104 protein-coding genes and 1 pseudogene (2 of these 105 only partly in view) are annotated in these 114704 nt (G+C 59.2%); 43 read left to right on the top strand and 62 right to left on the bottom strand.

Going from position 1 to position 114704, the window contains the following annotated elements; genetic code table 11:
• The 3 genes from uvrD to ACYZTK_RS15615 all read left to right on the top strand — a co-directional run.
• On the top strand, positions 1-1384 hold the 3' portion of the coding sequence (gene uvrD / locus ACYZTK_RS15625) for a DNA helicase II (protein WP_462010716.1). It extends 797 nt beyond the left edge of the window; 1384 of the gene's 2181 nt are visible here — the last part of the coding sequence; its start codon lies off the left edge, out of view; the stop codon is at positions 1382-1384.
• Between the two features lie 290 nt (positions 1385-1674).
• Positions 1675-2547: a Tim44 domain-containing protein gene (locus tag ACYZTK_RS15620; RefSeq protein ID WP_462010715.1), complete on the top strand. Its 873-nt coding sequence runs from the start codon at positions 1675-1677 to the stop codon at positions 2545-2547.
• A 135-nt stretch (positions 2548-2682) separates the two neighbouring features.
• Positions 2683-3090 carry an SMI1/KNR4 family protein gene (locus tag ACYZTK_RS15615; protein ID WP_095152597.1) on the top strand — a complete coding sequence of 136 codons (408 nt, stop codon included), beginning with the start codon at positions 2683-2685 and terminating at the stop codon, positions 3088-3090.
• Positions 3091-3181: 91 nt separating this feature from the next.
• Here the strand turns inward: ACYZTK_RS15615 and ACYZTK_RS15610 are convergent, their stop codons facing one another.
• On the bottom strand, positions 3182-4945 hold the full coding sequence (locus ACYZTK_RS15610; RefSeq protein ID WP_462010714.1) for a cation:proton antiporter: 1764 nt from the start codon (positions 4943-4945) through the stop codon (positions 3182-3184).
• A 201-nt stretch (positions 4946-5146) separates the two neighbouring features.
• On the opposite strand from ACYZTK_RS15610, the gene ACYZTK_RS15605 reads away from it, so the two are divergent.
• Positions 5147-5629, top strand: a complete 483-nt coding sequence (locus tag ACYZTK_RS15605; protein ID WP_462010713.1) for an acyl-CoA thioesterase — start codon at positions 5147-5149, stop codon at positions 5627-5629.
• A gap of 108 nt (positions 5630-5737) precedes the next feature.
• Here ACYZTK_RS15605 and pdxY read toward each other — a convergent pair whose 3' ends face one another.
• Complete coding sequence (gene pdxY / locus ACYZTK_RS15600; protein WP_462010712.1) at positions 5738-6610, bottom strand: pyridoxal kinase PdxY; 873 nt, start codon at positions 6608-6610, stop codon at positions 5738-5740.
• A gap of 115 nt (positions 6611-6725) precedes the next feature.
• On the opposite strand from pdxY, the gene ACYZTK_RS15595 reads away from it, so the two are divergent.
• Entirely contained in the window at positions 6726-7139 is a 414-nt protein-coding gene (locus ACYZTK_RS15595) for a DUF3301 domain-containing protein (RefSeq protein WP_462010711.1), read from the top strand.
• Here the strand turns inward: ACYZTK_RS15595 and ACYZTK_RS15590 are convergent.
• Positions 7136-8098, bottom strand: coding sequence for a CobW family GTP-binding protein (locus ACYZTK_RS15590; protein WP_462010710.1), 963 nt, complete (start codon positions 8096-8098; stop codon positions 7136-7138). The two genes, ACYZTK_RS15595 and ACYZTK_RS15590, sit on opposite strands and share 4 nt — an antisense overlap.
• A gap of 28 nt (positions 8099-8126) precedes the next feature.
• On the opposite strand from ACYZTK_RS15590, the gene ACYZTK_RS15585 reads away from it, so the two are divergent.
• Entirely contained in the window at positions 8127-8483 is a 357-nt protein-coding gene (locus tag ACYZTK_RS15585; protein WP_462010709.1) for an NADH:ubiquinone oxidoreductase, read from the top strand.
• Between the two features lie 4 nt (positions 8484-8487).
• Here ACYZTK_RS15585 and zigA read toward each other — a convergent pair whose 3' ends face one another.
• Positions 8488-9693 (bottom strand): zinc metallochaperone GTPase ZigA, encoded by a 1206-nt coding sequence (gene zigA / locus ACYZTK_RS15580; RefSeq protein WP_462010708.1) that lies wholly within the window; start codon positions 9691-9693, stop codon positions 8488-8490.
• Positions 9694-9798: 105 nt separating this feature from the next.
• Between zigA and folE2 the strand changes: the two genes are divergently transcribed.
• Positions 9799-10695, top strand: a complete 897-nt coding sequence (folE2, locus tag ACYZTK_RS15575; protein WP_462010707.1) for a GTP cyclohydrolase FolE2 — start codon at positions 9799-9801, stop codon at positions 10693-10695.
• On the opposite strand, the gene ACYZTK_RS15570 is transcribed toward folE2, so the two are convergent.
• On the bottom strand, positions 10696-11217 hold the full coding sequence (locus ACYZTK_RS15570) for a DUF3617 domain-containing protein (RefSeq protein WP_462010706.1): 522 nt from the start codon (positions 11215-11217) through the stop codon (positions 10696-10698).
• Positions 11218-11348: 131 nt separating this feature from the next.
• Between ACYZTK_RS15570 and cls the strand changes: the two genes are divergently transcribed.
• Complete coding sequence (gene cls, locus ACYZTK_RS15565; RefSeq protein WP_462010705.1) at positions 11349-12788, top strand: cardiolipin synthase; 1440 nt, start codon at positions 11349-11351, stop codon at positions 12786-12788.
• On the opposite strand, the gene cfaB is transcribed toward cls, so the two are convergent.
• Positions 12785-13972: a C17 cyclopropane fatty acid synthase CfaB gene (gene cfaB, locus ACYZTK_RS15560; protein WP_462010704.1), complete on the bottom strand. Its 1188-nt coding sequence runs from the start codon at positions 13970-13972 to the stop codon at positions 12785-12787. The genes cls and cfaB overlap by 4 nt on opposite strands.
• A gap of 62 nt (positions 13973-14034) precedes the next feature.
• A complete protein-coding gene (locus ACYZTK_RS15555) occupies positions 14035-14508 on the bottom strand; it encodes an Lrp/AsnC family transcriptional regulator (protein WP_462010703.1) in 474 nt (157 codons plus the stop codon).
• A gap of 145 nt (positions 14509-14653) precedes the next feature.
• On the opposite strand from ACYZTK_RS15555, the gene ACYZTK_RS15550 reads away from it, so the two are divergent.
• The gene (locus ACYZTK_RS15550; RefSeq protein WP_462010702.1) at positions 14654-15280 is read left to right on the top strand and encodes a LysE family translocator; all 627 of its coding nucleotides are present in this window, start codon (positions 14654-14656) and stop codon (positions 15278-15280) included.
• Here the strand turns inward: ACYZTK_RS15550 and ACYZTK_RS15545 are convergent, their stop codons facing one another.
• The 7 genes from ACYZTK_RS15545 to ACYZTK_RS15515 form a co-directional block, all read right to left on the bottom strand.
• Positions 15281-17455, bottom strand: a complete 2175-nt coding sequence (locus ACYZTK_RS15545; RefSeq protein WP_462010701.1) for a hypothetical protein — start codon at positions 17453-17455, stop codon at positions 15281-15283.
• The gene (locus ACYZTK_RS15540) at positions 17442-18638 is read right to left on the bottom strand and encodes a DUF3142 domain-containing protein (protein ID WP_462014907.1); all 1197 of its coding nucleotides are present in this window, start codon (positions 18636-18638) and stop codon (positions 17442-17444) included. Before ACYZTK_RS15540 ends, ACYZTK_RS15545 begins: the two co-directional genes overlap by 14 nt.
• 211 nt (positions 18639-18849) lie before the next feature.
• Positions 18850-19680 carry a class I SAM-dependent methyltransferase gene (locus ACYZTK_RS15535; RefSeq protein WP_462010700.1) on the bottom strand — a complete coding sequence of 277 codons (831 nt, stop codon included), beginning with the start codon at positions 19678-19680 and terminating at the stop codon, positions 18850-18852.
• Entirely contained in the window at positions 19674-20831 is a 1158-nt protein-coding gene (locus ACYZTK_RS15530; RefSeq protein ID WP_462010699.1) for an acyltransferase family protein, read from the bottom strand. The genes ACYZTK_RS15535 and ACYZTK_RS15530 overlap by 7 nt, the downstream gene beginning before the upstream one ends.
• Positions 20824-21711: a class I SAM-dependent methyltransferase gene (locus tag ACYZTK_RS15525; protein WP_462010698.1), complete on the bottom strand. Its 888-nt coding sequence runs from the start codon at positions 21709-21711 to the stop codon at positions 20824-20826. The genes ACYZTK_RS15530 and ACYZTK_RS15525 overlap by 8 nt, the downstream gene beginning before the upstream one ends.
• Positions 21708-23012, bottom strand: a complete 1305-nt coding sequence (locus ACYZTK_RS15520) for a glycosyltransferase (RefSeq protein WP_462010697.1) — start codon at positions 23010-23012, stop codon at positions 21708-21710. Before ACYZTK_RS15520 ends, ACYZTK_RS15525 begins: the two co-directional genes overlap by 4 nt.
• Positions 23006-24634: a glycosyltransferase gene (locus tag ACYZTK_RS15515; protein ID WP_462010696.1), complete on the bottom strand. Its 1629-nt coding sequence runs from the start codon at positions 24632-24634 to the stop codon at positions 23006-23008. Before ACYZTK_RS15515 ends, ACYZTK_RS15520 begins: the two co-directional genes overlap by 7 nt.
• Between ACYZTK_RS15515 and ACYZTK_RS15510 the strand changes: the two genes are divergently transcribed.
• From ACYZTK_RS15510 to ACYZTK_RS15470, 9 genes are all read left to right on the top strand, one after another.
• On the top strand, positions 24624-24848 hold the full coding sequence (locus ACYZTK_RS15510; protein ID WP_462010695.1) for a hypothetical protein: 225 nt from the start codon (positions 24624-24626) through the stop codon (positions 24846-24848). The two genes, ACYZTK_RS15515 and ACYZTK_RS15510, sit on opposite strands and share 11 nt — an antisense overlap.
• 218 nt (positions 24849-25066) lie before the next feature.
• The gene (locus ACYZTK_RS15505) at positions 25067-25981 is read left to right on the top strand and encodes a GDP-mannose 4,6-dehydratase (RefSeq protein WP_462010694.1); all 915 of its coding nucleotides are present in this window, start codon (positions 25067-25069) and stop codon (positions 25979-25981) included.
• Positions 25978-26949: a GDP-mannose 4,6-dehydratase gene (gmd, locus tag ACYZTK_RS15500; protein ID WP_122840933.1), complete on the top strand. Its 972-nt coding sequence runs from the start codon at positions 25978-25980 to the stop codon at positions 26947-26949. Before ACYZTK_RS15505 ends, gmd begins: the two co-directional genes overlap by 4 nt.
• 4 nt (positions 26950-26953) lie before the next feature.
• Positions 26954-28396, top strand: a complete 1443-nt coding sequence (locus tag ACYZTK_RS15495; protein ID WP_462010693.1) for a mannose-1-phosphate guanylyltransferase/mannose-6-phosphate isomerase — start codon at positions 26954-26956, stop codon at positions 28394-28396.
• A complete protein-coding gene (locus tag ACYZTK_RS15490; RefSeq protein ID WP_462010692.1) occupies positions 28397-29194 on the top strand; it encodes an ABC transporter permease in 798 nt (265 codons plus the stop codon).
• Positions 29194-30459, top strand: coding sequence for an ABC transporter ATP-binding protein (locus ACYZTK_RS15485; protein ID WP_462010691.1), 1266 nt, complete (start codon positions 29194-29196; stop codon positions 30457-30459). The genes ACYZTK_RS15490 and ACYZTK_RS15485 overlap by 1 nt, the downstream gene beginning before the upstream one ends.
• A complete protein-coding gene (locus ACYZTK_RS15480; RefSeq protein ID WP_462010690.1) occupies positions 30456-31832 on the top strand; it encodes a glycosyltransferase family 4 protein in 1377 nt (458 codons plus the stop codon). Before ACYZTK_RS15485 ends, ACYZTK_RS15480 begins: the two co-directional genes overlap by 4 nt.
• Complete coding sequence (locus tag ACYZTK_RS15475; protein ID WP_462010689.1) at positions 31816-32946, top strand: glycosyltransferase family 4 protein; 1131 nt, start codon at positions 31816-31818, stop codon at positions 32944-32946. The genes ACYZTK_RS15480 and ACYZTK_RS15475 overlap by 17 nt, the downstream gene beginning before the upstream one ends.
• A gap of 1 nt (position 32947) precedes the next feature.
• Complete coding sequence (locus ACYZTK_RS15470) at positions 32948-34078, top strand: glycosyltransferase family 4 protein (protein ID WP_462010688.1); 1131 nt, start codon at positions 32948-32950, stop codon at positions 34076-34078.
• Between the two features lie 212 nt (positions 34079-34290).
• Here the strand turns inward: ACYZTK_RS15470 and ACYZTK_RS15465 are convergent, their stop codons facing one another.
• From ACYZTK_RS15465 to rpmH, 24 genes are all read right to left on the bottom strand, one after another.
• Positions 34291-36321: a 2Fe-2S iron-sulfur cluster-binding protein gene (locus ACYZTK_RS15465; protein ID WP_462010687.1), complete on the bottom strand. Its 2031-nt coding sequence runs from the start codon at positions 36319-36321 to the stop codon at positions 34291-34293.
• A gap of 18 nt (positions 36322-36339) precedes the next feature.
• Positions 36340-36966, bottom strand: coding sequence for a glutathione S-transferase family protein (locus ACYZTK_RS15460; protein WP_462010686.1), 627 nt, complete (start codon positions 36964-36966; stop codon positions 36340-36342).
• A gap of 123 nt (positions 36967-37089) precedes the next feature.
• On the bottom strand, positions 37090-37992 hold the full coding sequence (locus ACYZTK_RS15455; protein ID WP_462010685.1) for a LysR family transcriptional regulator: 903 nt from the start codon (positions 37990-37992) through the stop codon (positions 37090-37092).
• A 99-nt stretch (positions 37993-38091) separates the two neighbouring features.
• Complete coding sequence (gene glmS, locus ACYZTK_RS15450; RefSeq protein ID WP_462010684.1) at positions 38092-39924, bottom strand: glutamine--fructose-6-phosphate transaminase (isomerizing); 1833 nt, start codon at positions 39922-39924, stop codon at positions 38092-38094.
• A 1-nt stretch (position 39925) separates the two neighbouring features.
• On the bottom strand, positions 39926-40702 hold the full coding sequence (locus ACYZTK_RS15445; protein ID WP_462010683.1) for a DeoR/GlpR family DNA-binding transcription regulator: 777 nt from the start codon (positions 40700-40702) through the stop codon (positions 39926-39928).
• A gap of 226 nt (positions 40703-40928) precedes the next feature.
• Positions 40929-42296: a bifunctional UDP-N-acetylglucosamine diphosphorylase/glucosamine-1-phosphate N-acetyltransferase GlmU gene (gene glmU, locus ACYZTK_RS15440; RefSeq protein ID WP_462010682.1), complete on the bottom strand. Its 1368-nt coding sequence runs from the start codon at positions 42294-42296 to the stop codon at positions 40929-40931.
• Positions 42297-42413: 117 nt separating this feature from the next.
• Complete coding sequence (locus ACYZTK_RS15435; RefSeq protein ID WP_059403770.1) at positions 42414-42839, bottom strand: F0F1 ATP synthase subunit epsilon; 426 nt, start codon at positions 42837-42839, stop codon at positions 42414-42416.
• 45 nt (positions 42840-42884) lie between these two features.
• Positions 42885-44264 (bottom strand): F0F1 ATP synthase subunit beta, encoded by a 1380-nt coding sequence (gene atpD, locus ACYZTK_RS15430; RefSeq protein ID WP_045061246.1) that lies wholly within the window; start codon positions 44262-44264, stop codon positions 42885-42887.
• Between the two features lie 27 nt (positions 44265-44291).
• Complete coding sequence (gene atpG, locus ACYZTK_RS15425) at positions 44292-45152, bottom strand: F0F1 ATP synthase subunit gamma (RefSeq protein ID WP_462010681.1); 861 nt, start codon at positions 45150-45152, stop codon at positions 44292-44294.
• Positions 45153-45202: 50 nt separating this feature from the next.
• Positions 45203-46747, bottom strand: a complete 1545-nt coding sequence (atpA, locus tag ACYZTK_RS15420) for a F0F1 ATP synthase subunit alpha (protein ID WP_462010680.1) — start codon at positions 46745-46747, stop codon at positions 45203-45205.
• A gap of 21 nt (positions 46748-46768) precedes the next feature.
• On the bottom strand, positions 46769-47305 hold the full coding sequence (locus ACYZTK_RS15415) for a F0F1 ATP synthase subunit delta (RefSeq protein ID WP_054594854.1): 537 nt from the start codon (positions 47303-47305) through the stop codon (positions 46769-46771).
• 12 nt (positions 47306-47317) lie between these two features.
• Positions 47318-47788, bottom strand: a complete 471-nt coding sequence (locus ACYZTK_RS15410; RefSeq protein ID WP_008027535.1) for a F0F1 ATP synthase subunit B — start codon at positions 47786-47788, stop codon at positions 47318-47320.
• Positions 47789-47844: 56 nt separating this feature from the next.
• A complete protein-coding gene (gene atpE / locus ACYZTK_RS15405; RefSeq protein ID WP_462010679.1) occupies positions 47845-48102 on the bottom strand; it encodes a F0F1 ATP synthase subunit C in 258 nt (85 codons plus the stop codon).
• Positions 48103-48235: 133 nt separating this feature from the next.
• The gene (gene atpB / locus ACYZTK_RS15400) at positions 48236-49105 is read right to left on the bottom strand and encodes a F0F1 ATP synthase subunit A (protein ID WP_462010678.1); all 870 of its coding nucleotides are present in this window, start codon (positions 49103-49105) and stop codon (positions 48236-48238) included.
• A gap of 16 nt (positions 49106-49121) precedes the next feature.
• Positions 49122-49529 (bottom strand): F0F1 ATP synthase subunit I, encoded by a 408-nt coding sequence (locus ACYZTK_RS15395; RefSeq protein ID WP_462010677.1) that lies wholly within the window; start codon positions 49527-49529, stop codon positions 49122-49124.
• A 148-nt stretch (positions 49530-49677) separates the two neighbouring features.
• Positions 49678-50550, bottom strand: coding sequence for a ParB/RepB/Spo0J family partition protein (locus ACYZTK_RS15390; RefSeq protein ID WP_462010676.1), 873 nt, complete (start codon positions 50548-50550; stop codon positions 49678-49680).
• A 9-nt stretch (positions 50551-50559) separates the two neighbouring features.
• Positions 50560-51357, bottom strand: a complete 798-nt coding sequence (locus ACYZTK_RS15385) for a ParA family protein (protein WP_266016330.1) — start codon at positions 51355-51357, stop codon at positions 50560-50562.
• A gap of 18 nt (positions 51358-51375) precedes the next feature.
• The gene (gene rsmG, locus ACYZTK_RS15380) at positions 51376-52020 is read right to left on the bottom strand and encodes a 16S rRNA (guanine(527)-N(7))-methyltransferase RsmG (protein WP_462010675.1); all 645 of its coding nucleotides are present in this window, start codon (positions 52018-52020) and stop codon (positions 51376-51378) included.
• Positions 52017-53909 (bottom strand): tRNA uridine-5-carboxymethylaminomethyl(34) synthesis enzyme MnmG, encoded by a 1893-nt coding sequence (mnmG, locus tag ACYZTK_RS15375; protein WP_462010674.1) that lies wholly within the window; start codon positions 53907-53909, stop codon positions 52017-52019. The genes rsmG and mnmG overlap by 4 nt, the downstream gene beginning before the upstream one ends.
• Before the next feature lie 552 nt (positions 53910-54461).
• Positions 54462-55832, bottom strand: coding sequence for a tRNA uridine-5-carboxymethylaminomethyl(34) synthesis GTPase MnmE (mnmE, locus tag ACYZTK_RS15370; RefSeq protein WP_462010673.1), 1371 nt, complete (start codon positions 55830-55832; stop codon positions 54462-54464).
• An 81-nt stretch (positions 55833-55913) separates the two neighbouring features.
• Positions 55914-57599 carry a membrane protein insertase YidC gene (gene yidC, locus ACYZTK_RS15365; protein ID WP_462010672.1) on the bottom strand — a complete coding sequence of 562 codons (1686 nt, stop codon included), beginning with the start codon at positions 57597-57599 and terminating at the stop codon, positions 55914-55916.
• A gap of 2 nt (positions 57600-57601) precedes the next feature.
• Positions 57602-57847, bottom strand: a complete 246-nt coding sequence (yidD, locus tag ACYZTK_RS15360; protein ID WP_074872215.1) for a membrane protein insertion efficiency factor YidD — start codon at positions 57845-57847, stop codon at positions 57602-57604.
• Positions 57840-58241 carry a ribonuclease P protein component gene (rnpA, locus tag ACYZTK_RS15355; protein WP_045061255.1) on the bottom strand — a complete coding sequence of 134 codons (402 nt, stop codon included), beginning with the start codon at positions 58239-58241 and terminating at the stop codon, positions 57840-57842. The genes yidD and rnpA overlap by 8 nt, the downstream gene beginning before the upstream one ends.
• Positions 58242-58257: 16 nt before the next feature.
• Entirely contained in the window at positions 58258-58392 is a 135-nt protein-coding gene (gene rpmH / locus ACYZTK_RS15350) for a 50S ribosomal protein L34 (RefSeq protein ID WP_003213577.1), read from the bottom strand.
• A gap of 566 nt (positions 58393-58958) precedes the next feature.
• On the opposite strand from rpmH, the gene dnaA reads away from it, so the two are divergent.
• From dnaA to gyrB, 4 genes are read left to right on the top strand one after another with little or no spacing between them, the layout of a single operon-like run.
• Positions 58959-60479 carry a chromosomal replication initiator protein DnaA gene (gene dnaA / locus ACYZTK_RS15345; protein WP_462010671.1) on the top strand — a complete coding sequence of 507 codons (1521 nt, stop codon included), beginning with the start codon at positions 58959-58961 and terminating at the stop codon, positions 60477-60479.
• Between the two features lie 38 nt (positions 60480-60517).
• A complete protein-coding gene (gene dnaN / locus ACYZTK_RS15340) occupies positions 60518-61621 on the top strand; it encodes a DNA polymerase III subunit beta (protein ID WP_007948106.1) in 1104 nt (367 codons plus the stop codon).
• 20 nt (positions 61622-61641) lie between these two features.
• On the top strand, positions 61642-62745 hold the full coding sequence (gene recF, locus ACYZTK_RS15335) for a DNA replication/repair protein RecF (protein WP_462010670.1): 1104 nt from the start codon (positions 61642-61644) through the stop codon (positions 62743-62745).
• Between the two features lie 5 nt (positions 62746-62750).
• A complete protein-coding gene (gene gyrB, locus ACYZTK_RS15330) occupies positions 62751-65168 on the top strand; it encodes a DNA topoisomerase (ATP-hydrolyzing) subunit B (RefSeq protein ID WP_462010669.1) in 2418 nt (805 codons plus the stop codon).
• A gap of 71 nt (positions 65169-65239) precedes the next feature.
• On the opposite strand, the gene ACYZTK_RS15325 is transcribed toward gyrB, so the two are convergent.
• Positions 65240-65953, bottom strand: a complete 714-nt coding sequence (locus ACYZTK_RS15325; protein WP_462010668.1) for a response regulator transcription factor — start codon at positions 65951-65953, stop codon at positions 65240-65242.
• Positions 65954-66138: 185 nt separating this feature from the next.
• Between ACYZTK_RS15325 and ACYZTK_RS15320 the strand changes: the two genes are divergently transcribed.
• Entirely contained in the window at positions 66139-67671 is a 1533-nt protein-coding gene (locus ACYZTK_RS15320; RefSeq protein ID WP_462010667.1) for a sensor histidine kinase, read from the top strand.
• A gap of 178 nt (positions 67672-67849) precedes the next feature.
• Here the strand turns inward: ACYZTK_RS15320 and ACYZTK_RS15315 are convergent, their stop codons facing one another.
• The 4 genes from ACYZTK_RS15315 to glyQ all read right to left on the bottom strand — a co-directional run bounded on the left by ACYZTK_RS15315 (position 67850) and on the right by glyQ (position 72260).
• On the bottom strand, positions 67850-68629 hold the full coding sequence (locus ACYZTK_RS15315) for a lysophospholipid acyltransferase family protein (RefSeq protein ID WP_462010666.1): 780 nt from the start codon (positions 68627-68629) through the stop codon (positions 67850-67852).
• A gap of 82 nt (positions 68630-68711) precedes the next feature.
• The gene (gene gmhB, locus ACYZTK_RS15310) at positions 68712-69251 is read right to left on the bottom strand and encodes a D-glycero-beta-D-manno-heptose 1,7-bisphosphate 7-phosphatase (RefSeq protein ID WP_462010665.1); all 540 of its coding nucleotides are present in this window, start codon (positions 69249-69251) and stop codon (positions 68712-68714) included.
• Positions 69252-69255: 4 nt separating this feature from the next.
• Positions 69256-71310, bottom strand: a complete 2055-nt coding sequence (glyS, locus tag ACYZTK_RS15305) for a glycine--tRNA ligase subunit beta (RefSeq protein WP_462010664.1) — start codon at positions 71308-71310, stop codon at positions 69256-69258.
• Positions 71307-72260, bottom strand: a complete 954-nt coding sequence (gene glyQ / locus ACYZTK_RS15300; RefSeq protein ID WP_008155694.1) for a glycine--tRNA ligase subunit alpha — start codon at positions 72258-72260, stop codon at positions 71307-71309. The genes glyS and glyQ overlap by 4 nt, the downstream gene beginning before the upstream one ends.
• Before the next feature lie 81 nt (positions 72261-72341).
• Here glyQ and tag point away from each other — a divergent pair, with 81 nt between their 5' ends.
• Positions 72342-72899 carry a DNA-3-methyladenine glycosylase I gene (tag, locus tag ACYZTK_RS15295; RefSeq protein ID WP_462010663.1) on the top strand — a complete coding sequence of 186 codons (558 nt, stop codon included), beginning with the start codon at positions 72342-72344 and terminating at the stop codon, positions 72897-72899.
• 40 nt (positions 72900-72939) lie between these two features.
• Positions 72940-73827, top strand: coding sequence for a lysophospholipid acyltransferase (locus ACYZTK_RS15290; protein WP_462010662.1), 888 nt, complete (start codon positions 72940-72942; stop codon positions 73825-73827).
• 102 nt (positions 73828-73929) lie between these two features.
• Here the strand turns inward: ACYZTK_RS15290 and ACYZTK_RS15285 are convergent, their stop codons facing one another.
• From ACYZTK_RS15285 to def, 5 genes are all read right to left on the bottom strand, one after another.
• The gene (locus tag ACYZTK_RS15285) at positions 73930-74238 is read right to left on the bottom strand and encodes a tetratricopeptide repeat protein (protein WP_462010661.1); all 309 of its coding nucleotides are present in this window, start codon (positions 74236-74238) and stop codon (positions 73930-73932) included.
• 143 nt (positions 74239-74381) lie between these two features.
• A complete protein-coding gene (trkA, locus tag ACYZTK_RS15280; RefSeq protein ID WP_462010660.1) occupies positions 74382-75755 on the bottom strand; it encodes a Trk system potassium transporter TrkA in 1374 nt (457 codons plus the stop codon).
• 22 nt (positions 75756-75777) lie between these two features.
• Positions 75778-77088, bottom strand: a complete 1311-nt coding sequence (gene rsmB / locus ACYZTK_RS15275; RefSeq protein WP_462010659.1) for a 16S rRNA (cytosine(967)-C(5))-methyltransferase RsmB — start codon at positions 77086-77088, stop codon at positions 75778-75780.
• Positions 77085-78044 (bottom strand): methionyl-tRNA formyltransferase, encoded by a 960-nt coding sequence (gene fmt, locus ACYZTK_RS15270; RefSeq protein ID WP_462010658.1) that lies wholly within the window; start codon positions 78042-78044, stop codon positions 77085-77087. The genes rsmB and fmt overlap by 4 nt, the downstream gene beginning before the upstream one ends.
• 57 nt (positions 78045-78101) lie before the next feature.
• A complete protein-coding gene (def, locus tag ACYZTK_RS15265) occupies positions 78102-78608 on the bottom strand; it encodes a peptide deformylase (RefSeq protein WP_462010657.1) in 507 nt (168 codons plus the stop codon).
• Between the two features lie 173 nt (positions 78609-78781).
• Here def and ACYZTK_RS15260 point away from each other — a divergent pair, with 173 nt between their 5' ends.
• The 3 genes from ACYZTK_RS15260 (at position 78782) to ACYZTK_RS15250 (ending at position 81600) form a co-directional block, all read left to right on the top strand.
• The gene (locus ACYZTK_RS15260; protein WP_462010656.1) at positions 78782-79807 is read left to right on the top strand and encodes a LysM peptidoglycan-binding domain-containing protein; all 1026 of its coding nucleotides are present in this window, start codon (positions 78782-78784) and stop codon (positions 79805-79807) included.
• Between the two features lie 80 nt (positions 79808-79887).
• On the top strand, positions 79888-80988 hold the full coding sequence (gene dprA / locus ACYZTK_RS15255; protein ID WP_462010655.1) for a DNA-processing protein DprA: 1101 nt from the start codon (positions 79888-79890) through the stop codon (positions 80986-80988).
• A gap of 54 nt (positions 80989-81042) precedes the next feature.
• Entirely contained in the window at positions 81043-81600 is a 558-nt protein-coding gene (locus tag ACYZTK_RS15250; RefSeq protein WP_462010654.1) for an L-threonylcarbamoyladenylate synthase, read from the top strand.
• 114 nt (positions 81601-81714) lie between these two features.
• Here the strand turns inward: ACYZTK_RS15250 and ACYZTK_RS15245 are convergent, their stop codons facing one another.
• Positions 81715-82692, bottom strand: a complete 978-nt coding sequence (locus tag ACYZTK_RS15245; protein ID WP_462010653.1) for an NADPH:quinone reductase — start codon at positions 82690-82692, stop codon at positions 81715-81717.
• Positions 82693-82850: 158 nt separating this feature from the next.
• On the opposite strand from ACYZTK_RS15245, the gene hemF reads away from it, so the two are divergent.
• On the top strand, positions 82851-83765 hold the full coding sequence (gene hemF / locus ACYZTK_RS15240; protein ID WP_462010652.1) for an oxygen-dependent coproporphyrinogen oxidase: 915 nt from the start codon (positions 82851-82853) through the stop codon (positions 83763-83765).
• Between the two features lie 13 nt (positions 83766-83778).
• Positions 83779-84600 (top strand): shikimate dehydrogenase, encoded by an 822-nt coding sequence (aroE, locus tag ACYZTK_RS15235; protein WP_462010651.1) that lies wholly within the window; start codon positions 83779-83781, stop codon positions 84598-84600.
• 116 nt (positions 84601-84716) lie between these two features.
• Here aroE and ACYZTK_RS15230 read toward each other — a convergent pair whose 3' ends face one another.
• From ACYZTK_RS15230 to betC, 3 genes are all read right to left on the bottom strand, one after another.
• Positions 84717-86285 (bottom strand): SulP family inorganic anion transporter, encoded by a 1569-nt coding sequence (locus ACYZTK_RS15230; protein WP_462010650.1) that lies wholly within the window; start codon positions 86283-86285, stop codon positions 84717-84719.
• A 190-nt stretch (positions 86286-86475) separates the two neighbouring features.
• Positions 86476-87396: a choline ABC transporter substrate-binding protein gene (gene choX / locus ACYZTK_RS15225; RefSeq protein WP_462010649.1), complete on the bottom strand. Its 921-nt coding sequence runs from the start codon at positions 87394-87396 to the stop codon at positions 86476-86478.
• A gap of 16 nt (positions 87397-87412) precedes the next feature.
• Positions 87413-88927, bottom strand: a complete 1515-nt coding sequence (gene betC, locus ACYZTK_RS15220; RefSeq protein WP_462010648.1) for a choline-sulfatase — start codon at positions 88925-88927, stop codon at positions 87413-87415.
• Positions 88928-89041: 114 nt separating this feature from the next.
• On the opposite strand from betC, the gene ACYZTK_RS15215 reads away from it, so the two are divergent.
• Positions 89042-89992 (top strand): choline sulfate utilization transcriptional regulator, encoded by a 951-nt coding sequence (locus ACYZTK_RS15215; RefSeq protein WP_462010647.1) that lies wholly within the window; start codon positions 89042-89044, stop codon positions 89990-89992.
• On the opposite strand, the gene ACYZTK_RS15210 is transcribed toward ACYZTK_RS15215, so the two are convergent.
• The gene (locus ACYZTK_RS15210) at positions 89993-90658 is read right to left on the bottom strand and encodes an NAD(P)-dependent oxidoreductase (RefSeq protein ID WP_462010646.1); all 666 of its coding nucleotides are present in this window, start codon (positions 90656-90658) and stop codon (positions 89993-89995) included.
• An 83-nt stretch (positions 90659-90741) separates the two neighbouring features.
• Between ACYZTK_RS15210 and ACYZTK_RS15205 the strand changes: the two are divergent.
• From ACYZTK_RS15205 to ACYZTK_RS15160, 10 genes and pseudogenes are all read left to right on the top strand, one after another.
• Positions 90742-90813: pseudogene (locus ACYZTK_RS15205) on the top strand (DOPA 4,5-dioxygenase family protein); the annotation flags it as partial.
• A 302-nt stretch (positions 90814-91115) separates the two neighbouring features.
• A complete protein-coding gene (locus tag ACYZTK_RS15200; protein ID WP_462010645.1) occupies positions 91116-92423 on the top strand; it encodes a CitMHS family transporter in 1308 nt (435 codons plus the stop codon).
• A gap of 85 nt (positions 92424-92508) precedes the next feature.
• Entirely contained in the window at positions 92509-93276 is a 768-nt protein-coding gene (locus tag ACYZTK_RS15195) for a TerC family protein (protein WP_462010644.1), read from the top strand.
• A gap of 298 nt (positions 93277-93574) precedes the next feature.
• On the top strand, positions 93575-95233 hold the full coding sequence (locus tag ACYZTK_RS15190) for a Na/Pi cotransporter family protein (RefSeq protein WP_462010643.1): 1659 nt from the start codon (positions 93575-93577) through the stop codon (positions 95231-95233).
• Between the two features lie 177 nt (positions 95234-95410).
• Entirely contained in the window at positions 95411-96790 is a 1380-nt protein-coding gene (locus ACYZTK_RS15185) for a M16 family metallopeptidase (RefSeq protein ID WP_462010642.1), read from the top strand.
• Between the two features lie 215 nt (positions 96791-97005).
• Entirely contained in the window at positions 97006-98034 is a 1029-nt protein-coding gene (locus ACYZTK_RS15180; RefSeq protein ID WP_462010641.1) for a DUF5924 family protein, read from the top strand.
• A 54-nt stretch (positions 98035-98088) separates the two neighbouring features.
• The gene (locus ACYZTK_RS15175) at positions 98089-99237 is read left to right on the top strand and encodes an ABC transporter permease (protein ID WP_462014906.1); all 1149 of its coding nucleotides are present in this window, start codon (positions 98089-98091) and stop codon (positions 99235-99237) included.
• Positions 99234-100037, top strand: a complete 804-nt coding sequence (locus ACYZTK_RS15170) for an ABC transporter ATP-binding protein (RefSeq protein WP_462010640.1) — start codon at positions 99234-99236, stop codon at positions 100035-100037. Before ACYZTK_RS15175 ends, ACYZTK_RS15170 begins: the two co-directional genes overlap by 4 nt.
• Before the next feature lies 1 nt (position 100038).
• The gene (locus tag ACYZTK_RS15165) at positions 100039-100977 is read left to right on the top strand and encodes an MlaD family protein (RefSeq protein WP_462010639.1); all 939 of its coding nucleotides are present in this window, start codon (positions 100039-100041) and stop codon (positions 100975-100977) included.
• Positions 100974-101615 carry an ABC-type transport auxiliary lipoprotein family protein gene (locus ACYZTK_RS15160; protein ID WP_462010638.1) on the top strand — a complete coding sequence of 214 codons (642 nt, stop codon included), beginning with the start codon at positions 100974-100976 and terminating at the stop codon, positions 101613-101615. The genes ACYZTK_RS15165 and ACYZTK_RS15160 overlap by 4 nt, the downstream gene beginning before the upstream one ends.
• A gap of 94 nt (positions 101616-101709) precedes the next feature.
• Here the strand turns inward: ACYZTK_RS15160 and ACYZTK_RS15155 are convergent, their stop codons facing one another.
• The 5 genes from ACYZTK_RS15155 to ACYZTK_RS15135 form a co-directional block, all read right to left on the bottom strand.
• A complete protein-coding gene (locus ACYZTK_RS15155) occupies positions 101710-102939 on the bottom strand; it encodes a nucleoside recognition domain-containing protein (protein ID WP_462010637.1) in 1230 nt (409 codons plus the stop codon).
• Between the two features lie 217 nt (positions 102940-103156).
• Entirely contained in the window at positions 103157-104488 is a 1332-nt protein-coding gene (gene gltP, locus ACYZTK_RS15150; RefSeq protein ID WP_462010636.1) for a glutamate/aspartate:proton symporter GltP, read from the bottom strand.
• Positions 104489-105199: 711 nt separating this feature from the next.
• The gene (locus ACYZTK_RS15145; RefSeq protein ID WP_462010635.1) at positions 105200-105664 is read right to left on the bottom strand and encodes an inhibitor of vertebrate lysozyme family protein; all 465 of its coding nucleotides are present in this window, start codon (positions 105662-105664) and stop codon (positions 105200-105202) included.
• A gap of 2 nt (positions 105665-105666) precedes the next feature.
• Positions 105667-105831: a DUF1328 domain-containing protein gene (locus ACYZTK_RS15140; protein WP_003177151.1), complete on the bottom strand. Its 165-nt coding sequence runs from the start codon at positions 105829-105831 to the stop codon at positions 105667-105669.
• 81 nt (positions 105832-105912) lie between these two features.
• Entirely contained in the window at positions 105913-106200 is a 288-nt protein-coding gene (locus tag ACYZTK_RS15135; protein WP_462010634.1) for a hypothetical protein, read from the bottom strand.
• A 433-nt stretch (positions 106201-106633) separates the two neighbouring features.
• Here ACYZTK_RS15135 and algB point away from each other — a divergent pair, with 433 nt between their 5' ends.
• Both algB and ACYZTK_RS15125 read left to right on the top strand, forming a co-directional pair.
• Positions 106634-107980: a sigma-54-dependent response regulator transcription factor AlgB gene (algB, locus tag ACYZTK_RS15130; protein ID WP_462010633.1), complete on the top strand. Its 1347-nt coding sequence runs from the start codon at positions 106634-106636 to the stop codon at positions 107978-107980.
• A gap of 10 nt (positions 107981-107990) precedes the next feature.
• The gene (locus ACYZTK_RS15125; protein WP_462010632.1) at positions 107991-109781 is read left to right on the top strand and encodes a KinB sensor domain-containing domain; all 1791 of its coding nucleotides are present in this window, start codon (positions 107991-107993) and stop codon (positions 109779-109781) included.
• A gap of 7 nt (positions 109782-109788) precedes the next feature.
• Here the strand turns inward: ACYZTK_RS15125 and ACYZTK_RS15120 are convergent, their stop codons facing one another.
• From ACYZTK_RS15120 to ACYZTK_RS15105, 4 genes are all read right to left on the bottom strand, one after another.
• On the bottom strand, positions 109789-111402 hold the full coding sequence (locus tag ACYZTK_RS15120) for an EAL domain-containing protein (protein ID WP_462010631.1): 1614 nt from the start codon (positions 111400-111402) through the stop codon (positions 109789-109791).
• Positions 111403-111478: 76 nt separating this feature from the next.
• Positions 111479-112258, bottom strand: coding sequence for an N-acetylmuramoyl-L-alanine amidase (locus tag ACYZTK_RS15115; protein ID WP_462010630.1), 780 nt, complete (start codon positions 112256-112258; stop codon positions 111479-111481).
• Positions 112259-112360: 102 nt separating this feature from the next.
• On the bottom strand, positions 112361-114343 hold the full coding sequence (locus ACYZTK_RS15110) for a GGDEF domain-containing protein (protein WP_462010629.1): 1983 nt from the start codon (positions 114341-114343) through the stop codon (positions 112361-112363).
• Between the two features lie 12 nt (positions 114344-114355).
• On the bottom strand, positions 114356-114704 hold the end of the coding sequence (locus tag ACYZTK_RS15105; RefSeq protein ID WP_462010628.1) for an endonuclease/exonuclease/phosphatase family protein. The gene runs 515 nt beyond the window's last position; 349 of the gene's 864 nt are visible here — the last part of the coding sequence; the start codon falls outside the window, past its right edge; its stop codon occupies positions 114356-114358.

The raw sequence follows: 114704 nt of genomic DNA, 5'->3' as shown, positions 1-114704 counted from the left end.
TCATCAGTATTCGGCCGACTTCCCGGATGCCGAGACCATTCGCCTGGAGCAGAACTACCGCTCCACCGCCGGTATCCTCAAGGCGGCTAACGCGCTGATCGCCAACAACACCGGGCGTTTGGGTAAAGAGTTGTGGACCGATGGCGGCGACGGCGAGGCGATCAACCTGTACGCGGCGTTCAACGAACACGACGAAGCTCGTTACGTTGTCGAAACCATTGAAAGTGCGCTGAAAACCGGCCTGGCGCGCAGCGATATCGCAATTTTGTATCGCTCCAACGCCCAATCCCGCGTGCTGGAAGAAGCCCTGCTGCGCGAGCGCATTCCGTATCGCATCTACGGCGGCCAGCGCTTCTTCGAGCGTGCGGAAATCAAGAACGCCATGGCCTACCTGCGGTTGCTGGAAGGTCGTGGCAATGACGCGGCCCTGGAACGGGTGATCAACGTTCCGGCCCGTGGCATCGGCGAGAAAACCGTCGAGGCGATCCGCGAACATGCGCGTCACAGCGATGTGTCGATGTGGGAAGCCATGCGCCTGCTGGTGGCCAACAAAGGCCTGACCGGACGCGCTGCAGGTGCCCTGGGCGGGTTTATCGAGCTGATCGAGAACCTCGCTGCCAAGTGCACGGACATGCCGCTGCACTTGATGACCCAGACCGTCATCGAGCAGTCCGGGCTGATCGCCTATCACGAAGCGGAAAAAGGCGAGAAGGGTCAGGCTCGAGTAGAAAACCTTGAGGAACTGGTCAGCGCCGCACGCAACTTCGAAAATACCGAGGAAGACGAAGAACTGACGCCACTGGCGGCATTCCTCGGCCACGCCTCGCTGGAAGCCGGCGACACCCAGGCCGACGAGCACGAGGACAGCATTCAGCTAATGACCTTGCACAGTGCCAAGGGTCTGGAATTTCCCTACGTGTTCCTGGTGGGCATGGAAGAAGGCCTGTTCCCGCACAAAATGAGCCTGGAAGAGCCAGGTCGTCTTGAAGAGGAACGCCGTCTGGCCTACGTTGGCATTACCCGGGCAATGCAGAACCTGGTAATGACCTACGCCGAAACCCGACGCCTGTACGGCAGCGAAACCTACAACAAGGTGTCGCGTTTCGTACGCGAGGTTCCGAAAGGTCTTATTCAGGAAGTGCGTTTGTCCAACAGTGTAAGCCGGCCGTTCAGCAATCAGTCGATGAGCGGCAGCAACCTGTTCAGTGGCAGCGAGATTCCGGAAACCGGCTTCAGCCTGGGTCAGACGGTGCGCCATTCAATCTTCGGTGACGGCGTGATCCTCAACTTCGAGGGCGCCGGTGCCCAGGCCCGGGTACAGGTGAATTTCGGTGAAGGCAGCAAGTGGCTGATGCTCGGCTATGCCAAACTGGAAGCCATCTGAAGCCCTGCTCGATTGTTTTTCTGTAGGAGTGAGCCTGCTCGCGATAGCGGTCTGTCATTCAACACATTTGTTGAATGACACTCCCTCATCGCGAGCAGGCTCACTCCTACAGGTTTCGATTTCTTTCTGAACCTATCGACTTTTCCTACGGCCGAAAGTACATGCCCTTACTGCCCGACCAAGCTGAACGACACCTGTCAGGCAAAAGCCCGAAACACTCTGCCGCTAGCCAGTAACACTTCAGCTGTGCAACATGGCGCGCGTGCCTTCCACAAATGGGAATTCCCTTTATGAAACGTTTTCTTAGCATCGCCATGGCGTTGTGCATCGGCCTGACGATGAGCCTCGACGCCAACGCCAAGCGCTTTGGTGGCGGCAAGAGCTCCGGCGCTGCGCCGACTCACCAGACCAGCCAGATGGCTCCTTCTTCCGCTGCAGGTGGCGCTGCTGCCACTGCGGGCGCGGCCGGTGCCGCTGGCGCCGCTGCCAAAGCCGGCGGTGCTTCGCGCTGGCTCGGCCCTCTGGCCGGTATCGCTGCCGGTGGCCTGCTGGCCTCCATGTTCATGGGCGGCGGCTTCCAGGGCATGCAGATCTTCGACATCCTGATCATGGCGGTCATTGCCTTCCTGGTCTTCCGCTTCATCGCCGCTCGTCGTCGCAAGCAGCAGGCGCACATGGCTCCAGCCGGCCACGCACCAATGCAGCGTGAAGTGTTCGAGCAGAAGCCTGCCGGCGGTTCGATCTTCGGCGGTGCAGCAGCACCGGTTGCCGCTCGTCCGGTGATCAACGCACCAGCCTGGTTCAACGAACAGAGCTTCATTGAAGCAGCGCGTAACCACTTCCAGTCCCTGCAGCAACACTGGGACGCCAACGAAATGGACAAGATCGCGGAATTCGTGACCCCACAATTGCTGGAGTTCCTGAAACGCGAACGTGCCGACCTCGGCGACGCTTTCCAGTCCACCTACATTGATAACCTCAATGTGCAGTTGGACGGCGTGGATGACCGTGCGGACAAGACTATCGCCACCCTGACCTTCAGCGGCGTGTCGAAGACTTCGCGTTTCGACCAGGGCGAAGTGTTCAGCGAAAGCTGGAACATGGAGCGTCCACAGGGCGAAAACCAGCCTTGGCTGGTAGCCGGTATCCGCCAGAACGGCTGATCACCTCTGAGTTAAGCATGCTGTAATAAAAACCCCAGCCTCGGCTGGGGTTTTCTATTTCGCGGTTGCATCTATAGCAAGCTACTGTATAAACCGCCCCAACCAAACCGCGCCAACAGCAAGAGGATCCCGGACGTGGAAGAAATCATCGAACAACTGCGTGAAGCCAACGAACCGGTACCAGTCCCCTTGGAGCTGCCTGACGAAGACATGCTGGTGGAAATCGAAGAACAACTGTTCATCGACATTCCATTCGTCTTCCGGGAATTTCTGCTAACCGTCAGCGACGTGGTCTACGGCAGCCTGGAACCGGTGACCGTCACTGACCCGCAGTCCCACACCTACCTGCCGGACGTGGCCGCGAACGCCTGGGATGCCGGCGTTGATCGCAGCCTGATTCCGATCTGCCAGGACGGAGATGACTTTTACTGCGTCGAAGAAGACGGCACCGTGGTGCTGTGGCAGGCCGAAGAAGAGCTGATTGCCGAAGAAACCTGGGAATCGGTATGGCACTGGGCGCGGGACGTCTGGCTGGAAAGCTGATCGTCTGGAATGGCGACTGCTGAGCAGTCGGACGCAGCCTTCGGCAGCTGGCGAAGCCTGCGTCGGGCCGCGAAACGGCCCCCCCACGCCATCAATGCCCTGACGATTCCTTGTGGTTGTCCAAAGTTTCGAGCAGGGCCACCTGCATCCGCGTGTGAACGCGGATGAACCAGCGCCACAGCACCGCCGCGACTGCGGCTGCCACCACAACAATCAGCATCAGCAACTTGTTGGTTGGCAAAATACTCGCCGACAAGGCGGCCAGCAGCAGGAAGATCACCAGCAGCGACAGGATCGGGATCACTTCGGCGATCACCCTGCGCACACGCTGCGTGTGGCGCCCCGCCATCTCAGGCTTCACGCCCATCTCCGCCAGCAGCATCGACAACGCCTTGAGCTTGCGATAAGCCGCGATCAGGAACGGCAGCGACAGGATCAACGCCCCACCCCAGATCAAGGCCTTCTGCCAACTTGGATCACTGATCCAGTCTTGCAGGTGAGCAGACATGCGCTCGGCGAAAAACGCACCGGTGAAAAAAATCGCAATCACCAGCGCCAGGTTGACCCCCACCTGCAGCAAAATCCGTCGAATCATCGACGCCAGCAGCGCGCCCTCGCCCTGGGGCTGAATGCTGCGCAGCCACTCGCCATACATGCCGAGCACCCGACCCAGCCGCTGTGGCATCACCGCAGCCAGTTTTATCGACAGCGGGTCCGCCGCGCGAATCAGGTAGGGCGTCAGCAGCGTGGTGATAACCGACACAGCCACGGCCACCGGATAAAGAAAGTTACTGGTGACCTGCAGCGTCATGCCCAGCGCCGCGATGATGAAGGAGAACTCGCCAATCTGTGAAAGCCCCATGCCGACCCGCAGTGAGGTGCGGCCGTCATTGCCGGCGATAAATGCCCCCAGACCACAGGACAACATCTTGCCCAGCACCACGGCCACGGTGATCACCGCGATTGGCCAGGCGTATTGCAACAGGATCAGCGGATCGAGCATCAGCCCGATGGCAACGAAGAATATCGCGCTGAACAGGTCGCGGACCGGTTCTATCAGGCGTTCGATCTTCAACAGTTGCCGCGACTCCGCCATGATCGCCCCAATCAGGAACGCCCCCAGCACCATGCTGTATTCGAGCTTGACCACCAGCAGGCAGAAACCGAAGCACAGCCCCAGCACGGTGATCAGCAGCATCTCGTTGCTTTCGAATTTGGCCACGTAGGCCAGTAGGCGTGGTACCAGCAGGATGCCAATGACCAGCGCGACAATCATGAACAGCGACAGCTTGCCGACTGTGGAGAAGACCTCGCCAGAGCTCACCGTGCCACTCACCGCAATGCTCGACAGCAAGGCGATGATGCCGATACCGAGAATGTCCTCGACGATCAGCACGCCGAAGATCAACTGCGCGAAGCGCTCGTTCTTCATCTTCAGGTCGTTCAGCGCCTTGACGATGATGGTGGTCGAGGAAATCGCCAGGATCGCGCCGAGGAACAGCGAATCCATAGTGTTCCAGTCGAACCAGCGGCCAATTTCATAGCCGATCCAGATCATCAGCACGATTTCGAGGAGCGCCGCGATAAACGCCGTGGCGCCGACCTTGAACAGCTTGCGCAGGCTGAACTCAAGGCCCAGGCAGAACATCAGGAAGATCACCCCGAGTTCGGCGAGGGTCTTGATGGTTTCTTCGTCGTGAATCAGACCGAACGGTGGCGTGTGCGGGCCGATGATGAAACCGGCAACGATGTAGCCCAGGACCACCGGTTGTTTAAGGCGATGAAACAACACGGTGACCACCCCCGCGACCAACATGATCACTGCCAGATCCTGGATAAAACTGATCGCATGCATGGTGTGGGGCTCCTTGGGGTGGACTTTTGGAGCGTAACACCGCGACTTCCGCCAGAAAGGCGGTGCAATATATGGAAACAGATCGGCCCGCGCGTGACGGCAGCCAGCCGCCCGGCGTCCCGATAACTGTTGGTTTGAAAAAGCTGACAAGGCACCCGCAGAGGTGCGCCCCCAATCACCCGCCTGAACCGTGAGTACGCTATGGAACCCGGAAACGCCCAACTGTCGATGACGGTATTGATGACCCCCGACATGGCCAATTTCTCTGGCAATGTTCACGGCGGCACCCTGCTCAAGTACCTCGACGAAGTCGCGTATGCCTGCGCCAGCCGTTATGCCGGTCGCTACGTGGTGACCCTGTCGGTAGACCAGGTGATCTTTCGCGAGCCTATTCATGTCGGCGAACTGGTGACCTTCCTGGCGTCGGTCAACTACACCGGCAACACTTCGATGGAAGTCGGGATCAAGGTCGTCACCGAGAACATTCGTGAACGCTCGGTGCGCCATACCAACAGCTGTTTCTTCACGATGGTGGCGGTGGACGACGACCGCAAACCGGCCTCCGTTCCGCCTTTGCAGCCGCAGGGCAGCGAAGACAAGCGCCGCTTTGTCCAGGCTCAGCAGCGCCGGCAGATTCGGCAGGAGCTGGAGAAGCGTTATCAGGAGATCAAGGGCGACGCTTGAGACCTTGGGTCGACCTTAGATAGCTATCGCGAGCAGGCTCACTCCTACAGGGGATAACTGGAGATCCCTGTAGGAGTGAGCCTGCTCGCGATCCCGCATCACGCGAAATCAGAGGCTGATCGCAGTCGCCTCAAACCGCACCCGCGGATGCGCAATCCGGTCCTGCGCCCGCACCAGTTCCAGCTCATAGCTGGCACACGCCTGGGTCTCCAGCAACACTTCATGCACCGCCGACGCCGTGAATTCGAACGCCGCCACCAGGCTGTCACCCAACAGAATTCGCGCCAGGAACAGCCCAGAAGTCAGGTCACCAACGCCTACCGGCTGACGTGGAAACGCCAGCAGCGGACGCCGCAGGTGCCAGCTGTTCTCGGCCGTTACCAGCAGCATCTCGAATACATCCGTCGGTTTGCCGGGGTAGTCCAGGTGCTTGACCAGCACCGCCTTGGGCCCGCGCGCCAGCAGGGCGCGCGCCATGGCCAGGCAGTCGAACAGCGATTGCGCACGACGCCCGGAAAAGCTGTCCAGCTCCAGCTGGTTCGGGCACATGAAATCCGCCACGGCCGCGGCTTCCTCCAGGAGGAAATCGCTGACTTCCGCCGGCACACTGCAGCCCTTCTCCGGATGTCCCATCACTGGATCGCACAGGTACAGAGCCTTGGGGTTGATCGATTTGATGCGGGCCACACCGGTCAAAATTGCCCGTCCCTGGTCGGCACTGCCGAGGTAACCGGACAGCACCGCATCGCAGTTGCCCAACTCGCCGATGGCGGCAATGCCTTCCACCAAATCGGGAATCTGCTGGGGCTGCAGAACTTCACCGGCCCACTGCCCGTATTGGGTGTGATTGGAGAACTGCACGGTGTTCAGCGGCCACACATTCACCCCGACCCGCTGCATTGGGAAAACTGCGGCGCTGTTACCGGCATGGCCAAATACCACGTGAGACTGAATGGCGAGCAGATGGGGTGTACGTTTCATGCGGTGAGTTTCCGGAAAACGAAATTCGAGCCGCGCAGTATGCGACTAAACGCAGCCTGTACGACAGACCGGCGACACAGTTAAGCTGACACTATCTTGTTGGAGCACCCTGTTGATGCTGACCCTCGGAAATATCTTCGTGCTGATGTTGCTGGCCACCGCTGGCGCGTGGTTATGGCACAACCATGGCTTGCGCGAGCGTGCGCTGGAGCGGGTCAAGCAGCACTGCAGCAAGCTCGGTATCGAGCTGCTGGACGGTAACGTCGCGCTGAAAAAAATCGGTTTCATGAAAGATGCCAACGATCGTCGGCGTCTGGCCCGTGTGTACAACTTTGAATTCACCGTGACTGGCGAGAGCCGGCACAATGGCACCATCACCCAGTTTGGCGCCCACAGCGCGCAGATCGAACTGGCGCCCTACCCAATGCCATTCGATGAATCACCGCCGGTGGTCGACGTGGTCAAGCATCGTGCTGAAGTGATCGAGCTGAGCCAGTGGCGCCAGGACCACACCAAGTGGCGCCCCTAGATCAAGCAGTCACCCAGCCCTTGCTGAAGTGAAAACACATCCCCAGGCGCATCGAAAATCAGCTCGATGCGCGAATCCTGGCGCCACTCGCTGGGCCGCCATTCAAGCGTCGAATTATCCAGCGCATTGGCCGACACCCAACCCGCGTCGCTGTGGATAACCAGCTTCGCCCGCCGCCACACCAGCCCCTCAAGCCATCGACTGACCCGCGCCAACTCGAACGTCTGGCCTGGATGCCAGCGCCAGCCAACACTCCAGCTGCCCTGCTGCTCCTGACTCAGACAAATGGGCGTTGCAGGGTCAGTCCAGATTGCTGGCAGCTGGCCCAATCCTTCAGGTGCAATGAAGTTATCCACACCTGCGACAGCGTGGGCATCAAGCCCCGGCAGCTCGGTTAACGGCAACCTGCCTTGTTGTGTCCAGTACAGCGGTCGTTCCGGCAGTTGGACGGTTATGCGCTGGCGATCGTCCTCAGTCAGCTGTTCCGACTTGTTCAGCAACAACAAGCCGGCACTGCCCAACGCCGCCTGTTGCGCCTGGGGCAAGGGTTTGCCGATGGCCAGCGCTTGGGCATCCAGCACCAGTACACACGGCTGTACAGCCAGTACACCAAGCCAGGGAGCCGCGCCCAGTTGCCTGAGCAATTGTGCAGGGTGACCCAAACCGGAGGGTTCGATGAACAGCCGATCTGGCCGTGCCTTGCGCAACAGTCGCCCAAGCCCAATCTGGAAAGGCGCACCGTTGACGCAGCACAAACACCCTCCAGCCACTTCACCCAGTGCGATACCATCGGCGTCCTGGGTCAACAGCGCGGCGTCGAGGCCGATCTGGCCGAACTCGTTGATCAGCACCGCCCAGCGTTCAGCCGCTGGTCGCTGCGCGAGCAGATGCTTGATCAGGCTGGTCTTGCCAGCGCCCAGGGGCCCGGCAATGACGTGGGTCGGGATGTTCTGCAACATGATTCAGGGATTCTAAGAGGGGTAGAGGATGCGATTAACAGGATTGTGTTTGCTCCTGGCGCTGACCTCGGCAGAGGTACTGGCGCAGGCCTGCGTGGTTCACAGTACTGCTGCGCGGCTCGATGTGAAAGTGTGCCAGCAGAACCGCAACATCCCGGAAAAACTCTTTGCCGATGGCTTCTGCCAACCCAACCTGCCCGGACAAAAAGTCGAAGTGCAGTATGTGGATAACTGCCCTGCCGGGGCGTTCGGCGTCTGCAGCAACGCCCAGGTCGCCAATATGCCCTACCGGCAGGATATTCACTATTACGGCGTGGCCACCGATCAGGCGTACCTGCAGCCCTACTGTGAGACTCAAAGCCAGGGCAGCTGGCTCAAGCCTTGAACTGTCAGGCAGCCTCCTCGTACCAGGGACCAAACGGGTCCGACAGCAGCTGCCAGCCCTCCACACCCAAGGCCATTTCATCCTGGGTCAGCAAGCACTGATCCAGCTCGTTGGTGAGCTGAGCGAAGTCGATATTCTGACCAATAAACACCAGCTCCTGACGGCAATCGCCGGTGTCGGCAACCCAGTTTTTCATGATCGCTGCGGTACTTTCCTCGTCTTGCGGCCACTGCTCCTGCGGCACAAAACGCCACCAGCGCCCGGCATAACCATGACGCATCAGACCGCCGGCCTGGGACCAGCTACCTGCGTCCATGTGCTTGTTCGCCAGCCAGAAAAACCCCTTGGAACGCAGTAATTTGCCATTTTCCCATGAGCCGTTGATGAAGTCGAAAAAACGCTGGGGATGAAACGGTTTGCGCGCCCGATAAGCCGTGGACGCAATGCCATATTCTTCGGTCTCCGGCAGGTGTTGTCCGCGCATCTCCTGCAACCAGCCAGGCGCCTGGGCGGCCTTGTCGAAATCGAAACGACCGGTATCGAGGATTTTGCCCAAGGCAACTTCTCCCATGACCATTGGAATGATCTCGGCCTGCGCGTTAAGCCGCGCGAGAATCGCCATCAGCTCCCGGCGTTCGCTGCTGCTAATCAAATCGATCTTGCTGATCAGGATCACGTCGGCAAACTCGATCTGCTCGATCAACAGGTCAGTAATGGATCGTTCGTCACCTTCACCCAAGGTTTCGCCTCGGGATGCGAGACTGTCTGCGGCCTGGTAGTCGAGCATGAAGTTCACACCGTCGACCACCGTTACCATGGTATCGAGTCGCGCGATATCGGCGAGGCTTTGCCCATTCTCGTCACGGAAGGTGAAAGTTTCAGCCACCGGCAGCGGTTCGGAAATACCCGTGGACTCGATCAGCAGGTAATCGAAGCGACCATCCCTGGCGAGCTTGCTCACCTCCTCCAGCAGGTCTTCGCGCAGCGTGCAGCAGATGCAGCCGTTGCTCATCTCGACAAGCTTCTCTTCAGCGCGGTTCAGGGTGACATCGCGCTGCACTTCACTGCCATCAATATTGATTTCGCTCATGTCATTGACGATCACGGCGACCCGAAGGTTTTCGCGATTACGCAGGACATGGTTGAGCAGCGTGCTTTTGCCCGCGCCCAAAAAACCAGACAGCACGGTGACAGGTAAACGATGGGGCATGCGGAGTTCCTCGTAGGCGATGCACGCTCTTGTGAGAAAAGGCGTGGTAGATTTAATATGTAATAACATAACATAAAGAACCTGCCTCGACGATGGAACATGCCCATGAATTCGCTGAATCTGCCGGACATTGCTACCCAGGCTTCACACCAAAGCTTGCCACTGGATTGGGTGGGCATGCATGGAATTGCGATTCCTGTATTGATCTACGGTCAGCAACTGACGGCAAAAGCTGATGCAGGAGTGAGCCTGGATGATGGCGATACACGCGGCATTCACATGTCGCGGCTGTACCTGGCTTTGGAGACGCTGGAACAAAACGAACTCACGCCGGCGCTTCTGAACCATGTACTCCAGCGATTCCTGGATACGCATGAGGGAGTTTCTGCCAACGCGTATCTCAACATTCACACTGAGATGTTGCTCAAAAGACCCGCGTTGGTCAGCCCTCTATCCGGCTGGAGGTCCTATCCATTGAGCGTGCAAGCATGTCTGAAAAACGGAATGTTCCACGTGGAACTAAAAATCGAAGTGCTGTATTCATCCACCTGCCCGTGTTCGGCAGCACTTTCGCGCCAGCTGATTCAGCAGCAATTTCTCGATGATTTCGCCAACAGTACGCTGCAGCACACTGACGTGCTTGCTTGGTTAGGAAATACGAATGGCATAGTTGCGACTCCCCACAGCCAGCGCAGCACTGCGCAACTGCAGGTAGAGGTAGACCCAAAGCGGATTGAATTGCCGCTCATTTCGATCGTCGATTGCGCAGAAGCAGCGCTAGGCACAGCGGTGCAGACAGCCGTAAAACGCGCCGATGAACAAGCCTTTGCATTGGCGAATGGACAGAATCTGATGTTCTGCGAGGATGCTGCTCGACGCCTGCACCTGGCTCTGAAAACTTGCAATGGCGTCGCAGGGTTCCAGCTACGGGTCGTGCATGCAGAAAGCCTGCATGCTCACAACGCCGTAGCCGAAAGCCGATGGGATCTTTACAAGGGTTGATCAGGCCCGCGGTTTCACCGTCCCGCAATCCTGACCAAGCCAGACAGCTCGAGTGTCGAGGCTACCCTTCTGCTGGATCCCGGTAGCGTTGAACGTGCCATTGACCTTGGTGGTGAATTCACGGTCACTGAGGAAGGTAGCAACGCCGGCACCCTGGGCCTTTGGACAGCTGAAGCGGAACTTCCACTGGTTGCCGGTGCGATCAGTAATCTCCTGTTTGCAGCCCGACTGCGGGTCCGTCAGGGGAATGTTGTCGGTCTTCACCTGCTCCGGGGTCAGGCAGGCGCGGATCCCCTTGCCGCCCATGGTGATGCCCTGCTTCTCCAATTGAGCGCGCTGCTCAGGGGTCATCTGGCTCTGCAGTTGACCGAGGATCAGTTGCAGATCAGGTAGGTCTTGGTTATCGACTTTCATGTTGCTCGAAGTCAGCTCCCACAAACCCGGCTGAAGCATCTGCGCCTGAGCGGCCACAGGAAGTGCCAAACCCAATGCCATGGCCAAACCCAGCAGACGAACGTTCATCGTGTAACTCCTGATCAGTAGTGGCTGTTAGACGTCAGCCACAGGTTTCGGTTCATGGACCAATTAATTAGCGACATTCTGCACGGAACATGGTCTGTTAAGCATTGAATATTCAGGAGCAAGGCTGCCCCATGGAGTACTTTGGACCGCATATTTTCGGTTACATGATTGCACTGCTTCATACACTGGGCTCGATTGCTGCTGTTCATGCCGTGCTTACCGTAAGGACGGCTCAGGGAGCAATCGCTTGGGCATTGTCGTTGGTGTTTATCCCCTACTTCACTCTCATCCCCTATCTGGTCTTCGGTCGTAGTACGTTTGATGGCTACATCAAGGCGCGCCGCCAGGCCAACGAAGAGATGCGTAAAGCAATCTCGGAGCTCAATTGGCGTCCCTGGGTAGAAGAAGCTCTGGCCGCGCGAGCATCGAACGCCTATGCGTCACTGCGAGCGATGCCCAAGCTAGGCCGCATGCCATGCCTGGCAAACAATGAGGTGCGCCTGCTGGTGAACGGCCAGGCCACCTTCGACGCAATCTTTGCAGCCATCAGCACGGCCAGGGAAGCTGTGCTGATCCAGTTCTTCATCATTCACGATGACCGTCTCGGCAAACGCCTGCAGGAACTGCTGCTGAAAAAAGCCGCAGAAGGTGTGGCGGTGTATTTGCTATACGACCGGATAGGCAGTCATTCCCTGCCCCACAGTTACGTCCAGCCGTTGCGTGATGCCGGCGTTGAGGTCAAGGCATTCGCCACCCGTAGTGGCTGGCTGAATCGCTTTCAGGTGAACTTCCGTAACCACCGCAAAATCGTGGTGGTCGATGGCGTGCTGGGATTTGTCGGCGGCCACAACGTCGGCGATGAGTACATGGGTGAGAAACCACCGCTGGCACCCTGGCGCGATACCCACGTCGAAGTGCGTGGCCCGGTGGTCGCCTGCATGCAGGAATCGTTTGCCGAAGACTGGTTCTGGGCCGCTCGTACCTTGCCGCCGCTGATACTGCCAGACGCCTACCCGGAAGACGGAGTGCTCTGTCAGCTGCTCGCCAGCGGCCCGGCAGATGCTTATGAAACCTGCTCGCTATTCTTCGTCGAGGCGATCCACGCAGCAATGGAACGAGTGTGGATCACCAGCCCCTATTTCATTCCTGACGAAGCGGTGTTCGCCGCCCTGCGCTTGGCGGTGTTGCGCGGAGTCGATGTGCGGCTGCTGCTGCCCTCACGCCCTGACCATCGCATCGTCTACGCCGCGTCAAGCCTTTACGCGTTCGAAGCGGTAAGGGCTGGCGTGCGAGTGTTCCGTTACGAGCCTGGCTTCCTGCATCAGAAAGTGGTGCTGATCGACAGCGAAATCAGCGCCATCGGCAGCGCGAATCTGGATAACCGCTCGTTCCGGCTGAATTTCGAAGTGATGCTGCTGACTGTGGACAGCGTGTTCGCCGGGGAGGTGGAGCAAATGCTGGTCACTGATTTCGCCCAGGCCCGCGAGATAGCCCAGGATGAAAGCCGGGAGACGCACCGCCTGCAACAGGTCGGCATGCGGATCGCCCGGCTGATTTCGCCGATACTTTAAGGCGTATAGATATCGTCGCGGGTCCATGGCAGCTCGTGGCTGCCGTCCGGATGAGCCTTGACGGCAAGGATCTGGTGCAAGTTGATCCAGCCTTTGGCGAATGCGTAAGCACAGCCGGCCAGGTACAACCGCCAGATCCGCAGTGCCTGCTCCGGCACCTGGTTGGCAGCTGCCTCAAGATTATCCTCCAGACGCTCGCTCCAGTGGTCCAGGGTTCGCGCGTAATGCATGCGCAGGCTTTCAACGTCGACGATCTCCAACCCGGCGTCGCTGATCTCGGCCGTGATCATCGACAGGTGCGGCAACTCACCATTGGGAAACACATACTTGCCAATGAAATCACCGGCGCCTCGCCCCACTGGACGGCCATCGGTATGTTTGGCGGTGATGCCGTGGTTCATCACCAGGCCGCCCTCTTTCACGGCACCAAACAAGGTTTTGCAATACTCGGTGAGATTCGCGTGGCCGACGTGTTCAAACATGCCGACACTGACGATTTTGTCGAAACGACCGTCCTGGGGCAGATCGCGATAGTCGAGCAATTGCAGCTCTACCAGGTCGTCGAGTCCTTCAGCGGTCACTCTCTCCCGGGCCAGTTCCAGTTGCTTCTTGCTCAAGGTAATGCCGAATACTTTCGCGCCGAACTCCCGCGCGGCATACCGCGCAAGTCCGCCCCAACCGCAACCGACATCGAGCAAATACTCCCCGGGTTGCAGGCGTAACTTGCGGCACAGGTGACGGAATTTGGCTTGCTGGGCTTGCTCAAGGGATTCGCTGCCCGTCTCGAAATAGGCGCAGGAATACACCATGTCGCTGTCCAGCCACAGCTGGTAAAACGCATTGGAAAGGTCGTAGTGGTAGGAAATGGCCTTTGCGTCGGTTTCCTTGTCGTGCACGGTGCGTACAGGCTGCGTGTCATCCGCCGCATCCAGCAGCGCCTGGCTCCACTCGTCAACCACGCGGATCACATCGGTGATTGAACCCTCCAGCTCCAGCTTGCCTTCGACAAACGCTGCTCCTAACGCGTCGAGGCTTGGGTGGGTCAGTTGCGAAACCATTTGTGGGTCCTTGACCACAATCGTCACGCTGGGGGATGGCCCCAAGTTGAACTCATGGCCGTCCCAGAGTCTCAATCGAAGTGGCAAATGCAGATTCTGTAAGGCCGGTGGAAGTTGCGAGAGCATGGAGTATCCCCCTTGTTTCAGACGTCTGAATGAGAGGTTAGACCATCCTTGAAAAACACGTATTAACCCGGCAGATGCTCAAGAGGCAAAGCACCCGGCGCCTTCACAGTGTTAATGGCAAAGTTGCTACGGATGTCACTCACCCCAGGCAGCTTCAACAGCTGCCCGGTGAGGAACCGGTCGTAGCCGCGCAAATCCGGCACCACCACTTGCAGCAGAAAATCCGACTCGCCCGACACCAGGAATGCCGAAATCACTTCCGGTAACGCTGTTACCGCCAGACGAAATGCTTCGGCCTGAGCGTCGTTGTGGCGCTCGACCTTGACCCCGACAAACACCGTCAACCCCAACCCCACCTCGTCACGATCCAGATTGGCTTGATAACCCCTGATCACTCCAGCCTCTTCAAGCATCCTCACCCGCCGCAAGCAAGGCGAGGCAGATAAACCAATCTCGTCGGCCAACTGCACATTGCTCAGGCGGCCATCACGTTGCAGGGCGGTGAGGATCTTGCGGTCGTAAGCGTCCAGTTTCATGGTTTGGCAGATTCCGATGGTTTAGAAGCAAATATTCAGCAGATTATGCTAATGGTAGCCCCTTTCGAAGACGACTACGCAACCACCTGCCCTGCTATTGCGCCCTACACTGGCATCACCAAATCGACTACGAATGGGGTGCAACATGTCCGAACTCTGGCTGTTCATGATGGCGCTGGCAGTGGTGTATCTGTTGCCCGGGCCGGACATGATTCTGCTGTTGCAGACCGGTGCGCGTCAGGGCAAGCCTGCGGCACTGGCTACCGCTATCGGTCTCGGAATTGCCAGGGCCTGTCATGTGGCATTGGCGGCGCTTGGATTGGCGGCATTGTTCAAGGCTGCGCCCTGGACCTTCGATGCCGTGCGTCTGGCGGGTGCCGCCTATTTGCTGTGGATCGGTATCCAGTGCTTGCGCACTACCATGCTGCCGAACCTCAGTGACACCGGTCCGATACAGGGCCCTCGCTGGCGTGAAGCAATCCAGCGCGGATTGCTGACCAATCTGCTGAACCCCAAGGCACTGCTGTTCTGTTCGGTACTGTTACCGCAATTCATCGACCCGCACGCCGGCCCGGTTCTCGGCCAGTTCATGGTATTAGGCGCAATGCTGGTGGGCGTTGGCTTGTTGTTTGACAGCGTCTACGCCCTGACCGGTGCCGCACTGGGCCGCTGGCTGCAACACAGTCCATCAGCCCAGCGCCTCCAGCAATGGGTATTTGGCAGTCTGCTGATCGGCTTCGCAGTACGCCTCACGTTCGTCCAGCAGGCCTGATCAACCGCGCTTGCGGCGCTTGTGACGGTTGATCAACAACAAGGCCAACGCGATGAATGCCACAACTCCACCCATTTCCAACCACTTTTTATGCGGCCGCAGGGCGTCGCGAACCGGACTGATGGCCTGGGCCACATAACGCCTGTCGGCCTTTTGGAAGTCCGGATACGGGCAGCGCTCACCAAAGAACACTGCCCAATCGACGTAGGGCCCTTCATTGACGTAGCGTTGGTAAAAGAAGCTTTTTTCATCCTGACCGCTGTTCCAACCGGCGGCCGCGCACAACACCGCTGCAAACGCCTGGCTGGTGTGGGGCAAATGATCGGCTGCGCGATTGGCCAGGTCGTTGGCCAGATACCGGTAGTGATAGCGCTGATCGGGCTGGGCGGCGCTGGCTTGCTGGCGGCTGAATTCGTCTTGCGCCACTAGCGGCCCTACTTTCAATTCAGCGCTTTGAAGGCTGTAGTTGCCGTCGAAAGTAGCGTAGTCCGGGGACATCTCATAACCCAGCAACTCCATACCGTAGTGTCGGCTCAAGTCGGCCGCCTGGAAGTAAGCGAAAGCCCTTTTGGTCGGCCACCACTTTGACTCGGCGTCGTGGCGCATCTCCCCGTAGGTTCTCGCCAGGACGTATAACTTTGGAGTCGCAAAATACCCCGGCGCTTCGTCGTAGCGCCCTTCCCGCAACAACCGGCGCCCAAGCAGGTTACGCAGCTTCGCTGCTACCGTCAGTGGGGAGGCATCAGCCTGGTCGCTCTGGCCGGACCGCGAATCGTCGATTGAGGAAAGATCCTGTTGACTGAAGGGTTGAGGTACCGGGACCTGCGTGTCGACGTACTGCTTGAGCTCGTCGACTGTCAGCACTCGCTCAGCTACGGTCGCGGCGTCGAACCAGTAGATGTCCTGGCTGCGATAGAGCTGGTCAAATGCTTGCAAATAATCCCCGCGCTGCAGCGCCAGGATCGCACTCTCACCCTCGACCCGACACTTGGGCTGCAGCGATTCATAATCGAAATCCAGGGTTCTGCGCTCTCCCCATGACTCGTTCTGTGGAAAGGCTTGGGCAGCCTTGGCATACGCCGCCGCAGCAGCAGACTTATCGCCATCGCGCAGCGCCAGCTTCGCTCGCAGCCACCACGCCAGCCCCCCCTCGCCCGCATGTTCAAGGAATGCTTTGGCGCTGGCGTAATCACCTTGTTGATAATTGACCGCCGCCAACCGATCAGCGTTGTCCAGGCTGCCACGGGTGCTCTTCTGCAACAGCTTGATCAGTTTCAACTCGTTCTGCGGTTGTTCGCCAAATGACCAACCGAGCCGGCTGATCAAGGAAGCGGTTACCAGTTGCTGAACTGGTTTTCCCTGGAGCAACTGCGCTAACGACGCTTCAGGCATCGCCGCCAGTTCGTTCATCAGTTGCTTCAACGAGCTGTAGCCCACCGGCGAACCGTGCAGGTTTTGCGTAGCATAGAGTTCGATGGCGCGGTTCCAGTCGCCCGCGGTCCTAACCACGCGAGCTTCTTCACCGAGGCTGGCGACGCCCAATTCCAGTGGGTCGCTAAAGCCGTCGATGCTCAGTTGCCGGCTTTGGTCAAAAGCGAGCCGAGCCTGGGCCAACAGGTCTGGCGCCGCATCCACTTGCGAGCTCATGGCGAACAATGCTCGACCCAGAGAATAGGCCGCCCAAGTGCTGCGTAATGGACGTTGATCTGCCGGCAACGCCAGGACCTTGTGAAAATACTCGGCAGCCAAGGAAAATTCTTCCGAGTTGAATGCGACTGAGCCAGCCAGATAGAGCACGAGTTCGGGCGGCAGTGTGGCGCCCTGGGTTTCTACCTGATGCGCATCGGTCAGGCTGCGCAGCTGCTGCACCAGCGCTTGTTGCTCGGCAGACAAACCGACCTGCTCAGCCTTGTCGCGCGGGCTGGGCTGGTCGGTCGCATCGTCGTAGCTGTAGTTCTGGTTGTCGGTGGCAGGTGTTATGTTCTTCAGCCCGGCTATCGCATGCCCAAGGCGATTGATCTCGAAGTTGAAGTTACCTTCCGGCAGCTCCGCCAACGTTTGTCCGCGGTTGTCCAACAACCGCATCGGAAAATCCGGGCCACATGCCCATGCTGAGCCGAGCGGCAGACTGAGGGTCAGGCACAGTAGATGACGCGGCCACTTACGGCTGAACATGCGAAGCTCCTTGATCAATTTTTGCGCAACGTGCCCAACCAATCGCACGTTGCCCGCCGGCCGCTATTCGGCCTTCCCGCAGACGAGTGAAGGTCAGCACGTCCGTGGTTTGCTGCAATGCATAACCGGCCAACGCATCAGCACTCTCACAGCCAGCGCCCGACAGCTTTAAACTTTCAGGCCAGGCGCTGTCGAGATTACCTTGGTTGATGAGGCTGATGTCGAACAGACCCTCGTGCTCCGAGAGTTGCAACGTCAGCTGGCTTTTGAGCGCTTCGCCGCGCGCTACAGCGCGCAGCGTAGTCAGGCTCCAGGCGCGGCGATCGCCTGCCAGGGGCAACCTGAACCAGATAAGACCTTTCAGATGCGCGGGCGGATGTTTACGTAGCTCAATGGCGAGTTCTCGTAGTTGCTGGGGATCCGCCAGCAACTCTCGTCGCTCACCTGCACCCTCAATACGTACTTCGCTTTCCACAACTGGCCCGCCACTGGTCGCCGGCAACAATGCCACGCCGTAGGCAGGCAGTGCCAGGTAGAACGGTTTCAAAGTTATACGTGACCATTCGAGGAGCCATTTTTTCGTTTGTTCCACGTGGAACAAACCGCGACGCGGATCGCTGACCGCATGCACCTGCAACACGCTGCTGTCGACGGCGGATAACAGGGCGGGTAGTTCTGGACAGTTCAGCCAAGCGGGCAATGCGGTGATGCTTAGTGGCATGCCAACCGGTAACGCTTCGCGAAGTTTAACCAGCAGATTTCGATAGTCCGGCAGTCGAGCAATACCGGAATCATGGTCAATTTCCACCCCGGCGAGGATGAGCCCCTGCCCTTGCCAATCGATGGTCAGCTGCTGAATTTGCTTCAGGATTTCATCCTGATCAAGTGACTTCAACTGGCCATCCAGTCGGACCACGGCAATCAGTGGACGGCCATCTTGGCGCAGCAGATCGGCGTCGATTCGCGCACGACTCCAACCTGCTTGCGGGAAACTCTGCAGGGCGAGTACGCGAAGAGTGGAGAAGTCCGCGCGGCTGTCACGCAAGGCATCCTGGTGAGCAGGCGTCCATTGACGCTGCCAGATGTAGAGCTGCTGATCGAGCGGAGGTGCCTCAGGTTGCCCGCAGCCGTTGAGCAGCAGCGCAGGTAAAATCAGAACCCAGCGGCAGATTGAAAACAGCATGAACATCTATCCCTTCCAACACAGGGTCGCAGGGTACACAGAATTCTGTGGCAGATCCTGTGGGAGCAAAGCTTGCTCGCGATAGCGGTGTGACAGTCAAAATACAGTGGACAGTTATACCGCTGTCGCGAGCAAGCTTTGCTCCCACAGGGGCAATGTCAGTCATCAGTTGCACGGTAGCGCCAATTGCAACGGCAACTACGTTCGGCGATCAGGGCTTCCGCGCAATGATCACCTGACTTTTCGCCACCACCGCATCCAGCGCCTGCTTGATCTGCGGTCCCCGCGGCGAAGCGAGGATCGCCTTCCAGGTATCCGCCCAATGGTTGAGCAACGGGTGATCCGCGTTGCTGAAATCGACTTTGGCTTCCCAGAACAGCAGCATCCACATCGACCAGTAAAAGCCGTACTGGCTGTGGCTTATCACTTCCAGCCCAGCGTCGCTGACCATGGCCTTGAACTGCTCTTCGCTGATGATGCGAATGTGGTTGGGCTTTTGGAAGTACTCGGGGGCGGCAATGTCTTTTTGCAGATCTTCGGAGCTTGGATGCGGCACGCTGAGCAGGTACAGCGCCCCCGGTTTCCCCACTCGCACCAGCTCGGCGAGAAACTGTGCGGGATCGTCGACGTGCTCGATGACTTCAGTCGATACCACCCGAGTCGCAGTTTCGTCGGCGATGGGTAACGGGTTGCAATCGGTGACATGGCACTCGACGCTCCTGGCGGGAGTATCGCCCAGGCGCTGCCGGGTCGCTTCGACCTTGGCGGCGTCGATATCGGCAATGATGATTTTCGCCCCGCGCATTCCACAGAAGTGCACGTTGCCACCGTCCCCGCAGCCAACGTCCAGCAAGGTGTCTTCGGGGCTCACTGGAAAGCCGGTAAACAGCTCGCCGGTTTGCTGATTGAACCAGCCGCTGAGCATTGCGTCGTGCAGGCCAAGCATGTACGGGTCGACCTTTTCAGGCACCGGAGTTACTGCCACTGGCACCGGTTGCACGGCAGGCGTGCCCGCCGTGAGTTTCTTTAACAGTCTCAGCATGAGGTTGCTCCAGAGAATTGGACGGCAGTTCGGGACACGCTCAGGCGTTGCACCAGCGATAGGCCACGAAGGCGCATGGGCATTTCGACAAAGCGGTAGTTGAGTTCACTCAGAAGTCCGATCAGGCCGAGAGCGACCACCAGCGTCAGGATCGGGTGGCCGGCAGGGTTCGGCAGGTTGGCCGCCTGCAGACGAAAGATGATTTCCCGGACCAGCAAATAGGCTGGAATATGGATCAGGTAAATCCCGTAGGATCGGCTGCCAACCCAGGTCATCAGGCTTTTGAACAGCCCGCCAGGCATCAGGTAGTCACGGTTGTAGGAAGCGATCCACACCAGCAGCGCGCACAACAGCGCAATAACGCCGATCCGGTAATGGGTGAAGGTAAAACGATCCGTGGCGATAAAACCGAGTACCAGCGACACCGCAATCAAGGCAGATACACCCACCCACGGACGCCGCAGGAAAGTCGGCTCCCAGCGCAAGTAGGAAGGCTTCGCGCTCCACATGGCCAACAGCACGCCAAGGGCCAACGCATCGGTGCGTACCACCATCAGGATCGGTGTGCGCAAAGTGAATATCTGCAGCGCCACCAACAACAGCAGCGCCCACACCAGGTATTTGCGACAAAGCAGAATCAGCAAGGGGAACAGCAGGTAGAACTGCTCCTCCAGCGACAGGCTCCAGTAGACAAAACCGGTGCCGTATTCGTAGTGGTAAAAACTGTCGGCGAAGCGAAAGTTGGCGTACTGCCCGATGCCCGCCAGGGTCGCCTGGAGGTTCGCATGCAAGGTGCCGAAGGCGCCAGAGCGGTTGAGGAACAGGCACGCCAGCAACATCAGCGCCAGCCATAGCCACGCTGAGGGCAACAAACGAAAGGCCCGCCGCAGCCAGAAGTTGCGAGTTTCCTGCCAGTATTCCTGCCGCGAGCTACACCCTTGCAACGCCGGGATCAGGCTGCGCGCAATCACGAAACCGGAGATGGCGAAGAACAAATCCACGCCCCACCACGGCTGGCTATACAGGGTGATGGCTTGCAGCAGCGGCACGCCAGCGGCGAACAGACTGTCCTGCAAGTGGTGGAACAACACCCCCAGCACCGCGATGCCGCGGAGTAATTCGATGTCCATGATGCGCTTGCTGCTACTCATGGAGTCCTCCTGGACCTGCGCCGGCCTCCATGGGTTTGCGGGCGATGATGACCTGGCTCTTGGGCATGAACTGGTCGAGCATCTGCTTGATCGCCAAGCCATTGGGTTGCGCCAGCAAGTCTTGCCAGGTTTTCGCCCAGCTCTCCATCAATGGTGGATACGGCGCCTGGATGCGGTCGCGAACCGCACCGCCCAGATCCCGGCCGGCAGCTCGCTCACTGGCCCAGAAAAAGATCATGCCCATGACCCAGAAAAATCCGCTGGCCTGACGATGCTCGATGACCAGCCCCGCCTCTTCCACCATCGCGGCGAACCGTTCCGGACTGAAAATCTGTACGTGATTAGGCGCTTGAAAGTAGCTGGTCGGGGCGATGCCTTTTTGCAAATGCTCGCCCACCGGTGCCGGCACGCTTAGCAGAAAAAGCGCCCCGGGACGGCCCATGCGCACCAGCTCAGCCATGAAGGATTCAGGCTGATCGATGTGCTCCAGCACTTCCATGCACACGACTTTGCTCGCGCAACCATCGGCGAGCGGCAGCGGCAAGCTGTTACTCACCAACCCCAGACTGGGCCGACTCGATTGTGCTTCCACTTGCTGGGCCAGTTCGCGCACCTTGTCGTGCTCGCTGTCGGTGAAAATCACCGAGGCGCCCTGCCGCACTGCAAACAAGGTGGCCACGCCTTCGCCGCATCCGACATCAAGCAAGGTGTCTTCGGCGTTGATTGCAAACCCTTTGAGCAATTCCCCGGTCTCGCCGAGGAACCAGCCATCGAGTACGGCGTCGTGCAAGCCGACGTCCCTGGGCGAGACCGGAATCTCAGCAACTGCCAATGGCACAGGCGGTGCCGGCCTCAGCTTTGCCAATAGACGTCGAATCATGCGTTCGATGCTTGCACGGACAGCGTTTTACGCTGCTGCAGCAGCTGTTCGAAAAACACCTGCAGGCGGCGTTCAGTACTGGCCTGGCTGCAGAAAACCTGGAGTCTGCGAACCGCATGGGCCGACATTTTTTCATAGCGCCCGAGGTCGGTTTTGGCGACGTCGTAGCTTGCTTTGAAAGCGGAGCATAGCGAGTCCCAGTCGGTGGTGTAACGCAGGGTGCGGAACGCCGCACGGGGATCGTGGGGCCAGGCGGTCAGTTCTTCGGTCGAGTCGACGATGAAGGCGTTGTCACTGTCGACATAGTCGGCCATCGCGGTGTTCAGGGGCGCGATCGCCGGCTTACCGCAGGACATGAACTCCATTAGCGGCAAGCACTGCCCTTCGCCGTACGAGCAGTTGACGACGTAACTGGTGGCTTCCACCAGACGCTCGTAGTCGACGTCCGCAAGGTAGCCATGGATCAGCACGATGCGACATTGATAGGGCTGATTCTTGTAGACGTGGTGCAGCATGTCGTTGAGCGCGTTGGCGATGTCATGGTGAGTGAGCTTGAGCACCAGGGTCGCATCGGGCGAGTCGCGGAAGGTGCTGCAGAACGCGCTGATCATGTCCTTCCAGTTCTTGCGCCCGTCGTAGGGGTTGAACACCGAGGTGTAGACCACGCCTTCGAGCAACAACTCGCAATCCCGCACCGGGCCGTCGAACACGATCGGCGTGCCTTCGCGCAAGCGCTCGGGGCCGTAAGGGCGGACATCTGCGGTGCGACTGTCGATCAACAGGCCGCGTAGATTCAGGCGAATGCCTTCGGCGACCGGGCGCTTGAGCAGTTGCTCACCGCGCGCGGCAAAGCGATCCCAGACCGGCGCCGGAATAGCGCTGATCGGGTACCCGGGCCCCATCACATCGCGAACTGCCTGGACGGTAAAACTGGAGTGGGTAATCGCCATGCCGCTGGCCGCCAACACCACCCGCCAGTCATGCCGCGGTTCGCCCTGCCAGCTTTCCGTGGGGATGGTGCTGAACTCCCAGGCAAATACCGGAATGGTCGGGCAGGCGAAATTGATCGGCGTGCGGTGCGGCGGAGAGAAGGACAGGAACACGCAGTCCTCTCCCCTGCTCTGGCAATCGAAATACAAACGATCGACCAGCTCGTCAGGGTCGCTGACCTCGATCACCTGGCCCAGTCGCTCCAGCACCGGGCGAAACTCCTTGAGCACGAAGTAGTAGCTGTACTCGGGCCGCCCCAGGTTCTGCTGGATGTTGCTCTTGTTGGTTTCGGAATGAATGATGATCAGCATGCTGCAGTCCCCGTCTCAACCACAATGGGCGTGTTCGAGGTCACTGGCTGCTGCCCAAAAAACTGCGCCAGGCGCTGCTGCACCGGCGCGAAGCTGCAGTAGTCACGCATCCGCTCGCTGGCCGCATCGGCCATTGCCTGCCAGGCGTCCGGCTGGTTTTTGGCCATGGCGTAGCTCTCTGCATAGGCGACTCGCAACGAGCCCCAATCCGGGCGATGGCGCAGAGTGCGGTAAAGAATCCGCGCATCCTCCGGCCAGATTGTCGGCTCACGACTGGACTTCACCACGAAGGCCACACGCTCATCGATGTAGTCGCGCATTGCCGTGTGGTCTGGCGCGATAACAGGCCGGGCACACGACATGAATTCCATGAGAGGCAGGCACAGGCCTTCGCAGCGCGACGCGTTGACATAGAAGCTCGCTGCGCCGTACAGCCGGGCGAACTCTTCGTCCTGCAGGTAACCGTGCATGACCACCACTCGACAGGAGAACGGCGACAACTGCGACAGCAAGGTCATGAGCTCGACGTAGTAGGTCGACAGATCGTTCTGGGTCATCTTCAACACGAGGGTAGCGTCTTGCGCATCGCGCAATGCCCAGCAGAACGCGGTGATCAGATGGTGCCAGTTCTTGCGTCCATCATCGGGATTGAACACGCTGACATACACCACGCCACTGACGTCGATGGCGACCGTTTCGCTGGTGTCGGGCAGAGCGGATTGTGCTGGTTCTACTGGTTCAACCAGCTCGACAGGCTCGATAACCGCGGCCGCGACCGGCAGTGGTTGCACTGGCAATGCCGGGCGGCGAAGCCGTGTCAGCAGGGGCCGAACAGCGTCCGGCACCAGATCACGCACGGCTTCGCGATACCACTGCAAAAGATTGTGTTTGAGGGCCCGATAAACCTCGCGCACGTAGTGCCGGGTGATAAACATGCGGCGGCGTAGGGTCAACGGCGGCGCTGCAGGCTCGGGGGCAGGTTCGAGCTCGACGATCTGCGGCGCAGGCTCGTACTCGGGCTCGATGATTTCCACCGCAGGCTCCACGATCACCGGCCCCAGCAGGCCATCGGCAGACAACCCCATCACCCTGCTGTCGAGGATGCAGCCCTTGATCTGCAGCGTAGCTCCCGGATTCACCGGCGTACCGGGATACTGCTGGCGTACCTCAGCGAAGCGTTCCCACAAGGGAGTCGGCAACACCAGCACTGGAAAATCTTCACCCAGGGTTCGGCGAATGGCTTCGGCGGTGTGGGTAGACAAGGTAATGACCCGGCCCAGCCGTGCCAGAGTCTGGCTCCAGTCGTGGCGCGGATCGTTGTCCCAATGCTCGGCGGGGATGGTGTCGAACTCCCACGCCACCACGCACACCATCGGGCATTGCAGGTCAGTCGGAGTCTTGTGCGGCGGCGCAAACGAAATGAACAGGCAGTCCTGTCCCGCTTGCAGCAACTGCCGATACAGCGGGTCCACCTCGGCGCTGGAGGCCACGACATGCACTTGCCCAAGGCTTTCGAACAAGGGTCGATAAGCCTTGAGCACAAAATAATAACTGTACTCGGGACGGCCGAGACTCTGGCTGATGGAGCTGTCGTTGACGTCGGAGTAGAGAATGAAATTCATGGCATCCCACGGTGAAATCGCCGTCCCGGCAACCTCACTCTACGACGGAGAAACCACGGATCGAGGCAGCGTCTGCCGACCTTCGTCCATCGTCTTCATGCCCGTCTTCGTTCTTGTTTTAATGGTCAGTTTCTCGCAGTTTCAAAGCGACGCTGCCGAACCTTGGGTAATCGTGACGAGGGGCATTCTAAACACATCCGTTGCCGATTCGTGAACCGCCCGGCGAGAATAAATCGAGCTGCCCGGACGAGAACTGATCAGTCACGGTTGGACTTGTTGAAATTGCCGCGCAATTGGCACAGATTGGCAACCAAACAACTACAACAAATCTTTTCGCCAGTCTTTCGACCCAGGAACATCCACCCGGTCAGTCAGACATCTCCGATAGGCCTGTGGGGAATGGACGAAAATGTATGACCAAGGGGCTGCTGTTTGAAAAAGCGTCTGTTCGTTACGGGTCTTAGCGGATTCGTAGGACAACACATCCAAACCCGATTGCAGGCTGATGCCGAGCAGTGGGAGTTACTGAACGTCCCTGCGCGCTACGATCTCGGTAAGCCGCAGAGCCTCGAAGACCTGTGGCCGGAACTGCCGGATGCGGTCATTCACCTGGCGGGCCAGACGTTTGTGCCCGAAGCCTTCCGTGATCCGGCGCACACGCTGAACATCAATCTGCTGGGTACGCTGAACCTGCTGCAAGCCCTAAAGGCACGCGGATTCACCGGCACGTTCCTGTACGTCAGCTCCGGCGATGTCTACGGCCAGGTCAGCGAAGACCGCTTGCCCATCACTGAACTGCAACTGCCCTGCCCGCGCAATCCGTATGCCGTGAGCAAACTGTCGGCGGAATTCCTCAGCCTGCAATGGGGTTTGAGCGAAGGCTGGCCGGTCATGGTCGCCCGTCCGTTCAACCACATCGGCACCGGCCAGAAAGACAACTTCGTCATCGCCAGCGCTGCACGCCAGATCAACCGGATCAAACAGGGCCTGCAAGCGCCGCAGCTGGAAGTCGGCGACATCGACGTCACGCGCGACTTCCTCGACGTGAGCGACGTGATATCGGCCTACCTGGCCCTGCTGGAGAAGGGCGCCCCGGGCCAGGTCTACAACGTCTGCTCGGGGCGCGAGCAAAGCATTCGCAGCTTGATCGAACAATTGGGTGACCTCGCCCAAGTCGATCTGCAACTGGTTCAAGACCCTGCACGACTGCGCCGCGCGGATCAGCGCCGGGTGTGCGGCAGCCATGCCAGGCTGGCCCAGACCACGGGTTGGGCGCCTGCAATCACTACACAACAAACCCTGCGGGCGATCTTGTCCGACTGGGAGATACGGGTAAGACAAGAATGACAAAAAGTGCACTGATCACAGGGATCACCGGGCAAGACGGCGCTTATCTGGCCAAACTGCTGCTCGACAAGGGCTACAAGGTCCACGGCCTGGTAGCCCGGCGCAGCAGCGACGCGCGCTGGCGTTTGCGCGAGATGGGGGTCGAGGCAGACATTGTTTACCTCGATGGCGACATGGCCGATGCCTGTTCGATACAGCGCGCTGTGATCAAGTCCGCGCCGGACGAGGTCTACAACCTCGCGGCTCAGAGCTTTGTCGCGGCCTCCTGGTCGCAACCCGTAACCACCGGCATCGTCGACGGCCTGGGTGTCACGCACCTGCTCGAAGCGATCCATCAGTTCAGCCCGCACACGCGTTTCTACCAGGCGTCCACCAGTGAAATGTTTGGCCTGATCCAGGCTGAGCAGCAGGACGAGAACACGCCGTTTTACCCGCGCAGTCCGTATGGCGTGGCCAAACTCTATGGCCACTGGATCACCGTGAACTACCGCGAGAGCTACAACCTGCACGCCAGCAGCGGCATCCTGTTCAACCACGAATCGCCACTGCGCGGCATCGAGTTCGTGACCCGAAAAGTTACCGACGCCGCCGCTCGCATCAAGCAGGGCAAACAGCAGGAACTGCGCCTGGGCAACATTGACGCCAAGCGCGACTGGGGGTTTGCCGGCGACTACGTGGAAGCCATGTGGCTGATGTTGCAACAGGACAAACCCGACGACTTTGTGGTCGCCACGGGCGTGACCACCACCGTGCGCGAAATGTGCCGGATCGCCTTCGAGCACGTCGACCTGAACTACCGTGACTTCGTGAAGATCGACCCGGCGTTCTTCCGTCCGGCCGAAGTAGAAGTGCTGCTCGGCAACCCGGCCAAGGCTCAGCGTGTGCTGGGCTGGAAACCAAAAACCGACCTGGATACCTTGATCCGCATGATGATGGATGCGGACATGAAGCGCGTCGCCAAGGAGTAGGCCCATGCTGATTCCCGTGATTCTTTCCGGCGGTGCAGGGACGAGGTTGTGGCCAGTGTCTCGTGAGGGCCATCCCAAGCCCTTCATGAACCTGCCCGACGGCCAGTCGCTGCTGGCCAAGACCTATCGGCGCGCCGCAGGTTTGCTCGACGGCTGGGGCGACATCGTCACGGTGACTAACCGCGACTACTACTTCCAGAGCAAGGATCACTACCAGGACGCGCAACTGGGCCGGCATCGCGGGCATTTCCTGCTGGAGCCGACAGGGCGCAATACCGCCCCGGCGATCGCCGCAGCCGCCCTGTCGCTGCAGGCGCTGCACGGTGACGAGGCGATCATGCTGGTGATGCCCGCCGATCACCTGATCGTCAAAGAAGACGCCCTGAAACAGGCCGTGGAACATGCCGTGGCGCTGGCCAGGTCAGGCAATCTGGTGACCTTTGGCGTAGTGCCGACCGCACCGGAAACCGGTTTTGGCTACATCGAGACCGGCGCCCTGCTGGACGACAAAGGCGCCGCGAACGTGCAGCGCTTCGTCGAAAAACCTGACTTGCAAACCGCGACTCACTACCTCGAAAGCGGCAATTTCCTGTGGAACTCGGGGATGTTCTGCTTCTCGGTGGCCACCTTGCTGGCCGAGCTGGAGATCCACGCTCCGACACTGCTGGAGCAGACCAGAACCTGCATGGCCGCCAGCGCTCCGGTGGAAACCTGTGGCAGCCTGCAGCAGGAACTGTCGCCAGCACTGTTCGGCGAGATCATGGACATCTCCATCGACTATGCGTTGATGGAACGCTCCGACAAAGTGGTGGTGGTGCCGGCCCGATTCGACTGGAGCGACATTGGCTCCTGGGGCGCAGTCGCGGCCCTGGTGCCGGCGGATGCGCAGAACAATCGCGCGGCAGGTGACGCCATTTTCATCGACAGCCAGCACAACTTCGTCCAGAGCGAGGACCGCCTGGTCGCCGCCGTCGGTGTGGATAACCTGATCATCATCGACACCGCCGACGCGGTGCTGGTGGCTCACGCCGACCGCGCCCAGGACGTGCGCCGAGTGGCCAAGCAGCTCAAGGACAAGCAGCACGAAGCCTATCGGCTGCACCGCACGGTCAGCCGGCCATGGGGCACCTACACCGTGCTCGAGGAAGGCCCGCGTTTCAAGATCAAGCGCATCGTGGTCAAGCCCGGCGCCAAGTTGTCGCTGCAGATGCACCACCATCGCAACGAACACTGGGTAGTGGTCGAAGGCATGGCCAAGGTCACCAACAACGGCACCGGCACTCACCTGGTAGCCAAGAACGAATCGACTTTCATTGCCGCCGGCCACAAGCATCGCCTGGAGAATCCCGGGGTGATCGACCTGGTGATCATCGAAGTGCAGAGCGGCGAATACCTGGGAGAGGACGATATCGTCCGCTTCGAAGACCAATACGGCCGGACGGTTTGAATGCTGCGTAATCTTTACCAATCGATGTGGAGTTACCGGGGATTCATCCTCGGCAGCGTCAAAAGGGAGTTTCAGGCGCGTTACCGCAACTCGCTGTTCGGTGCCTTGTGGACCGTGCTTAACCCGCTGTCGATGATCGTGGTCTATACGGTCATCTTTTCCACCATCATGCGCGCCCGGCTGCCGGGCGTGGATGACGGCCTGGCCTACAGCGTCTACCTCTGCGCGGGCCTGCTGACCTGGGGGCTGTTTGCCGAGATCACCACGCGCAGCCAAAGCATGTTCCTGGAAAACGCCAACCTGCTGAAGAAAATCAGCTTCCCGCGTATCTGCCTGCCGGTGATCGTGCTGCTCAACGCCGGGATCAACTTCGCGATCATCCTCGGCCTGTTCCTTGGCTTCCTGCTGATCAGCGGACGCCTTCCGGGCATGGCGTTGCTGGCACTGATACCGCTACTGATGCTGCAGGTGATGTTCGCCGCCGGGCTGGGGATGATCCTCGGTGTGCTCAACGTGTTCTTCCGCGATGTCGGGCAATTTTTCGGCATCTGCCTGCAGTTCTGGTTCTGGCTGACGCCGATCGTGTATCCGCTGTCGATCCTGCCGCCAGGTATCCAGCGCATGATCGAGTTGAACCCGATGACGGCACTGATGAACAGCTACCAGAACCTGTTCCTGTACAACCAATGGCCGGACTGGAGTTCGCTGATCCCGCTGCTGGTGATCGGGCTGTTGTTCTGCGTGATGGGGCTGCGGCTATTCCGCCAGCGAGTGGGTGAAATGGTGGATGAGCTCTGATGGGACATATACGCGTCAGTGGCCTGGGTAAGGCCTACAAGCAATATCCGAATCGCTGGAGCCGGCTGTTCGAATGGCTGGTGCCGTTTTCCCCTATCCGCCATCACTTGCATTGGGTGCTGCAGGGTGTCGACTTTGAGATTCAGCCCGGCGAAGCCGTGGGTATTGTCGGGGTCAACGGTGCCGGCAAAAGCACCCTGTTGAAGATGATCACCGGCACCACCCAAGCCACCTGTGGCGAGATCAAGCTGCAAGGTAGAGTCGCTGCGCTGCTGGAATTGGGCATGGGTTTTCATCCGGATTTCACCGGGCGCCAGAACACCTTCATGGCTGGCCAGCTGCTCGGCATGCAGGTCGAAGAAATCGAGGCGCTGATGCCGGAAATCGAGAGCTTTGCTGAAATTGGCGAAGCTATCGATCAGCCGGTTCGTACCTACTCCAGTGGCATGCAAATGCGCCTGGCATTCAGCGTGGCCACGGCGCGCCGACCGGATATCCTGATCGTCGACGAGGCCTTGTCGGTTGGCGACGCTTATTTCCAGCACAAGAGCTTCGACCGCATCCGCAACTTCCGCAAGGCCGGCACCACCTTGCTGATCGTGTCCCATGACCGCTCGGCCATCCAGTCGATCTGCGACACCGCCATCCTCCTGGAAAACGGGCGCATGGCCATGCGTGGCAAGCCCGAAGAAGTGATGGACTACTACAACGCGATGCTCGCCCAGCGTGAGGGCCAGACCGTCCGCCAGGAGATGCTTGCCAACGGCCAGGTGCAGACCATTTCCGGAACTGGCGAGGCCGGCATTCTCAGCGTGCGCCTGCTCGACCCGAAGGGCCGCTCGGTGGAATTGGCGGAGGTCGGCCAGGCGATGGTGCTGGAGGTGCAGGTCGAGGTTCGCCAGGACATCGAGCGCCTGATCCTGGGCTTCATGATCAAGGATCGCCTTGGCCAACCCATGTATGGCATCAATACCCATCGCATCGACAGGGCCCTCACCGACCTGAGTGCCGGCGAGCGGGTGACCTATCGATTCGCCTTCGACATGCGCCTGGGCAAGGGCAATTATTCGGTCGCACTGAGCCTGTCGCGACTGGACTCGCACCTGGACCGCAACTTCGAATGGCGCGACTACGGGCTGGTGTTCCACGTGATCAATAACCGCCGCGAAGATTTCGTTGGATGCTCGTGGCTTGAGGCCCAGACCAGTATTTCGCGCTCCAGCGAAAGCGTTAGCGAAGCGGCAGACCCCGAGGTATCGCGATGACCCGACTGTTGGTGGAATGCACCTACGTGTTTGAACACCCTGACGCCAACTCGGGCATCCAGCGGGTGGTGCGCAACGTCATCCAGCAGTTGCCCGCTGCGGATGCGAACCGTGAATGCATTCCCGTGGTGATGGTCAACGGCGCGCTGTTCGAGGTGAAGAGCCTGTCGCCGTTGAAAACGCCAAAAGTGAACCTGATGAGCCTGCGGGTGAAGCTCGAACAGATGGCCAATCTGTTCTGGCTGCGCCACCGCACGCTGGAACGGCGCCGCCCTTTCAGCGAGTCCAAGTTTGCCCGCCGGGTACTTTATCTGGGCTGCCGCCTTGCCGCGTTCGCCTGCCTGAGCCTGCCGATGCGCATACTTGACCGGGTACTGAAGGGCCAGAAAGTGCCAGAGCGTTGCGTGCCGTTGCAGCATCGGGCCGGAGATCAACTGGTGCTGCTGGACTCGTCCTGGCACGCCAATTTTTTCCCCCTGGCCGAGCAGCTCAAGCGTGACGGGGTCGGGATTGTCTCGGTGATCTACGACCTGATTCCCCTGACCCATCCGCAGTTCTGCGACGCCGGGCTGGTGAAGGTGTTCAACGAGTGGTTCGACTGGATCGCCCGCACGGCCGATGGCTACGTAGCGATCTCCACCACCATTCGCGATCAGGTGCGCGAGGAAATGCTCCGTCGGGTGGGCCCGGCACAGGTGGCCCAGCGCTGGTTCGACTATTTCCACCTTGGCTCTGAGCTGGATCTGAGCGACGCGCGTTCAGCTGTCGATCAGGGCCTGCTCGACATGTTCAAGACGCCGGAGCCGGTGTTCCTGATGGTCAGCACCATCGAGCCGCGCAAAAACCACGCCTACCTGCTGGATGCGTTCGAGCGCGCCTGGGCGTCAGGGTCCAGGGCACGCTTGTGCATCGTCGGCAAGATTGGCTGGAAATGCGAGGCGTTGGTCGAGCGGATCCGCAAGCATCCCGAATTGAATCGGCGCCTGTTCATGTTCAACGGGTTGTCGGATAAGAGCCTGGAGCACGCCTATTCCCACGCGACTTCGCTGGTGTTTCCGTCTTATGTCGAAGGATTTGGCTTGCCGCTGGTCGAGGCCATGCAGCGCGGGCTGCCGGCGATGGCCAGCGATATACCGATATTTCGCGAAATCGGCGGCGACTACATGGCGTATTTCGACCTCGCGGAGCCGCAGAGCCTGGCCGACCTGGTGATCGGTATGGAAGCGAATGGCGAGTTTCCGGCCGCGCTGAGCCTGGACGACTGGCGCTGGTTGTCCTGGCGGGAAGCGAGTGCGCAACTGGTCGAGCGCATCGAGCGCAACCTGCACAACGTGGCAAAAGCACCCGAGAGCCAGCATGCGCATTGCCCTTAACGCGCGCATTCTCCAGGCGCCGAGAACTGGCATCGGCCACTACGTCGCCGAACTGGTAAACGCCCTCGCCCACGAACCGGACGTCGAGCTGGCGTTGTTCCACGGCTGGGGTTGGAGCTCGGCGCTGCCCGTAGCGGCGATGCCTGGTTACTCGCGCCTGACGCCGTTGCTGCGACAAATTCCCGGAGCCTATCAGGCACGACGCTGGCTGGAGCAGAAACGCTTCGACCAGAATAATTCCAAGGGCATCGATCTCTATCACGAGCCGAGCTTGTGGCCGCTGTCGTTCGATGGCCCAACCGTCATCACGCTGCACGACCTGACGCACCTGCACTATCCCGAGACCCAACCGCCGGCACGCTTGCGGGAAATCGAACGGCGTCTGGCCGCTGGCGTACAGCAGGCGCGAGTCATTCTGACGGACTCGCAGTGCATCGCCGACGAGGCACAGGACTATTTCGCACTGCCAGCCGAGCGTTTTGTAGTCGCGCCGCTGGGCGTGGCAGCGCGATTCCGTCCCAGGTCGGATGAGTCTATCGACAAGGTGCTGAAAACCCATGGCGTCGAGGCCCGGGAATATTTTCTGTGCGTCGGCACCCTGGAGCCGCGCAAGAACCTGAGCCTGGCCCTGCGTGCCCATGCCCGACTGCCGGAAGCCGTGCGCCAGCGTTTCCCGTTGCTGATCGCCGGAATGGCCGGCTGGCAACGCGAGCAGTTCAACGACGAATTGCGCGCAGCCCTGGCCGCCGGCCATGTGTGCCTGCTGGGGTATCTGCCGGATGAGGACCTGGCGCAGTTGTTGGCCGGCGCCCGCGCCCTGGTCTTCCCTTCCCTCTACGAAGGGTTTGGCCTGCCGGTGCTGGAAGCCATGGCCAGTGGCACTCCAGTGATCCTGACCGATAAATCGGCAATGCCCGAAGTGGCGGCCGATGCCGGCAATTACATACCACCGGACGATCCGGATTCCTTGCGTGACGCAATGACCCGGCTGATTGAAGACCCGGCGCATTGGCAGGCCTGCCGCGCGGCGGGGTTGCACCGAGCCAAGCTTTTTTCCTGGGAGCGTTGCGCGAAGGTCACGGCCCGCGCCTACCGCCAGGCCATGGGAGACTGATATGCGTGTTCTGCACTTCTATAAAACCTACTTGCCCGACTCCATGGGCGGCATCGAGCAAGTCATCTTCCAGATGAGCGAAAGCGGCGCACGGCATGGTGTCGAGAGCACCGTACTGACGCTGAGCAACAACCCGGCTCTCGGCGTGCTGCAGATCCGCGAGCATCAGGTTCATCAGGCCAGGATGGATTTTCAGCTGGCGTCCACGGGTTTTTCCTACAGCGTGTTCAAGCAGTTTCGCGAGCTGGCCGCCGAAGCCGACGTGGTGAACTATCACTTCCCCTGGCCATTCATGGACCTGGTGCATTTTTGCAGCGCCACCAAGAAACCCTGCGTGGTGAGCTACCACTCGGACATTATCCGCCAGCGCCATCTGCTCAAGCTGTACCGACCGCTGATGCGCCGATTCCTCGACAGCGCAGACCGCATCGTCGCCGCCTCGCCCAACTACTTTCACACCAGTGATGTGCTGAAGGACTACCGCGACAAGACCCGGGTGATTACCTATGGGCTCGACAAGTCAGGTTATCCACAGCCCGATGCTGCGCGCTCCGAACGCTGGCGCCAGCAGCTGGGCGACAAGTTTTTCCTGTTTGTGGGGGTCATGCGTTATTACAAGGGGCTGCATATCTTGCTGGATGCCATGCAGGGGCTGAATTATCCGGTGGTGATTGTTGGCGCCGGGCCTCTGGAGAAAGAGCTGCACGCGCAGGCCCAGGCGCTGGGCCTGCGCAATCTGCATTTCCTCGGGTTTCTTGGCGATGAGGACAAGGTAGCCCTGCTGGAGCTGAGTTATGCGGTGGTGTTCCCGTCACACCTGCGCTCTGAAGCCTTTGGTATTTCGCTGCTTGAAGGGGCCATGTATGGCAAGCCGATGATCTCCAGTGAGATTGGTACCGGCACCAGCTACATCAATATCCACAACGAAACCGGGCTGGTGGTGCCACCGAGTAATCCACAGGCGTTTCGCGAGGCGATGCGTACGTTGTGGGAAAACCCGACATTGGCGGCCCAGATGGGGATGAAAGCGCAGGCGCGTTATCGGCAGCTATTTACCGCCGACGAGATGGGGCGCAAGTGGGCGGCGTTATATGAGGAGTTGTTGGCCGAGAAATCGTTGGCTTACGCATGACTTGGCTAATTGTCGCGTTGTTCATGACGCTCTGGCCCCTGTAATCCCTTTAATCCCTTTAATCCCTGTGATCCCTGTGATCCCTGTGATCCCTGTGATCCTTTGATCCCTGTGATCACCCTGTAGGAGCTGTCGAGTGCAACGAGGCTGCGATCTTTTGATGTTGGTTTTTCAAGATCAAAAGATCGCAGCCTCGTTGCACTCGACAGCTCCTACAGGTCCAGAACCAACGGCTGCGAACCCTGAGCCGGCACCGCACAGCAAATCAACACCTCACCTTCATCCGGAACCTCCACCGGGACCTGTGGATAATTCACCTGACCGCTGATCAAACGCGTCTTGCAGGTGCCACAGGACCCACCCCGGCAACTGAATTCCGGACGCAACCCGCGACTCTCCGCCAGCTCCAGCAAACTGCCGCCGTCTGGCTGCCAACGCGCCTCTTTCGCCGATCGCTGAAACACCACCGCAACCGAAGTAGTCGCCGCTGGAGGTTGTTCGATCACCACAGCGTCAGGGTCCAACTGGCGTCGCAAGGTTGACGGGCCAAACGTTTCGGCATGAATCCTCGAATCTCGAATATCCAATTCTCGCAGGCTGTCATACAACCCCTGGGTAAAACTGCCCGGCCCGCACAGGACAAACTCCAGCTGATCGTAGTCTTGCACTTCGAGAATGTTCTTGAGCAAGGTGGTGTCGATCCGGCCCCTAAGGTCAAAGTCCTCGCCCTCCAGTAAACCTTCCTCCGGCTGGCTAAGCAGGCGCAACACCCGCACAGCATCACCCGCAGACTCCAGAAGTTGATCCAGCTCGGCGCGAAATGGCTGGTCATCGAGGGTGCGCGAACTCTGCAGCAACCAAGTAGGACGAATGTGCCGAGTGCGCAGGCCTTGATACACCACCTCTCGCAACATCGACAGCAGTGGCGTGATGCCAACGCCAGCCGCCAGCAACACCAGCGGCCGGCGCTCGTGAGGTGCCACTGTGAAGTGTCCCTGAGGGGCACGAGCTTCCAGCAAGTCACCGACCTTGAGCTGATCATGCAGATGCGAGGACACCAGGCCCTCGCGTTTCACGCTGATGCGGAAGAAGTCATCTGACGGTGCACTCGACAGGCTATAGGTGCGGATATGCACTTCACCCCCAATGTTGAACCGAAGCGGCAAATGCTGGCCAGCCTGGAACACCGGCAACCCGGCGTCATCGGCGGGCTCCAGATAAATCGAGCGGATGTTGCGGCTTTGCGCTTCGATGCGCACTACCCGCAGGGATCGCCAACGATCGCCCAACGCCTGGGCCTGTAGCCGTGCGGCCGCCTGCTCCCAGGTGCCGGTCATCAGGCTGTTGGGCGACACGCCGTCGAAGCGCCAGCGCAGCGCCAATGCTGCAGGTCGGCGCACCACGCGCTCTACCTCGAAGGTCCACATCCGTTCAGCCCCTTGAAAGGCTTCGACCTGCGGGCCATCGAGGATGATTTCGGTGCGGCCGGCGAGGTGCAGCAGGTCGCCGGAGTTGAAATCGATAAACAACAGGCCGGCCCGCGGATTGACCAGCAGATTGCCCAAGGTGTTGAAGTGCAGGTTGCCGGCGAAATCCGGAATGGTCAGACGATTGCCCTGGATCTGCACGAAACCGGCCTGGCCGCCCCGATGTGAGACGTCCACCGCGCGCTCGCCGCCGATGTCCACGTAACTGGCAACGAAGAAGGTGTCGGCGCTGGCGATCATCGCCCGGGCTGCGTCATCCAGCGCGTTGAGGTGTTCAGCGATGCGCAGCGAAGGGTCTGCCAGCGGTACGGAATGAAACTGGCGTAGTTGAATGTACTGCGGACAGTTGCCGAAAGATTGGTCCACCGCGACGTTAAAGCCGCCGGCAGTCAAGTTGTCGACATGCCCATTCAGGCGATTACGACGCCGGGTGTGCAGCTCGATCCCCAGCAATCCGATGGCCGCGCCCTGCGCCAATTGCGCCGGGTCATCGGCACTGGGCAGGCTGGCGAATTGCAACACGCCAGGCTGCGGCGAGTGGGCGAATCCCGGCGGACCTTCGAGCACGCTGGCCCACGGGTCACCGTTCGCGTCCACCGCGCCGTACAGCATGAAGGGCAATTGCTCATAGAACTGGCGGTGCTGGTCTGGCATCTCACGGCGAATGACCTTACGCCCGAACGCCTCCATGCGCTCGGCTACCCCGACATGCTCCTGCAACTGTCGCTCGCCGACGTGCCACGGTGAACTGTCCATAACGGCCTCTCCCCAGCATCAGGCAGTAGTTTGCAAACCGGCGATGGTGCGCGGCATGCCGACAAAACCGGGCAAGGCTTCTACCCGGGCCAGCCAAGCGCGCACGTTCGCGTAATCATCGAGAGATACATTGCCTTCGGGCGCATGGGCGATATAGCTGTAGGCAGAGACGTCGGCAATCGTAGGCTCGTTACCCGCCAGCCAAGGCGAATCGGCCAGCTCATGATCCATTACCTTGAGCAGGTCGTGGGCGCGAGTGATGGCTTCTTCCGCGTTATAGGGAGCCCCGAACACGGTGATCAAACGAGCTCGGGCGGGGCCGAAAGCAATCTGTCCGGCAGCGACTGACAGCCAGCGCTGAACCCTGGCGGCTCCGACAGGATCTGTGGGCAACCAACGCCCGTTGCCGTATTTCTGCGCCAGATACACAAGGATCGCGTTTGAATCGGCGAGTATTACCCCCTGATCATCCATAGCCGGTACTTGCCCGAAAGCGTTGATCGCCAGGTATTCCGGCTGCTTGTGCTCGCCCTTGGCCAAATCAACGAAGATAAGCTCGGTGGGCAATTGCAGCAGTGACAGCATCAGTTCGGCGCGATGAGCATGGCCAGAGCGCGGGAAGTTATAGAGCTTGATCGGTTGCATGGTCGACTCCGCTGGTGTGGGCGCGATCGGGAGTTCGGCGCCAGGGAAAGTCATCGTCTACCAATCACCAGAACAATAGAATCACCAGCTTTTGCAATCCATTATTTCATGCAGCGCAATAAATCAGTGGCGCAGCGAAGGGTGCTCACGTAGCCCGGTCACTGCAAAATCCACGAAACTGCGAATCCGTGCGGGTGCATTGCGCCCGCCCTGATAGACGATATGGATGGGCAATGGCGGCAGTTCGAACTCCGCGAGCACGACCTCCAGCTCACCCGACGCGACCTGGCTTGCCACTTGATAGGACAGCACCCGGGTAAGGCCCAAACCGAGAGAAGCCGCGCTGATTGCCGCCTGGTTGGCCGTCACCGTCAGGCGCGGTTCCAGCCGAACGCTCAGCGGATTGCCGCCATCGAGGAACGGCCAGTTGCGCTGCTGACCTGTCGCGGATGTCGCAATCACCGGTAAGCGCGTCAAATCCTGCGGATGCAGCGGCCGGCCATTAGCCTCAAGGAATGCCGGCGAAGCACAAATCACTCGCCGCACCTCACCGACCCGAATCGCATGCTGGTTACTGTCCGACAGCTCACCAATGCGCACCGCGACATCAACGCCCTCCTCCACCATGCTGACGATTCGATCAACCAGCAAGGCATTGACGCTGACCTCAGGAAATCGAGTCAGATACGCCACCATGATCGGCGTGACAAAAAGGTCGCCAAATAGCACGGGGGCCGTAACCGTCAGTTGCCCGCGGGGCTGGGCGTGACTGCCGGCAGCCGAATCCTCGGCTTCCTGCACTTCGCCGAGAATTCTGCGACAGTCTTCCAGGAAACGCTGGCCTGCTTCGCTGAGGTGAACACTGCGTGTGGTGCGCGTTAGCAGCTGCGTGCCGATGCGTTTTTCCAGCGCGGCGACTGCGCGGGTGACGCTGGCTGCGGACATGCCCAAATGCCGCGCGGCTGCGGAGAAGCCTTGGGCTTGGGCGACGGCGGCGAAGACCTGCATTTCCTGGAAGCGGTCCATGGGGGTTTGCCCTTATCAAAATCAAAAGATCGCAGCCTTCGGCAGCTCCTACAAGAGCTCGATGGATGCGATCTTTAGTTTTACAGAGCTGTGGATAACTTATTCCACAGTCACCGACTTCGCCAGGTTGCGCGGCTGGTCGACGTCGGTGCCTTTCAGCACGGCGACGTAATACGAGAGCAACTGCAGCGGGATGGTGTAGAGAATCGGCGACAGGATGTCGTGGATGTGCGGCATGTGTACGACGTGCGTGCCTTCGCCGTTGGTCATGCCGGCTTTTTCATCAGCGAAGACGATCAGCTCGCCACCACGGGCGCGGACTTCCTGCAGGTTGGATTTGAGTTTTTCCAGCAGCTCGTTGTTCGGCGCCACGGTAACCACGGGCATGTCGTTATCCACAAGCGCCAGCGGACCGTGCTTGAGCTCACCGGCTGGATAAGCTTCAGCGTGGATGTAGGAGATTTCCTTGAGCTTGAGCGCCCCTTCCATCGCCACCGGGAATTGCGCACCGCGACCCAGGAACAGGGTATGGTTCTTCTCGGCGAACAGCTCGGCGATTTTCTCGACGGTGCTGTCCATTGCCAGGGCTTCACCCAGACGTGCCGGCAGACGACGCAGCTCTTCGACCAGAGTGGCTTCGACGCCATCGGCCAATGTGCCGCGGACCTGGCCGAGGGACAGGGTCAGCAACAGCAGACCAACCAGTTGGGTGGTGAAGGCCTTGGTAGAAGCCACGCCGATCTCGCGACCAGCCTGGGTCAGCAGGGTCAGGTCTGATTCACGCACCAGCGAGCTGATGCCGACGTTGCAGATTGCCAGGCTGGCCAGGAAGCCCAGCTCTTTGGCATTACGCAGCGCCGCCAGGGTGTCGGCGGTTTCGCCAGACTGGGAGATGGTGACAAACAGGGTGTTGGGCTGAACCACTACTTTGCGGTAGCGGAACTCACTGGCCACTTCCACCTGGCACGGGATGCCAGCCAGCTCTTCCAGCCAGTAACGGGCAACCATACCTGCGTGGTAGCTGGTGCCGCAGGCGACGATCTGCACGTTGCGCACTTTGGCGAACAGCTCGGCAGCCTGCGGGCCGAAAGCCTGCACCAGCACCTGGCTTTGGCTCAGACGGCCTTCCAGGGTGCGTTGTACAACGGCTGGCTGCTCGTGGATTTCCTTGAGCATGAAGTGACGGAACTCGCCTTTGTCGGCGGCTTCGGCGCCATCGCGGTACTGCACGGATTCGCGCTCGACGCTCTGGCCGTTGACGTCCCAGATCTGCACGCTGTCGCGGCGAATCTCGGCGATATCACCTTCTTCGAGGTACATGAAGCGGTCAGTGACCTGACGCAGGGCCAACTGGTCCGACGCCAGGAAGTTTTCACCCATGCCGAGGCCGATTACCAGCGGGCTGCCACTGCGGGCGGCAACCAGGCGATCCGGTTGATCGGCGCTGATCACGGCCAGGCCGTAGGCGCCGTGCAATTCCTTGACGGTGGCTTTGAGGGCCAGGGTCAAATCAGTCAGGTCCTTGAGCTTGTGGTTCAGCAGGTGGGCGATGACTTCGGTGTCGGTGTCCGAGGTGAACACGTAACCCAGGGCCTTGAGTTGATCGCGCAGGGCTTCGTGGTTTTCGATGATGCCGTTGTGCACCACCGCCAGGTTGCCGGAGAAATGCGGGTGGGCGTTACGTTCACAAGGCGCGCCGTGGGTAGCCCAACGGGTGTGGGCAACACCGAGGCGTCCTACCAGCGGTTCTTCGGTCAGGGCCAGGTCGAGTTCGCTGACCTTGCCCGGACGGCGCATGCGCTCAAGCTTCTCGTCGTTGGTGTAGACCGCCACGCCGGCGCTGTCATACCCGCGGTATTCAAGACGTTTGAGACCTTCGAGCAGGATCGGGGTGATGTTACGTTCTGCGACTGCGCCGACAATTCCACACATGCTATTTCTCCTGACTGACAGCTGCGCAGATCAGGTTGATCCCGCGCGCCTGAATCTGATCACGTGCCTCAAGCGGCAGGCGATCATCGGTAATAAGGGTATGGACGCTGCTCCATGGCAGCTCCAGATTGGGAATCTTGCGACCGATCTTGTCGGCCTCGACCATCACCACCACTTCCCGGGCGACTTCAGCCATGACCCGGCTCAGCCCAAGCAGTTCGTTGAAGGTGGTCGTACCACGAACCAGGTCGATGCCATCGGCACCGATGAACAGCTGGTCGAAGTCGTAAGAGCGTAGTACCTGCTCGGCAACCTGACCCTGGAAGGATTCGGAATGCGGATCCCAGGTACCACCGGTCATCAACAGCACCGGTTCGTGCTCAAGTTCGCTCAATGCATTAGCCACGTGCAGGGAGTTGGTCATGACCACCAGGCCTGGCTGTTGCCCGAGCTCAGGGATCATGGACGCAGTGGTGCTGCCGCTGTCGATGATGATGCGCGCGTGTTCGCGGATGCGCAGCACTGCGGCGCGGGCGATCGCCTGCTTGTATTTTGAGACCGGCTGACCTACATCGGCCACCAGTTCCTGAGGCATGGTGATTGCTCCACCATAACGGCGCAGCAGTAGACCATGGCTTTCCAGCGCGGCCAGATCCTTGCGAATCGTAACTTCCGAAGTTTCGAAGCGCTTGGCCAACTCATCCACACTGACTTCGCCCTGCTCATTGAGCAAGGCGAGGATGTTGTGGCGACGCTGGGGTGTGTTGCGTTTCGACATGAGCTGGTAAGTTTCGATTCGAAAGATAACGGAAGCAATAAAAACCTATTAGCGAAACTTCGTCAAGCGGGGGACGATAAAAAAACTGTGGATAAAAGCATCGCGGGCAAGCCTTGCTCCCACAGATTACCGGTGTTCACAAATTTATGAATAACCTGAAAATCCTGTGGGAGCAAAGCTTGCCCGCGATAGGTATCTATATGAAAGCATCCAAACTGTGGATAACTTACGGCTTCTTGATCTTCACTGGCCGCTTCCAGCCATCGATATTCTTCTGCCGCGCACGACCCACCGCCAACTGCGAGTTATCCACATTCTGCGTAATTGTCGAGCCAGCCGCTGTGGTTGCACCACTGGAGATATCCACAGGCGCCACCAACGAGTTGTTGGAGCCGATGAACACGTCTTCGCCCAGCACGGTTTTCCACTTGTTGGCGCCGTCGTAGTTACAGGTGATGGTGCCGGCACCAATATTGGTGCGCGCACCCACCTCGGCGTCACCCAGATAACTCAAGTGACCCGCCTTGGCACCCTCACCCAGATGAGCATTCTTCAGCTCGACGAAGTTACCCACATGGGCACGGGCTTCAAGCACGCTACCTGGGCGCAAGCGCGCGAATGGACCGGCATCGCTGCCCTCGCCCATAATCGCGCCGTCGATATGGCTATTGGCTTTGATCACCACGCCCTTGCGCAGGGTGCTGTCCTTGATCACGCAGTTCGGGCCGATCACCACGTCGTCTTCAATGACGACGTTGCCTTCAAGGATCACGTTGATGTCGATCAGCACGTCGCGGCCGACGGTGACTTCACCGCGTACGTCAAACCGCGCCGGGTCACGCAGCGTCACGCCCTGAGCCATCAGGCGCAGGCCGGCACGCAGCTGATAGTGGCGCTCCAGCTCGGAAAGCTGCTTGCGATCATTGGCGCCCTGCACTTCCATGGCGTCATGCGCTTGCTCGGTAGCCACTACCAGGCCATCGCTCACCGCCATGGCGATCACGTCAGTCAAGTAATACTCGCCCTGGGCGTTATTGTTCGAGAGCCGGCTCATCCAGCTGCTCAGCTGCGCGAATGGCATGGCCAGGATGCCGGTGTTGCCTTCGGTGATTGCACGCTGGGCTTCGGTGGCGTCCTTCTGCTCGACGATGGCGGTCACCTGCCCGTCGGCGTCACGCACGATGCGGCCATAACCAGTCGGATCATCCAGCTCGACAGTCAGCAAACCTAGCTGCTGCGGGGCTACTTTCTCGAGCAGACGCTGCAGGGTTGCAACTTCGATCAGCGGCACGTCGCCGTACAGGATTAGCACGGTGTCGGACTCGATGAACGGCACGGCCTGGGCTACGGCGTGACCGGTCCCCAGCTGCTTGTCCTGCAGGACGAAATTCAGGTCATCCGCCGCCAGGCGTTCCCGTACCGCATCGGCGCCATGGCCGATGACCACGTGAATGCGCTGTGGATCAAGTTGGCGCGCGGTCTGGATAACATGGCCAAGCATGGAATTGCCGGCGATCGGATGCAGGACTTTCGGCAACGCCGAGCGCATGCGCGTGCCTTGGCCCGCAGCGAGGATAACGATTTCTAGAGACATGACTGGCTACCAATCCTGGGTGGTCAGCGGCTGCGACCAGGTGATGAATATCGGAAAAGAAAAAAGGGTAGCCGAGGCTACCCTTTTTAATCAATCGCACAACAAGTTGCTGACCTGTTAGTGGCCAAACTTCTTGCGGATCTGCTGGACGGTGCGCAGCTGAGCTGCAGCCTCGGCCAGACGAGCGGCGGCAGAACCGTAATCGAATTCAGCGCCACGTTCATGCAGGGCCTTCTCGGCAGCCTTGACGGCTTCCTGAGCGGAGGCTTCGTCCAGGTCGGCAGCACGTTGCACAGTGTCGGCAAGAACCTTGACCATGTTCGGCTGAACCTCGAGGAAACCACCGGAGATGTAAAACACCTCCTCTTCCCCGCCTTGCTTGACCAGGCGGATCGGGCCCGGCTTGAGATTAGTGATCAGCGGCGCGTGACCCAGGGCGATACCAAGATCACCGAGTGCACCGTGCGCAATTACCATCTCGACCAGGCCGGAAAAGATTTCCCCTTCCGCGCTGACGATATCGCAATGGACTGTCATAGCCATCTGATTGCCTCAACCTAAATTAGCGCCCGTTGCCGGGCGCCGGGATTACAGTTTCTTGGCTTTCTCGATCGCTTCTTCGATGCCGCCGACCATGTAGAACGCTTGTTCTGGCAGGTGGTCGTAGTCACCGTTGAGGATGCCTTTGAAGCCAGCAATGGTGTCTTTCAGGGAAACGTATTTACCCGAAGCACCGGTGAAGACTTCAGCCACGAAGAACGGCTGCGACAAGAAACGCTGGATCTTACGAGCACGGTTTACCAACTGCTTGTCGGTTTCCGACAGCTCGTCCATACCCAGGATCGCAATGATGTCCTTCAGTTCTTTGTAACGCTGCAGAACATACTGAACGCCGCGAGCGGTGTCGTAGTGGTCCTGGCCGATCACGTTCGGATCCAGCTGGCGCGAAGTCGAGTCGAGTGGATCGACCGCTGGGTAGATACCCAGGGAAGCGATGTCACGGGACAGAACGACGGTGGCGTCCAAGTGAGCGAAGGTGGTCGCTGGCGACGGGTCAGTCAAGTCATCCGCAGGTACGTATACCGCTTGGATCGAGGTGATCGAACCGTTTTTGGTCGAAGTGATGCGCTCTTGCAGAGTACCCATCTCTTCAGCCAGGGTCGGCTGGTAACCTACTGCGGAAGGCATACGGCCCAGCAGTGCGGATACTTCAGTACCGGCCAAGGTGTAACGATAGATGTTGTCGACGAACAGCAGAACGTCGTTACCTTCGTCACGGAACTTCTCGGCCATGGTCAGGCCGGTCAGTGCTACGCGCAGACGGTTACCCGGCGGCTCGTTCATCTGACCGTAAACCAGTGCCACTTTGTCCAGAACGTTGGAATCCTTCATCTCGTGGTAGAAGTCGTTTCCCTCACGGGTACGCTCGCCCACACCGGCGAACACGGAATAACCGCTGTGCTCGATGGCGATGTTACGGATCAGTTCCATCATGTTTACGGTTTTGCCAACACCGGCACCACCGAACAGACCAACTTTACCACCCTTGGCGAACGGGCAAACCAGGTCGATAACCTTGATGCCGGTTTCCAGCAGGTCGTTGCCGCCAGCTTGTTCAGCGAAGGTTGGCGCAGGACGGTGAATGCCCCAGCGCTCTTCGGTGTCGATCGGACCAGCTTCGTCGATCGGGTTGCCCAGAACGTCCATGATCCGGCCCAGGGTCGCTTTACCGACTGGTACGGAGATGGCAGCGCCAGAGTCGGTGACTTCCAGACCGCGCTTCAAGCCCTCGGTGGAACCCATCGCAATGGTACGTACCACGCCGTCGCCCAGCTGCTGCTGAACTTCCAGGGTGGTGCCGGCTTCGCTTTTTACACTCAAAGCGTTGTAGATGCTCGGTACGCTGTCGCGTGGAAATTCCACGTCGATAACGGCGCCGATGATTTGAACGATACGTCCGCTACTCATAGCTGGATCCTCTGAATATTTGAACCGTTAAACCGCGGCAGCGCCGCCGACGATTTCCGAGATCTCTTGGGTGATCGCAGCCTGACGCGCCTTGTTGTAGACCAGCTGCAAATCGCTGATCAAATCACCGGCGTTGTCGGTAGCGTTCTTCATCGCGATCATCCGCGCAGCTTGTTCAGCCGCGTTGTTCTCGACCACCGCCTGGTAGACCTGCGACTCCACGTAACGGACCATCAAGCCGTCAAGCAGCTCTTTGGCGTCCGGTTCGTACAGATAATCCCAGTGGTGCTTGAGTTCCTGTTCCGGCGTTGCCACCAGAGGAATCAACTGCTCCACGGTAGGCTGTTGCGTCATGGTGTTGATGAACTTGTTGGACACCACGGACAGGCGGTCAATACGGCCGTCCAGGTAGGCATCCAGCATCACCTTGACGCTGCCGATCAGGTCATTGATCGACGGCTCTTCACCCAGGTGGCTGATAGCTGCTACGACGTTACCGCCGAAGTTGCGGAAGAAAGCCGCACCCTTGCTACCAACAACACACAGATCGATCTCGACGCCGTTTTCACGGTTTTTCGCCATGTCCTTGACCAAGGCCTTGAACAGGTTGGTGTTCAAGCCACCACACAGACCACGGTCGCTGCTCACCACGACGTAACCGACGCGCTTAACTTCACGGTCGATCATGAATGGGTGGCGATATTCCGGGTTGGCGTTGGCCAGATGGCCAATAACCTGGCGGATGCGCTCCGCGTAAGGACGGCTAGCAGCCATGCGCATTTGTGCCTTGCGCATTTTACTGACCGCCACTTTTTCCATGGCGCTGGTAATCTTTTGCGTGCTTTTGATGCTCGCAATCTTACTGCGAATCTCTTTTGCGCCTGCCATGTAACACCTATCAGGTTAGCAAGCGGGAGCCTTGCGGCTCCCGCTGCGGCTTACCAGGTTTGGGTGGCCTTGAACTTCTCGATACCGGCTTTGAGGCCAGCGTCGATTTCGTCATTGAAGTCACCCTTCACGTTGATCTTCGCCATCAAATCGGCGTGATCGCGGTTGAAGAAAGCAATCAGCGCTTGTTCGAAGCTGCCGATCTTGGCGATTTCAACGTCAGTCAGGAACCCACGCTCAGCGGCATACAGCGACAGCGCCATGTCAGCGATCGACATTGGTGCGTATTGCTTCTGCTTCATCAGCTCGGTAACGCGCTGACCATGCTCAAGTTGCTTACGGGTCGCTTCGTCCAGGTCAGAAGCGAACTGGGCGAATGCCGCCAGTTCACGGTACTGAGCCAGAGCGGTACGGATACCACCGGAGAGCTTCTTGATGATCTTGGTCTGAGCGGCACCACCCACACGGGATACCGAAACACCGGCGTTCACAGCAGGACGGATCCCGGAGTTGAACATGGCCGATTCCAGGAAGATCTGACCGTCGGTGATGGAAATCACGTTGGTCGGAACGAACGCGGAAACGTCGCCAGCCTGGGTTTCGATGATCGGCAGTGCGGTCAGGGAACCGGTTTTGCCGGTCACTGCGCCGTTGGTGAACTTCTCTACGTAGTCTTCCGAAACGCGGGATGCGCGCTCCAGCAGACGGGAGTGGAGATAGAACACGTCGCCTGGGTAAGCTTCACGGCCTGGTGGACGGCGCAGCAGCAGGGAAATCTGGCGGTAAGCCACTGCTTGCTTGGACAGATCGTCATAAACGATCAGCGCGTCTTCACCGCGGTCGCGGAAGAATTCACCCATGGTGCAACCGGAGTACGGAGCCAGGAACTGCAGTGCTGCAGATTCCGAAGCGCTCGCGGCAACGACGATGGTGTTAGCCAGCGCGCCGTTTTCTTCCAGCTTGCGAACCACGTTGGCGATGGTCGATTGCTTCTGACCGATCGCTACGTAAACGCAGAAAATACCGCTGTTCTTCTGGTTGATGATCGCGTCGATCGCCAGAGCGGTTTTACCGATCTGACGGTCACCGATGATCAGCTCACGCTGGCCACGGCCGACAGGGATCATGGCATCGACAGCCTTGTAGCCAGTCTGTACAGGCTGGTCTACCGACTTACGCCAGATCACACCTGGAGCAACTTTCTCGACCGCATCGGTCTCGGTGTTGCCCAGTGGACCTTTGCCGTCAACTGGGTTACCCAGTGCGTCGACTACGCGACCCAGCAGTTCCTTACCAACAGGAACTTCGAGGATGCGGCCGGTGCACTTGGCGCTCATGCCTTCAGCCAGAGACTGGTAGGAGCCCAAAACCACGGCACCTACGGAGTCTTGCTCCAGGTTGAGAGCCATACCGAAGACGCCGCCCGGAAACTCGATCATCTCGCCGTACATTACGTCGGCCAGACCGTGAATCCGCACGATACCGTCAGATACGCTGACGACAGTGCCTTCGTTACGGGCTTGGGAGGTCACATCGAGCTTGTCGATGCGGCCCTTGATAATTTCACTTATTTCGGAAGGATTGAGTTGCTGCATTGCTCTGCTGCCCCTTCAAACTCAAGATTTCAATGCTTCGGCAAGATTCGCGAGTTTGCCGCGAACCGAGCCATCGATAACCAGGTCGCCGGCGCGGATGACAATGCCCCCAATAAGGGATTTGTCTTCCTCGACTTGCAGGCGCACTTCCCGGTTGAGTCGTGCACTGAGAACCTTGGCGAGTTTGTCTTGCTGTTCTTGGTTCAATGCAAAAGCACTGGTCACTTCAACGTCTACCGACTTCTCTTGTTCAGCCTTGTACAGGTCGAACAGAGCGGAAATCTCCGGCAAAAGCGGGAGACGGTCGTTTTCGGCAACGACGTTGATGAAGTTCTGTGCCTTGGCATCAAACTTGTCGCCGCACACGTCAATAAACGTGGCGGCCTTGTCTGCGCTCGTCAGTCGCGGGGCCTTGAGCACGCGCTGCATGGTGTCGTCTTGCGACACTGCTGCAGCCAGGCCGAGCATGGCTGACCAAGAGGCCAGTTGCTGGTGGGCCTGGGCGTGCTCGAAGGCTGCCTTAGCGTAAGGTCGGGCCAACGTGGTCAATTCTGCCATGATCGCCCTCGCTTAAATTTCAGCAGCCAGTTTGTTAACCAGCTCCGCGTGCGCGTTTTGATCGATTGTGGCACCCAGGATCTTCTCAGCACCGCCGACAGCCAGAGCACCCAGTTGGGCACGCAGAGCGTCTTTGACACTGTTCAGTTCCTGCTCGATCTCGGCCTGAGCCTGAACCTTCACACGGTCAGCGTCGATACGGGCTTTTTCAACAGCCTCTTCAACAATCTGGTTACCGCGTTTCTTGGCTTGCTCAATGATTTCGGCTGCCTGAGCTTTCGCTTCGCGCAGTTGCTGACCCGCTTTATCTTGGGCCAGCTCCAGGTCGCGAGCTGCTCGGGCGGCAGCGTCCAGTCCATCCGCGATCTTCTTCTGACGTTCGTGCAAAGCCGCGATGACCGGAGGCCACACGAACTTCATGCAAAACAGTACAAAAATGAAGAACGCAACGGACTGGCCAATCAGGGTTGCATTAATGTTCACGCCAACACCTCGCTCGTTCGTTGCACATCACACCAATTACTCGAAGGTTCGAGTAATTAGCCAGCGAGTTGACCAACGAATGGGTTCGCGAAGGTGAAGAACAGAGCGATACCAACACCGATCATGGTTACGGCGTCGAGCAGACCGGCAACGATGAACATTTTAACTTGCAGCATTGGAACCATCTCTGGCTGACGCGCTGCGCCTTCCAGGAACTTGCCACCCAACAGGCCGAAACCAATTGCGGTACCCAGTGCGCCCAGGCCGATCAACAGTGCAACAGCGACAGCGGTTAGACCAACTACAGTTTCCATCTTTCCTCCCGACTTTTACGTCGTATGGTTTAGGTTTTTTAGATTTTAAAGCGGTAAAACAAATCGTTTCATAGCCCTGTGAGGGCACCCACCCGTGTGACCGGGTGGGACATCAGACTAGTCGAGACTGGTCTTAATGGTTCTCTTCGTGCGCCATCGACAGATAGACGATGGTCAGCATCATGAAGATAAACGCCTGCAGGGTGATGATCAGGATGTGGAACACAGCCCACGCCCACTGCAGAACTATGCCCAGGCCGCTAAGCCAGAGCAGACCGCTGCCGAACATCACAGCAATCAGAATGAAGACCAGCTCGCCGGCGTACATGTTGCCGAACAGACGCAGTGCCAGGGAGATAGGCTTGGCGATCAGCGTCACGAACTCCAGCAGGAAGTTCACCGGAATCAGCAGAGCTTGCAGGAAGATATTCTTGCTGCCGAAAGGGTGCAGGGTCAGTTCGCCGATGAAGCCGCCGATGCCCTTGACCTTGATGCTGTAGAAAATGATCAACGCGAACACCGACAGGGCCATGCCCAGGGTAGCGTTCGGGTCAGTGGTGGATACGGCACGGAACGGAATGTGTGCATCGCCAGTGATCAGGATGGCCAGCTGAGGAATCCAGTCGACCGGGATCAGGTCGACGGCGTTCATCAGGAAGACCCAGACGAAGATGGTCAGTGCCAGCGGTGCAATCACCGGGCTACGGCCATGGAAGCTGTCTTTCACGCTGCCATCGACGAATTCGACCAATACTTCAACGAAGTTCTGCAAAGCACCAGGTACACCCGTAGTCGCCTTCTTTGCCGCCATGCGGAACAGAAGAACGAAAATCAGGCCCAACGCGACCGACCAGCCGAGTGTATCGACGTGGAAAGCCCAGAAACCCATTTCCTTGGCCTCTGCTGCGGTGTGGGCAAAACCCCACCCGCCAGTTGGGTGCTGACCAAAGGTCAGGTTTTGCAAGTGGTGCTGGATATAGCCCGAAGCGGTTGTCTCTGCCATGGTTGCCTCAAACGCCCTAAGGTCTCGAAAGTCTTGTTCTCATCAGCAGGGGCGCGAACCAGCTGACCAGTTGGGTCAACACGAAGACGCCGAATACAGCTACCGGCGCCAATGGCTTCACTCCTGCGAACGTCAATGCAAACAGCACTGCCGTCAAAATCAATTTCCCAGCTTCACCGGCGTAAAAAGACCGGACGATGGCTTGGGCTGCTCGGGCGCCGGAAAACCGAAATGCCCTGTGAGCGAAATACACATTGGGCAGCAAGGCTATCAGGCCTCCGCAAAGTCCCGAGTACCCGGCAACGACTCCGTGCCATTGCCAGAGCGCCAAAGCGGCGATCAGCAAAACCACAAATTGAGCCATTAGCACCGGAAAAACTGCCAGGCGATGGAACGGCAAGCGGTTTGGCGTGCGGCTTTCCATCACATTTGCTCTCCAATGGTCGGCTGCCAGAATTCAATAACTTGGCATAATTTGTGCCGACAAAATGCGCGCAGAGTATAGGGGCGCTTCTGCCCCTATTCAACTGCCAGGTAGTGATTTCCGACTGCACGCTACATGAGGAAATGTTTCAGCGAATGTGCGCAAGGACACCCTGAAGCTCATCCAGGGAGTTGTAGCCAATCACCAATTGGCCTTTGCCCTTCTTTCCGTGCCGAATCTGCACCGCAGAGCCCAGGCGCTCGGCCAGGCGCTGCTCGAGCCTGGCAATATCCGGGTCCGGTTTTGTCGGTTCGACAGGCTCCGGTTTGCCATTCAACCACTGGCGTACCAGTGCCTCGGTTTGGCGCACGGTCAGCCCTCGTGCGACAACATGTCGCGCCCCTTCGACCTGCTGATTCTCTGGCAAACCGAGCAACGCACGAGCGTGGCCCATTTCCAGATCCCCATGTGACAGCATGGTCTTGATGACTTCGGGCAACGCGATCAAGCGTAGCAGGTTGGCCACGGTTACGCGGGATTTGCCCACGGCTTCCGCCACCTGCTGCTGGGTCAGCTGGAATTCCTGCTGCAAACGCTGCAGGGCAACCGCTTCTTCGACCGGGTTGAGGTCTTCGCGCTGGATGTTCTCGATCAGCGCCATGGCGATCGCGGTTTCATCCGGAACGTCACGGACCATGGCCGGGATGGTTTCCTGGCCAGCCTGCTGACTCGCCCGCCAGCGGCGCTCACCGGCAATGATTTCAAAGCGCCCGCCACCGATCGGACGCACCACGATCGGTTGCATCACGCCCTGGGACTTGATCGACTGCGCCAGCTCTTCCAGCGCCTGGGGATCCATGTCCCGGCGTGGCTGATATTTGCCACGCTGGATCAGGTCCAACGGCAGGTGCTGCAGCTCACGCCGATCCGCCTGTACCGCCTGCTCTTCCAGGGAACTGACGGTAGGACCGCTCAGCAGTGCATCCAGTCCACGTCCTAGACCTCGTTTCTTGACGGCCATGGGGATTCCTTAAGTTGCCTGAGCAGCGGCTGTACGTGAATTTTTGCGCTGGCGGCGAACCATCTCGCCCGCCAAGGCCAGGTAGGCAATGGCGCCCCGCGATGATTTGTCGTACGCCAGCGCAGGCATGCCGTAACTCGGCGCTTCGGCCAGGCGGATGTTGCGCGGAATGACCGTGTCGTAGAGCTGATCGCCAAAGTGTTCCTTGAGCTGCGCCGACACATCGTTCATCAGGCTCAGGCGCGGGTCATACATGGTCCGCAGCAGGCCTTCGACTTTCAGGTTCGGATTCAGCAGTTCGGCGATACGCTTGATGTTATCCACAAGGTCGCTCAGGCCTTCGAGTGCAAAGTACTCGCACTGCATGGGGATAATGACCCCATCGGCGGCAACCAGTGCGTTCAAAGTGAGCATCGACAGTGACGGTGGGCAGTCGATCAGGATGTAATCGTAGTTCTCGCGGATCGGCGCCAGCGCGCTGCGCAGGCGGCTCTCCTTCATCTGCATTTCCAGCAGGACTACCTCAGCCGCGGTCAGATCACGGTTTGCCGGCAGCAGCTGGTAGCCGCCATGTTCGGAGTAGTGCATGGCCTCGGCCAGGTCACATTCGCCGATCAGCAAGTCGTAGACCGAATTTTCCAGGCCGTGCTTATCCACACCGCTACCCATGGTGGCGTTGCCCTGTGGATCGAGATCGATCAACAGCACCCGACGCTTGGTAGCGACCAGAGATGCTGCGAGGTTGATGCAGGTGGTGGTTTTACCCACACCACCTTTCTGGTTCGCAATCGCGAATACCTTAGCCATTCTTGCTTTTGTTCCCAATCATGCCGTGCGGCGCAGTATCAGCAGATGGCGTTGGCCTTGGCAACCAGGTACGGCCAGGGCATGTTCGCTATCGAGGTGGAAGTCTGCCTGCAATGCTACCAGCTCATCGGCCGGATGAACGCCCTTCATTGCCAGCCAACGTGTATTGCCGTCGCCGAGGTGGCGAGTCCAGTTGCTGAAGTTTTCCATGCTGCTGAACGCCCGGGAAATGATCCCGTTGAACGGCTCGGCAGGCTGGAAGGCTTCGACACGACTGTGGATAACTTGCAGGTTGTCCAGCTTGAGCTCGAGTTTGACCTGGGTCAGGAACCGGGTTTTCTTGCCGTTGCTGTCCAGGCAGGTCACCTGCGACTGCGGAAACAGGATGGCCAGGGGAATACCCGGCATGCCGCCGCCGCTGCCGACGTCCAGCCAGCGGCCATCTTCGACGAAGGACATCACGCTCAGACTGTCGAGCAGGTGACGGGAGACCATTTCGTCCGGATCACGCACGGCGGTCAGGTTGTAGGCCTTGTTCCATTTGATCAACAGGGCCAGGTAACCCAGCAGCTGTGCGTGCTGGGTTTCGGTGAGTGTGACACCGAGCTGGCGAGCACCTGTGGATAACTCTTCGGCATGTTGCGAGGTGACCAACGAACTCAAGCGCTTTGCTCCAACTGACGGCCCGCGCCGCGTTTTTTCAAATGAATCATCAACAGCGAAATGGCTGCCGGAGTGACGCCCGGGATGCGCGACGCCTGACCCAGGGTTTCCGGACGGGTCGCGCCAAGCTTGCTCTGGATCTCTTTGGAGAGACCGGAAATATTCGTGTAATCGATATCCACAGGCAACTTGGTGTCTTCGCTGGCCCGCAGACGAGCGATTTCATCCTGCTGGCGATCGATGTAGCCGGCGTATTTGGTCTTGATTTCGACCTGCTCGGCCACCTGAGGATCTTCTGCGCCGCCACCAGTCACAGCGATCAGCCCAGCGTAGTCGATTTCCGGACGGGTCAGCAGGTTGAGTAGATTGTATTCGTGAGTCAGCGGCGTGCCGAATTTCTCGGAAATCGCATCGCCTTGCTCGGTGCCCGGGCGAACCCAGGTGCTTTTCAGCCGTTGTTCTTCCAGCGCGATGCTTTCGCGCTTGGTGCAGAACGCCGCCCAGCGGGCGTCATCGACCAGACCCAGCTCGCGACCTTTTTCGGTCAGGCGCAGGTCTGCGTTGTCTTCGCGCAGGATCAGGCGGTACTCGGCACGGGAGGTAAACATCCGATACGGTTCCTGGGTACCCAGGGTAATCAGGTCGTCCACCAGCACTCCGATGTACGCCTCGTCGCGACGCGGGCACCACGAATCCTTGCCTTGCGCACGCAGTGCAGCGTTGGCGCCGGCCAGCAAACCCTGGGCCCCGGCTTCTTCGTAGCCAGTGGTGCCGTTGATTTGTCCGGCGAAGAACAGGCCACCGATGACTTTGGTTTCCAGGCTGTACTTCAGGTCACGAGGGTCGAAATAGTCGTATTCGATGGCATAGCCCGGACGAACGATATGCGCGTTTTCCATGCCGCGGATCGATTGCACGATCTGCAATTGCACGTCGAACGGCAACGAAGTGGAGATTCCGTTCGGATACAGCTCGTTGGTGGTCAAGCCCTCCGGTTCGATGAAGACCTGATGGCTTTCCTTGTCGGCAAAGCGATGGATCTTGTCTTCAATCGACGGGCAATAACGCGGGCCGATGCCTTCGATCACGCCGGAATACATCGGCGAACGATCAAGGTTGGCGGCAATGATTTCGTGAGTGCGGGCGTTGGTGTGGGTGATCCAGCAACTCACCTGCCGCGGGTGCTGCTCCTTGGAACCCATGAACGACATCACCGGGATTGGCGTATCCCCGGCTTGCTCGGTCATCATCGAAAAGTCGACCGAACGACTGTCGATTCGCGGCGGAGTACCGGTTTTCAAGCGACCCACACGCAGTGGCAATTCACGCAGACGTTGCGCCAAGGCGATTGACGGCGGATCACCGGCACGACCGCCGGAAAAATTCTGCAGGCCGATGTGGATAAGTCCACCGAGGAAGGTGCCAGTGGTCAACACCACGGAGTCTGCGAGGAAACGCAGGCCCATCTGGGTGACTACACCGCGCACTTGATCCTGCTCGACGATCAGGTCATCGGCTGCCTGTTGAAATATCCACAGGTTCGGCTGGTTTTCCAGGATTTCGCGGACAGCTGCCTTGTACAGAACCCGATCAGCTTGGGCGCGAGTTGCACGCACGGCCGGGCCTTTGCGGCTGTTCAAAACGCGAAACTGGATGCCGCCCTTGTCTGTAGCCATGGCCATCGCACCGCCAAGGGCGTCGATTTCCTTGACCAGGTGGCTTTTGCCAATCCCGCCAATCGCGGGATTGCAACTCATGGCACCGAGGGTTTCCACGTTATGCGTCAGCAACAGGGTTTTTGCCCCCATACGTGCTGAGGCCAGTGCTGCCTCGGTACCGGCATGACCGCCGCCGATGACGATCACTTCAAAACGGGAAGGGAAATCCACCACGCACCTCGTGCCTGCTTTCAATTGGGTAATCAGGAATGGTTTGAGCTCAGGTTTCTGGACCTGGTCGACAAGTATAGGGACTTCGCCCTCCCTAAAGAACCCTTTGCACAAAATTTAACCAGCTGTGGAGAAGTCGCGGTTATAGAAATTAAAAAGAGAGAAATTTATTAAATCTTTGTTTTTATGTTTATTTCTACTGAGGCCAGTTTCTGTGGATAGAACGCTACAGGCCATATTATTCAATGTGTACAGAGATTCAAAACCCTGTGTTCATGTGCCAATGAGGCCCTTGGATAACCGGTTTAAGCCTGTGGATGAAAGGGGTGGTTATCCACAGGGGTGGTTATCTTCAGTTTTCAGGCCCTGTTATCAACTGGCCTTAGAGGCAGTTATTCACAGGGCTTAATCCACAGAAAAGCGTCGATCGAGGGAATTTCAGGCAGGTAAAATCCGCTCAAGCAGAAAAAATCTGCTCAGCACTGCTGGAAAATTTAACAGGAGGGAAGGGACAGACAGGTGCGAGTGGCCTGTCTGTGGATAACGGAAGGACTATTTACCGATACAGAAGCTGGAAAAGATACGTCCCAGCAGATCATCGGAGCTGAACGCGCCGGTGATCTCACCCAGAGAGTGCTGAGCCTGGCGCAAATCTTCGGCCAGCAGTTCCCCGGCGCCTGCCAGGGTCAGTTGTGCGCGACCGTGCTCGAGGGATGCGCTGGCGTGGCGCAATGCTTCAAGGTGCCGACGGCGGGCACTGAAGCTGCTTTCGGAGGTTTGCTCGTAGCCCATGCACGCCTTGAGGTGATCTCGCAGCAGTTCCAGCCCGGCGCCGGCAGACTTGGCGCTCAGGCTGATGGTGACGTGGCCATCCTCGCTGACTTCCAGCGCCATAGCCTCGCCCGTCAAGTCGGCCTTGTTGCGGATCAGCGTGACTTTTGCCGGGTCCGGGCGCACTTCCAGGAATTCCGGCCATAACGCAAACGGATCCAGCGCTTCCGGCGCGGTGGCATCGACGACCAGCAACACCCGATCCGCCTCACCAATGGCCTTCAACGCCCTTTCCACACCGATTTTTTCCACATGATCATCGGTGTCACGCAGACCGGCGGTGTCGACCACGTGCAGGGGCATGCCATCGATGTGGATATGTTCGCGAAGAATGTCCCGGGTAGTGCCGGCAATTTCGGTAACGATCGCAGCTTCGCGACCAGCAAGGGCATTCAGCAGGCTGGATTTACCTGCGTTCGGTCGCCCGGCAATCACTACTGTCATCCCGTCACGCAACAGGGCACCCTGCCCGGCTTCACGCATGACTGTGGATAATTCCTCGCGCACCTTGTCGAGCATGCTCAGTACGTGGCCATCGGCGAGGAAGTCGATTTCCTCCTCCGGGAAGTCGATTGCGGCCTCGACGTAGATCCGCAGGCCGATCAACTGTTCGGTTAGGTTATGCACACGCTGGGAAAATGCCCCCTGCAGTGAGCGCAGGGCATTTCGTGCAGCCTGTGCAGAACTTGCCTCGATGAGATCGGCAATCGCTTCCGCCTGAGCCAGGTCGAGTTTGTCATTGAGGAATGCGCGCTCACTGAATTCGCCGGGACGTGCCAGACGACAGCCCAGTTCCAGGCAGCGCTTGAGCAACATATCCAGGACCACCGGGCCACCATGGCCCTGGAGCTCCAGGACATCTTCCCCGGTGAATGAATTCGGGCCCGGAAAATATAGGGCAAGGCCTTGGTCCAGCACCTCTTCGTTGCCATCGAAAAATGGCCCGTAGTGGGCAAATCGGGGTTTCAGTTCACGGCCGCTGAAGGCTTTGGCTGCAACACTGGCAAGCGGCCCCGAAATGCGGACGATGCCCACGCCACCGCGACCTTGTGCGGTGGCGACAGCGGCGATGGTTTCACGAGGAACGCTCATAAACCGATATCCAGACAAAAGTGACAGATAGCAAAACGCCCCACTAGGGGGCGTTCTGAGAGTGGTTATGCACAGTGTAAATCAGGCAGCTGCTTTGGTAGCCGCTTCGACTTTACGAGTGATGTACCACTGTTGGGCGATGGACAGGCAGTTGTTGACTACCCAGTACAGCACCAGACCAGCCGGGAACCACAGGAAGAAGAAGGTGAAGATGATTGGCATCAGCTTCATCACCTTGGCCTGCATCGGATCCGGTGGAGTCGGGTTCAATTGCTGCTGGATGAACATGGTTGCACCCATGATGATCGGCAGAATGAAGAACGGATCCTTGATCGACAGGTCAGTAATCCACAGCATGAAAGGAGCTTGGCGCATTTCCACGCTTTCCAGCAGAACCCAGTACAGGGACAGGAAAACCGGCATCTGCACGAGGATTGGCAAGCAACCACCCAGCGGATTGATCTTCTCTTTCTTGTACAGCTCCATCATGGCTTGCGACATTTTCTGCCGGTCGTCGCCATGTTGCTCTTTAAGCGCGGCCAGTTTCGGAGCTACTGCACGCATGCGGGCCATGGACTTGTAGCTGGCTGCCGACAGTGGGAAGAAGATCCCCTTGATCAGCATGGTCAGGAAGATAATCGACCAACCCCAGTTACCGACCAGCGCGTGGATGTGTTGCAGCAACCAGAAAATTGGCTGGGCAATAAACCACAGGATGCCGTAGTCGACAGTCAGTTCCAGACCTGGGGACAACTCTTTCAGCACCGCCTGGCTTTTCGGACCGGCGTAGAGAACAGCGCTGGTTTCAGCCTTGGCACCTGGCGCGACAGTGATTGCCGGGCCAGTGAAACCGATGATGTAGTTGCCTTTGCTGTCTTTACGGGTCTGGACGATGTTGTTTTCGCCCTTCGCCGGAATCCATGCCGTTACGAAGTAGTGCTGCAGCCATGCAACCCAACCACCGCTGACAGTTTCCTTCAGCTGGGCCTTGTCCATGTCCTTCATGGACACTTTCTTGTACGGCTCGTTACTTGTCCACAGGGCAGCGCCCAGATAAGTAGCGGTGCCGGTGGCCGTAGTAGAGGATGGATCCGCACTGGCGTCACGCTTGAGTTGCGCGAACATCGCGCCAGACCAAGGCTGTGCGCTTTCGTTGTCGATCAGGTAGGAAACGGTTACGTCGTACAGGCCACGTTTCACAGTGAAACGCTTGATGTAGTTGACGCCGTCCTTGCTGAACTTCAGGTCTACGACCATTTGGTCCTGGCCATCAGCCAGTTGGTAAACCTTCTTCTCCGAGGAGTAAACCGGACGACCAGCCGGGCTTGCGTCCGGACCGTTGGTGCCGATCAAACCGCTTTGAGCCAGATAAGTGCGCTCATTGCCGTTATCGAACAACTGGAACGGAATTTCCGGATGGTCCTGGCGGCGTGGATACAGCGGCAGAGTCAACTGGGCAACGTCACCACCCTGAGGATCGACTGCCAGGTCGAGCACATCCGTTTTGATGCGGATGAGGTCTTTGCTTGCTGCTACCGGAGTTTCGGCAGGAGCAGTGGCACTGGTATCGCTTGGGGCGCGCGGAATGTCGTCACTGACAGAAGCATTATTGCCAGTCGCCGTATCCGGTAGGCCCGGTGCGGTAGTACTGGAAGCAACATTCTGAGTCGGCAGGGCAGTCTGACCGTAGTCCTGGTTCCATTTAAGGACCATAACGTAGGCGACGATTGCCAGGGCGACGATCAGGATCGTGCGTTTGATATCCATGATTACTCGGCCATCGAAGAAGAACGGGAGGTAGGGATAGATGGAACCGGGTCATAACCACCGGGATTCCACGGATGACAGCGACCTAAACGACGAAAGGCCAGCCAGCCACCGCGCAGAAGGCCATGATTTTCTATGGCTTCATACGCGTAGCAGGAACAACTGGGGTAGAAACGACAGTGACTGGCCATCAGGGGACTGATGGCATAGCGATAAAACTGGATCGGAACGAGTGCCAGTTTACGCATCGGGACTGTCTACCCCTACAGTTTCGGTTTTGACTGCTGGTACCGGCGTGCTGCGTGCCAGACGCTTCCAGAGTTTGCCGAAATGCTGAATCAATTCGGGGTTTTCTACGTCACCCAAACCTTTGCGCGCGACGATAACAATGTCCCAACCGACCAGTGATTCCTGGTGCAGACGGAACGATTCGCGCATCAGACGTTTGAGGCGATTGCGCTCGACGGAGAGCTTTACGCTCTTTTTCCCGATAACCAGCCCGAGACGGGGGTGATCAAGATCGTTGTTGCGCGCAAGGAGCAGGAGATTTTTCCCCGGAACCTTGCCGGTAGGGGAGTCAAAGACTGCCTTGAAATGCCGGGGGGTAAGCAGACGCTTTTCCCGACTGAAGTCCTGACTCACCTCCAGTGCCGGATTATCAAACTGCCAGACGCGCACGACCTTTGGCGCGACGACGCGACAGGACGGCGCGGCCGTTCTTGGTAGCCATGCGAGCACGGAAACCGTGGGTACGAGCGCGTTTGATAGTGCTTGGTTGGAAAGTACGTTTCATTGTCGTGTTACCTGGTTCGTCCACAACGGGCCGGAATGGCCCCCGTTTTAAGAGACCGGGGATTCTAGAGAAAGCAAGCCTCTAGGTCAATTTCCAACCAGCCTTTCCTGATAAATAGATCTCCCAGGGTTTTTGCGCGTCTGGCTCACCGGTAGATATAGAAATAAAGAAGGAAAGTATTTAAAGCTTTTTTGTAAAGCTTATAAAAGCTAGGCAGGCACTTGTCTGTGGATAACTGCCTTGAGGCCAGACAATACGTGATGTACAGAGAATGACAACTACCGTGGTAAGCGGTGGTCAGCCTGTGCTGCGCTGTCGGATAACCTGTGGGTGAAAGGCGTGTTTATCCACAGGCAGGTTATCCACCGAGTTTCCCCCCCACTTGTGCAATGACCTTAACCCCGGTTATCCACAGAGCTTATGCACAGACCATTGGTCGCCTTTTTTCCCTATAAAGCGTTGATTGTTCTTGGCTGAAGCACCACCTACGTGTGGATAAGTCGGCGGCTGATCGTTACAATGGCCGCTTGTTTTTGCCTCACCGGCTTTCAACTTAGGGGATATCCGTGTCAGTGGAACTTTGGCAGCAGTGCGTGGAGCTTTTGCGCGATGAGCTGCCTGCCCAACAATTCAACACTTGGATCCGTCCACTACAGGTCGAAGCCGAAGGCGACGAGCTGCGTGTCTACGCACCGAATCGTTTTGTTCTCGACTGGGTCAACGAAAAGTATCTGGGTCGAGTCCTTGAGCTCCTTGATGAGCACGGCGATGGCTCGATGCCGGCCCTGTCCTTATTAATAGGCAGTAAACGCAGTTCGGCTCCGCGTGCGGCACCTAATGCTCCGCTGGCTGCCGCTGCGTCACAGGCCCAGGCCGTTCAGGCGCCGGCCAACGCACCTGCGCCTGCACCCGCCGTCACCCAGACCAAACGTGCAACGCAGAAAGTCGCCGACGTTAGCGAAGAGCCGTCCCGTGACAGCTTCGATCCAATGGCGGGGGCGAGTTCGCAACAGGCGCCGATTCGCGCTGAACAGCGCACAGTGCAGGTAGAAGGTGCGCTCAAGCACACCAGCTATCTGAACCGGACCTTCACTTTCGAGAACTTTGTCGAAGGTAAGTCCAACCAGCTAGCCCGGGCTGCGGCCTGGCAAGTTGCGGACAACCCCAAGCATGGCTACAACCCGCTCTTCCTTTATGGCGGTGTCGGCTTGGGTAAAACCCACTTGATGCACGCTGTGGGTAACCACCTATTAAAGAAGAATCCGAATGCCAAGGTCGTGTACCTGCATTCCGAGCGTTTCGTGGCCGATATGGTCAAGGCGTTGCAACTGAACGCGATCAACGAATTCAAACGCTTCTACCGTTCGGTTGACGCGCTGTTGATCGATGACATTCAGTTCTTCGCTCGCAAGGAACGTTCGCAGGAGGAGTTTTTCCACACTTTCAATGCTTTGCTCGAAGGTGGCCAGCAGGTCATTCTCACCAGTGACCGCTACCCTAAAGAAATCGAAGGCCTTGAAGAACGCCTTAAATCCCGTTTTGGCTGGGGGCTGACCGTTGCGGTCGAGCCGCCGGAGCTGGAAACCCGTGTAGCGATCCTGATGAAAAAGGCCGACCAGGCCAAAGTCGATCTGCCTCACGACGCTGCGTTCTTCATCGCCCAGCGCATTCGTTCCAACGTGCGAGAGCTCGAAGGTGCACTCAAGCGCGTTATTGCTCACTCGCACTTCATGGGCCGCGATATCACCATCGAGCTGATCCGCGAATCCCTGAAGGACCTGTTGGCACTGCAAGACAAATTGGTCTCTGTGGATAACATTCAGCGCACGGTCGCCGAGTACTACAAGATCAAGATCTCCGACCTGTTGTCCAAGCGCCGTTCGCGCTCGGTCGCTCGTCCGCGTCAGGTGGCCATGGCGTTGTCCAAAGAGCTGACTAACCACAGCCTGCCGGAAATTGGTGATGTGTTTGGCGGCCGCGATCACACGACTGTGTTGCACGCCTGCCGCAAGATCAACGAACTTAAGGAATCCGACGCGGACATCCGCGAGGACTACAAGAACCTGCTGCGTACACTGACCACTTGATGACACCAGCGCAGCTTATTAAGGCAAGGGACTAGACCATGCATTTCACCATTCAACGCGAAGCCCTGTTGAAACCCCTGCAACTGGTCGCAGGCGTTGTCGAACGCCGACAGACCTTGCCGGTGCTGTCCAACGTGCTGCTGGTTGTCGAAGGACAGCAACTGTCGCTGACTGGTACCGACCTGGAAGTCGAACTGGTCGGTCGTGTACAGCTTGAAGAGCCGGCTGACCCGGGTTCCATCACCGTGCCTGCGCGCAAGTTGATGGACATTTGCAAGAGCCTGCCGAACGACGCGCTGATCGATATCAAGGTCGACGAGCAGAAGCTCGTAGTGAAGGCCGGTCGTAGCCGCTTTACCCTGTCGACGCTGCCAGCCAACGATTTCCCGACTGTCGAGGAAGGCCCAGGTTCGCTGACCTGCAGCCTGGAGCAGAGCAAATTGCGTCGTTTGATCGAGCGCACCAGCTTCGCCATGGCCCAGCAGGACGTGCGTTACTACCTGAACGGTATGCTGCTGGAAGTCTCGGCGGGCATCATCCGTGCTGTGGCCACAGACGGCCATCGCCTGGCGATGTGCTCGATGCAGGCTGATATTGGTCAACCTGATCGTCACCAGGTCATCGTGCCACGCAAGGGTATCCTTGAGTTGGCGCGGCTGCTGACTGAGCCGGACGGTATTGTCAGCATCGTGCTGGGCCAGCATCACATCCGCGCCACTACCGGCGAATTTACCTTCACCTCGAAACTGGTCGACGGCAAATTCCCTGATTACGAGCGCGTGCTGCCCAAGGGTGGGGACAAGCTGGTGCTCGGTGACCGTCAGGCCCTGCGTGAAGCCTTCAGCCGCACTGCGATCCTGTCCAACGAGAAGTACCGCGGCATCCGCCTGCAACTGGCCAATGGTCAGCTGAAAATCCAGGCCAACAACCCTGAGCAGGAAGAGGCAGAGGAAGAAGTAGGCGTTGAGTACAACGGTGGCTCCCTGGAAATTGGCTTCAACGTCAGCTACTTGCTCGACGTGCTGGGCGTGATGACCACTGAGCAGGTTCGCCTCATCCTGTCTGACTCCAACAGCAGCGCGCTGGTGCAAGAGTCCGACAACGACGACTCGGCTTACGTTGTCATGCCGATGCGTCTGTAATCATGCTCAGCAGAAGCTAGATGTCATTAAGTCGCGTCTCGGTCACCGCGGTGCGCAATCTGCACCCGGTGACCCTCTCCCCCTCCCCCCGAATCAATATTCTGTACGGCGCCAACGGCAGCGGCAAAACCAGCGTCCTGGAAGCCATCCACCTGCTGGGGCTCGCTCGTTCGTTTCGCAGCACGCGGCTGCTTCCCGTAATCCAGTACGAGCAATTGGCCTGCACTGTGTTTGGCCAGGTCGAGCTGGCCGAGGGCGGTCATAGCGCGTTGGGTGTGTCTCGCGATCGTCAGGGTGAATTTCAAATTCGCATTGATGGGCAGAATGCTCGCAGTGCGGCTCAGCTTGCAGAGATCCTGCCGCTGCAGTTGATCAACCCCGATAGCTTTCGCCTGCTGGAAGGTGCGCCGAAGATTCGTCGACAGTTTCTGGATTGGGGTGTGTTCCACGTGGAACCACGATTCATGTCCACCTGGCAGCGACTGCAGAAGGCCCTGCGCCAGAGAAACTCTTGGCTGCGGCATGGTACACTTGACGCCGTTTCGCAAGCGGTTTGGGACAGGGAACTGTGCCAGGCCAGCGCTGAAATAGATGAATACCGCCGCGCTTATATCAAAGCCTTGAAACCAGTCTTTGAACAGACCTTGAGCGAACTGGTTGAGCTCGAGGGTTTGACGCTCAGCTATTACCGAGGCTGGGACAAAGACCGCGAGTTAAGTGCAGTGCTTGCTGGGTCCGTTCAGCGGGATCAGCAAATGGGTCATACCCAGGCCGGACCACAACGTGCTGATTTGCGTCTCAGATTGGGCGCACACAATGCCGCGGACATCTTGTCCCGGGGCCAGCAGAAGTTAGTGGTCTGTGCTCTGCGGATCGCCCAAGGGCATCTGGTCAGTCAGGCCCGTCGCGGCCAGTGTATTTATCTGGTGGATGACTTGCCGTCCGAGCTGGACGAGCACCACCGTCGCGCGCTTTGCCGCTTGTTGGAAGACTTACGCTGCCAGGTGTTTATCACCTGTGTAGATCACGAATTATTGAGGGAAGGCTGGCAGACGGAAACGCCAGTCGCTTTGTTCCACGTGGAACAAGGCCGTATCACCCAGACCCACGACCATCGGGAGTGAAGGCATTGAGCGAAGAAAATACGTACGACTCAACGAGCATTAAAGTGCTGAAAGGCCTGGATGCCGTACGCAAACGTCCCGGTATGTACATTGGTGACACCGACGATGGCAGCGGTCTGCACCACATGGTTTTCGAAGTGGTCGATAACTCGATCGACGAAGCTCTCGCCGGCCACTGCGATGACATCAGCATCATTATTCACCCGGATGAATCCATCACCGTTCGTGACAACGGCCGTGGCATCCCAGTAGACGTGCACAAGGAAGAAGGCGTTTCTGCAGCGGAAGTCATCATGACTGTGCTGCACGCCGGCGGTAAGTTCGACGACAACTCCTACAAAGTATCCGGCGGCCTGCACGGTGTAGGTGTATCGGTAGTAAACGCGTTGTCCGAAGAACTGATCCTCACGGTACGTCGCAGTGGCAAGATCTGGGAACAGACCTACATCCACGGCGTGCCGAAAGAGCCGATGAAAATCGTCGGCGAGAGCGAAACCACGGGCACCCAGATTCACTTCAAGCCGTCCGACCTGACTTTCAAAAACATCCACTTCAGCTGGGACATCCTGGCCAAGCGGATCCGTGAACTGTCCTTCCTGAACTCCGGTGTTGGCATCGTCCTTAAAGACGAGCGCAGCGGCAAGGAAGAGCTTTTCAAATACGAAGGCGGCCTGCGTGCGTTCGTTGAATACCTGAACACCAACAAGACGCCGGTCAACCAGGTGTTCCACTTCAACATTCAACGTGAAGACGGCATCGGCGTGGAAATCGCCCTGCAGTGGAACGACAGCTTCAACGAGAACCTGTTGTGCTTCACCAACAACATTCCGCAGCGCGACGGCGGCACTCACCTGGTGGGCTTCCGTTCCGCGTTGACGCGTAACCTCAACACCTACATCGAAGCTGAAGGTCTGGCGAAGAAGCACAAGGTCGCGACCACCGGTGACGATGCGCGTGAAGGCCTGACCGCGATCATTTCGGTGAAAGTGCCGGATCCGAAGTTCAGCTCCCAGACCAAAGACAAGCTGGTTTCTTCCGAAGTGAAGACCGCTGTTGAACAGGAAATGGGCAAGTACTTCTCCGACTTCCTGCTGGAAAACCCTAACGAAGCCAAGCTGGTCGTCGGCAAGATGATCGACGCTGCACGTGCTCGTGAAGCGGCGCGTAAAGCCCGTGAAATGACTCGCCGCAAGGGCGCGTTGGATATCGCCGGCCTGCCGGGCAAACTGGCTGACTGCCAGGAAAAAGACCCTGCCCTGTCGGAACTGTATTTGGTGGAAGGTGACTCTGCTGGCGGCTCCGCCAAGCAGGGACGTAACCGTCGCACCCAGGCCATCCTGCCGTTGAAGGGCAAGATCCTCAACGTAGAGAAAGCGCGCTTCGACAAGATGATCTCTTCCCAGGAAGTAGGCACCTTGATCACTGCGCTCGGCTGCGGCATCGGTCGCGATGAGTACAACATCGAGAAACTGCGTTACCACAACATCATCATCATGACCGATGCTGACGTCGACGGTTCGCACATCCGTACCCTGCTGCTGACCTTCTTCTTCCGTCAGCTGCCGGAGCTGATCGAGCGTGGCTACATCTACATCGCTCAGCCACCGCTGTACAAGGTCAAGAAAGGCAAGCAAGAGCAGTACATCAAAGACGATGACGCCATGGAAGAATACATGACGCAATCGGCCCTGGAAGACGCCAGCCTGCACTTGAACGAAGAAGCCCCTGGTATCTCGGGCGAAGCCCTGGAGCGCCTGGTGAATGATTTCCGCCTGGTGATGAAAACTCTCAAGCGTCTGTCGCGGCTGTACCCTCAGGAGCTGACCGAGCACTTCATCTACCTGCCTGCGGTAAGCATGGAGCAACTGTCCGATCACGCAGCGATGCAAGAGTGGTTGGCCAAGTACGAAGTTCGCCTGCGCACTGTCGAGAAGTCGGGCCTGGTCTACAAGGCCAGCCTGCGTGAAGACCGTGAACGTAACGTCTGGCTGCCCGAGGTAGAGCTGATCTCCCACGGCCTGTCGAACTACGTCACGTTCAACCGCGACTTCTTCGGCAGCAACGATTACAAGACCGTTGTCTCCCTGGGCGCTCAGTTGAGCACCTTGCTTGACGAAGGCGCGTACATCCAGCGTGGCGAACGCAAGAAGCCGGTGACCGAGTTCAAGGAAGCACTTGAGTGGCTAATGGCTGAGAGCACCAAGCGTCACACCATTCAGCGATACAAAGGTCTGGGCGAAATGAACCCGGATCAGCTGTGGGAAACCACCATGGACCCAGCACAGCGCCGCATGCTGAAAGTGACCATCGAAGACGCCATTGGCGCGGACCAGATCTTCAACACCCTGATGGGTGATGCGGTCGAGCCTCGTCGTGACTTCATCGAAAGCAACGCCCTGGCGGTTTCGAATCTGGACTTCTGATCCAGCGTAAAAAACCCGCTAAACAAAAAGGCCAACGCTAGCGTTGGCCTTTTTTTGTTTAACGACCACTGCTACGAAACCGACACACTCTCCAACCGATACCCATACCCGTAGATCGTCAACAGCTGCCAACCGCGATCCGCAGTCAGCCCGAGTTTGTTGCGAAGACGATAAATGTGGGTATCAAGCGGTCGCGAAGACAGCATCTCTTCGTGGCTCCAGAACCGCTCATAGAGATACTCCCGCGACAGCGGTCGGCCTAGATTGGTGAACAGGCAGCGGGCAAGACGGTACTCCCGTTCAGTCATGCCAATCGGCACACCAGCGCGGGTGACTGTCAGCTCGGCATCGTCGAATAGCAAGTCATTGATGCTCAGCACTTCCCCGCTCGCCCGGCGTGAGTGACTGTGCCTGCGCAAGACGGCCGCGACCCTGGCCTTCAGTTCGTTGGGTCGAAAAGGTTTGCTGACATAATCGTCCGCGCCAGCATTCAGAGCCTGGACGATATCGCTTTCACCGTCGCGGCTGGTGAGCATGATGGCGGCAGGTGGCGCGTCCATGTGTTCACGGGTCCAGCGCAGCAGGGACAGGCCACTGAGCCCCGGCAATTGCCAGTCGAGCAGGAGCAGATCGTAGGTTTCCCTGCGCAGTTGGCGTAGCAGATCCTCGCCATTTTCGAAGCTGTACAACGACCATTCAATTTCTCCAGGCTCGGCCATCTGCCTGAGGGTTTGTTCCACCCGGCGGAGCTCAGCCGGTTCATCGTCCAGTATCGCGACACGCATGGGCAGGGATTCCTTGGTCTCAGCTTGTGATTACCAATGTGAACAAACACTACCGAGCCACTATGTTTGGCGAAGTAACCTGCGCTCCGTTGGTCGACGTCCGCTATGATTCTTTTCGAACACCTCGCCGATAAGACCCACGCACATGATCGAAATTCCCTACGCCCCGCGTTCCGGCCTTCTCCATGAGTAATGAGCGTAGACGTGAAAGTCGCGAGCCCAGTCAGGTTCAGGGATTGTTTCGACAGTTGGTCAGGGAATGGCTGTGGATAAGTTTGACCCTGTTGCCCCTCACGGCCCTGCTTTCCTATGGTGCTCAGACGGGCCAGGCCATGCTGTCGAGTGCGCAGGGTGCCTGGTTGTCGGTAGTGTTGGTGGCCAGCGTGCTTGGCTTGATGTTGCTGCGGCCTCGCTGGGCCTTGTGGTCAACGCTGGCCGGTATGGGCGCGACGCTGTTGATCAGCTATGGGATAGCACGGCAAGACGGCTGGTGGTCTCCGTTCGCCAGCCAGCTCGGCATGCTGTTCGGTTACCTGATCTGGAACTGGCGTCGGTTAAGCGTGGTGCTTACCTACTTCGGCTGGGAGCTGGCACGTCTGGATAACGAGCCGAAAGTTTTCCCCGAGCGCCGCCGCGGTCAGTTCCCCACAGGTGACCGCTTGCAAGGGCAGATCATGGCGCTGGAGCAAGCCATGAGCCGGACCCGGGACACCCGGCGCTTCATTGCCGACGGCCTTGAATATTTGCCGGTGGCGACCTTGATCAGCGATCCGAAGGGACGAATCCTGCTAGGCAATCGCAAGGGACGGGATTTATTCGGGGGCGATCTGGTGGGCGATGACATCATCGAACGACTGGCACAACTCGGCTATCCGGAATTGAGCAATGGGCTGAGACCACCGCTCTCCGCCCTGCCCTTGCTCGAATTCCGCGACATCAAGGAGCGGAGCCTGCGCCTGGAGCGGGCGGCATTGCTGCCGGTAGACGGCGACGTGCCGATCGGCTGGCTGTTGAGCCTCACTGACCTGAGCGTTGAGCGGGAGGCAGAAGAACAGCGCAGCGTGATGCTGCGATTCCTGTCCCACGACCTGCGTGCGCCTCACTCGGCGATCCTCGCGCTGCTCGACGTGCATCGGCACCAGGTCGGTGGCGACACGCACTTGTTCGATCAGATCGAGCTTCAGGTGCGCCGGGCACTGGACCTGACCGATGGCTTTGTGCAATTAGCCAAGGCTGAATCAGAGGCCTATCAATTCCAGCCGACCTTGTTAGCGATGCTGGTCATGGATGTGTTCGACCAAGCGCTCACGATTGCGCGGTTGAAGCACATCGAACTGGTGCATCACCTGAACGATGAGGTGCAGGAACGTCTGATACTCGCGGACCAGGCACTACTGACCAGGGCGCTGTTCAATCTGCTGGAAAATGCCATCAAGTACAGCGATGCCGGGACACTGATCAGCTTGCGAGTGCGATGCACCGATGGCTGGATGATTTGCGACCTGCAAGATCAGGGCAAAGGCATCGCGGCGCAAGAGTTGCCCGAGCTCTTCAGCCAGTACCGGCGTTTTTCCTCTGCCCAGGGAATCGATGGCATCGGCTTGGGGTTGTCGATGGTGAAGGCGGTAATGGACCGCCACAGTGGTCGAATCGAGTGCCAAAGCGTCGTTGGCGAAGGTACGCGCTTCAGCCTGCACTTCCCTCTGCTTGACGAATGAAACCGTCGAATTTCGCCCAAAAAAACCGGCTATATACGCCGGTTTTTTTACATCCAAAAAAAACTTATGCACCTTTTTCAGTTTTTTAAGCGATTAAGAAATATACATATAAATCATGAAGTTACGATTAAATTTAAGCTTGATCCGGAAAAACGGTACACAGCTTATCCACAGAATCTCAGACAACCAGTTGATCGCTTGCCGCAGGTGCCTGTGGCGCTGGTGGCAGCGAACCCATTTCACGCTGCATTTGCTCGTTCCAGCTCTGCACCCGGTCATTGAGTTGAGCAATCGCCCTCGGCCCCGTGCCCTCGGCATACATCGGCTCGCCGATGATAACGGTGATGACACCTTTCTTCTTGGCCCAGCCGGATTTCGGCCAGAACTTGCCGGCATTGTGTGCAATCGGCAGTACCGGGAGTGCAGCGTTTACCGCCAAGGCGGTACCACCGCGTGAAAACTTGCCGATAGTGCCGTAAGGCACGCGGGTGCCTTCAGGAAAAATCAGGACCCATACGCCGTCCTTGAGCAATTCGTCGCCCTTCTTCGCCACGTGCTTGAGCGCCGCCTTGGGATTGTCACGATCAATCGCGATCGGGCGCAGCATGGCCATCGCCCAGCCGAAAAACGGTACGAACAGCAGTGAGCGCTTGAGCACCTGGCTCAAGGGTTCGAAGTAAGCCGAGAGAAAGAACGTTTCCCAGGTGCTCTGGTGGTTCGACTGAATCACGCAAGGCTGGTCAGGAACATTTTGCGCGCCCTTCAATTCATAGCTGATGCCCAGGAACACTTTGCTCAGCCAAAGCGCGCAGCGGCACCAGTACACGTTGATGAAACGATAGCGCGCCTTGAACGGCAGAAACGGCGCGATGAAAAAGCTCAGGCTGCACCAGAGCAGAGAGGTGGTGCCCAGCAACAGATAAAAAAGAAAGGTTCTGATGGCCTGCAGTATCGACATGGCGACATTTACCGTGCGGGCTGTGCCCGTCTATATAAAGCGCACTCCCGATCAGTCCTTGTTCAGGAAAATCGAAAACGCTCTAATTGTGGATAAGTTCTGCGGCAATCGCCGCCAGATCGTCAAAAATCAAGGTGCCCACTGGCAGAGTCTTGCCCAGCGTTTTTTCGCCCTTCCCGGTCTTTACCAACACGGGCTGAGAATCGACGGCTTTGGCGGCTTCCAGGTCACCAAGACTATCGCCGACAAACCAGAGATTTGTCAGCGACGCGTTGTAATGTGCGGCGATGTTTTTCAACATCCCGGGTTTGGGCTTGCGGCAATCGCAACCTTCGTCCGGCCCGTGCGGGCAATAGACGATCAGCCCGACTTCACCGCCCTGCTCCGCCACTAGTGAACGCAAACGCTCGTGCATGGCGTCCAGGGTAGCGATGTCGTAGTAACCGCGAGCAATGCCCGACTGGTTGGTAGCGACCGCCACCGTCCAACCGGCCTTGCTCAACTGCGCGATGGCCTCGATCGAGCCGGGGAGCGGAATCCACTCCTCGACCGACTTGATGTAAGCGTCGGAGTCATAGTTGATCACCCCGTCCCGATCAAGAATCAGCAGCTTCAACAGCAATCCCTCAGCCCAGCAACGAGATATCGGCGACGCCGAGGAACAGGCCTCGCAGACGCGCCAGCAACGCATAACGGTTGGCGCGCACTTTGGCGTCATCCGCGTTGACCATCACCGCTTCGAAGAATGCATCTACCGGCTCACGCAAGGCGGCCAGACGGGCCAGCGATTCGCTGTACTGACGCGCAGCAGCCATCGGCTGGACAGCCTGGTCAGCTTGCTGAATCGCCGAGTAGAGGGAGAACTCGTTGGCGTTATCAAAGTACTTGGCTTCGACGACGGTCGGTACCGAGCCTTCCACCTTGCTCAGCAGGTTCGACACGCGCTTGTTCACTGCGGCCAGGGCTGCTGCTTCCGGCAATTGACGGAAGGCTTGAACGGCTTGCACGCGCTGATCGAAGTCGAGCGCGGAGCCTGGCTTCAGCGCACGCACCGACAGGTAGGTCGCAACGTCCACACCTTCGTCTTCGTAACGGGCACGCAGACGATCGAAGATGAACTCCAGTACCGAGTCGTTCAGGCCGGTAACCTTGACCTTGGTGCCGAACGCATTCACGGCGAATGCCACGGCGTCGTTCAGGTCGAGGTCGAGCTTCTTGTCGATCAGGATGCGCAACACGCCGAGGGCAGCACGACGCAGTGCGTAGGGGTCTTTACTGCCGGTCGGCAGCATGCCGATACCGAAAATACCGACCAGGGTGTCGAGCTTGTCCGCGATGGCCACGGCCGCACCGGTCAGAGTAGTCGGCAGTTCGGCACCGGCACCGCGCGGCATGTACTGCTCGTTCAGCGCCAGGGCGACTTCTTCCGGCTCGCCGTCGTTGAGGGCGTAGTAGTAACCGGCGACACCTTGCATCTCCGGGAACTCACCGACCATCTCGGTCGACAGGTCGCACTTGGACAGCAGGCCGGCGCGAGCCGCCCATGCCGCGTTGCCGCCAATGCGCTGAGCGATGAAGGCGGCCAGTTTGGAAACGCGCTCGGCCTTGTCGTAGACGCTGCCGAGTTTTTCCTGGAACACCACGTTCTGCAGGCGCAGATTGAAGTCTTCGAGTTTCTGCTTCTTGTCCTGCTTGAAGAAGAACTCGGCGTCGGTCAGGCGTGGGCGAACCACTTTCTCGTTACCGGTGATGATCTGCTGCGGGTCTTTGCTCTCGATGTTGGCCACGGTAATGAAACGGGGCAGTAACTTGCCGTCGGCGTCCAGCAGGCAGAAGTACTTCTGGTTGTCCTGCATGGTGGTGATCAGTGCTTCCTGTGGCACTTCGAGGAAACGTTCCTCGAACGAGCACACCAGCGGCACTGGCCATTCAACCAGCGCAGTAACTTCATCCAGCAGGGCTGGCGGCACGATCGCGGTGCCTTCCTGCAAGGTCGCCAGTTCTTCGGTGCGCTTGCTGATCAGGGTGCGACGCTCATCGGCATCGGCCAGCACGTAAGCGGCACGCAGGTCGGACAGGTAATTGGCCGGCGAGGTGATGCGCACGTTTTCCGGGTGATGGAAGCGGTGACCACGGGAATCGCGACCAGATTTCTGGGCGAGGATGGTGCAGTCGATGACCTGGTCACCAAGCAGCATCACCAGCCACTGGGTCGGACGCACGAACTCTTCCTTGCGAGCGCCCCAGCGCATGCGCTTGGGAATCGGCAGGTCGTTCAGGGAGTCTTCGACGATGGTCGGCAGCAGGCTCGCGGTCGGTTTGCCGGCGATGCTTTGGCTGTAGCGCAGTTTCGGACCGCTCTGATCGATTTCGCTCAGGTCGACGCCGCACTTCTTGGCGAAGCCCAGGGCTGCTTGAGTCGGGTTGCCTTCGGCATCGAACGCGGCCTGGCGTGGCGGGCCGTCGAGATTGATGGTGCGATCCGGCTGCTGGGTAGCCAGCGCAGTGATCAGCACAGCCAGGCGACGTGGCGCGGCGTAGACGGTTTTGGTCTCGTAGTTCAGGCCGGCAGCTTGCAGGCCCTTGTCGATACCGGCCAGGAAAGCATCAGCCAAAGCGTTCAGGGCTTTGGGTGGCAGTTCTTCGGTGCCCAGTTCAACCAGGAAATCCAGAGCACTCATTGTGCAGCCTCCAGCTTGGCCAGTACTTCGTCACGCAGATCCGGGGTCGCCATCGGGAAGCCCAGCTTGGCGCGAGCCAGCAGGTAGGCTTGCGCAACGGAACGCGCCAGGGTGCGTACACGCAGGATGTATTGCTGACGCGCAGTGACCGAGATTGCCCGGCGTGCATCCAGCAGGTTGAAGGTATGGGACGCCTTCAACACCATTTCGTAGCTCGGCAACGGCAGCGGCTGGTCGAGTTCGATCAGGCGCTTGGCTTCGCTCTCGTAGAAGTCGAACAGTTCGAACAGCTTCTCGACGTTGGCGTGTTCGAAGTTGTAGGTGGACTGCTCCACTTCGTTCTGGTGGAACACGTCGCCGTAGGTGACCTTGCCCATCGGGCCGTCAGCCCACACCAGGTCGTAGACTGAGTCCACGCCCTGCAGGTACATGGCCAGGCGCTCGAGACCGTAAGTGATCTCGCCGGTCACCGGGTAGCACTCGATGCCGCCCGCTTGCTGGAAGTAAGTGAACTGCGTGACTTCCATGCCGTTCAACCAGACTTCCCAGCCCAGACCCCAGGCGCCCAGCGTTGGCGACTCCCAGTTGTCTTCGACGAAGCGAATGTCGTGGACCAGCGGGTCCAGGCCGACGTGCTTGAGGGAGCCCAGGTACAGTTCCTGGAAGTTGTCCGGGTTCGGCTTCAGGACTACCTGGAACTGGTAGTAGTGCTGCAGACGGTTCGGGTTTTCGCCGTAGCGGCCGTCAGTCGGGCGACGACTGGGCTGCACATAAGCGGCGTTCCAGGTTTCCGGGCCAATGGCGCGCAGAAACGTGGCAGTGTGGAAAGTGCCGGCGCCTACTTCCATATCGTAGGGCTGAAGTACCACACAACCTTGCTCGGCCCAGTATTGCTGAAGGGCGAGGATCAAGTCTTGGAAGGTACGCACGGCTGGCGTAGGCTGGCTCACGAAATTCACCTGTTTCTTGGGCTGCGATTTAAAGAGCGGGAGTATACCCGATTCGGTCCTGCGCACGCCCCCTGGAGCCTTATGCCACGCTGCTTTTGGTGTTCCGAAGATCCGCTGTACATGGCTTATCACGATCAGGAGTGGGGCACGCCGCTTCGCGATGCGCAGGGACTGTTCGAGTTGCTTTTGCTCGAAGGGTTCCAGGCCGGCCTTTCCTGGATCACCGTGTTGCGCAAACGCGAGCGTTATCGCGAGGTGCTGTTTGGCTTCGACGTGCAGCGCGTGGCGCAGATGAGCGATGCGGAGATCGATGAATTAATGCTCGATCCGGGCATCATTCGCAATCGCCTGAAACTCAATGCGGCCCGGCGCAATGCCCAGGCCTGGCTGGCGCTGGAGGACCCGGTCGGGTTTCTCTGGTCTTTTGTTGGCGGCTCGCCGGTGACCCATCATTTCAAGGATCGTACCGAAGTGCCGGCGGTGACGCCGGTCGCGGTGGAAATGAGCAAGGCCCTGAAAAAAGCCGGATTCACGTTCGTCGGACCGACCATTTGTTACGCGCTGATGCAGGCCTCGGGCATGGTGATGGACCACACCCAGGATTGCGATCGTTACGCGACCTTGGCGAACGGCGGTTAGAATGGCCGCCTCGCACACAGCACAAGATCAGGAGTGACCTGTGGATAAGTTTAAAGGCGCCTTGCTGGTAGGCGCTCTGCGGCTGTTTGCCCTGCTGCCTTGGCGGGCAGTGCAGGTGGTGGGCTCGGCCATTGGCTGGGTGATGTGGAAAACCCCTAACCGTTCCCGCGACGTGGTGCGGATCAACCTGGCCAAGTGTTTCCCACAGATGGATCCGGCCGAGCGCGAGCAGCTGGTGGGCCGCACCTTGCGAGACATCGGCAAGTCGCTGACCGAAAGTGCTTGCGCCTGGATCTGGCCGGCGCAGCGCTCTATCGATCTGGTGCGCGAAGTCGAAGGGCTGGACGTGTTGAAAGAGGCCTTGGCCTCCGGCAAGGGTGTCGTCGGGATCACCAGCCACCTGGGCAACTGGGAAGTGCTGAACCATTTTTACTGCAGCCAGTGCAAGCCGATCATTTTCTATCGGCCGCCGAAGTTGAAAGCGGTGGATGATCTGCTGCGCAAGCAGCGGGTGCAATTGGGCAATCGGGTGGCGGCGTCCACCAAGGAAGGCATTCTCAGCGTGATCAAGGAAGTGCGCAAAGGCGGCGCGGTAGGAATTCCGGCCGACCCGGAGCCGTCCGAGTCCGCCGGGATCTTCGTGCCGTTCTTCGCCACCCAGGCGCTGACCAGCAAATTTGTGCCGAACATGCTGGCCGGGGGCAAGGCGGTCGGCGTATTCCTGCATGCCCTGCGGCTGCCGGACGGTTCGGGTTACAAGGTGATTCTTGAAGCCGCGCCCGAGGCGATGTATAGCACCGACACCGAGACTTCCTGCGCGGCCATGAGCAAGGTGGTGGAGCGCTATGTTGCGGCGTATCCAAGCCAGTACATGTGGAGCATGAAGCGCTTCAAGAAGCGCCCGCCGGGTGAAGAACGTTGGTACTGATGCGTCGCGGATAACCCATAGGAGCTGGCGCAGCCTGCGATCTTCTGATCTTGATTTGAAAAAATCAAAAGATCGCAGGCTTCGCCAGCTCCTACAAAAGCCTTACAGGCGGTCGAGTTTTTTCAGGAATACCGTCATTTCTTTTTCCGCCTGCTTGTCGCCATGCGCACGGGCGGCTTCCAGACCTTTTTCCCATGCGTGTCGGGCGGCTGCAATGTCAGCCTGCGCCAGCTGCGCCTTGCCCAGCAGCTTCCAGGCCGCCGAATACTTCGGATCGAACTCCACGCATCGCTGGAAATGTTCGGCCGCCTTGGCGTTTTCCCCAAGATCCAGATAACCCTTGCCCAGGCCAAAGCGCAGCAGAGCGTTATCCACACCCTTGGCGAGCATTTTTTCCAGGGATTCGAGCATGGGGCATTCCTCGGATTGATTTGTGATCATGAGATTGTCATCGCGGGCAAGCCTTGCTCCCACAGGATTGTGGTTCGACCCCTGTGGGAGCAAGGCTTGCCCGCGATGAGGCCAATGAAATCAAAGCAAGCATTGGCTCAGAATCAGAAGAAGCTCAGCCCCACATGGAACAGCTTCTCCACATCGCGGATATGCTTTTTATCCACAAGGAACAGGATCACATGGTCCCCGGCTTCGATCACCGTGTCGTCGTGAGCGATGATCACTTCTTCATCGCGGATGATCGCGCCGATGGTCGTACCCGGTGGCAGACCGATGTTCTCGATGGCCTTGCCGATGACCTTGCTCGATTTAGCATCACCATGGGCAATTGCTTCGATGGCCTCCGCCGCACCCCGGCGCAATGAATGCACACTGACGATATCGCCGCGGCGGACGTGGGCGAGCAAAGTGCCAATGGTGGCCAGTTGCGGGCTGATGGCGATATCGATGTCGCCGCCCTGGATCAAATCCACGTAGGCCGGGTTGTTGATGATCGTCATCACCTTCTTTGCGCCCAGGCGCTTGGCCAGCAGCGAGGACATGATGTTGGCTTCATCGTCGTTGGTCAGGGCCAGGAACAGGTCGGCGTCGGCGATGTTTTCTTCCAGCAGCAGATCGCGATCCGAGGCGCTGCCCTGCAACACCACGGTACTGTCCAGGGTGTCTGACAGATGCCGGCAGCGTATCGGGTTCATTTCGATGATCTTGACCTGATAGCGGCTTTCGATCGCCTCGGCCAGACGCTCGCCAATCTGTCCGCCACCGGCGATGACGATGCGCTTGTAGGTTTCATCCAGGCGGCGCATTTCGCTCATCACTGCGCGGATGTTCGCCTTGGCGGCGATGAAAAATACTTCGTCGTCGGCCTCGATCACGGTATCGCCCTGGGGCAGGATCGGCCGGTCGCGACGGAAAATCGCCGCGACGCGGGTTTCGACGTTCGGCATGTGTTCACGCAACTGCCGCAGCTGCTGGCCTACCAGCGGTCCACCGTAGTAAGCCTTCACCGCCACCAGTTGCGCCTTGCCTTCGGCAAAGTCGATGACCTGCAGCGCGCCTGGATGCTGAATCAGGCGCTTGATGTAGTTGGTCACCACTTGTTCCGGGCTGATCAGCACGTCCACCGGAATCGCATCGTTGTCGAACAGTTCGGAGCGGGTGAGGTATGCCGCTTCACGCACCCGGGCGATCTTGGTCGGCGTGTGGAACAGGGTGTGGGCCACCTGGCACGCCACCATGTTGGTCTCGTCGCTGTTGGTCACTGCCACCAGCATGTCGGCGTCGTCCGCGCCAGCCTGGCGCAGCACCGTAGGCAATGAACCGCGACCTTGTACGGTACGAATGTCCAGCCGGTCGCCGAGGTCGCGCAGGCGTTCGCTGTCGGTGTCGACCACGGTGATGTCATTGGCTTCGCTGGCCAGATGTTCTGCCAGCGAACCGCCCACCTGCCCTGCGCCGAGGATGATGATTTTCATCCAGTCACTCCCTTAAAACCGGTTAACCGCGCGCGGCGGCGATCTTGATCAGCTTGGCGTAGTAGAACCCGTCATGCCCGCCTTCCTGGGCCAGTAACTGGCGACCATGGGCCTGCTTGATGCCCGCCGCCGTGGCGAGATCGAGCTCACGGGCGCCCGGTGTACGGGCGAGGAAGGCTTCGATGACTTCAGTGTTTTCGGTCGGCAATGTGGAGCAGGTGGCGTACAGCAGGATGCCGCCTACCTCCAGCGTTATCCACATGGCGTCCAGCAGCTCACCCTGAAGCACTGCGAGTGCGGCAATGTCGTCCGGTTGGCGGGTCAGCTTGATGTCCGGGTGACGGCGGATCACGCCGGTGGCCGAGCACGGCGCGTCGAGCAGGATGCGCTGGAACGGTTTGCCGTCCCACCAGGTGGCGGTGTCACGGCCGTCGGCGGCGATCAGTTCGGCGCTCAGGCCCAGGCGTGCGAGGTTTTCCCGCACGCGCACCAAGCGCTTGGCTTCCAGGTCTACTGCGACCACGCCGGCCAGCTGGGGCTCGGCTTCAAGGATATGGCAGGTCTTGCCCCCGGGAGCGCAGCAGGCGTCCAGTACCCGCTGGCCTGGCGCCAGGTCGAGGAGATCGGCCGCCAGTTGCGCCGCTTCGTCCTGCACGCTGATCCAGCCCTCGGCAAATCCTGGCAGGCTGCGCACATCGGCTGCGGCATCGAGAATGATGCCATCCGGGCTGTAGACACATGGGCTGGCGGCGATGCTCGCCTCGTTCAGCAGACCGAGGTAGGCGTCGCGGCTGTGATGGCGGCGGTTGACCCGCAGAATCATCGGCGGATGCGCGTTGTTCGCTGCGCAAATGGCTTCCCACTGCTCTGGCCAGAAAGCCTTGAGGGATTTCTGCAGCCAGCGTGGGTGGGCAGTGCGCACCACCGGGTCGTGCTCCAGTTCTGCCAGCAGCGCTTCGCTTTCACGCTGGGCGCGGCGCAGCACGGCGTTGAGCAGAGCCTTGGCCCAGGGCTTCTTCAGCTTGTCCGCACAACCGACGGTTTCACCGATGGCAGCATGGGCGGGCACGCGGGTGTAGAGCAACTGGTACAGGCCGACCAGCAACAGCGCCTCGACATCGGCGTCCGCCGCCTTGAAGGGCTTCTGCAGCAGCTTTGCCGCGAGTGCCGACAGGCGTGGCTGCCAGCGCGCGGTGCCGAACGCCAGGTCCTGGGTGAAGCTGCGATCGCGGTCCTCAACCTTATCCATCTGGGTGGGCAGTGAGCTGTTGAGAGAGGCCTTGCCATTCAGGACGGCTGCGAGCGCCTTGGCGGCGGCGAGACGCGGGTTCATTGAGCGTCCGCCGCTTGACCGAGGACGGTGCCGCTGGCGAATTTCTCGCGACGGCTGTTGAACAGGTCGCTGAAGTTCAGCGCCTTGCCACCGGGCAATTGCAGGCGCGTAAGGCACAACGCCTGCTCGCCGCAGGCGACAATCAGGCCGTCCTTGCTGGCGCTGAGGATTTTCCCCGGGCCACCCTGCCCTTCAGCGAGGCTCGCGGCCAGGACCTTCAGCGCTTCGCCGTTAAGCGTACTGTGGGTAATTGGCCACGGATTGAAAGCGCGGACCAGGCGTTCCAGCTCAACCGCCGGGCGACTCCAGTCGATGCGCGCTTCGTCCTTGTTTAATTTGTGCGCGTAGGTGGCGAGGCTGTTGTCCTGCACTTCGCCTTCCAGCGTACCGGCGGCGAGGCCGGCAATCGCCTGGATCACTGCCGGGGGACCCAGTTCGGCCAGACGGTCGTGGAGGCTGCCGCCAGTATCTTCACCAGTGATCGGTGTGCTGACTTTGAGCAGCATCGGCCCGGTATCGAGCCCCAGCTCCATGCGCATCACGGTGACACCGCTTTCGCTGTCACCGGCTTCGACAGCGCGCTGGATCGGCGCCGCACCGCGCCAGCGCGGGAGCAGGGAGGCGTGACTGTTGATGCAGCCCAGGCGCGGAATATCCAGGACCACTTGCGGCAGGATCAGGCCGTAGGCAACCACCACCAGCAAGTCCGGCTTCAACGCAGCCAGTTCGGCCTGGGCGTCTTCATTGCGCAGGGTTGGCGGCTGCAACACCGGGATATGGTTTTCAAGGGCGAGCTGCTTGACCGGGCTTGGCATCAGCTTTTGCCCACGGCCCGCCGGACGGTCCGGCTGGGTGTAGACCGCGACGATCTCGTACGGGCTGGCGAGCAGCGCCTTGAGGTGTTCGGCGGCGAATTCCGGGGTGCCGGCAAAGACGATGCGCAGTGGCTCAGTCATGGGAGCAATCTCTGAAAAGAAAAAGGCTTGCCGCAGCAAGCCTTTGAAAGGAGGGCATCAAGCGTTCTGGCGATGGAGCTTTTCCAGTTTCTTCTTGATTCGGTCACGTTTTAGATTGGAGAGGTAGTCGACGAACAATTTGCCGTTGAGGTGGTCGCATTCATGCTGGATGCACACGGCGAGCAGGCCTTCGGCGATCAGTTCGTAAGGCTGGCCGTCGCGGTCCAAAGCCTTGACCTTGATCTTCTGCGGGCGATCGACGTTTTCGTAGAAGCCCGGCACCGAGAGGCAGCCTTCCTGATACTGCTCCATCTCGTCGGTCAGCGATTCGAACTCGGGGTTGATGAATACCCGGGGGTCGGTACGGTCTTCGGAAAGGTCCATCACGACGATACGTTTGTGCACGTTGACCTGGGTCGCGGCGAGGCCGATGCCTGGCGCTTCATACATTGTTTCAAACATATCGTCGACCAACTGACGCACTTCGTCGTCCACTACGGCCACAGGTTTGGCGATAGTGCGCAGGCGCGAGTCGGGAAATTCGAGGATGTCTAAAATGGCCATAAGCTTATTTGCTGCACGTGTGAGGTAAAGTCGGGTCGATGGCCTGGCGGGTCCGAAGATGCAGGCTACCGTTGTGAAGCGTAGCTTCCTTGTTCTTTTCGGTAAAGAATCGGAAGCGAGCCACGAGGGCTCTGGCGTTTCACGCGAACGCACATAATAAAGGGATTCACCGCATGAGGAAATCACTACTCGCCCTGCTCCTTCTGGCTTCGGCCGGTTTAGCGCATGGGCAAGTGCAACTCAGGGAAGGTTTTCCACAGCAATACACCGTGGTTACCGGGGACACACTCTGGGACATCTCTGGCAAATTCTTGCGCGAGCCCTGGAAATGGCCGGAGTTATGGCAGGCCAATCCACAGATTGAAAACCCCAATCTGATTTATCCGGGCGACTCGCTGTCGCTGGTCTACGTCAACGGCCAACCGCGCCTGACCCTCAATCGCGGCGCTTCCCGGGGCACCATCAAGCTGTCGCCGCGGATTCGCAGTTCGCCAGTAGCGGATGCGATCCCGAGCATTCCGCTGCAAGCGATCAACAGCTTCCTGCTCAGTAACCGCATCGTCGACAAGGTCGAGGACTTCGACAAGGCGCCCTACATTGTTGCAGGAGATGCCGAGCGCGTGCTCAGCGGCACCGGGGACCGAATCTTTGCCCGCGGGCAATTCGATCCGAATCAGCCGGTGTACGGCATCTTCCGTCAGGGCAAGGTCTACACCGACCCGGACAGCAAGGAATTTCTCGGGATCAACGCGGACGATATCGGCGGTGGCGAGATCGTAGCCACCGAAGGCGATGTCGCCACCCTCGCGCTGCAACGGACCACCCAGGAGGTGCGCCTGGGTGATCGCCTGTTCAGCGGCGAGGAGCGTTCGATCAATTCTACCTTCATGCCCAGCGCGCCAAAGACCGACATCAAGGGCGTGATCATCGACGTACCGCGCGGGGTAACCCAGATTGGCGCGATGGACGTGGTAACGCTGAACAAGGGACAGCGCGACGGACTGGCCGAGGGCAACGTGCTGGTGGTGATGAAGACCGGCGAAACCGTACGGGACCGGATCACCGGGCAGCCGTTGAAGATCCCCGATGAGCGCGCCGGGCTGCTGATGGTTTTCCGCACCTACGACAAGCTCAGCTACGGCTTGGTGCTCAATGCTTCGCGGTCGTTGGCGGTGATGGATAAAGTTAGAAATCCGTAAGCCTGCTTCACAAGTTACCAACAGACTTATCCACAGCTTATGCCCGATTGAACGGGCATCATAACGATCAAGGATGATCCATGACATTGCCTGCTGCAGCAGCGCTATCCCCTGCCGAACTGGAGGCGCGTCTGCGTCTGCATCGCTTGCCTGAGCTAGGTCCGGCGCGGTTCAAAAAACTGCTCGAGGCCTTTGGCTCGGCTTCAAAAGCCCTGAGCGCGCCGGCCACTGCGTGGAAATCTTTGGGGCTGCCTTTTGCTTGCGCCGAGGCGCGTCGCGATCCTGACGTGCGCGATGGCGCTTACCACGCATTGGCCTGGTTAGAGCATCCGGGCCAGCATTTACTGATGTTGGGCCAGCCTGACTACCCGGCGCTGCTGGCGGAAATCAACGATCCGCCGCCCTTGTTATTTGTCGCCGGCGATCCCGGCATTCTGGAAATGCCGCAATTGGCGATGGTCGGCAGTCGTCGCGCGTCACGTCCGGGGATGGACACGGCGGCCGCTTTCTCGCGCAGTCTGGCCGGTGCCGGTTTTGTCATCACCAGTGGTCTGGCGTTGGGCATTGATGCCGCCGCGCACCAGGCGGCGCTGGATGTGGGCGGGCGAACGGTCGGGGTACTTGGCACGGGACTTGAAAAGTTTTATCCACAGCGCAATCGAAGGCTGGCCGACGCGATGATCGCCTCTGGTAGCGCAGTGGTTTCAGAGTTCCCGCTGGACGCTCCGCCGACCGCAGGCAACTTTCCACGGCGCAACAGAATCATCAGCGGTTTGTCCCTTGGCGTGCTGGTGGTCGAGGCGAGTGTTGCCAGTGGCTCATTGATTACCGCCAGGCTGGCGGCGGAGCAAGGCCGTGAGGTGTATGCGATTCCCGGATCGATTCATCATCCCGGGGCGAAGGGCTGTCATCAGCTAATCCGCGACGGCGCAATGCTGGTGGAAACCATCGAACACATTCTCGAAGCGTTGCGCGGCTGGCAACAGTTGTCGTTTTCCACAACTGCGCCGGTGGTGACGCATCCACTGCTAGTGCTGCTTCACGCGGCGCCGCACACCAGTGAGTCGTTGGCGATCAGCTGTGGCTGGGCATTGCCCAAAGTATTGGCGGCGTTGACGGAGCTGGAAATGGACGGTCGCGCGGTCTGTGAAAGTGGGCGCTGGTTTGCGCGGGTGAGCTAGGTTTTATAAGGAAGATCGGTAAAATGCGCAGAGCCTTATTCCGGAGAGTTTTTCATGGTCAACAGTTGGCGTGTGCAACAAGCTGCGCAAGCCGTTCGCTCAGGCGCGGTGATTGCCTATCCAACCGAAGCAGTCTGGGGCCTGGGTTGCGACCCATGGGACCAGAACGCTGTGGAGCGTTTGCTGATGATCAAGGGGCGGTCCATGGAGAAGGGCCTGATCCTGGTCGCCGACAACATTCGCCAGTTCGACTTCCTGTTTGAAGATTTCCCCGAGTTGTGGATGGACCGCATGGCCAGCACTTGGCCGGGGCCAAACACCTGGCTGGTGCCGCATCAGAATCAACTGCCGCTGTGGATTACCGGCAAGCATGAGACGGTGGCATTGCGGGTGAGTGATCATCCGCAGGTGCGGGATTTGTGTGCGCTTACTGGTCCGTTGGTGTCGACTTCAGCCAACCCGCAAGGTCGGCCGGCGGCGCGCACGCGGATTCGCGTGGAGCAGTATTTCCGTGGGCAGGTGGATTATATTTTGGGCGGGAATTTGGGTGGGCGCAGGAATCCTAGTGTGATTCGGGATCTGGCGACCGGGAATGTCATTCGTCCGGATTGAGACCGAGTTATCGTTCATCGCGGGCAAGCCTTGCTCCCACAGGGTTTCTGTCTCCCACAGAATCTGTGAACAACCACAGACCTGTGGGAGCAATGCTTGCCCGCGATGGCGTCCTTATGGCAGCAGAATTGTCGAGCCGGTAGTACGCCGCGCCGATAACTCGGTCTGCGCCTTCGCCGCCTCAGCCAACGAGTATTTCTGGCTGATATTCACCTTCAACTTGCCGCTGCTGATCATCTCGAATAACTCGTCCGCCATGCGCTGCAGGTTTTCGGCGTTGTTGGCATAGGTCGCCAGTGTCGGTCGGGTTACATACAGCGAACCCTTCGCCGATAAAATCCCCAGGTTCACCCCGTCCACCGCCCCCGACGCATTGCCGAAGCTCACCACCAGCCCGCGCGGCGCTGCGCTGTCGAGCGATGTCAGCCAGGTGTCCTTGCCCACACCGTCATACACCACCGGCACTTTTTTCCCGTCGGTCAACTCCAGCACGCGCTGCGCAACATTTTCATGGCTGTAGTCGATCGTCGCCCAAGCACCATTGGCTTTGGCCAACGCGGCTTTTTCCGGGGAGCTGACGGTGCCGATCAACTTCACGCCCAGGGACCTGGCCCACTGGCACGCCAGCGAACCCACTCCCCCGGCGGCGGCGTGGAACAGAATGGTTTCGCCACCCTTGAGCTCATAAGTCTGACGCAACAGGTACTGCACCGTCAGACCCTTGAGCATCACCCCGGCTGCCTGCTCGAAGCTGATCGAATCCGGCAGGTGCACCAGGTTGGCTTCCGGCAGCACATGCAGATCGCTATAGGCGCCCAACGGCCCGCTGCCATAAGCCACCCGGTCGCCGACCTTGAAGCGCGTGACTTCACTTCCTACCGCATCGACCACGCCCGCACCTTCCGCGCCCAGGCCCGATGGCAAGGCCGGTGGCGCGTACAGTCCGCTGCGGAAATAGGTGTCGATGAAGTTCAGGCCGATGGCCTTATTGCTCACACGGACTTGCTGTGGCCCGGGCTCGGCCGGCTGATAATCGACATACTCAAGCACTTCGGGGCCGCCATGGGCACTGAACTGGATACGCTTTGCCATCAGAACTCTCCTGGGGATCGTTTTGCTAAGCCCCCTATCGGACTCCTAAGCTTGATCTTCGTCAACTGCGGCGAAACAGGGTGCAGTGTTATCCTGTGCAGCAATTTGCCGTCGGCCATTCGTGCGCCGCGTAGCCATTCCCGATTCAAGGTGATGCCATGACCACCCGCACCGAGGCCGTTAAAGCCTATCTGCTCGACCTGCAAGACCGCATTTGTGCTGCCCTGGAAGCCGAAGACGGCGGCACGCACTTCGTCGAGGATGCCTGGACACGACCCGCTGGAGGCGGCGGCCGCACTCGTGTGATCGAGAACGGCAGCGTCATTGAAAAGGGTGGCGTCAACTTTTCCCACGTGTTCGGCAGCGGCCTGCCGCCCTCCGCCAGCGCCCATCGGCCAGAATTGGCCGGTCGGGGCTTCGAAGCGCTTGGCGTGTCGCTGGTGATCCATCCGCACAATCCCAAAGTGCCGACTTCCCACGCCAACGTACGGTTTTTTATCGCTGAAAAAGAAGGCGAGGAACCCGTCTGGTGGTTTGGCGGCGGCTTCGACCTCACGCCTTATTACGGCAATGAAGAGGATTGCGTGCATTGGCACCGGGTTGCCGAACAGGCCTGCGCGCCTTTTGGCCCGGATGTTTACTCGCGTTACAAGGCGTGGTGCGACAGCTACTTCCACATCAAGCATCGCCATGAGCCTCGGGGTATCGGCGGCCTGTTCTTCGATGACCTGAATGAATGGGACTTCGACACCAGCTTTGCCTTCATGCGCGCGATCGGAGACGCGTTCATCGAGGCCTACCTGCCGATCGTCCAGCGGCGCAAGAATGATGCGTTCACTGCCCAACAACGGGAGTTCCAGGAATTCCGTCGCGGCCGTTATGTCGAGTTCAACCTGGTCTATGACCGCGGTACGCTGTTTGGCCTGCAGTCGGGCGGACGCACCGAGTCGATCCTTATGTCGCTGCCACCGCAAGTGCGTTGGGGCTACGACTGGAAGGCCGAGCCGGGAAGCGAAGAAGCCCGGCTGACCGAGTATTTCCTGCAAGACCGCGATTGGTTGGCCCAGGCCTGAACGAGGAACACTGATGGATCGTTACGTCGTATTCGGCAACCCGATCGGCCACAGCAAGTCGCCGCTGATCCATCGACTGTTTGCCGAGCAGACTGATCAGCAATTGGACTACAGCACTTCGCTGGCGCCGCTCGATGACTTTTCCCACTTCGCCCGGGCGTTTTTCCGCGAAGGTCGCGGAGCCAATGTCACTGTGCCGTTCAAGGAAGAGGCGTTTCGTCTGGCTGACAGCCTGACCGAGCGCGCGCAACGAGCTGGCGCGGTGAATACCCTGAGCAAGCTGGCTGACGGTTCGCTGCTGGGTGATAACACCGACGGCGCCGGATTGGTACGCGACCTCACAGTCAATGCCGGTTTCAGCCTCGAGGGCAAACGCATCCTGCTGCTGGGCGCCGGCGGAGCGGTACGTGGTGCGCTGGAGCCGTTGCTCGCCGAACGGCCGGCATCGGTGATCATTGCCAACCGCACGGTGGAAAAAGCCGAATTGTTGGCAGAGTTGTTTGACGACCTGGGCCCGGTGTCGGCCAGTGGCTTTGACTGGTTGAAGGAGTCCGTGGACCTGATCATCAACGCCACTTCCGCCAGCCTCTCGGGCGACGTCCCGCCGATTGCCAGTAGCCTGATCGAGCCGGGCAAAACGGTTTGCTACGACATGATGTATGGCAAGGAGCCGACTTCATTCTGCCGCTGGGCCAGTGAGCATGGCGCGGCAATGGCGATGGATGGGTTGGGGATGTTGGCGGAGCAGGCGGCGGAAGCGTTTTATCTGTGGCGGGGGGTGCGTCCGGATACGGCGCCAGTGCTGGCCGAATTGCGCCGCCAGCTGGCCGGATAACCTTATGGGAGCAAGCCTTGCTCCCACAGGTGCAGAGGCAAGCCTTGCTCCCCCAGGGGCGTCTGGCAGAACTTGCTCAAACAGGGAGCGCTGCCGGTTTACCCACCAGCCATGATTCAGTCTTCAAACCGAATTGGGCAGTTCTGCGCCCCTTCCAGCTTTTTCAACTCTTCCACCACCTGCGGCCGCGCCCGCCGCAGGGTCAGACTGCGGTCCTGCTTCAGCAAACGCCGAGCCTCCTGGTGCAGCATCTCCACCCCCGAATAATCGATGAAATTGATCTGCTGCGCCTCGATCACCACGCGGGAGCCGTGCATGCGTTGCAGGCGTACCTGGAGGTAATGGCTGGCGCCGAAAAAGATTGAGCCACCTACCCGCAGCACGTCTTCATCGCCCTCACGCCAGTGCTGCACTCGCGGTTGCGAGGTGCGCTTAAGGTAGAAAAACAGCGAGGCCAGCACCCCGGCGTAGATCGCCGTCTGCAACTCCAGCAACAGCGTGGCGACGCAGGTCAGCGCCATCACCAGGAATTCAGCGCGGCTGACCCGCAACAACGCGCGAATGCCACGATGATCCACCAGGCCCCAGGCGATCAGCAGAATGCTGCCCGCCATCGCCGGGATCGGAATGTGTGCGATCAATGCCGCGCCAAACACGGCAAACAGCGCGACCCACAGCGCCGAGAACACCCCTGCCAAAGGCGAACAGGCCCCCGCTTCGTAACTCAGGCCCGAACGGGTGAATGATCCTGCGGACAACGAACCGGAAAAAAATGCCCCGACCATGTTCGATAAACCCTGGGCGCGGACTTCCTGATTGGCGTCGAGCAGCTGCTGTGAGCGTGCGGATATGGAACGAGCAATCGACAGACTGGTCACCAGCCCCAACATGCCCACCGCGACCGCACTGGGTAACAGCCGCAGAATCAAATCCAGGTCCAGCGGTACGGCACTGAAAGGCGGCAGCCGGCCGACGAACTCACTGACCAGCCGCACGTGGCCAAACATCGCAGGCCATAGCCAGACCAGTAGCCCCGCCGCCACCAGTGTGATCAACAGCGTGGGCCAGCGTGGCAGCAGCCATTTCAGAGTGACACCCAGGACGACGGTCGACAGGCCCAACATCAGCGATGGCTTATCCACCTGGCTGAGTTGCTGGAGCAGCATCATGAAACTGTCGAGGGCCGTTGCTTGGCTGGGCAGGTCCAGCCCCAGCAGGTTGGGCAGCTGGCCAACGGCAATTACTACTGCCGCGCCGAGGGTGAATCCCAACACTACCGAATGCGAGACGAAATTCACCAAGGCGCCAAATCGCAGCAAGCCCAGCAGCCACTGGAAGATCCCGGCCAGCAGCGTCAGCAGTAGGATCAGCGCGACGTAGTCCTGTGACGTGGGAACCGCCAGGGGGCTGACGCTGGCGTACAACACAATGGAAATTGCCGCAGTGGGCCCACAAATGAGGTGCCAGGAAGAACCCCACAGGCAGGCGATCAGCACAGGGATGATCGCTGCGTACAAGCCGTATTCCGGTGGCAGTCCGGCAATCAGGGCGTAGGCAATCGACTGCGGCAGCGCGAGAATCGCACCGCTCAGGCCGACGACAAGGTCACGCCCGACGCTGGCGCGGGTTTGCCGCGGCAACCAGCTCAAGAAGGGGAAGAGCGAATGGCGGCTGGGAAAGGCCATGGGTCCTCTCGGTCAGGGGTTTACGCAAAGGGTAACAGGCTGCAATGATGATAGTGGCGCGGGAGCTTGCCACGCCCCTAACTGTAGGAGCGAGCCTGCTCGCGAAGAATTCCAAGGCGCCGCGGTGTATCAGGCGCACCAGCGTTATCGTGAACACCCATCGCGAGCAGGCTCACTCCTACAGGGATGGTCACAACTTGGCTTTCACCGCCGCCAACGCATCCTTGCCATCCGCTGTCTTCACACCTTCCAGCCACTTATCCAGCACCGCCGGGTTAGCCTTGATCCACGCCTTGGCCGCTTCAGCATTGCTGACCTTCCTGTTCACCACCTCGGCCATTATGCTGTTCTCCATCTCCTGGGTGAAACTCAGGTTGGTGAGCAACTTGCCGACGTTCGGACAGGCCTGTGCATAACCTTTGCGGGTCAATGTATAAACCGCACCTGTATCGCCGAAGTACTTCTCGCCACCCTTGAGGTAATGCATCTTCATTTGCACGTTCATCGGGTGCGGCGTCCAGCCGAGGAAGGTCACGAACTTCTGTTTCTTAACTGCTCGGGACACCTCGGCCAGCATTGCCTGCTCGCTGGACTCCACCAGTTTCCATTGGCCCAGGTCGAAATCGTTCTTCTTGATGATGTCCTGCAGCGAGATGTTGGCCGGCGCGCCGGAGCCGATGCCGTAGATCTTCTTCTCGAATTTGTCGGCAAATTTGTTCAGGTCGGCGAAGTTATGCACACCTGCATCCCAGACGTAGTCCGGGACGGCCAGGGTGAACTCGGTGCCATCAAGGTTTTTTGCCAATTGGGTCACGTCGCCAGTCGCCACGAACTTATCGTAGAAGCCCTGCTGCGCCGGCATCCAGTTACCCAGGAAGACGTCGACCTGGCCATCCTTGAGACCACCAAACGTAATCGGCACCGCCAAAGTGTCGACCTTGGCTTTGTAGCCCATGCCATCCAGCAAAAAACCGGTAATGGCGTTGGTCGCGGCGATGTCGCTCCAGCCGGGATCGGCCATTTTCACCGTGTCGCAGCTCTGTTCGGCAAATGCCGAAGCGCTGGCCAGGGCCAGAAGACCGACCGTCAGTACTGTGGATAACCTTTGCATGGACTTCCCCTTAACATTATTGGTTTTGGCAGGGTTGTGGATAACGTGCTTTGCGCTCCAGATCATCCAGGTCGATGTGGTTGCGCATGTACTGCTGACTGGCGTCCACCAGCGGCTGGTGATCCCAGCTCTTCAGCTTGCCGATGGTCAGGGCGTCGGCGACGAATCGCCGACGTCGCTGGCTTGCGAGCACCTGTTGGTGGATCGCCGGAATATTCCATTTGGCCCGCGCCTCGGCGAGAAATTCCGCGAACCGTGCGGCATGTCGCGGCGACTGGCTGAGCTCTTCCTGTTCACCCGGGTCGTTGTGCACATCGAAGAGTAGGCAAGGGTCGTCTTCGCTGTAGATGAACTTGTAGGCGCCGCGGCGGATCATCATCAACGGGCTGATAGTGCCTTCGGCCATGTACTCGCCAAACACTTCGTCGTGACCGCCCTGCCCCTTCAAGTGCGACACCAGCGAACGGCCATCCAGTGGCAGCCCTGGTTCCAGCGACCCTCCGGCCAATTCGACAAAAGTCGGCAGCAGGTCCGCAGTCGAGACGGCAGCGCTTATGCGGCTCGCTCCAAATTGACCGGGGGAACTGATCAGCAAGGGTACTCGGGCGGCCATTTCGAACCAGTGCATCTTGTACCAGAGGCCGCGCTCGCCAAGCATGTCGCCATGGTCGCCCGAGAAGACAATGATGGTGTCATCGATTAGCCCCGTATCTTCGAGTGTTTGCAGAAGTTTGCCGACATTGTCGTCAATATAGCTGCAGGCTCCAAAATAGGCGCGACGTGCGTCACGAATCTTATCCACAGGCAACGATTTTTCCCACAGGTCGTAGACCTTGAGCAGGCGCTGCGAGTGCGGATCCAGTTCGGCCTGCGGCGGGGTGACGGGCAATGGAATATCGGCATCGTCGTACAGGTTCCAATACTTTTTCGGGATGGTGTACGGGTCGTGGGGGTGAGTCATCGAAACGGTGAGGCAGAACGGCTGGTCGCCACCCTCGCGAATATGATCAAACAAATATTGCTGCGCCTTGAACACCACTTCTTCGTCGAAATCCAGCTGATTGGTGCGTACACATGGCCCGGCTTGCAACACCGATGACATGTTGTGAAACCAGGTGGGACGCACATCAGGCTCGTCCCAGTTCACTGACCAGCCGTAGTCGGCTGGGTAGATGTCACTGGTCAGGCGTTCTTCATAGCCATGCAGTTGATCGGGACCGCAGAAGTGCATCTTGCCGGACAGTGCTGTGCGGTAACCGAGACGGCGCAGGTAATGCGCATAGGTTGGAACGTCGGCGGGGAAATCAGCCGCGTTGTCGTAGGCGCCGATCTTGCTTGGCAACTGGCCGCTGACCAGGGTAAACCGCGACGGCGCGCAGAGTGGACTGTTGCAGTAAGCGGCGTCAAACACCACGCCTTGGGCGGCGAGCCGGCTGAGATTCGGTAGTTTTACAGGCGAAGGGCCGTAGAGCGGCAACATTGGCGCGGCCATCTGATCGGCCATGATGAAGAGAATATTCTTGCGCTTCATGTGATCGCGGCATTCCATAGTAAATATTTATGCGAGAGTGCTGCGATCGAGCATGGATTCCATGCGCTTTGCGGTAAAGCCCATAGCAGGCAATGACTAGGATAAGCACAGCTTATGTATGAAGCCCTTGGTGGTCTGTCGCTCGACCTGCTGCGCGCGTTTGAAGCCGCGGCTCGCCAGCGCAGTTTTACTGCGGCTGCCGTGGAGCTTGGCACCACGCAACCGGCGATCAGCCAGCAGATCAAGCGGCTGGAGGAGCAGCTCGCCACTCGCCTGTTTGATCGAATCTATCGAGGTATCGAGCTGACTGAGGCCGGCTCGCTGTTATTCGAGCAGGTTCAGCTCGGATTGCAGAATATCGACGCAGGATTGAGCGCGATCAGTACGCAGCACCAGCATGAAGTACTTCAGGTGGCGACGGACTTCGCCTTCGCCGCCTACTGGCTGATGCCGCGGTTGCATCGCTTCCATGCAGCCAATCCCAACGTCGATGTCAGCCTGGTCACCAGTGAGCGCAGCCATAACATGCTGCGCAGCGATATCGATGTGGCCGTGCTGTTTGGCGAAGGCCGGTTCAAGCAGGGTGAGAGCCATTGGCTGTTCAGCGAAGAAGTGTTCCCGGTGTGCAGTCCGTTGTTGTTGCAGGACCGCGCCGTGCCCTTGCCTGCCCAGTCATTGCTGGAGTTTCCATTGCTGCACCTGCGGGGTGAGAACGGCAGTAACTGGTTTGACTGGAGCGGCGTATTTCGCGAGCTGGGGATCAACTCGGTTCCTGCGCCAGGGCAATTAAGGTTCGACAATTACACCTTGCTGATTCAGGCCGCGATCGGCGGACAGGGCGTTGCCATTGGCTGGCGGCACCTTGTGGATAACTTACTGGCACAGGGACTGCTGTGTCGACCGATTGCCGAAACGGTGATTTCCCGGCTGGGGTATTACGTAGTGTTGCCCCAACGCAAGCGGCGTGGGTTATTGATCGCGCAATTCGTGGACTGGTTGATGGCGGAGCAGGCAACTAGTGCGCAGTCGTTGAATGGTCTGCCGTTGCCGTCGATTGCGGTGTGACTACGACGCCGACACCGCAACGAAATTAACGTGCTCGCCCACATGCAGGTTCAGTTGCAGCTCATCGGCAATCCCCACAGCGACCCGATTCAACCGCTCAAGTGGCTCGGCGAGCCCCGGTTCAAGGCTGCTGCTGACCTGGCTGAAATGCTCGATGCTCAGCCCGGCGACACCCCGCGGCGCGTTGACCATCGTCCAGTGCAATGGACTGCTTTGCAGTGCTTCACGAATCTCTTCAGCGGCGTGACGCTGCAAGCGATCGTCGATTTCCGGATCGTCCAGCACCTCGAAATCACCCACCAGAAACAGCCGCGCAACATTTGAAGCCTGCATGCCATCGATCAATGCGTCCACCGCCAGCACTTGCTCCACCGGCCCCGGGATGATGGTTTTTTCCACGTACTCACTATTGAACGGCAGTCCCGGCGCGTCTAATAGACAGATCACCGCAGAACACCCGGCCACGCTTTGCTTGACGCGTTCAGCATCGAACAGATCGCCGGACTTGGCGCGCAGACCCGGACGTGGCGCGAGGGCTGTCAGGTCATCGAGGATCGCGATCACTTCGTGCTGACGCCGCAGCATTTCAGCCATCAGCGCACTGCCCAGGCTACTCATGGCACCATAAAGCACCACTTTCACAACGGGAGTTTCGGCATTTTTCATGGCTGGATTCCTTGATTACAACCTATATGGCGTGTGACCTGCGGCGATCGTCCAGGGTTCGACCCAGTTTTGGAGGGTTTCAGATGCAACGGATAAAGGGTTACCACGCGCACGTATATTTCGACGCTAGCAGCATCAATCAGGCGCGGGCGTTGTAATTGCGGGCACAGATGCAGTCCGACGACCGGTTGCACATCCGGTCAATGCTTTCATCGGCGAAAGCTGGCTGAAAGCTTCCCCGATTAGGATCGCCTCACTCCCGGCAACAGACCGGTTGGCCCAAGCGAGCTTTTTGCAGCTCGCACGGCCCATTTAACAACAACAATGGTGATCCTGATGTCCTTTTCAATCCGCCCCTCCGCCGTCACTCCGCCCGCTCGTCTAGTGCTTCCCGTTCTGCGCTGACCTCACCCGGTTTGCCCATTTCCCCTAGCCGCGCCACGCCCGGAGTATTCCCATGCTGACTTTCCTTGGCTTCGCCATGGTCATCACGTTCATGTTCCTGATCATGACCAAGCGCCTGTCCGCGCTGATCGCCCTGATCATCATCCCGATCGTTTTCGCCCTGTTCGGTGGTTTTGCGCCGAAGATCGGTCCGATGATGCTCGAAGGCATCACCAAGCTTGCACCGACCGGTGTGATGCTGATGTTCGCGATTCTGTACTTCGCCCTGATGATCGACTCCGGCCTGTTTGACCCGGCCGTGCGCAAGATCCTCAAGCTGGTCAAGGGCGACCCGCTGAAAGTTTCGGTCGGCACCGCCGTTCTGGCGCTCGTCGTTTCCCTTGATGGTGACGGCGCGACCACTTACATGATCTGCGTGGCCGCCATGCTGCCGCTGTACAGCCGCATCGGCATGAGCCCGCGAATCATGGCGGGCCTGATTATCCTCGCCGGCGGCGTGATGAACATGACTCCCTGGGGTGGGCCGACGGCGCGCGCCGCCAGTGCGCTGCATGTCGACCCATCGGACATCTTCGTGCCAATGATCCCGGCAATGCTGGCCGGTGTGGTGGCGATCCTGGCGATTGCCTACTTCTACGGCAAACGCGAACGCGCTCGGCTGGGTGAACTGCACCTGGTTGGCGACGAGATTGACCACAGTGAAATCAGCGTTTCGCAATTCCCGGATGCCCGTCGTCCCAAGTTGATCTGGTTCAACGGCGCGTTGACCCTGGTGCTGATGGGCACCCTGATCGCCGGCCTGCTGCCGCTGCCAGTGCTGTTCATGGTGGCATTCAGCATCGCGATGATCGTCAACTACCCTTGTCTGCAGATGCAGAAAGATCGCGTCGCGGCCCACGCCGGCAGCGTGCTGGCAGTGGTCGGTTTGATCTTCGCAGCGGGTATCTTCACCGGTATCCTGACCGGCACCGGTATGGTCGATGCGATGTCGAAAAGCCTGCTGGCGGTGATCCCGGACTTCCTCGGCCCGTACCTGGCGGTGATTACCGCACTGGTCAGCATGCCGTTCACATTCTTCATGTCGAACGATGCATTTTATTACGGCGTGTTACCGGTACTTGCCGAAGCAGCGAGTCATTACGGTATAACCGCAGTTGAAATGGCACGTGCCTCGATCGTCGGTCAGCCCGTCCACTTGTTGAGCCCGCTGGTACCATCGACTTATCTGTTGGTGGCCCTGGCCGGTATCGACTTCGGTGACCACCAGCGCTTTACCCTGAAGTGGGCAGTGCTGGTGTGCATGTGCATACTTGTTGCAGCATTGCTGATGGGGATCTTTCCGCTGTTCAGCACTCTATAAGCCCAAGACTCACCATGACGGGTCCAGGCTTTGCTAATGAAGTCCGGGCCCTTCGTGGTTTAAACACTCGCTCAAAGGAATACACATGGAATGGCTGACCAACCCTGAAATCTGGGTTGCCTTCTTAACCCTGACCGCCCTGGAAATCGTCCTGGGTATCGATAACATCATCATGATCTCGATTCTGGTCAGCCGCATGCCCAAGCACATGCAGGCGCGCACCCGTATCTTCGGCCTGGCGCTGGCGATGGTCACGCGAATCGGCTTGCTGTTGTCGATCACTTGGGTGATGCAACTTACCGCAGATTTGTTCGAGCTCTTCGGCCAAGGAATTTCCGGGCGTGACCTGATCCTGTTCTTCGGTGGTCTGTTCCTGCTGTGGAAGAGCTCGCAAGAGATGTACCACGCGCTGGAAGGTGAAGACGAAACCAACGAAGAGCCAACCGGCAAGGGCGGCAACTTCATGTACACGATCATCCAGATCGCGATCATCGACATTGTGTTCTCCCTGGACTCGGTGATCACAGCAGTCGGCATGGTGTCCCATGTACCGGTCATGGTTGCGGCCATTGTCGTCGCCGTACTGGTGATGATGCTGGCAGCCGGCACCATCAGCTCGTTCATCGACAAGCACCCGTCGCTGAAGATGCTGGCGCTGTCGTTCCTGCTGATCGTCGGTACTGTGCTGATCGCCGAATCCTTCGACGTGCATGTGCCAAAAGGCTATGTCTACTTCGCCATGGCGTTCTCGCTGGCTGTCGAAGCGATCAACATCAAGATGCGCACCGCGATCGCGAAGAAGAAAAAACAGCAGGACCCGGTAAAACTGCGCAAGGATATTCCGGGGCAGTAACCCCCGGTCTTCCCTGATCACGCAAAAAACCTGTGGGAGCGGGCTTGCCGGCGAAGGCGTAGGGTCAGTCGACGTAAATGTCGCCTGATACGACGCCTTCGCGGGCAAGCCCGCTCCCACATTTGTTTTATGTGTCTGCAGGCTTTGTTTTTATGACGCTTTTGTTTCAATCACCTCTTTAGCTATGCGATGCTGGCGCGCAGACCGTTAGCCAACTACAGCTTAAGTACAGAACGTAGAAAAACGCGCGGCACCGTCAACTTGCTCCTTTGGGGCGCTACCACCACAGGGGGCCCTTATGCTCACCCTGCTCAATTTGTTATCCGCCGTGGCCTTGCTGATCTGGGGCACGCACATCGTCCGAACCGGCATCCTGCGGGTCTACGGTTCCAATCTGCGCCACGTCATTGGCCAGAACATGTCCAAGCGCGGGCTGGCGTTTATCGCCGGGATCGTCGTCACCGCGATGGTCCAGAGCAGCAACGCTACCGCCATGCTGGTTACCTCGTTTGTCGGCCAGGGCCTGATGGCGCTGACCCCGGCACTGGCAACCATGCTGGGGGCCGACGTTGGTACCGCCCTGATGGCTCGAGTGCTGACCCTCGACCTCTCCTGGCTGTCGCCGCTGCTGATATTCCTCGGGGTAATCTTCTTCCTGTCCCGCAAACAGACGCGGCTCGGGCAGATGGGGCGAGTCAGTATTGGCCTCGGCTTGATCATTCTGGCGCTGCAACTGATCGTCGAGTCTGCGGCACCGATCACCCAGGCCCAGGGCGTCAAAGTGATTTTCGCGTCTTTGACCGGCGATATCCTGCTCGATGCCTTGGTCGGCGCGCTGTTCGCGATGATTTCCTACTCCAGCCTCGCCGCTGTCCTGCTGACCGCCACTCTCGCAGGTGCAGCCGTCATCAGCCTGCCGGTGGCCATCGGCCTGGTGATTGGCGCGAACATCGGCAGTGGCGTGCTGGCCTTCCTCAGCACCAGCATGCAAAACGCGGCAGGTCGCCAGGTGGCACTCGGCAGCCTGTTGTACAAGCTGATCGGGCTGTTGCTGATCATTCCGGTTTTGGACCCGTTGGTGCACTGGATCGATAGCCTGGATTACAGCCCGCAGGAAATGGTGATCGGCTTCCATCTGCTCTACAACACCGTGCGTTGCCTGATCCTGCTGCCGAGCGTCGGGCCCATGGCCCGGCTGTGCGCCTGGTTGCTGCCAGAGCGTCCGGAGGTCAACGGCATGGCCAAGCCGCGACACCTTGATCCGACTGCGCTGGTCACTCCCAGCCTGGCGCTGGCCAATGCGGCGCGGGAGACCCTGCGCATTGGTGACCTGATCGATAACATGCTCGAAGCCATGCTTGATGTATTGCATGGCAAGCAGACCGCCGTCACCCAGGAAATGCGCCGCCTCACCGATGATGTCGAGGCGCTCTACAGCGCCATCAAGCTGTACCTGGCGCAAATGCCCCGGGAAGACCTGAGCGGACAGGACAGTCGGCGCTGGGCGGAAACCATCGAGCTGGCAATCAACCTCAAACTGGCCAGCGACCTGATCGAACGCATGCTACGCAAGGTTCAGCAGCAGAAGACTGCTCAGCGCAGGTCGTTTTCCGAAGTCGGTCTTGAGGAGTTGGCGGGGCTTCACAGCCAGCTGATTTCGAACCTGCGCCTTGGGTTGTCGGTGTACCTCAGTTCCGACAAGGAAAGCGCTCGCCAGTTGTTGCGTGAGAAACGGCGCTTTCGCGCGCAGGAACGGCGCCTGGCGCATGCCCATGTGAGTCGCTTGCAGCGCAAGATTGTGCAGAGCATCGAGACCAGTTCCCTGCATCTTGAGTTGATTGCCGACATGAAGCGCCTTAATTCACTGTTCTGTAGCAGTGCCTATGCTGTGCTGGAAACGTCTGACACGGGTGCGCTGGCGGTGGACGATTTGGCTGACATTACGCATTCGCCTTGAACGTCTGGCGGGGTGGTGAGTCTGTAACATTGGTTCAGCCTCAAGGCCGTATTCGCGGGCAAGCCCGCTCCCACAGGGTTTTTGTGTACACCGCGAATCCACTGTGGGAGCGGGCTTGCTCGCGAAGGCGACCTGACTGACGACACGGATCTCCGATTGGTTGCCTGGAAGCTCGTTATGCGTTGCCTGTTGTTCGCCTGTCTACTGCTTGGCTCGTTCCCCGCGTTCGCCCTGGATCGCTTCCAGGTCGAGGGCTATACGCTGCCCAACGGCCTGCAATTGTTGCTCAAGCCCGGCTTGGACCGTGGGCACGTGGCGATTCGCCTGGTCGTGGGCGTCGGGCTGGATGATTTCACCTGCGGCGACAAGGAGCTGCCGCACCTGCTCGAGCATCTGCTGTTCAGCGGTATTGACGCCACGGGTGAAGGCGGCCTGGAAGAACGCATGCAGGCCCTGGGTGGCGAGTGGAATGCCTACACCAGCACAGCGGATACCACCTTCGTCATCGAGGCGCCGGCGAAAAACCAGCGCAAGGTCCTCGACCTGCTGCTAGCCCTGCTGACCCAGACCCGTTTCGACGACAACGCCGTCAATGCCGCCAAACAGGTGGTCGAGCGTGAGGATGGCGGTCACTACACGCACCTGCAGCGCTGGCTCGATCGCCAGGACCTGGGCCACACCGCGAGTAATCAGCTGGCAGTCGAATTGGGCCTCAAATGCCCCGAGCGCGCACAGGTTGATCACCTGACCCGCGAACAGCTGGAAGAGGTCCGCAACGCCTGGTACGCCCCTAACAACATGACGTTGATTGTGGTGGGTGACCTCGATCGCCTGCTGCCCGCCTATCTGGAGCGCGCCTATGGCGAGCTCGAGGCGGTAGATCCGACCGACCACCCGCCCCTGCCTGACATCAAGGCCACGGCTGCCCATGAGCGCACGTTGAGCCACGGCCTGGTGGGCAACGGCGCCAAGCTGCACTGGCTGGTGCCGGAGCCGGTGCTGGAAGATCAGCACGACGTGACCTTCGATTTGCTCAAGGACTATTTGGACTGGGCGCTCTACCGCCAGATGCGCCTGGTCCACAGTTTGTCCTACGGGCCTTCGGCCGAGCGCGAGGTGTTTGGCGGAGTCGGATTCATGAGCCTGAATGCCGATGTCGAGCGCGATGACTTGCCGCAGGCCCGGCAGGTGCTTGAAGAGCTCAAGGCCGGCTTGCTCAAGAACGGTCTTAACGTCGAGACTTTCAACCGCCTGAAACAGGCCGCCATCGCCCGCCAGGCCTGGGCCGTTCAAGGTAACAGTGCGTTGGCCGATTACTACTGGAGCGCCCTCGGCGATTTCCAGAACGGCCGCTTCGCCGACCCGGCCCGGGATCTGCAGGCAGTCACCCTGGAGGAAGCTAACAAGGCAATGCGCGAGTTGCTCCTTCAGCCGGGGTATCTGCGGATTGAGAAACCATTGGTGAGTGATGATGAGTTGATCTGGGTGATTGGCGGGGTGTTGGGTCTGCTGGTGCTTGGCTTGCTGGCGTGGCGCATACACCGCCGCAATGGATGACTGAAAACTTCGTTTTACTGTAGGAGCGAGCCTGCTCGCGAAGAACGCAAAGACGCCGCGATCATTCCGGACGCCCTCGTTATCGTTGACGTCCATCGCGAGCAGGCTCGCTCCCACAGTAAAGCTGGCGCATCCATAATTTGGTCCCTCGCCACACCGTCCTCCGGGACGGTAATCTGTCGAGGATTTTTCCTACGACTAGTGCGAACCGCCGAATGCCAACTCTGAACCTGTACGTGCAGCGCATACTGGAATTGATGAAGCGCTATCCGGGGGTGATCGCGCTCGGTGGATTCATCTCCGGGGTCGGCAGTTTCATTCTGGTCGATCGCCAGCAAGGTCTCGCGACCTGGATCACCATCATCATGGTGCTCAGCTGGATCTGGCTGATGCTGGAAAACAGCCTGACCCGGCTGTTCGCCAAAATCTTCAAGCGCGAGATTCCCCAGCCGTTGCTGCGCTATGCGACGCAAATGATTCACCAGGAAAGCCTGTTCTTCGTCCTGCCGTTCTTTTTCATTACCACCACCTGGAACAGCGGGCAGTTTTTCTTCACCGGGCTGCTGTGTGTTGCGGCGCTGATATCGATCATCGACCCGCTCTACTACAAATGGCTGGCACCTCGCCGCTGGGCGTTCCTGGCCCTGCATACTTTGACCTTGTTCGCCGCGCTGCTGACCGCCCTGCCCGTCATCCTTCACCTGACCACTGCCCAGAGTTTCAAGCTGGCGCTAGGCATCTCGGTGGTGCTGTCGTTCCCGAGCCTGGCGTCGATCTTTCCCATCCGCACCGTGCGTAACGCGGTGGCGATCCTGAGCATTACTGTCGGCATCGGCGGCGTCGGTTGGGTGTTGCGTTCCTGGGTGCCGCCGGCGACGTTGTGGATGACCGAAGTGGCGATCAGCACGCAAATGCAGGACCGCACGCCAGGCGATAGCCTGGACGAAGTGACGGCCGAGCAGATTCGCGGCGGCGGGCTGTATGCCTACACCGCGATCAACGCCCCGCGCGGGCTGGACGAGCGGATTTATCACGTGTGGCAGTTCAACGGCAAAGAAGTCGACCGCATCCCGCTGGATATCCACGGCGGGCGCAAGGAAGGTTATCGCGCCTGGACCCACAAGCAGAACTTTCCGGGCAATCCGGCCGGCAACTGGCAGGTCCGGGTGCTGACCGAGGACGGCCAGGTAATCGGCGTGCTGCGCTTCAAGATCACTGACAGCACACCGATCAAAGAAAAGTAATACGCTTCGTGATATTACGTACCACAGTCACTCAGTCGATCAAGCATGGAGCTTATGACCAGCAGCACTACGGCCGGCAACGCCCAACTGGACCCTTCTCACTCTCCCGCACAACTGCGGGTCACGGGTGACTGGACGCTTGCGCATTACGCCGACCTCAAGGACCTGAGCGAAAGCATTCGCGGCCAATACAACGACAGCACCCATATCGACCTCAACGGCCTTGGTGCCCTCGACACGGCCGGCGCATCATTGCTGGTGGAGTTGCTGGGGTCCGAGCGCCTGGGCAGGTCCGCCGAACACCCGGATTGCACCTTGTCCGGCGCCGACCGCGCGCTGCTGCAAACCGTCTACTGCTCGATGACCGACTTCTGCGTGCCAGTCAGGGAAGCGGAAGTCAGCGTCGGCATCCAGCTGCTGACGCGCATCGGGCGCGCGGTGGACGCCGTCTGGCAGGACACCTTGCAGCTGCTCGGCTTTGTCGGCCTGATTCTCGAGACCATCGCCCGCGGGCTGTTTAGCCCCAAACGCTGGCGCATCACGCCGATGGTGGCGCATATCGAGCAGACCGGCCTCGACGCCGCGCCCATCGTGGCTCTGCTGACCTTCCTGGTCGGTGCCGTGGTGGCCTTTTTAGGGGCGACGGTGCTGGCGAGCTTTGGCGCGAGTATCTTTACCGTGGACCTGGTGGCGTTCTCATTCCTGCGCGAGTTCGGCGTGCTGTTGACCGCGATCCTGATGGCCGGCCGGACTGCCAGCGCTTTCACCGCACAGATCGGCTCGATGAAGGCCAACGAAGAAATCGACGCCATCCGCACATTGGGCCTGGACCCGATGGAGCTGCTGGTGGTGCCGCGAGTCCTCGCGCTGCTGGTCGCTTTGCCGATGCTGACGTTCCTGGCGATGCTCTCGGGGATTATCGGCGGCGGCGTGGTGTGTGCGGTTTCGCTGGATATCTCACCGGCGATGTTCCTCTCGCTGCTGCAGTCGGACATTGGCGTTCAGCATTTTCTGGTGGGGATCGTCAAAGCGCCGATCTTCGCCTTCCTGATTGCGGCCATCGGCTGTCTCGAGGGCTTCAAGGTCAGTGGCAGTGCTGAATCGGTTGGCGCCCACACCACCTCCAGCGTGGTCCAGTCGATCTTCGTGGTGATCGTCCTCGATGCCGTGGCTGCACTGTTCTTCATGGAGATGGGCTGGTGAGTCGACAACCCCGAGCGCCCTCCGAGGCGGTGATCGAAGTCCGCGGGCTGTGCAATCGCTTCGGCAGCCAGAGCGTGCACGAGAATCTCGACCTGGATCTGTACAAGGGCGAAATACTCGCCGTGGTTGGCGGTTCCGGCAGCGGCAAATCGGTGCTGTTACGCAGCATCGTCGGCTTGCGCCAGCCCAGCGAGGGCATGGTGAAAGTCTTCGGGAAAAACCTCCCGGCTCTGTCCGAACATGAGCGTTCGCTGGTTGAACGGCGTTTTGGCGTACTGTTCCAGAAAGGTGCGCTGTTTTCCTCGCTGACCGTCACCGAGAACGTCGCCCTGCCCCTCATCGAGCACGCCGGCTTGAGCCGCAACGACGCCGAGCACCTGGCGGCGGTGAAGCTGGCATTGGCGGGCTTGCCACTGTCGGCGGCGGACAAGTACCCCGCTTCGCTCTCCGGCGGCATGATCAAGCGCGCCGCACTCGCCCGGGCGCTGGCGCTGGATCCGGACATCCTGTTTCTCGACGAACCGACTGCGGGCCTCGATCCCATCGGCGCTGCAGCGTTCGACCAGTTGATCCTGACCTTGCGTGATGCCCTGGGCTTGAGTGTGTTCCTCGTCACCCACGACCTCGACACGCTTTACACCATCACCGATCGCGTGGCGGTGCTGGCGCAGAAAAAAGTGCTGGTGGCGGACGCCATCGACAAGGTTTCGGAAACCGACGACGCGTGGATTCACGAATATTTCCACGGCCCTCGTGGCCGCGCGGCGCTGACTGCCGCCCAACAGCTCAACGAGGTCTGACATGGAAACCCGAGCCCATCACGTATTGATTGGCCTGTTCACGGTAATCGTAGTGGCGGCCGCCCTGCTCTTCGGGCTGTGGCTGGCCAAGTCCAGCGTCGATACCGAGTTCAAGGACTACGAAATCGTCTTCAACGAGGCGGTCAGCGGCCTGTCCAAGGGCAGTGCCGTGCAGTACAGCGGGATCAAGGTCGGCGATGTCGTGACCCTGCGCCTCGACCCGAAAGATCCGCGCCGGGTGCTGGCGCGGATCCGCCTGGGCGGCGAGACGCCGATCAAGGAAGACACCCAGGCCAAACTGGCGCTGACCGGCATCACCGGCACTTCGATCATCCAGCTGAGCGGCGGCACGCCCCAGAGCGCGACGCTGAAGGGCAAGGACGGCAAGTTGCCGGTGATCGTCGCATCGCCATCGCCCATCGCCCGTCTGTTGAACGACAGCAACGACCTGATGGCCGGGGTGAACACGCTGATGCACAACGCCAACCTGATGTTCTCCACGGAGAACGTCGAGCGCATCAGCAAGACCCTTGAGCACCTGGAGCAAACCACTGGCACCATCGCCGACCAGCGCGGCGATATCCGTCAGGCCATGCAGCAATTGGCCTCGGTCGGCAAGCAGGCGGGCGCCATGCTGGAGCAGACCTCGGCGCTGATGCGCAACGCCAATGGCCTGCTCAACGATCAAGGCAAGCAGATGTTCGGCAGTGCCGAGCACGCCATGAAGTCCCTGGAACAGAGCAGCGCCACCATCAACAAGCTGCTGTCGAGCAATCAGGACTCGCTCAACAATGGCCTGCAAGGCCTCAACGGGCTGGCACCGGCCGTGCGCGAGTTGCGCGATACGCTGACCTCCTTGCGCGCCATTTCCCAGCGCCTCGAAGCCAACCCCAGCGGTTATTTGCTGGGCAACGACAAGAACAAGGAATTCACCCCATGAAGCTGACCTGCGCCCTGCTCATCACCAGTTTTGCGCTGGTCAGTTCCTGCTCGATCCTGCCCAAGTCCGAGCCGTCCAATGTTTATCGGTTGCCTTCCGTTCAAGGTGCGTCGAGCAGCCAGGTTGCCGTGCAGCGTTGGTCGCTGCGCCTGGCCAAGCCTCAGGCCAGCCAGGCGCTTAACAGCCCGAACATTGCCGTCATTCCCCAGGGAGACTTGATCAGCAGCTACAAAGCCTCGCGCTGGAGCGACCCGGCCCCGGTGCTGCTGCGTAATCGGCTGCTGGATGGCTTTCAGCGTGACGGTCGGGTGCCGCTGTTGAGCACCGACGACAGCAATTTACAGGCAGACCTGGAGCTTGGCGGCAATCTGCAGGCGTTCCAGACCGAGTACCAGGGCACGGCGGCCAGTGTTGTGGTGCGTCTGGATGCGCTGCTGGTGCGCGGCTATGACCAGCGGATTCTCGCCAGCCGCCGTTTCGAAGTGCGCCAACCATTGAGTGACGTGCAGGTGCCGGCGGTGGTGGCCGGATTTGGCCGGGCGACTGACCAGCTGACGGCGCAGGTGGTGAACTGGGCGGTGGAACAGGGTCAGAAAGTCGCCCCGGTTCCGCGCCTAAACTCAACGCATCCCCTGTAGGAGCGAGCCTGCTCGCGATGGCGGCATGTCAGCCTATGCAGATGTGACTGACACATCGCCATCGCGAGCAGGCTCGCTCCTACAGGGATCTGGGTTAGCCGAAGAACCAGTAGCAAACGCCGATCGCGCCGACTACTCCGGCTAACTCCGCCAATAACGCACATCCAACCGCATGCCTTGCCCGCTGGATGCCTACCGCGCCAAAGTACACCGCCAACACATAAAACGTGGTTTCAGTACTGCCCTGAATCGTCGCCGCCACCAATGCCGGGAAGCTGTCGACCCCGGAGGTCTTCATGGTCTCGATCAACATGGCGCGAGCAGCGCTACCGGAGAACGGTTTGACCATGGCCGTTGGCAGAGCATCGACGAAGCGTGTGTCCCAGCCAGCCCACTCGACCAGGTGACGAATGCCATCCAGGCCAAAGTCCAGGGCGCCCGAAGCCCGCAATACACCCACTGCACAGAGCATTGCCACCAGGTACGGCAGCAGATTCTTCGCCACGTCGAAGCCTTCTTTGGCGCCTTCAATGAACGCTTCGTAAACCTTCACCTTGCGCAGCGCGCCGATCACCAGGAACAGCATGATCAGCCCAAACAGCGTCAGGTTGCCGAGAATGGAAGACAAGCCCGCCAGCGCAGTAGCTGAGAGCGTCGCCAGCAGCGCCATGAAGCCGCCGAGGGCGAGGGCACCGGGGATCAGGTAGGCAAGCACCACCGGGTCCCACAGGCGCAGGCGTTGCATGAACGCCACGGACAGCAGGCCGACCAGGGTCGAACAGCTGGTTGCCAGCAGGATCGGCAGGAACACCAGGGTCGGATCGGGCGCGCCTTGCTGGGCCCGGTACATGAAGATCGTCACCGGCAGCAGGGTCAGCGAAGAGGCGTTGAGCACCAGAAAGAGAATTTGCGCGTTGCTGGCAATGGTCTGGCTGGGGTTGAGTTCCTGCAGCGCCTTCATGGCTTTCAAGCCGATCGGCGTGGCAGCGTTGTCCAGGCCCAGGCCGTTGGCGGCAAAGTTGAGGGTGATCAGGCCGATTGCCGGGTGACCCGCCGGGACTTCCGGCATTAACCGCAGGAACAGCGGCCCCAGGGCTTTTGCCAGCCAGTCGACGATGCCGGCTTTCTCGGCGATGCGCAGAAAGCCCAGCCACAGGGTGAGGGTGCCGAACAGCAGCACCATGACCTCGACCGACAACTTGGCCATGGCGAAAATGCTTTCCACCATCGCCGCAAAGATCCCGGCATTGCCGCCGATCAACCACTGCGCCAGCGCCGATACGGCCGCCACGATGAAGAAGCCAAGCCACAGGCCATTAAGCATCAGTCAAATCCCCCGAAGAATGCGGCGAATGATAACGGGGTAGGCAGAAACGACAAACCCCGGATTTCTCCGGGGTTTGTCTGGAACTGTTGGCGCCCCATTTACATGGATGACCTCGATCTACTGTAGGAGCTGCCGCAGGCTGCGATCTTTTGATTTTTGTTTTTTAAAAGCAAGATCAAAAGATCGCAGCCTGCGGCAGCTCCTACAGAGTGCGTCAGTTGCTGGAAGGTTCGCCGGTCGGCAGCTTTTCCTTGCTGCGCCAGTGCGGCAGGGAGTTCCAGTAGCGCTGACCCTTCTCGTCGTCGTACATGCCTTCCCAACGGGAGATAACCAGTACCGCCAGGGCGTTGCCGATCACGTTCAGTGCGGTACGCGCCATGTCCATCACGCGGTCGACACCGGCGATGAATGCCAGGCCTTCCAGTGGAATACCCACGCTGCCCAGGGTCGCCAACAACACCACGAAGGACACGCCCGGTACACCGGCAATGCCTTTGGAGGTGACCATCAACGTCAACACCAGCAGCAATTGCTGGCTGATCGACAGGTCGATGCCGTACAGCTGGGCAATGAAGATTGCCGCGATGCTTTGATACAGCGTCGAACCGTCAAGGTTGAACGAGTAGCCGGTGGGTACCACGAAGCTGCAAATCGCTTTCGGCGCGCCGTAGGCTTCCATCTTCTCGATCACACGCGGCAGCACGGTTTCGGAACTGGCGGTGGAGTAGGCCAGTACCAGCTCGTCCTTGAAGATGCGCATCAGCTTGAGCACCGAGAAGCCGAACAGGCGAGCAATCAGGCCCAGCACCACGAAGGCGAAGAAAGCGATGGCGAAGTAAACCAGGATCACCAGTTTGGCCAGCGGCAGCAGCGAGGCGAAGCCGAAGTTGGCCACGGTCACCGCGATCAGTGCGAACACGCCGATTGGGGCGTAGTTCATGATCATGTGGGTGACTTTGAACATGCTTTCCGAGACGCCCTGGAACATCGTTACCAGAGGGTCGCGCAGCTCGGCTTTGAGGCTCGACAGACCGAGACCGAACAGCACCGAGAAGAAGATGATCGGCAGCATTTCGCCGCGAGCGATGGCCGCGAAGATGTTCGACGGGATCAGGTTGAGGATGGTTTCGATGAACGCGTGTTCATGCTGTACCTCGGCGGCGGTCGCCTGGTACTTGGAAATATCCACAGTCCCCAGGGTGCTCATGTCGATGCCGGCCCCCGGGTGGAACAGGTTGGCCAACACCAGGCCCACGACGATTGCGATCGTGGTGACGATCTCGAAGTAGATGATGGTCTTGAGGCCGATGCTGCCGAGTTTTTTCGCGTCACCGACGCCTGCGATACCGACGATCAGCGAAGAGATCACGATCGGGATCACAATCATCTTGATCAGACGAATAAAGATATCGCCCGCCGGTTGCAGGACGTTACTGATCCACCAGGCTTTTTCGGCACCGAAATGGTTGAGCAGCGCACCGATTGCAATCCCCAATACCAGACCGATGAGGATCTGCCAGGCGAGGCTAAGCTTTGCCTTCTTCATATCTTTACCCTTACTTGCGTTTGACTCAGGCAGATGCGCGGAACAGGAACGCTCGTGGCGAAAAAGTCTTGTGCATCGGCCTCCGTATAAGGTGCCCCGGAGCGCTTGTTGGTAGCTCTCTGGCAGGCGAAAAAAGGCGCAACTATTCCGATGCAAGGATGCGACGTCTAATGCCGTAAACGCCTACCCTATGCCGAATCGGCATGAGCTTTTCTAATTGAAACTGGCGTCCCAACCGGTTCGAATACGACATTTCGGCAGGCATAAGTGCCGTGAACCGGCCATCGCAGCGCATGTTGAGTGTTTTTTGATCAGTCCTGGGAAGGGTTTTTTTGGGGAATATCGGCGTACCTGAGGGGAAAATACCATTGAAAAATCAGGTTATTTTTCTCGATGTACGGTCGCGGAGAAACACCGAGAAATGTATTTTTCGGCGTAATTGATTCGAATTGTAGAGAGGAGGGTGCAAGCGAGGATCAAGTGCAAACTGAATGCCTCGATTGCATAAGCTCTTCGCAGGTTCGTCGTAATCGAACATCGCGAACCTGCGTCGCAGCTTTTTCCTGACCCGGCCCTTGCGCAGGTACTCCCTGTACCCGTAGGTCACTCCGCCCCTGAAACAGGCAGAACATCCCGACCCCTTGGTCATGCAGCTGCCTTCATCGGGCAGTGCATTGGAAAGGCGCCCTGCGGCCCCTTTCTATCTCGAAATCAGTACCACTTTGGATCTTTCTTCAGTTGTTCCATCAACAGGGTTTGCATGCCTTGGTCAGGCTTGCCGAGGAACCGGTAGGTCGCATGTCGCGTCGGCGACTTGTCTTCCGGCAATCCTGCAGGCACTTCGACCAACATTGCGTAGGCATCGTCCTTGTCAAAGCTGAAGGCGACGATCAGACGCTGGTTCAAACAGGTCGCTTGCGATTCGCAGAGCGGACCTACCAGATACTGGTCGCCATCTTCTTGAACTGCATTCATTTGCTCGGCGTCACCGGAGAGGTTCATCACCCATTCCGGCAGGCGTTCTTCCTTCTTCACCACGCCTTGCCAGGTGTCACGATACTGCGGGTCAGAGTTCAACAACTCGTTGACTCGCGCCTGGCCATCATTGGCCGCCATCGCCATGGCACTACCGCCCATTAGCAGGGCGGCTGCCAGTGTCTTCAACGAGACGTTCATGTTCACCCTCGACCGCGACGGCCGAAGAAGAACGACGCAATGAACATCACCAGGAACACGACAAAGAGAATCTTGGCGATACCCGTGGCGGTGCCCGCGATACCACCGAAGCCCAGTACGGCGGCGATGATGGCAATGATCAAGAATGTGATTGCCCAGCTCAACATGGTGATTCTCCTTACGCTTCTATTTAGTTGTGATGCTTGGTGGTGCTTATCCCGGCGCAACTAGCGCGCCAAGTTGGTGATTCAGAACACCCAACGTTCCTGACGAGGCATCTCATCCGCAGGCTGGGCCTGGTCGACGTCCATCATCCGCAGGGCAGTACTATCAGCAGGTTGGCTGCTGGCGGCACTGAAGTGGGTTTGAGTCGGATATTTGAATGACAACTGCGGCGCTTCCTGCTGCTGGCTCTGTTCCCAGCGCTGGAATTGCTGGCCGCCGATCAAAGTGATCAAAAGCGCAAGTACAGCGAAAAGACCTTGCTGGATATGCAGGGGCGAGATGCGCAATTGGGCGGCACGTTGGCGATTCATCCGTAAACTCCTCCCACTTCGGTGGTTATCTTGTTGTGGGCGATCTATTGCCCTGATTACCCTGACTATTGCAGCCTGCATGCCAGTTTTTTTTAAGAAAAAAATCGTTTAAAAACAATGAGTTAAAAGATTGATAAAAATCACATTGAACGCATCCTGCACGATGGGCTCTCTACGGTCGTGCGTAATGCACGATAAATCCGTAGGAACTTTCATTCTTTGGGAATTGGAAGGAGGGTGCGGATGTCAGAAATGGACGTGGGCAATTGCCCAAAATCGGTTATTTCGCTAAATATTCAGCTAAATCAATCGCTTGGCCGGGAAGAGCGTAGATAACTACCCTGCCAGGGGTGAAAAGGCACAGAATTAACCATGCAACTTGCCCGATCTTTGCGGGACTAACCTAAGATCATTCTTTATGGAGCGTAGGAAAATGGAGTCAGCCACTGAGCATCAAGGCCGCATTCTGCTGGTGGACGACGAATCCGCCATCCTGCGAACTTTCCGCTACTGCCTCGAAGACGAGGGCTACAGTGTCGCCACGGCCAACAGCGCCGCGCAGGCGGATGCCTTGCTGCAACGCCAGGTCTTCGACCTGTGCTTCCTCGATTTGCGCCTGGGGGAGGACAACGGTCTCGACGTACTGGCGCAGATGCGCATCCAGGCGCCATGGATGCGGGTAGTCATAGTCACCGCGCATTCGGCGGTGGATACAGCAGTCGACGCAATCCAGGCCGGGGCCGCCGATTATCTGGTAAAACCGTGCAGCCCCGACCAGTTGCGCCTGGCTACCGCCAAACAACTGGAGGTGCGTCAGCTGTCGGCGCGTCTTGAAGCGTTGGAAGGTGAAATTCGCAAACCCAAGGACGGCCTGGATTCCCACAGCCCGGCCATGAAAGTGGTGCTGGAAACAGCCCGCCAGGTGGCAGGTACCGACGCCAACATCCTGATCCTCGGCGAGTCCGGCACGGGTAAAGGTGAATTGTCCCAAGCGATTCACGGCTGGAGCAAGCGGGCGAAAAAATCCTGCGTGACTATCAACTGTCCTTCCCTGACCGCCGAGCTGATGGAAAGCGAGCTATTTGGCCACAGTCGCGGTGCGTTCACCGGGGCCAGCGAAAGCACCTTGGGCCGTGTGAATCAGGCCGACGGCGGTACGTTGTTTCTCGACGAGATCGGCGATTTTCCACTGACTTTACAGCCAAAGTTGCTGCGGTTTATTCAGGATAAGGAATATGAGCGAGTCGGGGATCCAGTGACTCGGCGCGCTGATGTACGAATTCTCGCGGCGACCAACCTCAATCTGGAGGACATGGTGCGCGACGGTCGCTTCCGAGAAGACCTGCTCTACCGGCTGAATGTCATCACTTTGCACCTGCCACCACTGCGCGAGCGCCGTGAAGACATCCTCAATCTTGCCGATCGCTTCCTGGCCCGCTTCGTCAAAGAGTACGCCCGCCCGGCGCGGGGCTTCAGTGAAGAGGCCCGTGAGGCATTGCTCAGTTATCGCTGGCCGGGGAATATTCGCGAACTGCGTAACGTTGTAGAGCGGGCGAGCATCATCTGCCCGCAAGAGCGGGTCGAAATCAGCCATCTGGGTATGGCCGAAACGCCGGTCAACAATGCGCCGCGCATCGGCGCCGCGCTGAGTCTGGACGAGCTGGAAAAGGCGCACATCGGAGCGGTGCTCGCCACGGCCGATACCCTGGACCAGGCTGCCAAGACGCTCGGCATTGATGCCTCCACGCTGTATCGCAAACGCAAGCAGTACAACTTGTGAGTCATCCCCGATGAAACTGGCGATGAAATTGCGGACCCGGCTCTTCCTGAGTATCTCGGCGCTGATCACCGTCGCGCTGCTCGGATTGTTGCTCGGTCTGGTCAGCGTGATGCAGATGGCCAGCACCCAGGAGTCGCTGGTTCGCAACAATTTCGCCACCCTCGATCTCGGACTCAAACTGCGCCAGACCTTGGGCGATCAACTGATCATCATGCTCAGCGAGAATCCCGACCGCAGTGCGTTTGACAAATCACGCGACCACTACCTGGAGTTGCTTGACGATGGCATTGCCCATGAGCAGGTCGGAGATGGATTCAAGTACGGTTTTATCCAGGCGAAGGCTGACTATCAGGATTTTCTGCAGGCTTATGCCGAGACACGTGAACCCACTCATGTGTTGAGTGGTAACGAGGAGCTCACGGCAAAGTTCAACAAGCTGCGTAATGGCCTGTTGTCAGAACACAAGCGCGCCCTGGATGCCATTTATGACACCGAGCGCGCGGCGCGCGATCGTGCGCTGCTGGTGGCGGGACTGATCGGGCTGGTCGGTCTGGCGGTACTGATCATCGGTTTTGTCACGGCCCACGCCATCGCTCGACGTTTCGGTGCCCCGATCGAGGCGCTGGCCCAGGCGGCTGACAATATCGGCAAGGGTAATTTCGAAGTGACCCTGCCGATATCCTCTGCCGCTGAAATGAATTCGCTGACCAAGCGGTTTGGCATCATGGCCGAAGCGCTGCGCGAGCATCAGGCGACCAATGTCGACGAATTGCTGGCTGGCCAGCAGCGCCTTCAAGCGGTGCTCGACAGCATCGATGACGGCTTGTTGATGATCGACCGCGAAGGCCATCTGGAGCATTTGAACCCCGTGGCCCAGCGACAACTCGGTTGGGATTCCGATCGCCGGGGGCAGGGATTGGGCTCGGCCCTTGAGCGTCCTGAGCTTGATGGGCAGCTGCAGCTGGTACTGCGTGGCGGCACGCTGGAGCGAGCGCCGGAAGACCTGAACATCGAGGTCGACGGCGAGTCGCGGTTGCTCACCTACAGCCTGACGCCGGTCAGCCACACCCAGGGGCACATTCTCGGCGCGGTGATGGTGCTGCACGATGTGACTGAGCAGCGCGCATTCGAACGGGTGCGCAGCGAGTTCGTGTTGCGCGCGTCCCACGAGTTGCGCACGCCGGTGACCGGCATGCACATGGCGTTCGGCCTGTTCCGGGAAAGGGCCAAGTTCCCTGAGGATTCCCGCGAAGCCGATCTGCTGGATACGGTAAATGAAGAGATGCAGCGCTTGATGCAGTTGATCAACGACTTGCTTAACTTCTCCCGTTATCAGAACGGCCTGCAGAAACTGACGCTGGCCCCGTGCGCGATCGATGAGCTGCTGGAACAGGCCCGCGATCGTTTCTCCAGCACCGCGCTCGCGAGTGAAATCGAGCTGGTGGTGGAAGTGCAGGACCCATTACCGCGGCTGCAAGCCGATCAGGCGCAGTTGGACCGGGTCCTGGACAACCTGATTGATAACGCGCTGCGCCATACTTCCCCGGGCGGGCAGATCCGCTTGCAGGCACGCCGCCATGGGGAGCGTGTGATCATTAGCGTCGAGGACAACGGTGAAGGGATTGCCTACGGTCAGCAAGGGCGGATCTTCGAACCTTTCGTGCAGGTGGGCCGCAAGAAGGGTGGTGCTGGCCTCGGTCTGGCGCTGTGCAAGGAGATCGTGCAGTTGCACGGTGGGCGCATGGGGGTTTATTCGCGACCGGGACAGGGCACGCAGTTCTACATGGCCCTGGCGGTCTGAAACGGCTTCAGGCTTCGTCATCCAGACGTCGACCGGCCAGCCTGCGGCCACGGGTAATCAGTTCAATGAACTGCACCGCGCTCAGTGCATGAGCGAATAACCAGCCCTGACCGTATTTCACTCCTTCGCTGCTCAGGAAGGCAGCCTGGGATTCAAGTTCGATCCCTTCGGCAATCACCTTCAGCTGCAGGGCCTGGGCCATGTGGATGATGTGAGGGGCCACGCCGCTGCTCGCCGCGTCATGACCCAGAGCGTCGATAAACGCCTTGTCGATCTTCAGGCAGTCCACCGGCAGCGTTTGCAGGTAGGCCAGGCTGCAATAACCGGTGCCGAAATCGTCAATCAGCACCTGGTGCCCGACGTCCCGCAACGCCTGCAGGTTTTCCCGGGCGACGACCACATCGATCAACCCGCGCTCGGTCACTTCAAAGGCGATCTGCTTGGCTGCTACCCGGTGCAGCGTCAGCAAGCGGGCCATCACCTGTCCCACTCGTGGCACCATGACATCGCAGGCCGCGAGGTTGACTGAAATGTACAGCTGCGGGTTGGCACGCAGCAGTTGCCCCAGTTGCTCCAGCAGGCGTTGCAGGACAAAGTCGGTCATCTGGCGGATCTGCCCGGTATTTTCCGCCATGGGGATGAACAAGTCGGGGCTGGTCAGCGTGCCATCCGGTCGACGCCACCGAAGCAAGGCTTCCGCGCCGACACAGTTGCGGCTGTCGAGATCGAAGATCGGTTGATACAGCACCTGCAACTCGCCCCGGCGAATGGCGCCGCTGAGTTCCGCATCCATCGACTGGCGCTGACGCACCAGCAGGAACACCAGAAACCCGACAAAACCGCCCAGCACCAGACTGGCAGGGATCAGCCACCACCAAACCGGTGGCACGTGGATGCCGGTGCGCGGCGAGATCAGCACCAGTTGATAGGCAGGGTTGTTGGTGGGCATGCGATAGATCAGGTGTGTCTGGGTGATCTGCAAGGCATCGCGGCTTTTTGGCGACCAGGCTTCAAGCGGTGGCCAAGCCTGCTCCGCGCCGAGAACCTGAATTGCCCGTTTGCCATGGTCGAGGACCACGAGCAGGCTGCTGCCCGGCGACAGGTCGACCATGTCGGTCAAATGCCCACGCGAGGTGGCCACCCGAAAATTGCCGCGCCCGAGCATCAGTGCCGCGCGATTCTCGTCCGGTTCGGTGGTGGTGTTCAGCCAATAGCTGTAGGTGGGGCCCTTGATATCAGGGGCGCGGTTCATCGACAGGCCTTCCTGGCGCGGGCGGTTGGAGCAGATCCGCGGGGCGTCCATGTAGGCAGCTTCATACACGAAGCGATAGTTGAACGTTACCTGCTGCAGCGTGGCGATCATTTCATCGTCGCAGGTACGCAACGGCTGGGCTTCCAGATCGTCGAGGCTTTCTCGCAGCTGCCCGAACAGCTGCTCCAGGCGTGCGAGAAAACGCTCGCCCTGGGCGTTCATCTCCTCGCTTTCACTTTTATCAATCTGGTGAACGGCGACGAACAAACTACCGGTCAGCAATAACGTCGCACTGAAGACAGCAGCCAGCATCGCCAGAAACCATGGGCGATAGAACCAGCTACGAAATGTCTCTCGAGTAGCAGCCATCCTGGAACATCCGAAGAATTACCAATGAGTTATAGCTGCTGGATCCATAAACCGCCCGACCGTCGGGCGGGCGTCATTATTTTGTCTGATTCAAGACTTGTAGCAGTGCCGCGGTTTGCGCATCCGGCGCGCCGTCGAAGCGAGTGGGGCGAAAGTGCATCTGGAAAGCCGCCAGTACATGGCGAGTCGAGACGTCGAGTTCACCGGTTTGCGGGGTGGCATAGCCAAGGCGCGCCAGCTGACCCTGGAACCAGCTGATACTCGGCAGCTGGTTATTGAACTGTACTTGCTGGCGGGCCACGACTTGCTCGTTTGGCCACACGCCCAACCCTTGCTCCGCCAGGCGCTTCCATGGGAACAGCGGGCCCGGATCGAGCTTGCGTCCCGGCGCAATGTCACTGTGGCCGATGATGTTATGGGGGCTGATGCCGTAGCGCTTGCTGATGTCCTTGAGCAGGAAGACCAGGGACTGGATCTGCGCGTCGGAGTAGGGGTACCAGAGGCGGCCGGTCGGTGTGTCCTTGAAACCCGGATTGACGATTTCGATGCCAATGGAGCTGGAATTCAGCCAAGTCCGAGTCTGCCATTCGCTCTCGCCGGCGTGCCAGGCCCGCAGGCTTTCATCCATCAACTTGTAGATGGTTGCCTTGTCGTCGTCGCCGATCAGGTAGTGACTGCTGACTTCGCCATGGGTCAGCAGTTGCAGCGAGCGCTCGAGCGAAGCCGAGGTGTAATGCACCACCACAAACTGGACGCGACTGTCGTGGTTGGCGGACGGGTGACTGGTGTCGATGCGCGGGCCACTGGCGCAACCGGCCAACACTAGGAACGACACGATGAGGGCTAGATATTTCATGGCGAGTGGCAATACACGATGGATAACAATGCAACAGTGTAACGTAATGCCGAGAAGCTCGATGGCCAAAGCGCCAATTTATACAAAATGGGACAATTGCACTCAGCCCGTTTCGATGCGGTTACGCCCGGCATGTTTCGCCCGATAGAGCGCCTGATCGGCTCTTTTCAGTGCCACATCGCTGTGTTCGCCTGGCCGGAACGCGGTCATCCCCATGGACAGTGTCACGGTCACCGGCTCACCCTTGAAGTGGAATGGGCAGGCTTCGATGGCCGCGCGCAGTTTTTCCAGAAGGAGTGCGCCGGTTGCCGCAGGCGTGGCGGGCATCAGCAGCACGAACTCTTCGCCGCCGAATCGGGCAATGAAATCCGAGCCGCGCAAGCGCTTGCGCAGGACGGTCGCAATGATCTTCAGCACCTTGTCGCCGGCCAGGTGGCCGTAGTTGTCATTGATGCGCTTGAAATGATCGAGGTCCAGCATGGCCAGCAACAGGCTGTCGCCCTTTTGCTGCCATTGGCTGACTTCGTGATCCAGGCGCTCGTTCCAGGCAGCGCGGTTGGGCAGTCCGGTCAGCGGATCGATCAACGCTTTCTGACGTTGCTCCTCAAGGTGTTCACGAAAACCCAGGGCTTCGTGTTCCATATGGGCAACCCGATCGGCCAGGCCTTGCAGGCGAGTCGCCACTTCTTGCTCGCGCTCGTCGCGCTGCTGCTGGAAATGGTCGAGGGTGCCGAGCAGGCCTTCCAGATGGTTTTCCAGGGCATGCTTGAGTCCGTCGAGGTCTGCGGCTTCTTGCATGCTGCTTTGCAAGCCATCGACCTGTTCGCGAATTTGCGAGTCCATCTCGCGCGCCGCAGAGCGGTTGTCGGCATGGCCATCGCTGGCAGCCCGCAGATTGCTCTGGAATGCCTCCAGGCGTTCGTTGAGCTGCTGCAGATAGGTTTCAAATTCATGCTGGCCGCTACCGGTAATCGCCAGCATCAAGGTAGCCAGGTCATCCAGGATCGGGATCAGTTCGTACCAGTTCAAGCCGTTTTGCAGGCGCAGGCGCATGGCTTCGGCTTGCGGACGGTGGCGCTCGGGCAGGGTCAGGTCGTCGAGCAGGCCCAGGAGTGTGTCTTCAATGTGCTTTGCAACCGAACTGTAAGTGGGCTCTGGCGAGTCCGGGAGCGCGTAGGTGATGTCCTGCTCGATGGGTTCAGGTTCAGCGTGGGGTGCCTCGCTCCCGGCGGGAGGCGACGGCGAGCCTTCGGCGTCGGGCGCTTCAATGACTTCGTCGGCGTTGGCTGGCGGTGAGTTTTCAACGGCCATTGCGGGTGTTTGAGGCGGCTCAAGCGCTTCAGGCCGGGTAGGGACTGCAGGTGGTAGCGCTGGCGGTGCGGCAGGCGTAACGGTTGCCGGTGCCGGTGCCGGTGCCGGTGCTGCGCTGGGTCGCTCTTCGATTGCAACAGGCTGTTCAGGGGCTGTCGCCGCCGCTGGAGGCTCGACCGCAGGTGCACGAGGTTCCACGGCAGGCGCCGAGACGGGCGCCGGGATGGCTACCGGAGCGGCTTCCTCAGCTTCAATTTTGCCAAAAAGCCGTTGCAGCAAACCAGGGCGACCGGGTTCTTCCGGAGTCTCCAGGCGGCCAAGTGCCTTACCTTGCAGCCCGCTCAGTTCGCTGAGCAGCAGTGGCATCTCGCGCGCCTGGCCGACCCGTGCGTCCAGTTGTCTGGCAAATTGCTTGAGCGGGCGGCTGACTTCGCGCGGCAGCGGCAGCGCTTGCAACTGGGCGACCAGCGCGGTCAGTGCAGCGCTGGTCTGGTTGACCCGGGTTTCGCGGCGTTGCTCGGAGTCGAGCACGGCTTTTTCCAGGCGCGGCAACAGGGCGGCCAGGCCGGCGTCCATGTCATCGGTGCGCACTACATCGCGCATTTCCTTCATGCATTCGTCAACCGTCCGGTCGGTGCCCTCGGCAGCCAGTGTGCTGCGCACCAGGCCACGGCGCAGCAGGTCGAGGCGGGCGTCCCAGCGACGTTCGAGTTTTTCCTGATGTTCGATGCTTTGAAGGTATTTCTCTTTCCAGCGCTGTGCTTCGTCGCTCATTCCAGGGATCCGCTAGGGGGCAGTACTCAGCGCGGGGAATGCATCAGCCGTGAGCGAACCCGGCAGACGAATCTCTACCGCGACCGGCAGGTGGTCGGAAATAGGTTGCGCCAAAACCTCGAACTTTTCGAGGGTCAGGGTGGGGCTTAGCAGAATATGGTCCAGGCAGCGTTGAGGGCGCCAGCTGGGGAAGGTCGCTTCAAGCTGCGGTGCCAACAGGCCGAGATCACGCAGCGGGGAGTTCTGCAGCAGATCGCTGGCGTGAGTGTTCATATCACCCATCAACACCTGATGCTTGTAGCCGCCGATCAAGTCGCGGATGTAGGCCAGTTGCAGGCTGCGTACGCGGGCGCCGAGCGCC

This window comes from Pseudomonas sp. LB3P31, from assembly GCF_054897945.1.
This window is presented reverse-complemented; position numbering and strand designations above follow the sequence as displayed.

What these genes read in the sequence shown, in the direction of transcription:
- choX (WP_462010649.1), bottom strand. Translation starts at nt 87,396, where the DNA reads ATGCAAAGGTTATCCACAGTACTGACGGTCGGTCTTCTGGCCCTGGCC.
- ACYZTK_RS15120 (WP_462010631.1), bottom strand. Translation starts at nt 111,402, where the DNA reads ATGGCTGCTACTCGAGAGACATTTCGTAGCTGGTTCTATCGCCCATGG.
- ACYZTK_RS15515 (WP_462010696.1), bottom strand. Translation starts at nt 24,634, where the DNA reads ATGAATTTCATTCTCTACTCCGACGTCAACGACAGCTCCATCAGCCAG.
- yidC (WP_462010672.1), bottom strand. Translation starts at nt 57,599, where the DNA reads ATGGATATCAAACGCACGATCCTGATCGTCGCCCTGGCAATCGTCGCC.
- atpA (WP_462010680.1), bottom strand. Translation starts at nt 46,747, where the DNA reads ATGCAGCAACTCAATCCTTCCGAAATAAGTGAAATTATCAAGGGCCGC.
- ACYZTK_RS15490 (WP_462010692.1), top strand. Translation starts at nt 28,397, where the DNA reads ATGCTGCGTAATCTTTACCAATCGATGTGGAGTTACCGGGGATTCATC.
- ACYZTK_RS15165 (WP_462010639.1), top strand. Translation starts at nt 100,039, where the DNA reads ATGGAAACCCGAGCCCATCACGTATTGATTGGCCTGTTCACGGTAATC.
- ACYZTK_RS15320 (WP_462010667.1), top strand. Translation starts at nt 66,139, where the DNA reads ATGAGTAATGAGCGTAGACGTGAAAGTCGCGAGCCCAGTCAGGTTCAG.
- ACYZTK_RS15260 (WP_462010656.1), top strand. Translation starts at nt 78,782, where the DNA reads ATGAGGAAATCACTACTCGCCCTGCTCCTTCTGGCTTCGGCCGGTTTA.
- ACYZTK_RS15185 (WP_462010642.1), top strand. Translation starts at nt 95,411, where the DNA reads ATGCGTTGCCTGTTGTTCGCCTGTCTACTGCTTGGCTCGTTCCCCGCG.
- aroE (WP_462010651.1), top strand. Translation starts at nt 83,779, where the DNA reads ATGGATCGTTACGTCGTATTCGGCAACCCGATCGGCCACAGCAAGTCG.
- ACYZTK_RS15550 (WP_462010702.1), top strand. Translation starts at nt 14,654, where the DNA reads ATGTCCGAACTCTGGCTGTTCATGATGGCGCTGGCAGTGGTGTATCTG.
- ACYZTK_RS15585 (WP_462010709.1), top strand. Translation starts at nt 8,127, where the DNA reads ATGCGATTAACAGGATTGTGTTTGCTCCTGGCGCTGACCTCGGCAGAG.
- ACYZTK_RS15245 (WP_462010653.1), bottom strand. Translation starts at nt 82,692, where the DNA reads ATGGCAAAGCGTATCCAGTTCAGTGCCCATGGCGGCCCCGAAGTGCTT.
- ACYZTK_RS15160 (WP_462010638.1), top strand. Translation starts at nt 100,974, where the DNA reads ATGAAGCTGACCTGCGCCCTGCTCATCACCAGTTTTGCGCTGGTCAGT.
- cls (WP_462010705.1), top strand. Translation starts at nt 11,349, where the DNA reads ATGGAGTACTTTGGACCGCATATTTTCGGTTACATGATTGCACTGCTT.
- glyS (WP_462010664.1), bottom strand. Translation starts at nt 71,310, where the DNA reads ATGAGTGCTCTGGATTTCCTGGTTGAACTGGGCACCGAAGAACTGCCA.
- ACYZTK_RS15480 (WP_462010690.1), top strand. Translation starts at nt 30,456, where the DNA reads ATGACCCGACTGTTGGTGGAATGCACCTACGTGTTTGAACACCCTGAC.
- hemF (WP_462010652.1), top strand. Translation starts at nt 82,851, where the DNA reads ATGACCACCCGCACCGAGGCCGTTAAAGCCTATCTGCTCGACCTGCAA.
- ACYZTK_RS15590 (WP_462010710.1), bottom strand. Translation starts at nt 8,098, where the DNA reads ATGTTGCAGAACATCCCGACCCACGTCATTGCCGGGCCCCTGGGCGCT.
- zigA (WP_462010708.1), bottom strand. Translation starts at nt 9,693, where the DNA reads ATGCCCCATCGTTTACCTGTCACCGTGCTGTCTGGTTTTTTGGGCGCG.
- glmU (WP_462010682.1), bottom strand. Translation starts at nt 42,296, where the DNA reads ATGTCTCTAGAAATCGTTATCCTCGCTGCGGGCCAAGGCACGCGCATG.
- atpD (WP_045061246.1), bottom strand. Translation starts at nt 44,264, where the DNA reads ATGAGTAGCGGACGTATCGTTCAAATCATCGGCGCCGTTATCGACGTG.
- ACYZTK_RS15470 (WP_462010688.1), top strand. Translation starts at nt 32,948, where the DNA reads ATGCGTGTTCTGCACTTCTATAAAACCTACTTGCCCGACTCCATGGGC.
- ACYZTK_RS15510 (WP_462010695.1), top strand. Translation starts at nt 24,624, where the DNA reads ATGAAATTCATGGCATCCCACGGTGAAATCGCCGTCCCGGCAACCTCA.
- ACYZTK_RS15195 (WP_462010644.1), top strand. Translation starts at nt 92,509, where the DNA reads ATGGAATGGCTGACCAACCCTGAAATCTGGGTTGCCTTCTTAACCCTG.
- rsmB (WP_462010659.1), bottom strand. Translation starts at nt 77,088, where the DNA reads ATGAACCCGCGTCTCGCCGCCGCCAAGGCGCTCGCAGCCGTCCTGAAT.
- ACYZTK_RS15605 (WP_462010713.1), top strand. Translation starts at nt 5,147, where the DNA reads ATGGAACCCGGAAACGCCCAACTGTCGATGACGGTATTGATGACCCCC.
- ACYZTK_RS15495 (WP_462010693.1), top strand. Translation starts at nt 26,954, where the DNA reads ATGCTGATTCCCGTGATTCTTTCCGGCGGTGCAGGGACGAGGTTGTGG.
- def (WP_462010657.1), bottom strand. Translation starts at nt 78,608, where the DNA reads ATGGCCATTTTAGACATCCTCGAATTTCCCGACTCGCGCCTGCGCACT.
- ACYZTK_RS15215 (WP_462010647.1), top strand. Translation starts at nt 89,042, where the DNA reads ATGTATGAAGCCCTTGGTGGTCTGTCGCTCGACCTGCTGCGCGCGTTT.
- atpG (WP_462010681.1), bottom strand. Translation starts at nt 45,152, where the DNA reads ATGGCAGGCGCAAAAGAGATTCGCAGTAAGATTGCGAGCATCAAAAGC.
- betC (WP_462010648.1), bottom strand. Translation starts at nt 88,927, where the DNA reads ATGAAGCGCAAGAATATTCTCTTCATCATGGCCGATCAGATGGCCGCG.
- ACYZTK_RS15385 (WP_266016330.1), bottom strand. Translation starts at nt 51,357, where the DNA reads ATGGCTAAGGTATTCGCGATTGCGAACCAGAAAGGTGGTGTGGGTAAA.
- ACYZTK_RS15285 (WP_462010661.1), bottom strand. Translation starts at nt 74,238, where the DNA reads ATGCTCGAATCCCTGGAAAAAATGCTCGCCAAGGGTGTGGATAACGCT.
- ACYZTK_RS15485 (WP_462010691.1), top strand. Translation starts at nt 29,194, where the DNA reads ATGGGACATATACGCGTCAGTGGCCTGGGTAAGGCCTACAAGCAATAT.
- folE2 (WP_462010707.1), top strand. Translation starts at nt 9,799, where the DNA reads ATGAATTCGCTGAATCTGCCGGACATTGCTACCCAGGCTTCACACCAA.
- fmt (WP_462010658.1), bottom strand. Translation starts at nt 78,044, where the DNA reads ATGACTGAGCCACTGCGCATCGTCTTTGCCGGCACCCCGGAATTCGCC.
- mnmE (WP_462010673.1), bottom strand. Translation starts at nt 55,832, where the DNA reads ATGAGCGTTCCTCGTGAAACCATCGCCGCTGTCGCCACCGCACAAGGT.
- ACYZTK_RS15155 (WP_462010637.1), bottom strand. Translation starts at nt 102,939, where the DNA reads ATGCTTAATGGCCTGTGGCTTGGCTTCTTCATCGTGGCGGCCGTATCG.
- ACYZTK_RS15395 (WP_462010677.1), bottom strand. Translation starts at nt 49,529, where the DNA reads ATGGAAAGCCGCACGCCAAACCGCTTGCCGTTCCATCGCCTGGCAGTT.
- ACYZTK_RS15520 (WP_462010697.1), bottom strand. Translation starts at nt 23,012, where the DNA reads ATGCTGATCATCATTCATTCCGAAACCAACAAGAGCAACATCCAGCAG.
- ACYZTK_RS15175 (WP_462014906.1), top strand. Translation starts at nt 98,089, where the DNA reads ATGACCAGCAGCACTACGGCCGGCAACGCCCAACTGGACCCTTCTCAC.
- atpB (WP_462010678.1), bottom strand. Translation starts at nt 49,105, where the DNA reads ATGGCAGAGACAACCGCTTCGGGCTATATCCAGCACCACTTGCAAAAC.
- ACYZTK_RS15535 (WP_462010700.1), bottom strand. Translation starts at nt 19,680, where the DNA reads ATGCTGAGACTGTTAAAGAAACTCACGGCGGGCACGCCTGCCGTGCAA.
- ACYZTK_RS15460 (WP_462010686.1), bottom strand. Translation starts at nt 36,966, where the DNA reads ATGCAACCGATCAAGCTCTATAACTTCCCGCGCTCTGGCCATGCTCAT.
- ACYZTK_RS15620 (WP_462010715.1), top strand. Translation starts at nt 1,675, where the DNA reads ATGAAACGTTTTCTTAGCATCGCCATGGCGTTGTGCATCGGCCTGACG.
- ACYZTK_RS15445 (WP_462010683.1), bottom strand. Translation starts at nt 40,702, where the DNA reads ATGTCGAAACGCAACACACCCCAGCGTCGCCACAACATCCTCGCCTTG.
- ACYZTK_RS15545 (WP_462010701.1), bottom strand. Translation starts at nt 17,455, where the DNA reads ATGTTCAGCCGTAAGTGGCCGCGTCATCTACTGTGCCTGACCCTCAGT.
- gltP (WP_462010636.1), bottom strand. Translation starts at nt 104,488, where the DNA reads ATGAAGAAGGCAAAGCTTAGCCTCGCCTGGCAGATCCTCATCGGTCTG.
- cfaB (WP_462010704.1), bottom strand. Translation starts at nt 13,972, where the DNA reads ATGCTCTCGCAACTTCCACCGGCCTTACAGAATCTGCATTTGCCACTT.
- ACYZTK_RS15415 (WP_054594854.1), bottom strand. Translation starts at nt 47,305, where the DNA reads ATGGCAGAATTGACCACGTTGGCCCGACCTTACGCTAAGGCAGCCTTC.
- ACYZTK_RS15110 (WP_462010629.1), bottom strand. Translation starts at nt 114,343, where the DNA reads ATGAGCGACGAAGCACAGCGCTGGAAAGAGAAATACCTTCAAAGCATC.
- pdxY (WP_462010712.1), bottom strand. Translation starts at nt 6,610, where the DNA reads ATGAAACGTACACCCCATCTGCTCGCCATTCAGTCTCACGTGGTATTT.
- ACYZTK_RS15555 (WP_462010703.1), bottom strand. Translation starts at nt 14,508, where the DNA reads ATGAAACTGGACGCTTACGACCGCAAGATCCTCACCGCCCTGCAACGT.
- ACYZTK_RS15475 (WP_462010689.1), top strand. Translation starts at nt 31,816, where the DNA reads ATGCGCATTGCCCTTAACGCGCGCATTCTCCAGGCGCCGAGAACTGGC.
- tag (WP_462010663.1), top strand. Translation starts at nt 72,342, where the DNA reads ATGCCACGCTGCTTTTGGTGTTCCGAAGATCCGCTGTACATGGCTTAT.
- ACYZTK_RS15525 (WP_462010698.1), bottom strand. Translation starts at nt 21,711, where the DNA reads ATGATTCGACGTCTATTGGCAAAGCTGAGGCCGGCACCGCCTGTGCCA.
- ACYZTK_RS15140 (WP_003177151.1), bottom strand. Translation starts at nt 105,831, where the DNA reads ATGTTGAGCTGGGCAATCACATTCTTGATCATTGCCATCATCGCCGCC.
- ACYZTK_RS15230 (WP_462010650.1), bottom strand. Translation starts at nt 86,285, where the DNA reads ATGGCCTTTCCCAGCCGCCATTCGCTCTTCCCCTTCTTGAGCTGGTTG.
- ACYZTK_RS15540 (WP_462014907.1), bottom strand. Translation starts at nt 18,638, where the DNA reads ATGCTGTTTTCAATCTGCCGCTGGGTTCTGATTTTACCTGCGCTGCTG.
- ACYZTK_RS15180 (WP_462010641.1), top strand. Translation starts at nt 97,006, where the DNA reads ATGCCAACTCTGAACCTGTACGTGCAGCGCATACTGGAATTGATGAAG.
- yidD (WP_074872215.1), bottom strand. Translation starts at nt 57,847, where the DNA reads ATGCGTAAACTGGCACTCGTTCCGATCCAGTTTTATCGCTATGCCATC.
- algB (WP_462010633.1), top strand. Translation starts at nt 106,634, where the DNA reads ATGGAGTCAGCCACTGAGCATCAAGGCCGCATTCTGCTGGTGGACGAC.
- ACYZTK_RS15570 (WP_462010706.1), bottom strand. Translation starts at nt 11,217, where the DNA reads ATGAACGTTCGTCTGCTGGGTTTGGCCATGGCATTGGGTTTGGCACTT.
- ACYZTK_RS15390 (WP_462010676.1), bottom strand. Translation starts at nt 50,550, where the DNA reads ATGGCCGTCAAGAAACGAGGTCTAGGACGTGGACTGGATGCACTGCTG.
- ACYZTK_RS15145 (WP_462010635.1), bottom strand. Translation starts at nt 105,664, where the DNA reads ATGAACGTCTCGTTGAAGACACTGGCAGCCGCCCTGCTAATGGGCGGT.
- ACYZTK_RS15190 (WP_462010643.1), top strand. Translation starts at nt 93,575, where the DNA reads ATGCTCACCCTGCTCAATTTGTTATCCGCCGTGGCCTTGCTGATCTGG.
- recF (WP_462010670.1), top strand. Translation starts at nt 61,642, where the DNA reads ATGTCATTAAGTCGCGTCTCGGTCACCGCGGTGCGCAATCTGCACCCG.
- ACYZTK_RS15610 (WP_462010714.1), bottom strand. Translation starts at nt 4,945, where the DNA reads ATGCATGCGATCAGTTTTATCCAGGATCTGGCAGTGATCATGTTGGTC.
- rpmH (WP_003213577.1), bottom strand. Translation starts at nt 58,392, where the DNA reads ATGAAACGTACTTTCCAACCAAGCACTATCAAACGCGCTCGTACCCAC.
- ACYZTK_RS15115 (WP_462010630.1), bottom strand. Translation starts at nt 112,258, where the DNA reads ATGAAATATCTAGCCCTCATCGTGTCGTTCCTAGTGTTGGCCGGTTGC.
- ACYZTK_RS15250 (WP_462010654.1), top strand. Translation starts at nt 81,043, where the DNA reads ATGGTCAACAGTTGGCGTGTGCAACAAGCTGCGCAAGCCGTTCGCTCA.
- ACYZTK_RS15135 (WP_462010634.1), bottom strand. Translation starts at nt 106,200, where the DNA reads ATGAATCGCCAACGTGCCGCCCAATTGCGCATCTCGCCCCTGCATATC.
- dprA (WP_462010655.1), top strand. Translation starts at nt 79,888, where the DNA reads ATGACATTGCCTGCTGCAGCAGCGCTATCCCCTGCCGAACTGGAGGCG.
- ACYZTK_RS15325 (WP_462010668.1), bottom strand. Translation starts at nt 65,953, where the DNA reads ATGCGTGTCGCGATACTGGACGATGAACCGGCTGAGCTCCGCCGGGTG.
- ACYZTK_RS15200 (WP_462010645.1), top strand. Translation starts at nt 91,116, where the DNA reads ATGCTGACTTTCCTTGGCTTCGCCATGGTCATCACGTTCATGTTCCTG.
- ACYZTK_RS15435 (WP_059403770.1), bottom strand. Translation starts at nt 42,839, where the DNA reads ATGGCTATGACAGTCCATTGCGATATCGTCAGCGCGGAAGGGGAAATC.
- ACYZTK_RS15125 (WP_462010632.1), top strand. Translation starts at nt 107,991, where the DNA reads ATGAAACTGGCGATGAAATTGCGGACCCGGCTCTTCCTGAGTATCTCG.
- ACYZTK_RS15465 (WP_462010687.1), bottom strand. Translation starts at nt 36,321, where the DNA reads ATGGACAGTTCACCGTGGCACGTCGGCGAGCGACAGTTGCAGGAGCAT.
- ACYZTK_RS15315 (WP_462010666.1), bottom strand. Translation starts at nt 68,629, where the DNA reads ATGTCGATACTGCAGGCCATCAGAACCTTTCTTTTTTATCTGTTGCTG.
- dnaN (WP_007948106.1), top strand. Translation starts at nt 60,518, where the DNA reads ATGCATTTCACCATTCAACGCGAAGCCCTGTTGAAACCCCTGCAACTG.
- ACYZTK_RS15530 (WP_462010699.1), bottom strand. Translation starts at nt 20,831, where the DNA reads ATGAGTAGCAGCAAGCGCATCATGGACATCGAATTACTCCGCGGCATC.
- trkA (WP_462010660.1), bottom strand. Translation starts at nt 75,755, where the DNA reads ATGAAAATCATCATCCTCGGCGCAGGGCAGGTGGGCGGTTCGCTGGCA.
- ACYZTK_RS15210 (WP_462010646.1), bottom strand. Translation starts at nt 90,658, where the DNA reads ATGAAAAATGCCGAAACTCCCGTTGTGAAAGTGGTGCTTTATGGTGCC.
- ACYZTK_RS15595 (WP_462010711.1), top strand. Translation starts at nt 6,726, where the DNA reads ATGCTGACCCTCGGAAATATCTTCGTGCTGATGTTGCTGGCCACCGCT.
- atpE (WP_462010679.1), bottom strand. Translation starts at nt 48,102, where the DNA reads ATGGAAACTGTAGTTGGTCTAACCGCTGTCGCTGTTGCACTGTTGATC.
- ACYZTK_RS15455 (WP_462010685.1), bottom strand. Translation starts at nt 37,992, where the DNA reads ATGGACCGCTTCCAGGAAATGCAGGTCTTCGCCGCCGTCGCCCAAGCC.
- glmS (WP_462010684.1), bottom strand. Translation starts at nt 39,924, where the DNA reads ATGTGTGGAATTGTCGGCGCAGTCGCAGAACGTAACATCACCCCGATC.
- gmd (WP_122840933.1), top strand. Translation starts at nt 25,978, where the DNA reads ATGACAAAAAGTGCACTGATCACAGGGATCACCGGGCAAGACGGCGCT.